100 protein-coding genes, 1 other RNA gene and 3 pseudogenes (1 of these 104 only partly in view) are annotated in these 115,343 nt (G+C 72.7%); 54 read left to right on the plus strand and 50 right to left on the minus strand.

Annotated elements, in window-relative coordinates; translation table 11 throughout:
• Positions 1–736, plus strand: the 3' portion of a protein-coding gene (locus ACQEVC_RS02585) for an S-methyl-5'-thioadenosine phosphorylase (RefSeq protein ID WP_432872978.1). Its footprint begins 68 nt before the window's first position; 736 of the gene's 804 nt are visible here — the last part of the coding sequence; its start codon lies beyond the left edge, outside the window; it ends in the stop codon at positions 734–736.
• Positions 737–864: 128 nt separating this feature from the next.
• Here the strand turns inward: ACQEVC_RS02585 and ACQEVC_RS02590 are convergent, their stop codons facing one another.
• The 9 genes from ACQEVC_RS02590 to pruA all read right to left on the minus strand — a co-directional run bounded on the left by ACQEVC_RS02590 (position 865) and on the right by pruA (position 10,392).
• A complete protein-coding gene (locus ACQEVC_RS02590) occupies positions 865–1,371 on the minus strand; it encodes a hypothetical protein (RefSeq protein ID WP_432872980.1) in 507 nt (168 codons plus the stop codon).
• A 216-nt stretch (positions 1,372–1,587) separates the two neighbouring features.
• Positions 1,588–1,963, minus strand: a transfer-messenger RNA (tmRNA) gene (gene ssrA / locus ACQEVC_RS02595).
• Positions 1,964–2,178: 215 nt separating this feature from the next.
• Complete coding sequence (gene smpB / locus ACQEVC_RS02600; RefSeq protein WP_318402069.1) at positions 2,179–2,655, minus strand: SsrA-binding protein SmpB; 477 nt, start codon at positions 2,653–2,655, stop codon at positions 2,179–2,181.
• Positions 2,656–2,790: 135 nt separating this feature from the next.
• Complete coding sequence (gene ftsX, locus ACQEVC_RS02605; protein ID WP_318402067.1) at positions 2,791–3,666, minus strand: permease-like cell division protein FtsX; 876 nt, start codon at positions 3,664–3,666, stop codon at positions 2,791–2,793.
• A 101-nt stretch (positions 3,667–3,767) separates the two neighbouring features.
• A complete protein-coding gene (gene ftsE, locus ACQEVC_RS02610; RefSeq protein WP_101369892.1) occupies positions 3,768–4,448 on the minus strand; it encodes a cell division ATP-binding protein FtsE in 681 nt (226 codons plus the stop codon).
• A gap of 164 nt (positions 4,449–4,612) precedes the next feature.
• Complete coding sequence (prfB, locus tag ACQEVC_RS02615) at positions 4,613–5,734, minus strand: peptide chain release factor 2 (RefSeq protein WP_432872985.1); 1,122 nt, start codon at positions 5,732–5,734, stop codon at positions 4,613–4,615.
• A 109-nt stretch (positions 5,735–5,843) separates the two neighbouring features.
• Positions 5,844–6,356 carry a PadR family transcriptional regulator gene (locus ACQEVC_RS02620; RefSeq protein WP_346260076.1) on the minus strand — a complete coding sequence of 171 codons (513 nt, stop codon included), beginning with the start codon at positions 6,354–6,356 and terminating at the stop codon, positions 5,844–5,846.
• A 424-nt stretch (positions 6,357–6,780) separates the two neighbouring features.
• Complete coding sequence (locus tag ACQEVC_RS02625; protein ID WP_432872987.1) at positions 6,781–8,349, minus strand: protein kinase domain-containing protein; 1,569 nt, start codon at positions 8,347–8,349, stop codon at positions 6,781–6,783.
• Positions 8,350–8,763: 414 nt separating this feature from the next.
• The gene (gene pruA / locus ACQEVC_RS02630; RefSeq protein ID WP_432872989.1) at positions 8,764–10,392 is read right to left on the minus strand and encodes an L-glutamate gamma-semialdehyde dehydrogenase; all 1,629 of its coding nucleotides are present in this window, start codon (positions 10,390–10,392) and stop codon (positions 8,764–8,766) included.
• A gap of 371 nt (positions 10,393–10,763) precedes the next feature.
• Here pruA and ACQEVC_RS02635 point away from each other — a divergent pair.
• Positions 10,764–11,771: pseudogene (locus ACQEVC_RS02635) on the plus strand (hypothetical protein); the annotation flags it as partial.
• A 247-nt stretch (positions 11,772–12,018) separates the two neighbouring features.
• Here ACQEVC_RS02635 and ACQEVC_RS02640 read toward each other — a convergent pair.
• Complete coding sequence (locus ACQEVC_RS02640) at positions 12,019–12,531, minus strand: DUF6912 family protein (protein WP_432890967.1); 513 nt, start codon at positions 12,529–12,531, stop codon at positions 12,019–12,021.
• A 378-nt stretch (positions 12,532–12,909) separates the two neighbouring features.
• On the opposite strand from ACQEVC_RS02640, the gene ACQEVC_RS02645 reads away from it, so the two are divergent.
• Together ACQEVC_RS02645 and ACQEVC_RS02650 are read left to right on the plus strand one after the other, a co-directional pair.
• Positions 12,910–13,137 (plus strand): helix-turn-helix transcriptional regulator, encoded by a 228-nt coding sequence (locus ACQEVC_RS02645; RefSeq protein WP_318402053.1) that lies wholly within the window; start codon positions 12,910–12,912, stop codon positions 13,135–13,137.
• A gap of 344 nt (positions 13,138–13,481) precedes the next feature.
• Positions 13,482–14,216: an Rv3235 family protein gene (locus ACQEVC_RS02650; RefSeq protein ID WP_432872992.1), complete on the plus strand. Its 735-nt coding sequence runs from the start codon at positions 13,482–13,484 to the stop codon at positions 14,214–14,216.
• A gap of 227 nt (positions 14,217–14,443) precedes the next feature.
• Here the strand turns inward: ACQEVC_RS02650 and secA are convergent, their stop codons facing one another.
• Complete coding sequence (gene secA / locus ACQEVC_RS02655) at positions 14,444–17,308, minus strand: preprotein translocase subunit SecA (protein ID WP_432872994.1); 2,865 nt, start codon at positions 17,306–17,308, stop codon at positions 14,444–14,446.
• A gap of 171 nt (positions 17,309–17,479) precedes the next feature.
• On the opposite strand from secA, the gene ACQEVC_RS02660 reads away from it, so the two are divergent.
• Positions 17,480–18,721 carry a GNAT family N-acetyltransferase gene (locus ACQEVC_RS02660; protein WP_432872996.1) on the plus strand — a complete coding sequence of 414 codons (1,242 nt, stop codon included), beginning with the start codon at positions 17,480–17,482 and terminating at the stop codon, positions 18,719–18,721.
• 155 nt (positions 18,722–18,876) lie between these two features.
• Here ACQEVC_RS02660 and hpf read toward each other — a convergent pair whose 3' ends face one another.
• The 5 genes from hpf to mtrA form a co-directional block, all read right to left on the minus strand.
• Positions 18,877–19,542 carry a ribosome hibernation-promoting factor, HPF/YfiA family gene (hpf, locus tag ACQEVC_RS02665; RefSeq protein ID WP_432872998.1) on the minus strand — a complete coding sequence of 222 codons (666 nt, stop codon included), beginning with the start codon at positions 19,540–19,542 and terminating at the stop codon, positions 18,877–18,879.
• Positions 19,543–19,894: 352 nt separating this feature from the next.
• Complete coding sequence (locus tag ACQEVC_RS02670) at positions 19,895–20,605, minus strand: ComF family protein (RefSeq protein WP_432890970.1); 711 nt, start codon at positions 20,603–20,605, stop codon at positions 19,895–19,897.
• An 18-nt stretch (positions 20,606–20,623) separates the two neighbouring features.
• A complete protein-coding gene (locus ACQEVC_RS02675; protein WP_432873000.1) occupies positions 20,624–22,441 on the minus strand; it encodes an LpqB family beta-propeller domain-containing protein in 1,818 nt (605 codons plus the stop codon).
• 4 nt (positions 22,442–22,445) lie between these two features.
• Entirely contained in the window at positions 22,446–24,431 is a 1,986-nt protein-coding gene (mtrB, locus tag ACQEVC_RS02680; RefSeq protein WP_432873002.1) for an MtrAB system histidine kinase MtrB, read from the minus strand.
• 13 nt (positions 24,432–24,444) lie between these two features.
• Complete coding sequence (gene mtrA / locus ACQEVC_RS02685) at positions 24,445–25,134, minus strand: MtrAB system response regulator MtrA (protein ID WP_101369873.1); 690 nt, start codon at positions 25,132–25,134, stop codon at positions 24,445–24,447.
• A gap of 272 nt (positions 25,135–25,406) precedes the next feature.
• On the opposite strand from mtrA, the gene ACQEVC_RS02690 reads away from it, so the two are divergent.
• The 5 genes from ACQEVC_RS02690 (at position 25,407) to ACQEVC_RS02710 (ending at position 30,736) form a co-directional block, all read left to right on the plus strand.
• Positions 25,407–26,252, plus strand: a complete 846-nt coding sequence (locus tag ACQEVC_RS02690; protein WP_432873005.1) for a hypothetical protein — start codon at positions 25,407–25,409, stop codon at positions 26,250–26,252.
• Entirely contained in the window at positions 26,249–26,932 is a 684-nt protein-coding gene (locus tag ACQEVC_RS02695; protein WP_432873007.1) for a DUF4129 domain-containing protein, read from the plus strand. The genes ACQEVC_RS02690 and ACQEVC_RS02695 overlap by 4 nt, the downstream gene beginning before the upstream one ends.
• Positions 26,929–28,398, plus strand: coding sequence for a DUF4350 domain-containing protein (locus ACQEVC_RS02700; RefSeq protein ID WP_432873009.1), 1,470 nt, complete (start codon positions 26,929–26,931; stop codon positions 28,396–28,398). The genes ACQEVC_RS02695 and ACQEVC_RS02700 overlap by 4 nt, the downstream gene beginning before the upstream one ends.
• A 74-nt stretch (positions 28,399–28,472) precedes the next feature.
• Positions 28,473–29,429 (plus strand): AAA family ATPase, encoded by a 957-nt coding sequence (locus ACQEVC_RS02705; protein WP_432890972.1) that lies wholly within the window; start codon positions 28,473–28,475, stop codon positions 29,427–29,429.
• Positions 29,426–30,736, plus strand: a complete 1,311-nt coding sequence (locus tag ACQEVC_RS02710) for a DUF58 domain-containing protein (protein ID WP_432873011.1) — start codon at positions 29,426–29,428, stop codon at positions 30,734–30,736. Before ACQEVC_RS02705 ends, ACQEVC_RS02710 begins: the two co-directional genes overlap by 4 nt.
• Positions 30,737–30,932: 196 nt before the next feature.
• Here the strand turns inward: ACQEVC_RS02710 and ACQEVC_RS02715 are convergent, their stop codons facing one another.
• Positions 30,933–31,892, minus strand: coding sequence for a stage II sporulation protein M (locus ACQEVC_RS02715; protein WP_432873013.1), 960 nt, complete (start codon positions 31,890–31,892; stop codon positions 30,933–30,935).
• 42 nt (positions 31,893–31,934) lie between these two features.
• Between ACQEVC_RS02715 and ACQEVC_RS02720 the strand changes: the two genes are divergently transcribed.
• Both ACQEVC_RS02720 and ACQEVC_RS02725 read left to right on the plus strand, forming a co-directional pair.
• The gene (locus tag ACQEVC_RS02720; protein WP_432873015.1) at positions 31,935–32,954 is read left to right on the plus strand and encodes an RDD family protein; all 1,020 of its coding nucleotides are present in this window, start codon (positions 31,935–31,937) and stop codon (positions 32,952–32,954) included.
• Positions 32,951–33,094 (plus strand): hypothetical protein, encoded by a 144-nt coding sequence (locus ACQEVC_RS02725; RefSeq protein ID WP_318402021.1) that lies wholly within the window; start codon positions 32,951–32,953, stop codon positions 33,092–33,094. The genes ACQEVC_RS02720 and ACQEVC_RS02725 overlap by 4 nt, the downstream gene beginning before the upstream one ends.
• Before the next feature lie 69 nt (positions 33,095–33,163).
• Here the strand turns inward: ACQEVC_RS02725 and ahcY are convergent, their stop codons facing one another.
• The 11 genes from ahcY to ACQEVC_RS02780 all read right to left on the minus strand — a co-directional run bounded on the left by ahcY (position 33,164) and on the right by ACQEVC_RS02780 (position 45,522).
• The gene (gene ahcY / locus ACQEVC_RS02730) at positions 33,164–34,663 is read right to left on the minus strand and encodes an adenosylhomocysteinase (protein WP_432873017.1); all 1,500 of its coding nucleotides are present in this window, start codon (positions 34,661–34,663) and stop codon (positions 33,164–33,166) included.
• Between the two features lie 367 nt (positions 34,664–35,030).
• A complete protein-coding gene (manA, locus tag ACQEVC_RS02735; RefSeq protein ID WP_432873019.1) occupies positions 35,031–36,206 on the minus strand; it encodes a mannose-6-phosphate isomerase, class I in 1,176 nt (391 codons plus the stop codon).
• Positions 36,207–36,209: 3 nt separating this feature from the next.
• Positions 36,210–37,184: a cation diffusion facilitator family transporter gene (locus ACQEVC_RS02740; RefSeq protein ID WP_432873021.1), complete on the minus strand. Its 975-nt coding sequence runs from the start codon at positions 37,182–37,184 to the stop codon at positions 36,210–36,212.
• A gap of 67 nt (positions 37,185–37,251) precedes the next feature.
• The gene (locus tag ACQEVC_RS02745; protein WP_432873023.1) at positions 37,252–38,445 is read right to left on the minus strand and encodes an SIS domain-containing protein; all 1,194 of its coding nucleotides are present in this window, start codon (positions 38,443–38,445) and stop codon (positions 37,252–37,254) included.
• On the minus strand, positions 38,442–38,660 hold the full coding sequence (locus ACQEVC_RS02750) for a Trm112 family protein (RefSeq protein ID WP_318402012.1): 219 nt from the start codon (positions 38,658–38,660) through the stop codon (positions 38,442–38,444). The genes ACQEVC_RS02745 and ACQEVC_RS02750 overlap by 4 nt, the downstream gene beginning before the upstream one ends.
• 68 nt (positions 38,661–38,728) lie before the next feature.
• Complete coding sequence (locus tag ACQEVC_RS02755) at positions 38,729–40,114, minus strand: phosphomannomutase/phosphoglucomutase (RefSeq protein ID WP_432873025.1); 1,386 nt, start codon at positions 40,112–40,114, stop codon at positions 38,729–38,731.
• Between the two features lie 215 nt (positions 40,115–40,329).
• Complete coding sequence (locus tag ACQEVC_RS02760; RefSeq protein WP_432873027.1) at positions 40,330–41,706, minus strand: hypothetical protein; 1,377 nt, start codon at positions 41,704–41,706, stop codon at positions 40,330–40,332.
• A 153-nt stretch (positions 41,707–41,859) separates the two neighbouring features.
• Positions 41,860–42,570, minus strand: coding sequence for a deoxyribonuclease V (gene nfi, locus ACQEVC_RS02765; RefSeq protein WP_432873029.1), 711 nt, complete (start codon positions 42,568–42,570; stop codon positions 41,860–41,862).
• Positions 42,564–44,027 carry an aldehyde dehydrogenase family protein gene (locus tag ACQEVC_RS02770; RefSeq protein ID WP_432873031.1) on the minus strand — a complete coding sequence of 488 codons (1,464 nt, stop codon included), beginning with the start codon at positions 44,025–44,027 and terminating at the stop codon, positions 42,564–42,566. The genes nfi and ACQEVC_RS02770 overlap by 7 nt, the downstream gene beginning before the upstream one ends.
• A gap of 87 nt (positions 44,028–44,114) precedes the next feature.
• Positions 44,115–44,849, minus strand: coding sequence for a MerR family transcriptional regulator (locus tag ACQEVC_RS02775; protein ID WP_432873033.1), 735 nt, complete (start codon positions 44,847–44,849; stop codon positions 44,115–44,117).
• A 139-nt stretch (positions 44,850–44,988) separates the two neighbouring features.
• Positions 44,989–45,522 carry a DinB family protein gene (locus tag ACQEVC_RS02780; RefSeq protein WP_432873035.1) on the minus strand — a complete coding sequence of 178 codons (534 nt, stop codon included), beginning with the start codon at positions 45,520–45,522 and terminating at the stop codon, positions 44,989–44,991.
• Between the two features lie 34 nt (positions 45,523–45,556).
• On the opposite strand from ACQEVC_RS02780, the pseudogene ACQEVC_RS02785 reads away from it, so the two are divergent.
• The 3 genes and pseudogenes from ACQEVC_RS02785 to argS form a co-directional block, all read left to right on the plus strand.
• Positions 45,557–45,643 (plus strand): annotated as a pseudogene (locus tag ACQEVC_RS02785) (transposase); the annotation flags it as partial.
• A gap of 97 nt (positions 45,644–45,740) precedes the next feature.
• Positions 45,741–46,202 carry a hypothetical protein gene (locus ACQEVC_RS02790; protein WP_432892080.1) on the plus strand — a complete coding sequence of 154 codons (462 nt, stop codon included), beginning with the start codon at positions 45,741–45,743 and terminating at the stop codon, positions 46,200–46,202.
• A 349-nt stretch (positions 46,203–46,551) separates the two neighbouring features.
• Positions 46,552–48,366 carry an arginine--tRNA ligase gene (gene argS / locus ACQEVC_RS02795; RefSeq protein ID WP_432873037.1) on the plus strand — a complete coding sequence of 605 codons (1,815 nt, stop codon included), beginning with the start codon at positions 46,552–46,554 and terminating at the stop codon, positions 48,364–48,366.
• A gap of 72 nt (positions 48,367–48,438) precedes the next feature.
• Here argS and ACQEVC_RS02800 read toward each other — a convergent pair whose 3' ends face one another.
• Positions 48,439–49,020, minus strand: a complete 582-nt coding sequence (locus ACQEVC_RS02800) for a hypothetical protein (protein WP_432873038.1) — start codon at positions 49,018–49,020, stop codon at positions 48,439–48,441.
• A 119-nt stretch (positions 49,021–49,139) separates the two neighbouring features.
• On the opposite strand from ACQEVC_RS02800, the gene ACQEVC_RS02805 reads away from it, so the two are divergent.
• The 3 genes from ACQEVC_RS02805 to ACQEVC_RS02815 all read left to right on the plus strand — a co-directional run bounded on the left by ACQEVC_RS02805 (position 49,140) and on the right by ACQEVC_RS02815 (position 51,929).
• Entirely contained in the window at positions 49,140–50,339 is a 1,200-nt protein-coding gene (locus ACQEVC_RS02805) for a hypothetical protein (protein ID WP_432873040.1), read from the plus strand.
• 81 nt (positions 50,340–50,420) lie between these two features.
• On the plus strand, positions 50,421–50,852 hold the full coding sequence (locus ACQEVC_RS02810; protein WP_318401996.1) for a type VII secretion target: 432 nt from the start codon (positions 50,421–50,423) through the stop codon (positions 50,850–50,852).
• Positions 50,853–50,921: 69 nt separating this feature from the next.
• A complete protein-coding gene (locus tag ACQEVC_RS02815) occupies positions 50,922–51,929 on the plus strand; it encodes a hypothetical protein (protein ID WP_432873042.1) in 1,008 nt (335 codons plus the stop codon).
• 114 nt (positions 51,930–52,043) lie between these two features.
• On the opposite strand, the gene ACQEVC_RS02820 is transcribed toward ACQEVC_RS02815, so the two are convergent.
• Positions 52,044–52,328 (minus strand): flavin reductase, encoded by a 285-nt coding sequence (locus ACQEVC_RS02820; protein ID WP_432873044.1) that lies wholly within the window; start codon positions 52,326–52,328, stop codon positions 52,044–52,046.
• A gap of 175 nt (positions 52,329–52,503) precedes the next feature.
• On the opposite strand from ACQEVC_RS02820, the gene ACQEVC_RS02825 reads away from it, so the two are divergent.
• From ACQEVC_RS02825 to ACQEVC_RS02840, 4 genes are all read left to right on the plus strand, one after another.
• Positions 52,504–52,647 (plus strand): hypothetical protein, encoded by a 144-nt coding sequence (locus ACQEVC_RS02825; RefSeq protein ID WP_432873046.1) that lies wholly within the window; start codon positions 52,504–52,506, stop codon positions 52,645–52,647.
• Positions 52,648–52,928: 281 nt separating this feature from the next.
• Positions 52,929–53,066 carry a hypothetical protein gene (locus ACQEVC_RS02830; protein WP_432873048.1) on the plus strand — a complete coding sequence of 46 codons (138 nt, stop codon included), beginning with the start codon at positions 52,929–52,931 and terminating at the stop codon, positions 53,064–53,066.
• Positions 53,066–53,356, plus strand: a complete 291-nt coding sequence (locus tag ACQEVC_RS02835; protein ID WP_432873050.1) for a Scr1 family TA system antitoxin-like transcriptional regulator — start codon at positions 53,066–53,068, stop codon at positions 53,354–53,356. Before ACQEVC_RS02830 ends, ACQEVC_RS02835 begins: the two co-directional genes overlap by 1 nt.
• A complete protein-coding gene (locus tag ACQEVC_RS02840) occupies positions 53,353–53,547 on the plus strand; it encodes a DUF397 domain-containing protein (protein ID WP_432873052.1) in 195 nt (64 codons plus the stop codon). The genes ACQEVC_RS02835 and ACQEVC_RS02840 overlap by 4 nt, the downstream gene beginning before the upstream one ends.
• Positions 53,548–53,646: 99 nt before the next feature.
• Here ACQEVC_RS02840 and ACQEVC_RS02845 read toward each other — a convergent pair whose 3' ends face one another.
• The 3 genes from ACQEVC_RS02845 to ACQEVC_RS02855 all read right to left on the minus strand — a co-directional run bounded on the left by ACQEVC_RS02845 (position 53,647) and on the right by ACQEVC_RS02855 (position 58,303).
• Entirely contained in the window at positions 53,647–55,212 is a 1,566-nt protein-coding gene (locus ACQEVC_RS02845; RefSeq protein ID WP_432873054.1) for a hypothetical protein, read from the minus strand.
• On the minus strand, positions 55,209–57,287 hold the full coding sequence (locus ACQEVC_RS02850; protein ID WP_432890975.1) for a GTP-binding protein: 2,079 nt from the start codon (positions 57,285–57,287) through the stop codon (positions 55,209–55,211). Before ACQEVC_RS02850 ends, ACQEVC_RS02845 begins: the two co-directional genes overlap by 4 nt.
• Positions 57,288–57,391: 104 nt before the next feature.
• A complete protein-coding gene (locus ACQEVC_RS02855; RefSeq protein WP_432873056.1) occupies positions 57,392–58,303 on the minus strand; it encodes an IniB N-terminal domain-containing protein in 912 nt (303 codons plus the stop codon).
• A 436-nt stretch (positions 58,304–58,739) separates the two neighbouring features.
• Here ACQEVC_RS02855 and ACQEVC_RS02860 point away from each other — a divergent pair, with 436 nt between their 5' ends.
• The 7 genes from ACQEVC_RS02860 (at position 58,740) to ACQEVC_RS02890 (ending at position 68,647) form a co-directional block, all read left to right on the plus strand.
• Positions 58,740–60,152: an Hsp70 family protein gene (locus tag ACQEVC_RS02860; RefSeq protein WP_432873058.1), complete on the plus strand. Its 1,413-nt coding sequence runs from the start codon at positions 58,740–58,742 to the stop codon at positions 60,150–60,152.
• Positions 60,149–62,776 (plus strand): LuxR C-terminal-related transcriptional regulator, encoded by a 2,628-nt coding sequence (locus tag ACQEVC_RS02865; protein WP_432873060.1) that lies wholly within the window; start codon positions 60,149–60,151, stop codon positions 62,774–62,776. Before ACQEVC_RS02860 ends, ACQEVC_RS02865 begins: the two co-directional genes overlap by 4 nt.
• 1,019 nt (positions 62,777–63,795) lie before the next feature.
• Positions 63,796–66,003 (plus strand): nitrate- and nitrite sensing domain-containing protein, encoded by a 2,208-nt coding sequence (locus tag ACQEVC_RS02870; protein ID WP_432873062.1) that lies wholly within the window; start codon positions 63,796–63,798, stop codon positions 66,001–66,003.
• Entirely contained in the window at positions 65,987–66,394 is a 408-nt protein-coding gene (locus ACQEVC_RS02875; protein ID WP_432873064.1) for a roadblock/LC7 domain-containing protein, read from the plus strand. Before ACQEVC_RS02870 ends, ACQEVC_RS02875 begins: the two co-directional genes overlap by 17 nt.
• A gap of 6 nt (positions 66,395–66,400) precedes the next feature.
• A complete protein-coding gene (locus ACQEVC_RS02880) occupies positions 66,401–66,784 on the plus strand; it encodes a DUF742 domain-containing protein (protein WP_346260122.1) in 384 nt (127 codons plus the stop codon).
• A gap of 71 nt (positions 66,785–66,855) precedes the next feature.
• The gene (locus ACQEVC_RS02885) at positions 66,856–67,590 is read left to right on the plus strand and encodes a cellulose binding domain-containing protein (protein ID WP_432873066.1); all 735 of its coding nucleotides are present in this window, start codon (positions 66,856–66,858) and stop codon (positions 67,588–67,590) included.
• 280 nt (positions 67,591–67,870) lie between these two features.
• Entirely contained in the window at positions 67,871–68,647 is a 777-nt protein-coding gene (locus tag ACQEVC_RS02890; protein WP_432873068.1) for an ABC transporter permease, read from the plus strand.
• Positions 68,648–68,673: 26 nt separating this feature from the next.
• On the opposite strand, the gene ACQEVC_RS02895 is transcribed toward ACQEVC_RS02890, so the two are convergent.
• Positions 68,674–70,263 (minus strand): SMI1/KNR4 family protein, encoded by a 1,590-nt coding sequence (locus tag ACQEVC_RS02895; protein WP_432873070.1) that lies wholly within the window; start codon positions 70,261–70,263, stop codon positions 68,674–68,676.
• Between the two features lie 175 nt (positions 70,264–70,438).
• Here ACQEVC_RS02895 and ACQEVC_RS02900 point away from each other — a divergent pair, with 175 nt between their 5' ends.
• The 10 genes from ACQEVC_RS02900 (at position 70,439) to ACQEVC_RS02945 (ending at position 82,538) form a co-directional block, all read left to right on the plus strand.
• The gene (locus tag ACQEVC_RS02900) at positions 70,439–70,633 is read left to right on the plus strand and encodes a CsbD family protein (protein ID WP_318401968.1); all 195 of its coding nucleotides are present in this window, start codon (positions 70,439–70,441) and stop codon (positions 70,631–70,633) included.
• 117 nt (positions 70,634–70,750) lie between these two features.
• Positions 70,751–71,827: a FecCD family ABC transporter permease gene (locus ACQEVC_RS02905; protein WP_432873072.1), complete on the plus strand. Its 1,077-nt coding sequence runs from the start codon at positions 70,751–70,753 to the stop codon at positions 71,825–71,827.
• Complete coding sequence (locus tag ACQEVC_RS02910; RefSeq protein ID WP_432873074.1) at positions 71,824–72,969, plus strand: FecCD family ABC transporter permease; 1,146 nt, start codon at positions 71,824–71,826, stop codon at positions 72,967–72,969. Before ACQEVC_RS02905 ends, ACQEVC_RS02910 begins: the two co-directional genes overlap by 4 nt.
• A 182-nt stretch (positions 72,970–73,151) precedes the next feature.
• A complete protein-coding gene (locus ACQEVC_RS02915; RefSeq protein ID WP_432873076.1) occupies positions 73,152–73,937 on the plus strand; it encodes an ABC transporter ATP-binding protein in 786 nt (261 codons plus the stop codon).
• A 153-nt stretch (positions 73,938–74,090) separates the two neighbouring features.
• Positions 74,091–75,086, plus strand: coding sequence for an ABC transporter substrate-binding protein (locus ACQEVC_RS02920; RefSeq protein ID WP_432873077.1), 996 nt, complete (start codon positions 74,091–74,093; stop codon positions 75,084–75,086).
• Between the two features lie 4 nt (positions 75,087–75,090).
• Positions 75,091–76,290 (plus strand): ATP-grasp domain-containing protein, encoded by a 1,200-nt coding sequence (locus ACQEVC_RS02925; RefSeq protein WP_432873079.1) that lies wholly within the window; start codon positions 75,091–75,093, stop codon positions 76,288–76,290.
• Entirely contained in the window at positions 76,287–78,290 is a 2,004-nt protein-coding gene (locus ACQEVC_RS02930) for an IucA/IucC family protein (RefSeq protein WP_432873081.1), read from the plus strand. The genes ACQEVC_RS02925 and ACQEVC_RS02930 overlap by 4 nt, the downstream gene beginning before the upstream one ends.
• 41 nt (positions 78,291–78,331) lie before the next feature.
• Entirely contained in the window at positions 78,332–79,903 is a 1,572-nt protein-coding gene (locus ACQEVC_RS02935; RefSeq protein ID WP_432873083.1) for an IucA/IucC family protein, read from the plus strand.
• Positions 79,904–80,076: 173 nt separating this feature from the next.
• Positions 80,077–81,234, plus strand: coding sequence for an alanine racemase (locus ACQEVC_RS02940; protein WP_432873085.1), 1,158 nt, complete (start codon positions 80,077–80,079; stop codon positions 81,232–81,234).
• Between the two features lie 32 nt (positions 81,235–81,266).
• On the plus strand, positions 81,267–82,538 hold the full coding sequence (locus tag ACQEVC_RS02945; protein WP_432873087.1) for a bifunctional helix-turn-helix transcriptional regulator/GNAT family N-acetyltransferase: 1,272 nt from the start codon (positions 81,267–81,269) through the stop codon (positions 82,536–82,538).
• A gap of 49 nt (positions 82,539–82,587) precedes the next feature.
• On the opposite strand, the gene ACQEVC_RS02950 is transcribed toward ACQEVC_RS02945, so the two are convergent.
• Positions 82,588–83,844 carry an erythromycin esterase family protein gene (locus ACQEVC_RS02950; protein WP_432873089.1) on the minus strand — a complete coding sequence of 419 codons (1,257 nt, stop codon included), beginning with the start codon at positions 83,842–83,844 and terminating at the stop codon, positions 82,588–82,590.
• 75 nt (positions 83,845–83,919) lie between these two features.
• Here ACQEVC_RS02950 and ACQEVC_RS02955 point away from each other — a divergent pair, with 75 nt between their 5' ends.
• The gene (locus ACQEVC_RS02955) at positions 83,920–84,111 is read left to right on the plus strand and encodes a DUF2795 domain-containing protein (protein ID WP_432873090.1); all 192 of its coding nucleotides are present in this window, start codon (positions 83,920–83,922) and stop codon (positions 84,109–84,111) included.
• A gap of 94 nt (positions 84,112–84,205) precedes the next feature.
• On the opposite strand, the gene ACQEVC_RS02960 is transcribed toward ACQEVC_RS02955, so the two are convergent.
• A complete protein-coding gene (locus ACQEVC_RS02960; protein ID WP_432873092.1) occupies positions 84,206–84,862 on the minus strand; it encodes a response regulator in 657 nt (218 codons plus the stop codon).
• Positions 84,826–86,754, minus strand: coding sequence for a sensor histidine kinase (locus ACQEVC_RS02965; RefSeq protein ID WP_432873094.1), 1,929 nt, complete (start codon positions 86,752–86,754; stop codon positions 84,826–84,828). Before ACQEVC_RS02965 ends, ACQEVC_RS02960 begins: the two co-directional genes overlap by 37 nt.
• A 133-nt stretch (positions 86,755–86,887) precedes the next feature.
• Here ACQEVC_RS02965 and ACQEVC_RS02970 point away from each other — a divergent pair, with 133 nt between their 5' ends.
• Both ACQEVC_RS02970 and ACQEVC_RS02975 read left to right on the plus strand, forming a co-directional pair.
• A complete protein-coding gene (locus ACQEVC_RS02970) occupies positions 86,888–87,682 on the plus strand; it encodes an ABC transporter ATP-binding protein (protein ID WP_432873096.1) in 795 nt (264 codons plus the stop codon).
• A complete protein-coding gene (locus ACQEVC_RS02975) occupies positions 87,667–89,214 on the plus strand; it encodes a hypothetical protein (RefSeq protein WP_432873097.1) in 1,548 nt (515 codons plus the stop codon). The genes ACQEVC_RS02970 and ACQEVC_RS02975 overlap by 16 nt, the downstream gene beginning before the upstream one ends.
• 113 nt (positions 89,215–89,327) lie before the next feature.
• On the opposite strand, the gene ACQEVC_RS02980 is transcribed toward ACQEVC_RS02975, so the two are convergent.
• Together ACQEVC_RS02980 and ACQEVC_RS02985 are read right to left on the minus strand one after the other, a co-directional pair.
• Complete coding sequence (locus ACQEVC_RS02980) at positions 89,328–90,233, minus strand: Gfo/Idh/MocA family protein (protein ID WP_432873099.1); 906 nt, start codon at positions 90,231–90,233, stop codon at positions 89,328–89,330.
• A gap of 74 nt (positions 90,234–90,307) precedes the next feature.
• Positions 90,308–91,036: a hypothetical protein gene (locus tag ACQEVC_RS02985; protein ID WP_432873101.1), complete on the minus strand. Its 729-nt coding sequence runs from the start codon at positions 91,034–91,036 to the stop codon at positions 90,308–90,310.
• A gap of 332 nt (positions 91,037–91,368) precedes the next feature.
• On the opposite strand from ACQEVC_RS02985, the gene ACQEVC_RS02990 reads away from it, so the two are divergent.
• Both ACQEVC_RS02990 and ACQEVC_RS02995 read left to right on the plus strand, forming a co-directional pair.
• Positions 91,369–91,734: a hypothetical protein gene (locus tag ACQEVC_RS02990; protein ID WP_432873103.1), complete on the plus strand. Its 366-nt coding sequence runs from the start codon at positions 91,369–91,371 to the stop codon at positions 91,732–91,734.
• Positions 91,735–91,738: 4 nt separating this feature from the next.
• On the plus strand, positions 91,739–92,164 hold the full coding sequence (locus ACQEVC_RS02995) for a hypothetical protein (protein WP_432890978.1): 426 nt from the start codon (positions 91,739–91,741) through the stop codon (positions 92,162–92,164).
• Between the two features lie 9 nt (positions 92,165–92,173).
• Here the strand turns inward: ACQEVC_RS02995 and ACQEVC_RS03000 are convergent, their stop codons facing one another.
• Entirely contained in the window at positions 92,174–93,829 is a 1,656-nt protein-coding gene (locus ACQEVC_RS03000) for an alpha-amylase family protein (protein WP_432873104.1), read from the minus strand.
• 158 nt (positions 93,830–93,987) lie between these two features.
• Between ACQEVC_RS03000 and ACQEVC_RS03005 the strand changes: the two genes are divergently transcribed.
• Positions 93,988–94,650, plus strand: a complete 663-nt coding sequence (locus ACQEVC_RS03005) for a DedA family protein (protein ID WP_432873106.1) — start codon at positions 93,988–93,990, stop codon at positions 94,648–94,650.
• 40 nt (positions 94,651–94,690) lie between these two features.
• Here the strand turns inward: ACQEVC_RS03005 and ACQEVC_RS03010 are convergent, their stop codons facing one another.
• The 4 genes from ACQEVC_RS03010 to ACQEVC_RS03025 form a co-directional block, all read right to left on the minus strand.
• Entirely contained in the window at positions 94,691–96,073 is a 1,383-nt protein-coding gene (locus tag ACQEVC_RS03010; protein WP_432873108.1) for a chitinase, read from the minus strand.
• A gap of 252 nt (positions 96,074–96,325) precedes the next feature.
• Positions 96,326–97,762: a carbohydrate-binding protein gene (locus ACQEVC_RS03015; protein ID WP_432873110.1), complete on the minus strand. Its 1,437-nt coding sequence runs from the start codon at positions 97,760–97,762 to the stop codon at positions 96,326–96,328.
• Between the two features lie 115 nt (positions 97,763–97,877).
• Positions 97,878–98,621, minus strand: coding sequence for a YidC/Oxa1 family membrane protein insertase (locus ACQEVC_RS03020; protein ID WP_432873112.1), 744 nt, complete (start codon positions 98,619–98,621; stop codon positions 97,878–97,880).
• Between the two features lie 174 nt (positions 98,622–98,795).
• Positions 98,796–99,185, minus strand: a complete 390-nt coding sequence (locus ACQEVC_RS03025) for a DUF6412 domain-containing protein (RefSeq protein WP_432873114.1) — start codon at positions 99,183–99,185, stop codon at positions 98,796–98,798.
• Between the two features lie 285 nt (positions 99,186–99,470).
• Between ACQEVC_RS03025 and ACQEVC_RS03030 the strand changes: the two genes are divergently transcribed.
• Positions 99,471–100,631: a carboxylate-amine ligase gene (locus tag ACQEVC_RS03030; protein WP_432890981.1), complete on the plus strand. Its 1,161-nt coding sequence runs from the start codon at positions 99,471–99,473 to the stop codon at positions 100,629–100,631.
• Positions 100,624–101,994, plus strand: a complete 1,371-nt coding sequence (locus tag ACQEVC_RS03035; protein ID WP_432873116.1) for an FAD-dependent oxidoreductase — start codon at positions 100,624–100,626, stop codon at positions 101,992–101,994. The genes ACQEVC_RS03030 and ACQEVC_RS03035 overlap by 8 nt, the downstream gene beginning before the upstream one ends.
• Here ACQEVC_RS03035 and ACQEVC_RS03040 read toward each other — a convergent pair.
• Positions 101,919–104,126 (minus strand): ATP-binding protein, encoded by a 2,208-nt coding sequence (locus ACQEVC_RS03040; RefSeq protein ID WP_432890983.1) that lies wholly within the window; start codon positions 104,124–104,126, stop codon positions 101,919–101,921. The two genes, ACQEVC_RS03035 and ACQEVC_RS03040, sit on opposite strands and share 76 nt — an antisense overlap.
• A 135-nt stretch (positions 104,127–104,261) precedes the next feature.
• Positions 104,262–104,924 (minus strand): annotated as a pseudogene (locus ACQEVC_RS03045) (AfsR/SARP family transcriptional regulator); the annotation flags it as partial.
• Between the two features lie 283 nt (positions 104,925–105,207).
• Here ACQEVC_RS03045 and ACQEVC_RS03050 point away from each other — a divergent pair.
• Together ACQEVC_RS03050 and ACQEVC_RS03055 are read left to right on the plus strand one after the other, a co-directional pair.
• On the plus strand, positions 105,208–106,347 hold the full coding sequence (locus ACQEVC_RS03050) for a hypothetical protein (RefSeq protein ID WP_432873118.1): 1,140 nt from the start codon (positions 105,208–105,210) through the stop codon (positions 106,345–106,347).
• Positions 106,344–106,934, plus strand: coding sequence for a hypothetical protein (locus ACQEVC_RS03055; protein WP_432873120.1), 591 nt, complete (start codon positions 106,344–106,346; stop codon positions 106,932–106,934). The genes ACQEVC_RS03050 and ACQEVC_RS03055 overlap by 4 nt, the downstream gene beginning before the upstream one ends.
• Here ACQEVC_RS03055 and ACQEVC_RS03060 read toward each other — a convergent pair.
• The gene (locus ACQEVC_RS03060; RefSeq protein ID WP_432873122.1) at positions 106,830–109,082 is read right to left on the minus strand and encodes a tetratricopeptide repeat protein; all 2,253 of its coding nucleotides are present in this window, start codon (positions 109,080–109,082) and stop codon (positions 106,830–106,832) included. The two genes, ACQEVC_RS03055 and ACQEVC_RS03060, sit on opposite strands and share 105 nt — an antisense overlap.
• 101 nt (positions 109,083–109,183) lie before the next feature.
• Positions 109,184–109,558, minus strand: a complete 375-nt coding sequence (locus ACQEVC_RS03065) for a hypothetical protein (RefSeq protein WP_432873124.1) — start codon at positions 109,556–109,558, stop codon at positions 109,184–109,186.
• Positions 109,559–110,173: 615 nt separating this feature from the next.
• Here ACQEVC_RS03065 and ACQEVC_RS03070 point away from each other — a divergent pair.
• From ACQEVC_RS03070 to ACQEVC_RS03085, 4 genes are all read left to right on the plus strand, one after another.
• Entirely contained in the window at positions 110,174–110,773 is a 600-nt protein-coding gene (locus tag ACQEVC_RS03070; protein ID WP_432873126.1) for a DUF1707 SHOCT-like domain-containing protein, read from the plus strand.
• Between the two features lie 457 nt (positions 110,774–111,230).
• On the plus strand, positions 111,231–111,590 hold the full coding sequence (locus ACQEVC_RS03075; protein ID WP_318402974.1) for a GntR family transcriptional regulator: 360 nt from the start codon (positions 111,231–111,233) through the stop codon (positions 111,588–111,590).
• Entirely contained in the window at positions 111,587–112,504 is a 918-nt protein-coding gene (locus tag ACQEVC_RS03080) for an ABC transporter ATP-binding protein (protein ID WP_432873128.1), read from the plus strand. Before ACQEVC_RS03075 ends, ACQEVC_RS03080 begins: the two co-directional genes overlap by 4 nt.
• Positions 112,501–113,193 carry an ABC transporter permease gene (locus ACQEVC_RS03085; RefSeq protein WP_432873130.1) on the plus strand — a complete coding sequence of 231 codons (693 nt, stop codon included), beginning with the start codon at positions 112,501–112,503 and terminating at the stop codon, positions 113,191–113,193. Before ACQEVC_RS03080 ends, ACQEVC_RS03085 begins: the two co-directional genes overlap by 4 nt.
• Before the next feature lie 43 nt (positions 113,194–113,236).
• Here the strand turns inward: ACQEVC_RS03085 and ACQEVC_RS03090 are convergent, their stop codons facing one another.
• Both ACQEVC_RS03090 and ACQEVC_RS03095 read right to left on the minus strand, forming a co-directional pair.
• On the minus strand, positions 113,237–114,070 hold the full coding sequence (locus ACQEVC_RS03090; RefSeq protein ID WP_432873132.1) for an Fpg/Nei family DNA glycosylase: 834 nt from the start codon (positions 114,068–114,070) through the stop codon (positions 113,237–113,239).
• 32 nt (positions 114,071–114,102) lie between these two features.
• The gene (locus tag ACQEVC_RS03095; RefSeq protein ID WP_432873134.1) at positions 114,103–114,513 is read right to left on the minus strand and encodes a VOC family protein; all 411 of its coding nucleotides are present in this window, start codon (positions 114,511–114,513) and stop codon (positions 114,103–114,105) included.
• Positions 114,514–114,894: 381 nt separating this feature from the next.
• On the opposite strand from ACQEVC_RS03095, the gene ACQEVC_RS03100 reads away from it, so the two are divergent.
• Complete coding sequence (locus ACQEVC_RS03100) at positions 114,895–115,326, plus strand: hypothetical protein (RefSeq protein WP_432873136.1); 432 nt, start codon at positions 114,895–114,897, stop codon at positions 115,324–115,326.
• Positions 115,327–115,343 lie beyond the last annotated feature (17 nt).

The raw sequence follows: 115,343 nt of genomic DNA on the forward strand, positions 1-115,343 counted from the left end.
CGAGCACCGGGTCGAGACGCCGTACGGGCCGCCGTCCGATCCGATCACGGTGGCGCAGGTGGCGGGTCGTACCGTCGCCTTCCTGCCTCGGCACGGACGCGACCACCGGTTTCCACCGCATCTGATTCCCTACCGGGCGAACCTGTGGGCGTTGCGGTCGCTCGGCGTACGCCAGATTCTCGCCCCCTGCGCGGTCGGCGGCCTGCGGCCGGAACTCGGCCCGGGGACGTTCGTGATTCCGGACCAGCTCATCGACCGGACGAGTGGCCGTGCACAGACCTACTACGACCGGGGCGCGGTGCACGTCTCGTTCGCCGACCCGTACTGCCCGCGGGGACGGGACACCGTGCTGGCCGCCACGGCCGCGCATGGGATCGAGGCGCAGGACGGCGGCACGATGGTGGTGGTGGAGGGGCCCCGGTTCTCCACCCGGGCCGAGTCGCGCTGGTTCTCCACGATCGGTGGCGCGGTCATCAACATGACCGGGCACCCGGAGGCGGTACTCGCCCGCGAGCTGGCGCTCTGCTACACCGCCGTTGCGCTGGTCACCGATCTCGACGCCGGAGTGGAGGGTGGGCACGCGGTGACCCAGGAGGAGGTGTTCCGGGTCTTCGGCGAGAACACCGCGCGGCTGCGCGAGGTGTTGCTCGACGCGGTCGGCCGGCTCTCCAGCGACCGCGACTGCCCGTGCCCGCACAGCCTCGACGGCATCAAGTTGCCGATCGACCTGCCCTGAGCGCCGGCCAGCCGCCGCTCGGCCAGCGAGGCGAGCCGTACCCGGACCCACGCAGCCGACAGACTCGGCGCCAGCAGGCCACCGGTCGACCTGCCCTGCGCACGGGCGCGGCCGATGCGGAAGTCCGGTCAGGTCTCCCCGCCGATGTCCGTCTGGTACGCCTCGTAGACCAGGTCCGCGCCGCGCTGCCGGTGCCGGGACAGCTCCCGGAGCAGATCGGTGGCCCGGTTCCGGAGTTCGGTCACGCCGATCTCCGGCAGGTCGACCCGACGTTGCAGGGCGGCCATCGTGGCGACCACCGCCGCGTGTTCCCGGATCAGCACGTATACGCCCCGGGCCAGTCGCGGCGCATGGTCCAGCAGTTCGGCGTAGAGCCCGTCGGGTCCCTCGGTACTCACCACGTGCTCGGCGAAGGCGCCCCGCAGTCCACCCAGGCTGGACTGGACCCGGGGTCGCCAGCCGGGATCCCGGGCCGGCGCGGCGATCGCCTGCTCGAGGACGTGGATCTCGCCCAGCAGTACGGCCCGGCGCCGTCGGGCCGCCCGTAACGTCGTCGACCCGGTCGGCGTTGCCGGCGACGGCGGCGCGGACGGCACGGAGATCGATAGTTGGTGCTGGTTCGGGTCGGTCGGCATGACCACCTCCCGCAGAGCGGCACCTACCGGAAACGTAACCCGATGGTGCGGCCCACCGTGCACCGCTGTCGACCCTTACGATCCGGCTCATTTGTCCCGTACGTCCCACCGGACGCAGTGGCCCCACCAGCCACGGCGACGGCTGCGAGTCCGTCGGGACGGTCAGACGTGCAGACGGCGGCGCCCCGGTCCTTCCGGACCGGGGCGCCGCTGATGTCGTGGAGGTGCCGGGAATCGAACCCGGGTCCTTCGTCGCCTTGCCAGGGCTTCTCCGAGCGCAGCTCGCTATGCCTCTACTCGGCCCCTCCGATCACGCGAGCGAGTCGGTGTGACGGGCCCAGTCGCTGATTAATCTCGCCGCACGGACCCCGCGACCGGGTCCGGTTGGCCAGCCTCCTAGCTGATGCCGGCTAACTGGGTCGAAGGCACTCCCAGGCCGACAGACTTGCTACCCGCCTCAGGCGGCGAGAGCGAAGTCAGCGCGATTCTGCTTGGCGCTTATTAGTTTCCGACGAACGATTCTCGAGACGACGTCGGCTTCCTCGGCTCGCTTCCCCTGCCTCAACGTACGAAGTCGAAACCAGTCACCCCCTGTGTCCCACTGGTCCGGACGCGGACCGGTGGAGTTTCCGCACCGCCTCTCGGCGGCTACCCCAAGCCTAACGCCTCGCCCCGCCGACTTCATTCCAGATACCGCCCCGCCACACCGCTCGAACCGGACGACTCGGCGGTAACGTGCGTCACAACCGTCCCAGATGCGGACTCCGGGGTGCACGACCGGCGCCGCCGGACGGCCGGATCAGCCGGTCAGCCCATGCCCTTGCCACGCCGGCCGGCGATCCGGGAGATCTCCCGTTCGGCGTCCCGCTTGGCCAGATCCTGCCGCTTGTCGTACGACTTCTTGCCCTTGGCCAGGCCGATCTCGACCTTGGCCCAGCCGTCGGAGAAGTAGACCGAGAGCGGCACCAGGGTCAGGCCGCTCTCCTTCAGCTTGCCGATCAGCCGGCTGATCTCCTGGCGGTTCAGCAGCAGTTTCCGGGTACGCCGGGGTTCGTGGTTGGTCCACGTCCCCTGGGCGTACTCCGGGATGTGCATGCCGTGCAGGTAGATCTCGCCGTCCCGCTCCTGGGCGAAGGCGTCGACCAGGGACGCCCGGCCGGCGCGCAGCGACTTGACCTCGGTGCCGGTCAGCGCCATCCCCGCCTCGTAGGTGTCGAGGATGGCGTAGTCGTGCCGCGCCTTGCGGTTGGAGGCGACGACCTTCCGCCCCTTCTCCCGTGGCATCGGCACACACCCCTTCCTCGTCGTACCCGTGGACAACCGCGCAATGCTACCTCGTGACACAGGGCCCCTGGCTCGCGCTTTTCACGCGCGCCAGGGGCCCTGGGGTTGATCGACAGCCGCGACCGCGGCGGAGAGCTAGACCCTCAGGTAGAACCGCAGCGTCACCCAGGCGGTGACCGCGCTGACCAGGCCACCGACCCCGGCCATGAACGGGAACATCAGCAGCACCGTGCTCCACTCGATCGGCGTGAGCAGGTCGGTCAGGTCCCGCAGCGAGCCGTCGAGCAGGAAGATCTTGCCCAGCACGAGCGCGCCGAACCCGATGATCGCGCCGAGCAGGCCGGCCACCACGGCCTCCAGCACGAACGGTGCCTGGATGAACCAGTTGGAGGCACCGACCAGCTTCATCACCGCGACCTCACGCCGCTTGCTGTAGGCGGCCACCTGGATCGTGTTCGCGACCAGCAGCAGCGCGGCGATCGCCATCACCGAGGCCGAGACCAGCGCCATGTTCTGGATCGCGCCGAGGATGTTGAAGATCTGTTCGAGCAGCCGGCGCTGGTCGATGATGTCGTCGATGCCCTCGCGGCCCTTGTATGTGTCGAAGATCTTCTGGTACTGCTCCGGGTCGACGAGGTTGACCCGGAACGACTCGGGAAGCTTGTCCGCCTGCACCGCCTTGACCAGGTCGGGTGAATCCGCGAACAGCTTCTGGAAGCGCTCGTACGCCTCCTGCTTGGACTCGTACTTGACCTCCCGGACGAGCGGGTCGCCCTCCAGGTCGGTCTGCAACTGGGTGCGCTGCTCCTCCGTCACGCCCGCGACGAGGAAGATCGACACCTCGATGTCCTTGTAGTACGCGTCTTTCATGGCGTCGACCTGGAGGTACATCAGGCCGCTCGCGCCGAGCATGGTGAGTGAGACCGCCATCGTGATGATCATCGCGATGGTCATGGTCACGTTGCGCCACAGCCCGACCAACACCTCGGACAGGACGTATTTCAAGCGCATCGGGGGGTTCCTTCCGGATCTCCGCAGGAGTCGTTCGTCGTCGATTCAGGGCCGGTGCCGGGCGGGACCGAGGGCTGGCCGCGGCGGCACGACGGGGCAGGTCAGCCGTAGACGCCCCGGGCCTGGTCACGCACGATGCGACCACTCTCGATCTCGATGACGCGACGGCGCATCTGGTTGACGATGTTGGAGTCGTGGGTGACCATCACGACCGTGGTACCGGTGCGGTTGATCCGGTCCAGCAGGCGCATGATCTCGATCGAGGTGTCCGGGTCGAGGTTTCCGGTCGGCTCGTCGGCCAGCAGGATCAGCGGCCGGTTGACGAAGGCCCGTGCCACCGCGACGCGCTGCTGCTCACCGCCGGAGAGTTCGTGCGGGTAGCGGTGTTCCTTGCCACCGAGCCCGACCAGCTCCAGCACCTCGGGCACGACCCGGCGGGCGACCGCCTTGGTCTTGCCGATGACCTCGAGGGCGAACGCGACGTTCTCGTACGCGGTGCGGTTGGGCAGCAGCCGGAAGTCCTGGAAGACGCAGCCGATCGAGCGCCGGAAGTTCGGGATCTTCCAGGAGCGCATCGAGGTGACGTCCTTGTTGTTGACCATGACCCGACCCTTGTTCGGGGTCACCTCGTGCAGCAGCAGCTTGATGATTGTCGACTTGCCGGAACCGGAGGGACCGATGAAGAAGACGAACTCACCCTTCTCGATCGAGACCGACACGCTGTCGAGCGATGGCCGGGACGCCTTCGGGTACGTCTTCGTCACTTGCTCAAGCTGAATCACGGGTGGTGAGTCTACGCGTCGTAACGAAAAGGCCAAGCCCGGAGCCCGGCCTGTCCGGCCGACATTTATCGTGAAACTGCACTGCGTCCGGCGTCCCTCACACCCCGCACATGGAAACGATCACCGATGTCGACGCACCGCAGCGATGTGGACGCAAGCCGTGTTCACGCGGCGTCACCGGCGAGCTGGCGCTGCTTGCGCCACCGGATGCCGGCCTCGATAAATCCGTCCAAATCACCGTCGAACACCGAAGCCGGGTTGCCGGTCTCCTGCTCCGTACGCAGATCCTTCACCATCTGATACGGGTGCAGGACGTACGACCGCATCTGGTCCCCCCACGACCCGGCCGCGTCGGTCTTCAGGCCCTCCAGTTTGGCCTGCTCCTCCTGGCGCTTCCGCTCCAGCAGCCGGGCCTGGAGCACGCGCAGCGCGGACGCCTTGTTCTGGAGTTGGGACTTCTCGTTCTGACAGGTGACCACGATGCCGGTCGGGATGTGTGTGATCCGCACCGCCGAGTCCGTGGTGTTCACGCTCTGTCCACCCGGCCCTGACGAACGGTAGACGTCGACCCGCAGCTCGTTCTCCGGAATGTCGATATGGTCCGTCTGTTCGGTGACTGGCAGCACCTCGACCCCGGCGAAGCTGGTCTGCCGGCGCCCCTGGTTGTCGAACGGGCTGATCCGGACCAGCCGGTGCGTGCCGGCCTCGACACTGAGCGTCCCGTACGCGTACGGGACCTTGACCGCGAAGGTGGCGGACTTCAGGCCCGCCTCCTCGGCGTACGACGTCTCGTAGACCTCGGTCGGGTAGCCGTGCCGCTCGGCCCAGCGCAGGTACATCCGGAGCAGCATCTCGGCGAAGTCGGCCGCGTCCACGCCACCGGCGCCCGCCCGGATCGCCACCAGCGCCTCCCGGGAGTCGTACTCCCCGGACAGCAGGGTGCGAACCTCCATCTCCTGGATGGCCTTGGTCAGCCCGCCGATCTCCGTGGCGACCTCGCCGAGCACGCCCGCGTCGGCCTCCGCCTCGGCGAGTTCCAGCAGCACCCGGGCGTCGTCGAGCCGACCGCGCAGGCTCTCCAGCTTGGCGATCTCCCCGTTGACGTACGAAAGCTTGGAGGTCACGTCCTGCGCGCGGGCCTGGTCGTCCCACAGGTCCGGCGCGGAGGCCGCCTCCTCCAGTTCCGCCTTGGCCTGACGCAAACGATCGACATCGAGGACGGCCTCGATGTTGCGGAGCGTAGCGTCAAGATCCTTGAGTTGGTCGGCGTATTCGGCAGCGGTCACGACAGTCAAGAGTACTGGTCGTCCGCGGGACCGGGTCGTCGCCGGCAGCGAAGCGCTTCGGCGCGTCCGCCGGGCGTCACCCGGACCGGCCGGCCGGGCCGGATCCGGGTCAGACCGGGGCGCTCTTCAGCCAGGACAGGGCAGCCTTGTGGTACGCCACCGCGAACTCCAGGGCGGCGGCACCGTACGAGTCACCGGCCTTCTTGGCGTCCCGGGCCTGCTCCCGGGCTGCCGCGAGCGCCTCGGTGTGGTACTCGTTGGCGCTGCTCACCAGGGTGCGCAACTGGGTGGCCGAGTGCTGCGGGCCGAAGGCCACCCGGAGTGCGGTCGGGTTACGTACCGTGTCCCGCCCCGGCGTCTCGGTGAGCCAGCGGGAGAACGTCCGTTTCCCGGCCGCGGTGATCGCGTACGGCTGGCTGGACCGGGGGCCGGGCTTGCCGAGCCGGACCAGTCCCTGCTCGGCCAACGCCGGCAACTCCCGGTAGACCTGGCTCCGGGTCATCGACCAGTACGGCGCCAAACGCCGCTCGGCGGCGGCCATCAGCTGGCCGCCTGTCATCGGTCCTTCGTGGAGCAGCCCGAGCAGGGCTGCCGCGGTGGGATTGATTGCAACATCCGCCATGCCCTCCACGCTGCCACTTTGCCGGCGCCGCGTCCAGGATTTGGCACTATCCGCTGGTTCGTCGTCTCCATTGTGCACTGTTCTGGGACGACAGTCGGATGAGGACGATCGATGAATCGGGGCTCGCCGGGCACGGCGGAGCCGACCCACCCGACGGGCGCGTACCGCCCCGGCGGCCCGTCCCGGGCGCCACCCCGGCGGCCGCACCGCGCGGGTCCGATCACCGTTGGTGGTCGGGCCGTCAACTCCGGCGGTCCGGCGGGATCCGGTACCCCTGGAGCCCGCTCCCGCGCGCTGCCCGGTCGACAGCCAGCCGCACCTTGGGCGGGGCAAGTGTCAATTGCGGAGGTTAGTCAACTTTCATCGCTTATGTGGGCTTTTGCCGCAAGGCGCTTTCTGGCCGTCCACTCCACCGATGGGTGGCTCACCGACCGGCACAGGGCAGGCACCCGCACCGGTCCGGGCCGTCGAGGCTGGACAGCATCCTGCCGTACGCCTGGCCGTTCCTCGCCGGGGGCGGGCGGTTCGGCGAACGGGGGCAGGTCGGCTCCGGTCCGGACCGCTCCAGCCGGGTATCGGGCTCGCCGGGCGGCGTCGTACCCGGCTCCTCGGGACCGACCAGCGGATCCTGGCCGCTCTCCGGCGCGTCCGGGTCCCCGGGCGTCGGAGTGTCGCCGGGTACCGGGACCGTCCCGCTCGGTGCCGGCTCGCCGTCGACCGCCCCGGTCGGACCGGCCGACGGCACCCCGTGGCCGGTACGCGTCGGCCCGGCACCGGACGTCGGCGGCAGGCTGCCGGCCGGCGACCCGGCACCCTCCGGCGCCGATCCGACCAGACTCGGTGCGACGGGGACGGCTCCCCGGTGCCGATCGGGCACCGTCCCCGCACCGGTCGGCAGGGCGGCCAGCACTGCGGCGGTGACGATCGCACCGGCACCCACCAGCACGGCCGCGGCGGGTGACCGGCGGCGCCGGCCGAGACCCGGCACCGCCGGCGGGTCGGGCGACGCCGCAGTGTCGGCCGAACCGGACCAGCCCCGTCCGGCGAGTACGGAAGTGTCCGGTTGGCAGGGGGCGCGGGCGGCGGCCGGGGCCGGCGAGCGGCCGACCGGGGCTGTCCCGGTGGCCGTGCCGGCGGCCCGGGGCCACCAGGTGACCTGGTTGGCGGCGGGCCGGGGCAGCGCGGCCAAGCCGTCCAGCGCCGGCTCCATGCCCCGTAGCCGGACGGCGGCCCGCGCCGCGTCGGGGCGGTCGGCCGGATCGGCCGCCAGGCAGTCCTCGACGAACTGCCAGACCACCGGCGGCAGGCCGGGCGGCGGTACGGGACGGCAGTGCCGGTGCCGGTCGAGTATCTCGGCCGGCGGCCCGCCCCGAAACGGGCTGCGCCCGCTGAACAGTTCGAAGAGCACGATGCCGAGCGCGTACACGTCGCTGGCCGGAGTGGGTGCGGCACCGTCGACCACCTCCGGGGCCACGTACTCGGGAGTGGCCTGGGTGTTCGGCCAGGCCGGTCCGGCACCCACCCGGCGGGCCGCGCCGAAGTCGACCAGCCGGACCAGGCCGCCGTCGGCCGGCACGACGAGGTTGCCCGGTTTGACGTCGCCGTGCACGATGTCCCGGCCGTGCAGGTAGGCCAGCGCACCGGCGAGTTGTGCCGCCACCTCGGCCGCGATCGCCGGCGGGACCGGTCCGGTGCGGCGCAGCCGCCGGCGCAGGTCCTCCCCCTCGACCAGCTCCATCACCAGCACCCGGTCCCGCCCCTGCCCCAGTACGTCGCGGGGGCGTACCAGGCACGGGTGGTCGAGGCCGACGACAATCTCCGTCTCGGCGACGAACGCGGTCACCAGGTCCGGCCGGCTCGCGGCCAGCGGGCGCAGCATCTTGACCGCCACCGGCTCGCCGTCGCGCAGGTCGACGGCCCGCCAGACGACCCCGGTCGCGCCGGTGGCGACCTCCCGGGTGAGCCGGTAGCGGCCGAACAGCACCGGATCCATCAGATGCCCTCCCCTGATCCCGGGTCGCCGTCCGTCCCACCGCCGCCGGTTGACGAACGGTCACCTTCCGCCGCCCGGGAGTGACGCTAGGTCGATCGGATCGGGTGGCGAGCCGGCACTGGCCGGGCTGGCACGAACCGGGGACGCCGGGCAGGACCGGCTGGCACGAACCCGGGACCCGACACCCGGCCGGACCCGCAACGGAACCCGGGCCCGGCGATGTGCCGGGCCCCGGGTGTCGGAGCAGGAACCGGAACGCGGCCCGATCCCCGTCGACCGCCGCCGGCCCGATCGGCCTGGAGCCGGGACGCGACGCCGAGACGCCGGAGTCGGGGAACGGGCGATCAACCCGAGACCGCCAGGCGTCAGGTACGGGCGATCAACCCGAGACCGCCAGGCGTCAGGAACGGAGGGTCAGCCCATGTGCGGGTAGCGGTGGTCGGTCGGCGGGGCGAAGGTCTCCTTCACGGTGCGCGGCGACATCCACCGGGCCAGGTTGTGCCAGGAGCCGGCCTTGTCGTTGGTACCACTCGCCCGGGCACCGCCGAACGGCTGCTGCCCGACCACCGCACCGGTCGGCTTGTCGTTGATGTAGAAGTTGCCGGCCGCGTACCGCAGGGTCTCGGTGGCCCAGTCGACCACTCGGCGGTCGGTCGCGAAGATCGAGCCGGTCAGGGCGTACGGGGCGACCGACTCGGCCTGCCGCACCGCCTCCTCGAACCGCGCGTCCTCGTAGACGTGCACCCCGAGGATCGGCCCGAAGTACTCGGTGGTGAACGACTTGTGCCCGGGGTCGTCGCACTCGAAGAGGGTCGGCCGGACGAACCAGCCGACGGAGTCGTCGGCGGTGCCGCCGGCCACGATCCGGCAGGCCGGGTCACCGGAGATCATGTCGAGTGCGGCGGTGTGCCGGGCGAACGCCTTGGCGTCGATCACCGCACCGCCGAAGTTGGTGAAGTCGGTGACGTCTCCGTACGCCAGCCCGTCGGCGGTGGCGGCCAGCCGGTCCCGCAGGCCGCCCTCCCAGAGCGAGCGGGGCACATACGCCCGGGACGCGGCCGAGCACTTCTGCCCCTGGTACTCGTACGCCCCGCGGATCAGCGCGGTGTGCAGTGCGTCCACGTCGGCACTCGGGTGCGCGACCACGAAGTCCTTGCCACCGGTCTCGCCGACCAGCCGGGGGTAGCCCCGGTAGTTCGCGATGTTCTCGCCGACGCCCTGCCACAGCTTCTGGAACACCTTCGTCGACCCGGTGAAGTGGATGCCGGCCAGGTCGGGGTCGGCGAGGGTGACCTCCGAGACCGCGATGCCGTCCCCGGTGACCATGTTGATCACGCCGGGCGGCAGGCCGGCCGCCTCGAAGAGCCGCATGGTGAAGTGCGCCGCGAGCTGCTGGGTCGGTGCCGGCTTCCAGACCACCGTGTTGCCGACCAGCGCGGGCGCGGCCGGCAGGTTGCCGGCGATCGCGGTGAAGTTGAACGGCGTGACGGCGTAGACGAAGCCCTCCAGCGGCCGGTGGTCGAACCGGTTCCACACCCCGCTCGACGACAGCGGCTGCTCGGCAAGGAGCTTGCGGGCGAAGGCGACGTTGAAGCGCAGGAAGTCGATCAGCTCACAGGCGGAGTCGATCTCGGCCTGGATCGCCGTCTTGGACTGGCCGAGCATCGTCGCCGCGTTCAGGGTGTCTCGCCAGGGTCCGGCGAGCAGGTCGGCGGCCCGGAGGAAAACGGCGGCACGGTCAGCAAAGGACAAATCACGCCACATCGGGGCGGCTTGCTTCGCAGCCGTCACCGCCGCCTGCGCATCCGCGTTGGTTGCGTTGTGGGTGACCCCCAGCACATGCTGGTGCCGGTGCGGCGCTACGACGTCGATCGCGGCACCCGCGCCCATCCGTTGCGTACCGCCGATCGTCATCGGCAGTTCGAGCCGAACGGCGGCCAGCTCGCCGAGCCGGCGTTGCAGGCTGGCCCGCTCGGCGCTGCCGGGCGCGTAGTCGCGGACCGGCTCGTTGCGCGGCTCGGGTACGGAGAGAACGGCGTCCATGGGATTCTCCTGGGCGATCTCGACAGCGACGGCGAAACCGGACCCGCTGGTGCCGACCGGTCGGCCGGACACCTCGACCCCGTGCCCCGGGGGATGCCGGGAGTACGGGGGCGGGACCTGCGCCAATCCTTACATGGTTACCGCCACCGACCCGCTCGCCGGTGGGCGACCACGGCGGCGGCCGTACCGGACCATCACCCGTCCGGTACTTCCCGGGCAGCGCCGCCCGCCGCAGAGGTTCGTTCCGTCCCGTCGGTACCGGCACCGGGCCACCACCCCGACGGGCCCGCGTACGCTGAAGGACCGTCGACTGGGCCACGCCACCGCAGCCCCGTCGCCGCCACGGCCGGCCACCTGCTGAAGGGGAGATGATGACGAAAGAGTCCGGCACGACCGCGACCTCGGCTCCCGACCAACCGGTCGAGCCGGAGGCGCCGGTGACGGCCGCCCCGTCCCTGGTGCCGGCGCCCGGCGCGGTCGTCCTCGCGCTGCTCGCCCTGGGCTGGCTGGCCGCGATGCTCTGGTCGGCGAAGGCCGAGATCTCCTCCTCCGGCATCACCTCGATGGCGATCACCTCGGCCGCGTACGCCCTGCCCGGGGTGATCTCGGCGAGCCTGGTCAGCGGTGCCGCGGTCAGCCTGGTCCTGGGAAACCTGATGACCCGGCTCGGGGTGTGGCGCAGCACTCCCCGATTCCTCGTGTCGCTGGTCGCCGGCCTCGCCACCGGCTTCCTCTCGGCTCTGGTGGTGACGCTCAGCTACGGCGGGGGTCCGGCGATCATGGTCCTCGCCGGCACCACCGCGGCGGCCGCCACGGTCGGCGGGATCGCCGGAGGGCTGCGCAACACGCTGGTGGTGGCCGCCGTGGTCGCCGCCGGGCTGGCGGTCTTCGCGGTCGGCTTCGCGCTGAGCTACTTCCAGGACCCGGTGCTCAACCTCTACGGCTCCGGCGACACCCAGGCATCGCAGCTCACCGCCTTCCGCTGGTTCTCCCGGACCTCCTCGCTGGCCAGCGGGCTGGCCGCCGGGCTGCTGGCATTCTGCTACCTGCGGATCGCCGGACGGCGAGCCGTCGAGCGGGCCACCGGCCCGGTGCCGCCACCGCGCTGGCCGGCGTACCTGATCGCCGGCGCCGGGCCGGGCCTGCTGCTGCTCACCGCCGAGGTGCTGACCCGGACGGCCGGGGCCGAGGTGCTCCGGCTGGCCGGAGCGGTCAGCGAGGCGGACCGGGCCGCGCAGAGCCTGCTCGGCGGCTCCCGGATCAACCACGCTCTGCTGGTGCTCTTCCTCGGCTCGCTCACCGCGATCATCGCCTTCGGCCGTACGCTCCGGCCGGCCGAGGAGGCGACCGGTACGCCACCCGGCCCGCGGGACTCCGACCAGGACGGCGCCGAGGGCGACCAGCCGGCGGACCGGGTCGAGGACGACGCTCCGGACAGAGACCCGACGGCGGAGTCTGCCGGACCGGGCACGCCGGCCACGGACGGCGCCGACGCCGACGAAGACGGGAACGACCGCGAGCCGGCGGACCGTCCGGAGCCGGTCGCCGGCCGCTGACCCACCCCCGCCCAGACTCGCGGCCGGGGCGGCCTGAGTTATCGATGGCGACCGGCGTTACCAGGCTCGGTCAGCCGGTGGCGCCGGAGAGCGAGTCGAGTTCCGAGGGGTCGTACCACTCCAGCTCGTGGTCCTCGGCGCTGTCCACCGTGAACTGCGCGTCCGGGTCGCCGGCCAGTGCCTGCTCGACCACGTCGACGGCAGCCTCGACGTCGTCGGTCGCGTCGACACCGTCCACGTGGATCGCGGCGACCGCGTCGATCCCGATCCGTCCGCCCAGCCGTACGGTGCTGGAGCCGAGTTCGGGGTCGCCCCGGTGCACCGCCCCGGGCGGCAGGTCCACGGCGACGACGACCCGGCGCCGGGCCGCCCCGGGATCGGCCCGGAGCAGTCGCAGCGCCTCCTGGGCGGCCCGGGTGAAGGCGACGTACTCCAGCTCCTCCTCGTCGCCCTCGGCGTACCACTCGCGCAGTTCGGGGGTGACCGCGTGCCCCTGGGCCGTCATGAACCAGCCCTCCTGGCGCAACTCGGCGAGCATCGGCAGGGTGGCCGGGACGTACACCCGGACGAGCTGCTCTGGCACGTAGGTCTCCCCCGCTCGACGCCGGCCCGCGACGGCGCCCGGTCCGGGCTGCGGCGTCGCTCCGTTCACCCGCGACGGTAGTACACCGACGGCGCGCCGAGCGGCAGCGGACCCCGGATCGGGTCGGGTCGCGCCGCTCAGGGCGACCGCACCTCGGCGGTCAGCGGGGCGACGGCCCCAGGTCACCAGGTCGGCCCCGGCCACCCGGACCGGGCAGCCCTCCCGGATCCAGTACTCGATGCCGCCGATCATCTCCTTGACCTGGTAGCCCCGGCTGCTCACTACTCCAGTCCGGTGCCGGGCGGGACCTGACGGCGGAGGCGACGACACCGCAGTCGGTGGCAAACTAAGGCAGCCACCGACTACCGGGAGTTCTCCGTGGAACCCAGGTTCCTGCTCTTGTCCGACGTCGCCGCCGAGCTGAACGTCTCGGACTCGCAGGTCTACCACATGGTGCGCAGCGGCGAACTGCCGGCGATCAAGATCGGCGGCCGGGGCCAGTGGCGGGTGGAGCGCGCCCGCCTGGAGGAGTACATCCAGCGCAAGTACGCCGAGACGGCCGAGTGGGTGGCCGGCAATCCGCTGGTGGAGCGTCTCCCCGAGTAGTCGCCGTACCGCTTCCCACAGCGGATGTCAGACCGCTCGGCTAACGTCCGTTCCGACCGGTCACCCACTCCTTTCCGAGCCGCCTCGATGTGGCGGAGACCTCGTCGCGCCCACGGCCCGATGGCCCGTCGCCGCACCTCCACCGCCGTTCTCCACGCCTGGGGCCGGGCCGCCCGTCCCCGGACCGGACACAGTCTCCGGTCTCGGGGCGGTAGGGCAGGCAGCGGCGTCCGCGACCGGCCCACCAATCGGCGTGGAGTCATTGACGACGGGCAGTGGATCGGCTAGAAATTAGCCTGTCGGAGGCAAACGAAAGCAAACGCAAGATCAAGAAGGGAGTGAGGATGCCCCTCGCCCGCACCCGGCCGCCTGTCCGGCCCACCGTGCGCCTGCGCCCCGTGCCGCCCCTTGATCCGCCCTTCGACGACGAATGCGTCCCGGAGACCTGGGTCGAACTGGCACGCTCGCCCGGGGCCGTCCCGCCCGCCGTCGAACGGTTCCGGTCGGCCGTCGCCGAGCGCTCCCACCCCGGCCGGAGCGCCCGCCCGGCCGCCGTGCCGACGAGCCCGATCCGACCCACCGAACGGCCGGCCACCCCAGGTGTCCGGCCCGGTCCTAACACCTCCCGGGTCACCGCTCCCCCGGATCCAGGCACCTCCCGGGCCACCGCTCTACCGGATCAGGGCACCTCCCAGGCAGCCGCCGGTCCGCTGGTCGCGGACGCCGTGGCCGGCGCCACGCCCGAGGCGAAGCGGGCGGCCAAGCGGTTCCTGGACACCTGCCTGGAGATCGTCAACGGCTACCGGCCGGCCTGGCACGTACGGGCCCTCGCCAGTCCGCCCGACGCCGCCGGCATGGTCGCGCAACTCGCCTCCGCCACGAGCCGGGTCTGCGGCCGGCGCCGGCCCGGCCAGCCGGTCCACACCGTACGGCTGCGCCGGCTGAGGGTCTGTGAACCGCGTCCCGGGGTCGTCGAGGCGGCCGCTGTGGTCGGCGTCGCCGGGCGTACCTGGGCGATGGCGTTCCGGATCGAACGGCGCCGGGGAAGCTGGGTCGGCACCGCTGTCGCCCTGCTCTGACCGGGCCAGGCTGCACCGCGACCGTCTCGTCGGCTGGCCAGCCCGCCGAGTCGGGCACCGGTCCCGGGAGGCGGTGCCGGGGACCGGGTTCAACCACCGGTCCCGGAGAGCGGTGCCGGGTTCAACGACGGTGCGGCGCCGAGGTTCACCGCCGAGGTCGACGTCCGCCCGATCCGGAGACAGCGGTGCCCCCGACCACCGGACGGCGGTCGGGGGCACCGGGACGATCAGGCGGCGCCGGGCGCCCCGTGGCAGCGCTTGTACTTCCGGCCCGAGCCACAGGGGCAGGGGGCGTTCCGGGACGGAGCGTTGGCACCGGCCGCCTGGCCCTGGGCGGGCCGCCGGGACGCCGAGGGCGGCGGCGGGCCGCCCACGCCGAGCGCCGGTGCCTGGGGCTGCGGGCGCTCGACCGCCACCCCGCCGGTCGCCGGAGCCTCGCCGTCGATGGTCGGCGCCGAGTACTGGAGACCCTGGGTCCGGGGCACCCGGCCCAGGCCCTTGGCCCGGATCTCGACCGGCGGGTCCGCCGGCATCGGCATCGGAGCCGGACCGGAGTCGGCATCGGCCGGAGCCGGCTTCGCCTCCTCGACCTGGACCTCCAGGTTGTAGAGGAAGCCGACCGTCTCCTCCTTGATCCCGTCCATCATGGTGGCGAACATGTCGAAGCCCTCGCGCTGGTATTCCACCACCGGGTCGCGCTGGGCGTAGGCGCGGAGGCTGATGCCCTCCTGGAGGTAGTCCATCTCGTAGAGGTGCTCGCGCCACTTGCGGTCGATGACCTGGAGCAGCACCATCCGCTCCAACTGGCGCATCGCCTCGCTGCCGAGTTCCTCCTCGCGGCGCTGGTACGCCGCGAAGGCGTCCTGCTTGAGCTGCTCCAGCAGGAAGTCGGCGTCCAGGGTGTTCCGCTCGCCGCCGGACTCCTCGACGATGTCGTCGACGGTGACGCCGATCGGGTAGAGCTGCTTGAGGCTGGACCAGAGCTGGTCGAGATCCCAGTCCTCGGCGTAGCCGTCCGAGGTCGCCCCGGTGACGTACGCCGTCACCACGTCCTCGATCATGTGCTGGATCTGGTCGTTCAGGTCCTCGCCGTTGAGTACGCGCTTGCGCTCGGCGTAGACCACCTGACGCTGCTTGTTCATCACCTCGTCGTACTTGAGGACGTTCTTGCGGATCTCGGCGTTCTGGCCCTCGATCTGGGCCTGGGCGCTCTTGATCTGCCGGGTCACCATCTTGGACTCGATGGGGACGTCCTCCGGGATGTTGAACCGCTCCATCACGGCCTCGACGGCGCCGGCCCGGAACCGCTTCATCAGCTCGTCCTGCAACGAGAGGTAGAACCGGGACTCGCCCGGGTCACCCTGCCGGCCGGACCGACCGCGGAGCTGGTTGTCGATCCGCCGGGACTCGTGCCGCTCGGTGCCGAGCACGTAGAGGCCGCCGACCGAGGAGACCTCCTCGGCCTCGGCGTCGCACGCCTCCTTCCAGCGCGGAAGGATCTCCTCGAGCGCCTTGGCGTAGTCGTCGCCGTGCTCCACCGGGTCGAGCCCGCGCTGCCGCAGCTCGGTGTTGGCCAGGTATTCGGGGTTGCCGCCGAGCAGGATGTCGGTGCCCCGGCCGGCCATGTTGGTGGCCACCGTGACCCCGCCCTTGCGCCCGGCCTGGGCGATGATCTCCGCCTCCTTGGCGTGGAACTTCGCGTTGAGGACGGCGTGCGGGATGCCCCGGCGGCGCAGGAGCTGGGACAGCACCTCGGAGTTCTCCACCGAGACCGTGCCGACCAGCACCGGCTGGCCGAGGGCGTGCCGCTCGGCGATGTCCTCGACGACCGCGTTGAACTTGGCCCGCTCGGTCTTGTAGATCACGTCCGGCCGGTCGATCCGGATCATGTCACGGTGGGTCGGGATGGTCACCACGCCGACCTTGTAGACCTTGTTGAACTCGCCGGCCTCGGTCTGGGCCGTACCGGTCATGCCGGAGAGTTTGTTGTAGAGCCGGAAGTAGTTCTGCAGGGTGATCGTGGCAAGAGTCTGGTTCTCCTGCTTGATCTCCACGCCTTCCTTGGCCTCGATCGCCTGGTGCATGCCCTCGTTGTAGCGGCGGCCGTGCAGGATGCGGCCGGTGAACTCGTCGACGATCAGGACCTCGCCCTCGTTGACGATGTAGTCCTTGTCGCGCTTGTAGAGCTCCTTGGCCTTGATCGCGTTGTTCAGGTAGCCGACCAGCGGGGTGTTCACCGACTCGTAGAGGTTGTCGATGCCGAGCCGGTCCTCCACCTTGGCGACGCCGCGCTCGGTCACCGCGATGGTCCGCTTGGCGTAGTCGACCTCGTAGTCGCCCTCGCCGTCCTTGCCGGGCTGGAGCCGGGCCACCACCCCGGCGAACTCCGAGTACCACCGGGCGGAGTGCTCGGCCGGACCGGAGATGATCAGCGGGGTCCGGGCCTCGTCGATCAGGATCGAGTCGACCTCGTCGACGATCGCGAAGTTGTGCCCGCGCTGGACCAGGTCCTCCTTGCTCCAGGCCATGTTGTCCCGGAGGTAGTCGAACCCGAACTCGTTGTTGGTGCCGTAGGTGATGTCGGCCTCGTACGCGGCCCGGTGCTCGGCGGCCGGCCGGTTCGGCAGGATCACCCCGACGGTCAGGCCGAGGAACTCGTGCACCCGCCCCATCCAGGCCGCGTCCCGCTCGGCGAGGTAGTCGTTCACCGTGACGATGTGCACGCCCTTGCCGGACAGCGCGTTGAGGTAGGCCGGCAGCACCGAGGTCAGGGTCTTGCCCTCACCGGTCTTCATCTCGGCGATGTTGCCGAAGTGCAGCGCCGCGCCACCCATGACCTGCACGTCGTAGTGCCGCTGGCCGAGCACCCGAGAGGCCGCCTCGCGTGCCGTGGCGAACGCCTCGGGCAACAGGTCGTCGAGGGTCTCGCCGTCGGCCAGCCGCTCCCGGAACTGGTCGGTGAGCGCCCGCAGCTCCTCGTCGGTGAGGTTGACGTAGTCGTCCTCGATCGAGTTGACGGCGTTGGCGATCGCCTTGAGGCGGCGCACCATGCGCCCCTCGCCCGCGCGTAGGACCTTTTCCAGAATCGACACGGATCAACGCTCCCCTAGACAGTCTGCCGAACCATCGTAGGCGCATCACCGGCCCAATCGTCAGTCGCGCCGCCCCTCCGGTTCAACGAACCGGACATTCTGTCCGATAGCAGCCTTGAGGGCCGGTAAATCCGGTTACGCCCAGGGCGAACCCTCCGGCACGATGACCCGATGAACCAGAACAGCCGGCCGGACGGGGTCGAGATCGTCGAGGCGGGGCTGCTGCTCCGGCCGTGGCGGGCCGAGGACGTCGAGGACGTACACCGGGCGTGCCAGGACCCGGACATCCAGCGCTGGACCACCGTACCCAGCCCGTACCGGCTGGAGGACGCGATCGACTTCGTGACCAAGCAGGCTCCGCAGGCCTGGTCGACCGGGTCCGGAGCGCCCTTCGCGGTCTGCGACGGTGCCACCGGCGAACTCCTCGCCTCCTGCGGGCTGATCACCATCGACCCGGTGCTCCGGTCCGGGGAGGTCGGCTACTGGACCGCCCCCTGGGCCCGGGGCCGGGCAGTGGCCGTCCGGGCCACCCGTGCGGTCAGCCGGTGGGCCTTCGCCGGGTTGGGGCTACGCCGGATCACCTGGCAGGCCGAGGTCGGCAACCACGCGTCCCGGCTGGTCGCGCTGCGGGCCGGTTTCCAGGTCGACGGACGGCTCCGGCTCGCCGACCCGCATCCGCGCGGTACCCGGGACGGCTGGATCGGCTCGCTGTTGCCGGACGACCTGGCCGGCACCGACCCGGACCAGCCGGACGACGGGCGTCCGGCGGGCGGCCCGGCCGGCAGCGGCTCGCTCCAGGCACGCCGGGCGGCCGTCTTCGCCGCGCCCCAACCGGTGCTCTTCGCCCGGGCCGCCGACGGTACGGAACTGCGGCTCCGCCCGCTGCACGAGCCCGACCTGGACGCGATCGTGCACGCCTGCCGCGACCCCGAGAGCATCCGCTGGACCACCGTGCCGAACCCGTACCAGCGGTCGGACGCGGAGTTCTTCGTGCACGAGCACGGCCCGACGGTGTGGCGTCGGGGCACCGGCGCGGTCTTCGCGATCGCCGACGGGTCCGACCGGTACGCCGGGGTGATGGAACTGCGGATCTCCCCGGCCGATCCCCTGGTCGGCGACCTGGGTTACCTGGTCGCACCGCGGGTGCGCGGCCGTGGCTACTGCCCGGCGGCGATCGCGGCCGTCTCCGCCTGGGGTTTCACCACCCTGAACCTGGCCCGGATCGAGTGGCGGGCCAACGTGGGCAACACCGCCTCGCGCCGGGCCGTGGAGAAGGCCGGCTTCACCTTCGAGGGCACCGCGCGGCACGCCCTCAACCACCGGGGCAACCGGGTCGACGCCTGGATCGGCGCCCTGCTCCCCGGCGATCTCGGGCTCTCCGCGGACCCCGAGCGGCCCAGAGTCGACGGCTGACCAGCGGGACGGCACGCCCCCGTACGACGGTCCGGCCCGGCACGCCCGTGCGACGGCATCGTGCTCGGCGGTCGACGCCGAAGGCGGACCGGGCGGGCACGGTCGTACCCACCGGCCCCGGGAGCATCCCGGGTCCGGTGGGACACCGCAGGGGATCAGCCGGCCAGGGCGATGATGCCGTAGTCGTAGCCCTTACGCCGGTAGACGACGCTGGGGCGGCCGGACTCCTTGTCCAGGAACAGGTAGAAGTCGTGGCCGACGAGTTCCATCTGGAACAGCGCGTCGTCGACCGTCATCGGCTCGGCCGGGTGCAGCTTCTCCCGGGCGATGTGCCAGGGCTGCGCGTCGTCGTACTCGTCGAACTCGGGTTCGGAAGCCGCACGGCGGTTGCCGTTGGATTTTGCGGGTGCGGGTGCGGGTGCGGGGGCGGTGAGGGTGGCGAGCGCCGAGTCGCTGGCGTCGACGACCGGCAGCCGGGCGGTGGCGGCGGCGACGGAGACCGGGGCGTGCCGGCCACGGTGTACGCGACGCCGGTCGGCGGCCCGGCGCAGTCTCGTGTCGAGCTTCGAGATCGCCGCGTCGAGGGCACTGTAGAAGTCCTTCGCGCACGCCTCCGCACGGACCACGGGTCCCCGGGAGATGCAGGTAATCTCTATTCGCTGGCAGTGATCGGACTGTCGCGGATTGCGTTCGTGAAAGAGTTCCACGTCGATCCGAATAAGCTTGTGGTCGTAGCGCTCGATCTTGGCGAGCTTCTCGGCTACGTGCACTCGGTAATGATCCGGCACCTCGACGTTTCGACCCTTGACCACGAGATCCATGCGTGACCTCCCTGCGCCATCGGAGAGTCTGCGGAAACAAAAATCCCGGTCAGCCCGCCCCTGGAGTGTCCATTCGGCTTGACCGGATCGAGAACAACGGCGATGCCTCCCTCCACGTGCGTCCGCGGGGCGGTGGAACACCCGTCATACCCCCGGTAAATAAGACGCTAACCCCAATCGACCCGTCCGTCACCCCGGTCACCAAGACCAATTCGAGAAGATTTGCAGGGTGTGCACGACGGGGTGAATGTAGTGACACGCAGAGTGAACTCTTTTCGACCTCCCCTGGGGCGGACCGCAGGGTCGGACGCGGTGCGTGAGCACCGCGCGGTCCAGGTTGAAAAGGGTTCAGTTATCCGCGTCCCCGCCGGACGGTGGCGGCCAGCACCGCCGCCGCGTACACCGGAATGCCGGCGCTCTCCAGCCGTCTGGCCACCGCGGCCAGCGTGACCCCGGTGGTCACGATGTCGTCCAGCAGCACCACCGCTCGACCGGCGGCGATCCGGCGGACCGCCCGCGACCGGCCGGCCCGGAGCCGGAACGCGTCCCGGGCCGCCGCTGCCCGGCCGGCGCTGTCCAGCGTCGCGGAGTCGGGCCGGGGCACCGCGCGCAGCGGCTGGGCCGTCGCGACCGGCCAGCCGGCGGCCCGCAGCCGGGCGGCGCAGTGCCGGGCCAGCCGGCGCAGATGGTCGCCGTGCCGGGCCCGTACCGCCCGCGCGGTCGTCGGCACCGGCACCAGCAGCACCGGCCGGCGCTCCCCGACGGCCTCCGCCACCACCTCCGCGAGCAGCCTGCCCAGCGGCCGTGCCAGGCCGTGCCGACCCCGTTCCTTGTACCCGAGCAGCGACTCCCGCAGCGCGCCCTGGTAGCTGCCGAGCGCCACGCAGTCCGGCAGGTCCGGCGGTGCCGGGGTGGGGCGTACCCGGGTCGGACGCAGTGCCCGCAGGGCGGCGGCACAGGCGGGGCAGGCGCCTTGGCGCAGCGGCAGCCGCTCGGCACGGCAGCCCGCACACTCGGCCGGCAGCACCAGATCGGTCAGCTCGGCCCAGACCCCCGCCAGCACCACGCGCCCCCGGACAGCTCAGTAGAGGTAGAAGGACGCGGTGGCCGAGTTCACGTTGGGCGGCGGCTCGCCCGCACCGGGCGCGATCTGGCTCCGGGTGATGATCGTGTCGGAGACGAAGGCGACCTCGTTCGCCTCGTACGTCAGGGGTAGCGGCGGCACCTCCAGGGAGGTGGGGTCGGCGGCCAGCGCCTCGACGGGGGCGGCGCTGACGTACCTGATCTGCCGCGACTCCACCGCGCCGTCCACGTTGATCCGGTTGATCGCCTTGGCGTCCTCGCTGTCCACCCCGGCCACCACGAGCAGGTTCTCGCCGAACCAGTCCACCGCGCTCAGCGAGTGCAGCGAGGTGGCCACCTGGCGGACCGGCTCGACGTTCAACCCGCCGTCGACCGGGCGTACCCCGGCGACGTAGAGCCGGCCGCCGGAGACGAAGGCGATCCGGTTGCCGTCCACCGACGCCGCCACCGCCGTCGCGCCGAGATCCGCACCGGAGAAGGAGACCCGGGTCAGTCGGGGATTTCCGGCGGTGAAGGTGTAGAGCCTGCCCTGCGCGACGACCAACCCGATCGGGCCGCCGACCCCCGCCTCCTTCAGCCAGACCGGACGGCTGAGGTCGTCGTACTTCTCCTGGCTGGTCAGCAGGCCGGTCGCCACGCCCGGGCCGATTCCGGTACGCAGCCGGAAGGACTGGCCGTCCCGGACGACCAGTGCCACCGCGACGTCGTCGCCGTTGCGGCTTACCCCGGCGGTGACGATGTCGTGGTTTTCCGGGGCGGGAATCGGCACCGGCTTCGGTTCGCCCGGGCTGGTCAACGGATAGATCCGGCCGGCGAACACGCCGTACCGGGCGGCGGCACCACTGAGCTGGTAGAGCGGGTGGTCCCGCCGGTAGTCGGCGGCGACCTCGATCATCTTGGACTGGTTCTGGATCTTCAGTTCCAGCTCGTTGTCGAGCAACTGGTTCTTCTGCAGGGACCAGACTATCTGGGTGAAGAGCTTCTCCAGGTCGAGCTTGGTCTCCAGGGCGCCCGCCTTGACCGCGAGGTTGATCTCCAGCCGGCCCCCCTCCTCCGGCGGCGCCGGCACGTTACCCACCGAACTGGTGCCCTCGGGCAGCGCGACGGCCGACTTGAGCCACTCCGCCGGGCCACCGATCAGCCAGTTGAGTACCTCGGTGGCGCGCCGCTGCACCGGCACCGTACGCGGCAGGTAGCGCAGGTCCGGCACCAGGGAGGTGTAGTCGGCGTTCCAGAAGTAGATGGTGTGTTCCTCGTAGTAGTCCCGTAGGGCGTCATCGATCATCAGCAGCACGGACGGTGGGTCGAGCACCCACAGCCCGCCGCCCGTCCCCGGGTCGGTCGGCGCGGCACCGATCTTGAAGGAATACTCCGTGTCACGCTGCACCGGCTCGCCGATCGAGCCGTTGGCCCGAAGCACTCCGATCTGCTGGACCTCGACGGTCACCACACTGGTGCCGTCCTTGTCCTGGGTAACCTCGATCCCGCCACCGTCGACGTCGACCCGGACGACGTTGACGTCGCCCTTGTCGTCCGGCTCGAACTGCGCGCCGTCCTGGATGTACTCGTTGACCCGCTGGTACGCCTCGCCCGGCTCGCCGGCCGCAGCGGTGAGGAAGTTCTTGGCGAACGCCTCCGGGTCGCTGCCGCTCGCGGTACGGTCGGGCGGCCGCGCCGCCGGGTGGTCCGCCGGAGCGGTGTCGGCCACCGGCCCCCTGCCGTCGATCCGCACGTCGCTCTCGCCCGGGATACCACAGGCGGCCAGCCCGGAGAGCAGCACCGCCACGGTCCCGAGCGCGATGCCGCGCCGGCTCATCTGGTCACCTCCGCTCGGCGTCGGCCGGGGTCCTCGGACCGGCCAGCCCGCCCGGTACCGGATCGACGGCCTCGTCCGGGACCGCTGCCCCGGCCGGCCCGTCCGGAGCACCCGTCGCCCTGTCATCCGGCGCGCCCGGACCCTCGCCCGACATCACCGGCCCGCCCGCGAGCACGACCGGGCCGTTCGTCGGCGCGACCGAACCCTGTGCGGGCACGACCGGGCCGTTCGCCGGCGCGACCGGACCGCCTGCCGGGGTCGGACCGCCGGCGGCCCCGGGACGGTCCGCGCCGGGCGGCGCTGCGGCGGTTGCGCCGCCGGTCGGGGTCGGGACGGTCCAGCCGAGGCCGTCCGTACCCCCCAGCGGCGCGTCGGCCGGCACCAGCCGCAACGGCGACGAGGTCAGCCGGTCACCGGCCCGGGCCGGCAGGGTCAGCCGGAACTGGGCGCCCTCTCCCGGCGCGCCCCACGCCTCCAGCCAGCCGCCGTGCAGCCGGGCGTCCTCCAGGCTGATGGAGAGGCCGAGCCCGGTACCACCGGTCTGCCGGGCCCGCGACGGGTCGGCCCGCCAGAACCGGTTGAAGACCAACTTCTCCTCGCCTGGCTTCAGCCCCACGCCGTGGTCCCGGACCGTGATCGCCACCGCGGTCTCGTCCGCCGCCAGCACCACCGCCACCGGTTTCCCGGCACCGTGCTCCACCGCGTTGCCGACCAGGTTGCGCAGGATCCGCTCCACCCGGCGCGGGTCGACCTCGGCGATCACCGGAGTCTCCGGCACGGTGACCCGCAGCGGCGTACCGCAGCGACTGGCGAGCGACTCCAGCCGGTCGGCCACCCGGTGCACCACCGGCACCAGGTCGGTGGGCTCGGCGTCCAGCATGGCGAACCCGGCGTCGAACCGGCTGATCTCCAACAGGTCGGTGAGCAGGTCCTCGAACCGGTCCAGCTCGGCGTGCAGCAGCTCGGCGGTACGGGTGACCGCCGGGTCGAAGTCGTCCCGCTCCGCGTAGATCAGGTCGGCCGCCATCCGTACGGTGGTGAGCGGGGTACGCAGCTCGTGCGAGACGTCCGAGGTGAACCGCCGTTGCAGCCGGGACATCTCCTCCAGCCGGACGATCTGGCGTTGCAGATTGGTCGCCATCTGGTTGAACGACGAGGCGAGCATCGCCAGATCGTCCTCGCCGTTGACCACCATCCGCTGGTCGAGCAGCCCCGCCGAGAGCCGCTGGGCGGTGCGGGCGGCGACCCGTACCGGATTGACCACCAGCCGGGTCACCAGCCCGGAGAGCAGCCCGAGCAGGACGACCAGGGCGAACCCGGTGGCCAGCACGGTGGCCCGGGAGCCGTCCGCGATCTGGTCCCACCGGGTCAGCGGTACGAAGTAGTAGAGCTCGACCTGACCGAGCTGGGTCGGCACCGGCGAGCCGTAGACCAGGTATTTCGTCGGCCCCTTGTCGAAGAGGTCGCCGGTGCGGAACTGGTGCGCGATGTCGCCGCCCCGGACCGCGTCCTCCAGCCCCGGGGTCAGGATGCCGTCGATGTCGACCTGGGGCGAGGTGGCCGGCGCGACACCGGTGACCCGCAGCGACACCACGACGCCGCCGAGCTGGGCCGGATCTCCGCCGGCCAGGTAGTTGACGGTGTTCTCCAGGGTGGCCCGCACCCCCTGCTCGGCGACGGTGGTGTGGTTGCTGAGCTGCTCGGAGGCGTACTCCTGGCCGTCCTCGAGCCGGGTCTTGACGTCGCTGGTGGCGTTGTCCAGCACGATCTCGGTGATGTTGTCGGCGACCAGATAGGCGAACCCGCCGACCAGCAGGCTCGACGCCACCAGCGTGATCGTGACGACCCGCACCTGGAGCGAGCGCCGCCAGGTGCGGTGCAGGCCGGTGACCGCCCTCGCCGCCCGCGCCGAGCTGGCGCGCCGGAGCCGCCGCCCGGTCGCGGCGGTACGGGCGAGGAGGGCGGACGAGGAGGTCAGGGTGCGGGCCACAGTGCACCCCAGGCTATCCGGTGCCCGCCTTGTAGCCGACTCCCCGCACCGTCAGGATCACCTCGGGTCGCTCCGGATCCGGCTCGATCTTGGCGCGGAGCCGCTGGACGTGCACGTTGACCAGCCGGGTGTCGGCGGCGTGCCGGTAGCCCCAGACCTGCTCCAGCAGGACCTCCCGGGTAAAGACCTGACGCGGCTTGCGGGCCAGCGCCACCAGCAGGTCGAACTCCAGCGGGGTCAGTTTGACCTCTTCGCCGTCCCGGCTGACGGTGTGCGCCGGTACGTCGATGTTGATCTGGTTGCCGGGCGGACCGATGGTCAGCAGCTCCGGCGCCGCGTCCTCGCCCCGGCGCAGCCGGGCCCGCATCCGGGCGACCAGCTCCTTGGGCTTGAACGGCTTGACCACGTAGTCGTCCGCGCCCGACTCCAGCCCGAGGACCACGTCGACGGTGTCGCTCTTGGCGGTCAACATCACGATCGGAATGCCCGACTCGGAGCGGATCGCCCGGGCCACGTCGATACCGCTCATCCCGGGCAGCATCAGGTCGAGCAGGACGATGTCGGGCCGATTCTCCCGGAACGCGGCCAGTGCCCGCTCTCCGTCGGCGACGAACGAGGGCAGGAACCCCTCGCTGCGCAACACGATGCCGAGCATCTCGGCCAGCGCGGGGTCATCGTCGACGACCAGTACCCGGGCTCTCATGACACTAATATTCCACCCTCTTTTCCACGGCGTGGTCCCCGCGCCTCCCGGCGCGGCGTACCGCCGGCCCTTCCCTGGCCACGAGGCGCAGTAGCTTACCCTGGTCAACCGCCTGGCACCAGGGATGGACCGCCGCTGATCCGACCTCGGCGGCGCACACCGAACCGTGACGTGGGAACCGGCCGAGCGGCTCCGTCCGGGATGAGCCGGCGTGACACCATGACTGCTGCGGCGCGTTCCCCCGCCTCCCCCGATGCCCGCCAGGAGTACGTTTGCCCGACGCCGGCCCGACCGCCGTACTGCCGCTGCGGCCGCTCACCGTCGGTGAGCTGATCGACTCGGCGGTCCTGCTGCTCCGCGACCACGCCCGGGTGCTGGTGCCGGTCGCCCTGGTGCTGGCCGCGCTGGAACAGCTCCTGCTGTACCCGCTGCGGCTGGTCGCCGAGGTCACCCCGCCCGCCTACCTGCCGAGGCTGGACGAGCTGCCGGCGTACTGGTTCCTGCTGGCGGTCGGCGCCGCCTGCGAAGGGGTGATCATCGCGCTGCTCGGCAACCTGACCGCCCGGGCGGCCGGTACGGTCCTGCTCGATCCCGCCGCCCCGGTCCGCCGGCTGCTGCGCCCGGGCGGTGCCCGGCTCCCGGCGACGCTGCTCGTCGCCCTGCTGGTCGGCGCGGTGATGTTCGTCGCGTCCCTGGTCATGCCGCTCTGGGCGGTCGGGTTCGCACTGCTCGGCTCCGTGGCCCCGGCGATCGTGCTGGACCGGTTCGGGCCGTTCCGGGCGCTGTGGCGCTCCGCCACCCTCGCCCTGCGCACCAGCGGCCGCGCCGCGGCGGTACGGCTGCTCGGCTACCTCGTCTGGTGGCTGTTGCGGATCGGGCTCGCCGTCGGCGCCGTCACCGGCCTGAACTCGGCCGGACTGCTCGCGCCGGAGTGGCAACTGCCGGTCGGCATCGCGGTCTGGGCACTGGTCAACAGCGTCGCCTATCCCGCGCTCGCCTGTGTCGACGCGGTGGTCTACCTGGAGGCGCGGATCCGCACCGAAGGGCTGGACATCGTCGTCAACCGGGCCCGGCAGACCGGAGCGCCGGTGCTCACCCCGATGGCGGGCCGACGGTGAGCTTCAGCCGCTGGTGGACCGAGACGACGGCCGCGCTCGGCGACCGCCTGCCGCTCTCCCTGGTCGCGCTGATCCTGGTGCTGGCCGCCGTGCTGGTCGCGCTCGGCTGGTACCACTACCCGGCCTGGGTGCCCCGCCGGCTGCCGCGCTGGCGCCTCTCCCGGTGGCGGCGACGGCGGCAACCCCGTCCCGCGCCGGCCCCCGATCCCGAGCCGGAGGCTGCGGTCGAGGATCCGGAGCTGCCGGACGTACCGGCCGGGACGCTGGTCGCCCTCGCCGACCGGTTGGCCGCCGAGGGCCGGTACGCCGAGGCGGCCCGCGAGCGGTTCCGGGGGATGGTCCGGGAACTGGTCGACCGCGGGGTGCTGGAGCACCGGCCGGGGCTCACCGTCACCGAACTCGCGGCGGCGGCCGCCGGGAAGCGTCCCGAGGTGGACCGCCCGCTCTCTGAGGCCGGCCGGGTCTTCTCCGACCTCTGGTACGCCGAGCGTCCCGCCCGGCGCGAGCACGACGACCGGATGCGCGTGCTCGCCACGGAACTGGGCCGGACCCTCGCCGCCGGAGACCGGCCGGCAGCGACGACGGGATGGCCCGGAAAGGGGCCAAGACGCGATCATCCGGAGATGAGCCACGACCCGATGGCCCGGGAGACGAGTCAGAACGGGACGGCCCGCAGATGACCGCTGCCCCGGACGCGCCCGGACCGGGCACGCCCGCACCGGCCGACGAGCGGCGCAGCGGCGCCGGGACGTCCACACCGGACCGTTCGCCGGCCCCGGCGAAGGCGAGCCCCCGCCGACGGCGTCGCTGGCACCGGATCGCGATCCCGCTCGGTGCCGTCGCCGTGCTGCTCGCCGTCACCGGGATCACCCGGGCGGTCGACCAGCCCGACCCAGGCTCCCCCGGCTTCCTCTCCCCGGTCAACGCCGACGACGAGGGCGGGAGCCGGCTCGCCGACCGGCTGCGCGCCGAGGGCGTCACCGTCGAGCGGTTCACCAGTACCCGCCGGGCCCTGATCCAGGCGACCAGCCGGGGGTTCACCCTCTTCGTCCCCTCGCCGGGGCTGGTGCATCCGCTGTACCTGCCGTACCTCGCCGAGCCCGCCGACCGTGCCCGGGTGGTGCTGGTCGACCCGCCGCAGCGGGTGCTGGACGACGCCGAGCTGCCGCTGACCGTCGCCGGCCGGCGGTGGGCCGCCGGTGCGGTCGAGGCCGACGCCGACGGCCGGCCCTGCGCGCTGCCCGAGGCGACGAGGGCCGGGCGGGCCGCCGCGCTGCTGCAGCGGTACGCCAGCCCGCCCGAGCTGGACGACAGCACCGACCACTGCTACTCGGCCGGGCTGGTCCGGACGGAGCGGCGCGGCAGCGAGGTCGTCGTGATCGGCGCCAGCGACCCGTTCCGGAACGACCGGATAGCCGAACGGGGCAACGCCGCGCTGGCCACCGGGCTGCTCGGCACCCACGACCGGGTCGTCTGGCTCGACCTGGCCGGCCCGGAGCCACCACCGCCGTACCACCGCGACGGCGAGCTGGACCCGTGGACGTCGACGCCCGACGACGCCGGGACGTACTCCGACGGCGAGCCCGAGGAGGGCGACGGTACCCCGGAGTACGAGGGCCGGCCGCAGCCGGCGCCCGGGCAGGACGACCAGGCGGCCCCGCCCGAGCGGCGCAATCCACTCTGGGACGCCTTCCCGCCCTGGTTCTGGGCCCTGCTGGCGCAGCTTGCCCTGGCCCTGCTGCTGGTGGTGCTCTGGCGGGCCCGCCGGCTCGGCCCACCGGTCGCCGAGCCGCTGCCGGTGACCGTCCCGGCCGCCGAGACGGTGCTGGGCCGCGGCCGGCTCTACCAGCGGGCCCGGGCGTACGGGCCGGCGGCCGAGACGTTGCGGGCGGCGGCGCTGCACCGGCTGACCCAGTCCCGTGGCGTACCGTCCGACGCCGGGCCGGACGAGCTGGCCGCCGCCGTGGCGGCGCGTACCGGCCGGGGCGCCGCCGAGGTGCACGACCTGCTCCACGGGCCGGCCCCGGAGACCAACCAGGAGCTGCTCGACCTGGCCCGGGCGCTCGACGACCTGGCCGCCTCCCCCGGCACCGCCCCACCCGTCCAGCCCCGGCACGACCGCCCCAGCGAAGGAGAAGCCTGGTGACCCGATCCGCCGGAACCACCGACCCGCGCTACGCCGCCGCGCCGTACCCGGTGCCGGCCCAGGCCGGCACCCCGGTGGAGGCCGACGAGGCGCGCGCCGCCCTGCACCGGCTGCGCACCGAGGTCGCCAAGGCGGTCGTCGGGCAGGACGCCGTCGTCACCGGAATGGTGATCGCCCTGCTCTGCCGGGGGCACGTGCTGCTGGAGGGCGTACCGGGGGTGGCCAAGACCCTGCTGGTGCGCACCATCGCGGCCGCACTCGACCTGGACTCCAAACGGCTCCAGTTCACCCCGGACCTGATGCCCGGCGACGTCACCGGATCGCTCATCTTCGACCCGCGCACCGCCGCCTTCACCTTCCGGGAGGGGCCGGTCTTCACCAACCTGCTGCTCGCCGACGAGATCAACCGGACACCGCCGAAGACCCAGGCCGCGCTGCTGGAGGTAATGGAGGAGCGGCAGGTCTCGGTGGAGGGAAACCGGCGCCCGCTGCCGGACCCGTTCATCGTGGCCGCCACCCAGAACCCGGTGGAGTACGAGGGCACCTATCCGCTGCCCGAGGCGCAGCTCGACCGGTTCCTGCTGCACCTGACGATGCCGCTGCCGAACCGGGACGAGGAACTGGGCGTGCTCCGGGCGCACCACGCCGGCTTCGACCCGCGCGAGCTGACCGCCGCCGGGGTACGCCCGGTGGCCAGTTCGGCCGACCTGGCGCTGGCCCGGGCGGCGGTCAGCCGGGTCGGCGTCGCCGAGAGTGTGCTCGGCTACCTCGTGGACCTGTGCCGGGCCACCCGGACGGCGCCCGCGCTGGAACTCGGCGCCTCGCCCCGGGGCGCCATCGCGCTGCTGGTCACCGCGAAGGCCTGGGCCTGGCTGGCCGGGCGCGACCACGTCACCCCGGACGACGTCAAGGCGATCGCCCGGCCGACGCTGCGGCACCGGCTGCGGCTGCGGCCGGAGGCCGAACTGGAGGGAGTCACCACCCGGTCGGTGCTGGACGCGGTGCTCGGCACCGTGCCGACGCCACGATGACGGGACGGGCGGCGATCCTGCTCGGTGCGGGCGCGCTGACCCTGCCGCTCTGGCCCGCGCCGTGGCTGGGCGTGGTGCTGATGTCCGGGCTGGTGCTGGCGCTGACCGTACTGGACTGGCGGCTGGCCGCTCCGCCGGGCGCGATCGAGGCGAGCCGGGACGGTGACCGGGCGGTCCGGCTCGGCGACACCGCCACCGTCTCGGTGCGGCTGCACAACACCTCGGGCCGGCCGCTGCGCGGGCTGGTCCGGGACGCCTGGGTGCCGTCCGCCGGGGCCCGGTTCGACTTCCCCGGCGCCCCGGCGGTACGCGTCGAGCCCGGTGCCCGGGTGGAGCTGCCCAGCCGGCTGACCCCGACCCGGCGTGGCGACCGGCCGGCGCTGCGGCTGACCCTGCGCTCGTACGGGCCGTTGGGGCTGGCGTTCCGGCAGCGGAAGGACCGGCCGGCGACGCCACCGTGGACCCTGCGGGTGCTGCCCCGGTTCGAGTCCCGCCGGCACCTGCCGGAGAAGCTGGCCCGGTTGCGGGTCATCGACGGCACCGAGGTGGCCCGGGGCCGGGGCCAGGGCACCGAGTTCGACACCCTGCGCGAGTACGTGGTCGGCGACGACGTGCGCTCGGTCGACTGGCGGGCCAGTGCCCGGCGGGCGGACGTACTGGTCCGGACCTGGCGCCCGGAGCGCGACCGGCGGGTGGTCTGCGTACTCGACACCGGGCGCACCTCGGCGGTACGGGTCGGCGACGAGCCCCGGCTGGACGCCGCCATCGACGCCGCCCTGCTGCTGGCCGCGTTGGCCGCCCGGGCCGGTGACCGGGTCGACCTGCTGGCCGTGGACAGCGCCGTCCGGCTCGCGCTGACCGGCGGCGCCCAGTCGACGCTGCTGGCCCGGATGGTCGACGCGCTCGCCCCGCTCCAGCCGGCCCTGGTGGAGACCGACTTCGAACTGGTCGCCGGAGAGATCCTCCGGCGGGAACGCCGGCGGTCCGTGGTGGTGCTCTTCACCGCCCTGGAGCCGGGCGCCCTCGGCGAGGGACTGCTGCCGGTGCTGCCCCGGCTGGCGACCCGGCACCGGGTGATCGTGGCGTCGGTGCACGACCCGATGCTGACCGACCTCACCGCCCGCTCGCCGGAGACGGTCCAGGACGCGTACGCGGCCGCCGCGGCCTGGCGGGCGCTGGGCGACCGGGACCGGGTACGCGCGGCGCTGGCCCGGCACGGGGTGACCGTGGTCGACGCCCCGGCCGACCGGCTGGCGCCGATGGTCACCGACACCTACCTCCGGCTCAAGGCCCTCGGCCAGCTCTGACCCGACCCGCCGGCTCTGACCCGACCCGCCAGCCACCGGCCGGACCCGCCAGCTCTGACCCGACCCGCCAGCCACCGGCCGGACCCGCCAGCTCTGACCCGACCCGCCAGCCACCGGCCGGACCCGCCGGCTCTGACCCGACCCGCCAGCCGCCAGCCGGACCCGCCGGCCGCCTCGGCGGCAGTCCGGCGCCGGGTCAGGCTCGACCCGGCGTCCCGGCGACGGCCGCCCGACGGCCGAAGTAGCAGACGTACCCGAGGAAGCCGAGCCAGGCGAGCACGCCGATCCCGACCCGGACCCCGGTGGGTACCGCCGCCGGGGTGACGAACGCCTCGATGAGGCCGGCGACCGCGAAGAGCCCCACCAGGCCGACCGCGACCAGGATGCCGGAGCGGCCGGCCCGGGCCACCGCCTGGCCCCGGGTCAGGTCGGGCGGTGGCGCGATCCAGGCCCAGCCGATCCGCAGGCCGACACCGGCCGCCACGAAGATGCCGGTCAGCTCCAGCAGTCCGTGCGGTGTGATCATGCTGAAGAAGACGTCGGTACGGTCGTAGGCCGCGAGCACGCCACCGGTCACGCCGATGTTGAGGGCGTTCTGCCAGAGCAGGTAGAACACCGGCAGCACCAGGACGCCGGAGGCGAGGCAGCGGGCGGCGATCCAGGCGTTGTGGGTCCACAACTGGAAGGCGAAGCTCGGTGCCGAGTATTCGCTGTAGTAGCCGACGAACCGGGCCTCGAACGCCTCGGCCGCCGCCTCCTCGCCGATCAGCGCCGCGGCGGTCTCCGGATGCGCGGCGGTCCAGTACATCAGAAAGCCCGCGACCAGGACGAACCCGACGCCGACCGCCGTCCACCACGGCCAGGCCCGGTAGACGGCCAGCGGAAAGCCGGTGGAGAAGAACCGGCCGACGGCGGCCCAGGAGAAACCGGACCGGCCGGCGAGCCGGCCCCGGGCGGCCAGTACCAGTTGGGAGAGCCGGGCGACCAGCACCGGATCGGGCGACCGGCTGCGTACCACCGACAGATGCGTGGTGACCCGCTGGTAGAGCGCGATCAGCTCGTCGGCCTCGTCGGCGCCGAGCCGGTACCGCCCGGTCAGCTCGGCCAGCCGCCGCCATTCCCGGTCGTGTTCCGCCGCGTACGCGTCGAGATCCAACTCAGTCCCCCAGGGTTCGCGACCATAGTGTTCACTGTGCACGTGACAGCGCAAACACCGAGGTCCGTACCGGGCCGGCCGGCGCCGCCCGGCGGGTACGGCGCGGACGCCGGACTGGTCAGCGGCGAAGCGGTCGAGCTGGACATCCGGGCCGCCCGGCTCGGCTCCCGGGTGCTGGCGCTGCTCGTCGACGTCCTGGTGCAGATCACCCTGGCGGTGATCCTGCTGACCTGCGCGGGGATCCTGCTCAGCTCGCTGGTCGGCCCCGGCCTCCTGGACGGGGCGGCCCTGCGCGGGTTGCAGACCGTCGGCGTGGTGCTGATCCTCGTCGGCTACCCGGTGGCGTGCGAGACCCTCAACTCCGGTCGTACGGTCGGCAAGCTCGCCGTCGGGCTGCGGGTGGTACGCGCCGACGGCGGCCGGGTCGGTTTCCGGCAGGCGCTGACCCGCAGCCTGGTCGGCGTGGCGGTGGAGTGGCCCGGTCTGGTGCTGCCGCTGCTGACCTGGGCGGTGGGGGTGACCGTGATGCTCACCGACCCCCGGGGACGGCGGCTCGGTGACCTGGCCGCCGGCACCCTGGTCATCCACGACCGGAGTCCGGCCGGCACCGGCTACGTCCCGACGATGGTCCCGCCGCTGGCCGGCTGGGCGGCCACCCTGGACCTGACCCGGCTGGACGACGGCCTGGCGCTGGCCGTACGCCAACTGCTCAGTCGCACCTCGACGCTGACCCGGGACGCCCGGCGGCGGCTGACCCGGTCACTCTGGGCGGAGGTGGCGGCGGTGACCTCCCCACCGCCCCCGCCAGGGCTGCCCGAGTGGGCCTACCTGGCCGCCGTACTGGCCGAGCGGCACATGCGGGCCCGGCAACGGCTGGCGGGTACCCGATCGGTGACCTCGACCCTCTGGCCGGAACTCGCCGCGCCGGCCGTCGAGGCTCCGGGGTTCGCGCCGGTCCGGCCGGCGGCCCCGGCGCTGGCGCAGTCAGCGGTGCCGCAGCCCGCGATGGCGCAGGCCGTGGTGGCCACCGGTTCCGGCACGCCGAACGGGTCGGTCCGGTGAAGGCGTTCCTGCCCTGGCTGCTGGTCCTGGCGGTGGTGATCGCGCTGAACGCGCTGCGGCTCCGGCCGCTCGCCACGGCGGTCGCGATCGCCTGGCTCGGCTACTGCGTGTGGACCTGGGTCCGGCCCCGGCGCGGGTGACCCGGCCCGACCGGCCGAACGGACGAGCCCGGACCGGCAGGCTGCCGGCCCGGGCTCGACGGTCGGTTCTCAGTAGCGGTAGTGCTCCGGCTTGTACGGACCCTCCACCGGTATGCCGAGGTAGCCGGCCTGCTCCTTGGTCAGCTCGGTGAGCTTGGCGCCGAGCGCGTCCAGGTGCAGCCGGGCGACCTTCTCGTCCAGGTGCTTCGGCAGGGTGTAGACGCCGACCGGGTACTCCTCGGTCTTGGTGAAGAGTTCGATCTGCGCGATCGTCTGGTTGGCGAACGAGTTCGACATCACGAAGCTCGGGTGCCCGGTGGCGTTGCCGAGGTTCAGCAGCCGGCCCTCGGAGAGCACGATGATCGAGTGGCCGTCGTCGAACTGCCAGACGTCCACCTGCGGCTTGATGTTGATCCGCTGCACGTCGGAGCGCTTGGCCAGCCCGGCCATGTCGATCTCGTTGTCGAAGTGGCCGATGTTGCCGACGATCGCCTGGTGCTTCATCCGGGCCATGTGGTCGTTGCGGATGACGTCGAAGCAGCCGGTCGCGGTGATGAAGATGTCGGCGGTCTCCACCACGTCGTCCAGGGTGGAGACCTGGTAGCCGTCCATCGCGGCCTGGAGCGCGCAGATCGGGTCGACCTCGGTGACGATGACCCGGGCGCCCTGGCCGCGCAGCGACTCGGCGCAGCCCTTGCCGACGTCGCCGTAGCCGAGCACGACCGCGGTCTTGCCGCCGATCAGCACGTCGGTGGCCCGGTTGATGCCGTCGATCAGCGAGTGGCGGCAGCCGTACTTGTTGTCGAACTTGCTCTTGGTCACCGAGTCGTTGACGTTGATGGCCGGGAAGAGCAGCGTGCCGTTCTGCTGCATCTCGTACAGCCGGTGCACGCCGGTGGTGGTCTCCTCGGTCACGCCCTTGATGCCGGCGGCGACCCGGGTCCAGCGCCGGTCGTCCTCGGCGAGCGAGCGGTGCAGCAGGTTGAGGATGACCGCGTACTCCTCGGAGTCGGCGCTCTCCACCGGAGGCACCGCGCCGGCGCCCTCGAACTGGGCGCCCCGGTGCACCAGCAGGGTGGCGTCGCCACCGTCGTCGAGGATCATGTTCGGCCCCTGGCCGTCCGGCCAGAGCAGCACCTGCTCGGTACACCACCAGTACTCTTCGAGCGACTCGCCCTTCCAGGCGTAGACCGGTACCCCGGACGGGGCGTCGGGGGTGCCGTCCGGCCCGACCACGATGGCGGCGGCCGCATGGTCCTGGGTGGAGAAGATGTTGCACGAGGCCCACCGCACCTGGGCGCCGAGCGCCACCAGGGTCTCGATGAGCACCGCGGTCTGGATCGTCATGTGCAGCGAGCCGGTGATCCGGGCACCGCGCAGCGGCTGCTCGGCGGCGTATTCGCGACGGATCGACATCAGGCCGGGCATCTCGTGCTCGGCGAGTCGGATCTCCTTGCGCCCGAACTCGGCAAGGGAGAGGTCCGCCACCTTGTAGTCGCCCTCGGCGACAGTGCCGGGCCGGGGCGCGGCGGACGAACCACCCGCGGGTGCCGGGAGAGTGCTGGTCATGAAGACTCCTGTCGTACGGTCTGCGGCGCGACCCTCCACGTTACGCCCCGGCCGTACCGGGGCGGACTCCGGTCGGGTCGCAATCCGGACAGTACGGGTCGGTCGACGGCGGCCGAACCGGGCGGGACAGCCTCCGGTGACGGCGGACAGCGCGCGGGGCGGTCGGTCCCGGGCAGACTTCCACCCAGTCTCCGGCCGCCCCGCGCATCCCCCCGGTTTGGTTCCCCCGCGCGTGTCTCGGACCTGCGTCGCGATAACGCTGCGTACTCATAGCGTCACACTGAGCAAGAGGGGTGTCAAGCCGATCCACAAATTTTCGTTTTGCGGTGACTCGTGTATGGGCTGTCCGACGAGCGGCCGGCAGGGCTCAGGAAAGTCCGACCGAGGCGACGTAGAGTTCCCCGTCGCCGCTGACGGTCAGCGGCCCGCCGTCGGCCCGGCCGATCGCCGCCGCACCGGGCCCGAGCAGCGCCGACCCGGCGCCGTCCGCCACGGTGACCTCGCCGGCCAGGCAGAGCGCGATCCGGGGGCCCCGGAGTTCGAGCCGGGCCGACCCGACCCGCTCGTCGAGGCGTACGCCGTGCAGGGCGAAGTCGTCCACCGGCACCGGCCAGGTGACCACGCCGGGCGCCACCGGAACCGGGCTGACCACCGGGTCGGCGAGCACCTCGAAACGGAGCACCCGCAGCAGTTCCCGCACGTCCACGTGCTTCGGGGTCAGCCCGCCGCGCAGCACGTTGTCGCTGGCCGCCAGGATCTCCACCCCGGCGCCGTAGAGGTAGGCGTGCAGATTGCCGGCCGGCATCCAGATCGCCTCGCCCGGGGCCAGGCTGACGTGGTTGAGCAGCAGCGCGACCAGCACGCCCGGATCCGCCGGATAGCGGCGGGCCAGCTCGCGGGCCAGCTCGGCCGAGGCGGCGAACTGCTCGCCGACCTCCGCCGCGACCACCGCCGAGACCAGCGCGGCCCGCTCCGACGACGGCCAGGTGAGCAGGGTACGCACCGCGTCCGGCAGCCCGTCCGGGCCGGCCCGCAGCGCGGCGACCACCGGATCGAGCGCGGCCACGCCGAACGCGTCGAGCAGGTCCGCCGAGTTCTTCGGATCGCGGAACCCGCACAACGCCTGGAACGGCGAGACCGCGACCAGCATCTCCGGCTTGTGGTACGGGTCGACGTAGTTGCGGTGGGTCAGCTCGGGGTCGGTCGTCTCGGCCGCGTACCCGGCCCGGGCCTGCTCGGCGTCCGGGTGCGCCTGCAACGACAGCGGCGCCTCCGGGGCCAGCACCTTCAGCAGGAACGGCAGCCGCTGGCCGAACCGGTCGATCACGTCGGCGCCGAGCCAGCGCCCCGGATCCTCGGCGAACGCGTCGACCAGACTCAGCGGTGCCCCGCCCCGGTGCAGTGTGCTCGGGTCGCCGGGGTGGGCGCCCAGCCACAGCTCCGCCTCCGGGCCCTCGCTCGGCACCGGACGGCCCTGCAACTGGGCGAGGACGGTCCGCGACCCCCATGCGTAGTCGCGGATCCGACCGTGCAGCGGCTCCACTGCTCAGGCCCCCTTGAGTTCCGGTACCCCGTCCGGGGGCTGCTCCGCGTTGCGGTAGATGTCCGGCTCCAGGTAGATCACTCGGGCGATCGGTACGGAGTTGCGGATCCGCGCCTCGACCGAGTTGATCCCCTCGGCCAGCTCGGCCGCCGTGGCGTACGGCCGCACCGCGACCTTCGCCGCGACCAGCAGCTCCTCCGGGCCCAGGTGCAGGGTCTTCATGTGGATGATCCGCTCGACCTCGGACCCCTCGGTGATCGCCTGCTCGATCCGCTGGACGTCCTCCTCGCTGGCGCCCTCGCCGACCAGCAGGCTCTTGGTCTCCAGCGCCAGGATGACCGCGATGGCCACCAGCAGGATGCCGATCGCCGCGGTGCCGGCCGCGTCCCAGTAGCCGTTGTCGGTGACCAGGGTCATCGAGACGCCGATCAGGGCGAAGACCAGGCCGAGCAGCGCGCCCAGGTCCTCCAGCAGCACCACCGGCAGCTCCGGGGCCTTCGCCCGGCGGACGAACTCCCGCCAGGACGCCTTGCCCCGGACCGCGTTCGACTCGACGATCGCGGTCCGGAACGAGAACGACTCCAGGATGATCGCGACCACCAGTACGACCACCGGCAACCACTGCCAGCTCTCGATGCCGTGCGGACCCTTCGGGCCACTCTGCTCGTGGTACTTGTGGTACGCCTCGTAGAGCGCGAAGAGGCCACCGACGCTGAACAGCACGATGGAGACGATGAACGCGTAGATGTAGCGCTCGCGGCCGTACCCGAAGGGGTGTTGCGGGGTGGCCCGGCGCCGCGCCCGCCGCCCGCCGAGCAGCAGCAGCGCCTGGTTGCCGGAGTCGGCCACCGAGTGGATCGACTCGGCGAGCATCGACGACGAGCCGCTCAGCCCGAACGCGACGAACTTGGTGACCGCGATGCCCAGGTTGGCCAGCAAGGCCGCGACGATCGCCCTGGTGCCGCCACTCGCGCTCACGACCGGTCCTCCGCCGTGTCGGCCGGAGCCTGTGCCACGGCGGCCCCAGCCCGGTTGATCTGCTCGGTCACGGGTTCGACAGCTCCTTCATCTCGGTGATCGCCGGTACGGCCATCGGGTCCAGGCCATGCGCCAGCGCCAGGTAGATCGAGGCGAAGTCGGGCACAGCGGTCAGCGAGGCGAGCCGCTCCAGCGCGGATCCGCCCTCGGCGGTCACCACGTCGCAGCGCACCCCGCGCCGCTCGGCGAGGGTCTGCACGGCCTCGGCCCGCCGCTCCTCCACCACCAGCGGCTCGTCGGTGTCGTCGTCGGCGTTCAGGCCGCCGTCGCGGAGCAGCACCAGCCGCAGCCGGGTGCCGGTCGCCTCCTCCTCCGGATCGGCGAAGATGTCCCGGCTGGACTCGCCGAGCCCGCCGAACACGCCGTCGAGCAGGCCGACCCGGCCCCGCCCCGCCTCGCCGAGCGCGCCGGCCACCACCGGGTAGCGGGCGTTCGCCGAGAGGGTGTCGCCGAACCGCCGGGCCGCGACCGTGGCCAGCGGCGACGAACCCCAGACGATCGGCACCGAGCCGGCCAGGCCCAGCGCCAGCGACTTGGCCGGGTTGACGAAGGACTCGGCCGACGGGCGGCACCGGTCGGCCTCCGCGTCCAGCCGGGCCGCCGTCTCGGCCAGGTCCGCCTCGTTCACCTTGACCAGGCCGAGCGCGCGGGCGGCGAGCAGTACCGGCACGGTGAGCGCCCAGAGGCTGGCCCGGGCCGGCGCCCGGCGGGGCACCGGGACGAACGGTGCCCGGGCGCCCTCGGCCACCGACTGGAGCTGCGAGTCCGGCGCACCGACCGCGACCAGCCGGGCCCCGCGCCGGGCGGCGGCCTCGGCCGCGCCGAGCGCCTCGGGGCTGCGGCCGGAGGCGCTGACCGCGATGACCACGTCCGCCGCGCCCACCCAGCCGGGCACCCCGGCGCTGCGGTGCTGGATCACCGGGACCGGGCAGCGTGGGCCGGCGACGGTGGCCAGCACCTCACCGGTACGCGCGGCGGTGCCGATGCCGGCGATCACGACCGCCCGGGGGCGCCCCTCGTCGGCCAGCACCCCGAGGTTGGCCTCGGCGGCCAGCGCGGCGGACTCCCGCACCTGGGCACCGGCCGCAGCGGTGTGCCGGAGCATCCCGCCGGGATCGTTCTTGTCCATCGCGGCGACGTCGTCGAGCAGCGCCTCGTCGGGGACCGGGCGACCGCGCAAACCGGCCGTACCGTCCATCATCGCTGGTCCGCGGTGCCGCCGGGGGTCGCGTCCGAGTCGGCCACCGGGCCGCCACGCGCCTCGTCCAGCAGCAGCACCGGCACGTCGTCGCGCACCTCGAAGATCCGCGCGCACTCGGTGCAGGTCAGGGTCTGCGCCGCCGGATCGTAGTCCAGCGGTGCGTGATGGGTGTCCGGGCAGGCCAGGATCTCCAGCAACTGCGGGTCGAGGGCCACCGTGCGGCTCCTTCCACTCCTCGTGCGGTAGGTCGGGTACGGCGGGTCTCCGACCAGCGCGATGGATCTTATCGGCGAACCAGTCCGAGCACCTCGTCGCGGAGTGCCACCATCCGGTCCGGGGTGGGCGCCTCGACGTTCAGCCGGAGCAGCGGCTCGGTGTTGGACGGGCGCAGGTTGACCCAGGCGCCGTCGGGGAAGCGCAGGGTGAGCCCGTCCAGCTCGTCGGCCTCGGCGTCCGGGTAGGCCGACCGGACCTCGGCGACCTTGGCCCGCTGGTCCGGTACCGTCGAGTTGATCTCGCCGGAGGCGGCGTACCGCTGGTACGCCCGGGCCAGGTCGGAGAGCGGGCCGCCCTGCTCGCCGAGCGCCGCCAGCAGGTGCATCGCGGCGAGCATCCCGGTGTCGGCGAACCAGAAGTCCCGGAAGTAGTAGTGCGCCGAGTGCTCGCCGCCGAAGGCCGCGTTGGTGCGGGCCATGTCGGCCTTGATGAAGGAGTGCCCGACCCGGCTGCGCACCGGCTCGCCGCCGTGCTCCCGGACGATCTCCGGCACCGCGCTCGACGTGATCAGGTTGTGGATGATCGCCGCGCCGGGATGCTTGGCCAGCTCGCGTACCGCCACCAGGGCGGTGATCGCCGACGGCGAGACCGGTTCGCCCCGCTCGTCGACCACGAAGCAGCGGTCCGCGTCGCCGTCGAAGGCGAGCCCGAGGTCGGCACCGTGCTCGCGTACGGCCGCCTGGAGGTCGACCAGGTTCGCCGGGTCCAGCGGGTTGGCCTCGTGGTTGGGGAACGAGCCGTCGAGTTCGAAGTAGAGCGGCACGATCGAAAGCGGCAGCGCCGGCAGGACGGCGTCGCCGAGCACGGCCGGTACGGTGTACCCGCCCATGCCGTTGCCCGCGTCGATCACGACCTTGAGCGGGCGGATCCCGGTCAGGTCGACCAGGGTGCGCAGGTGGGCGGCGTACGCGGGCAGCAGGTCCCGGTGCTCGATCGGCGGCAGCGGCTCGTCCGCCGGCCGCGTCTCGCCCTTGTCCAGCAGCGCCTGGGCCCAGTCGCGCAGCTCGGCCAGCCCGGTGTCCTGGCCGATCGGCTTGGCCCCGGACCGGCACATCTTGATGCCGTTGTAGGCGGCCGGGTTGTGGCTGGCGGTGAACATCGCGCCGGGCAGGCCGAGGCTGCCGGAGGCGTAGTAGAGCAGGTCGGTGCTGCCGAGCCCGAGGTGGAGCACGCCGAGCCCCTCGGAGCGGACCCCCTCGGTGAAGGCGGCGGCGAGGCCCGGCGACGAGTCCCGCATGTCGTGGGCGACGGCTACGGTCCCGGCCGGCTCCCCGGAGGTACGGAGAAGCTGCGCGAAGGCCGCCCCCAACGCCTCGGCGGCCCGCTCGTCCCACTGGTCGGGAACGGTGCCCCGGACGTCGTACGCCTTGACGATAGCGGACAAATCAGACAAGATCTCGCCCCTCAGCCGGACACTCGGTCAACGGCCTGAGCGTATCGGAGCCGGACGGCACGCCCCGCCCCAAGGCGATCTGCCGGCGGCGAACAGGTGCCGTCCGCCCGGCTCGGCGTGCCGTGGCGACCCCGACACGCCCACCGAACAGGTGCCGTCCGCCCGGCTCGGCATGCCCTGGCGACCCCGACACGCCCGGCCGGACGGCGGTCCGGCTACTGGTGGGGCCGCCGGGCCGGCGGCAGGATCAGGGTGGCGTCCGGTCCGCCGGCCGAGGGCTGCTCCGGAGGTACGGTTCCGTCCGGTCGGGGCGGCGCGGCACCCGGCTGGGCCGGCGGCACGTCGCCGGGGGCCACGGAGCCAGGCCGGGCCGGGGCGTGCGGCGGCGTTGTGTGCGGCGGGACCGTCCCGGGCTGCCGGGGCGGCGTCGTTCCGGCCGGGCGCGGCGACGTCGACCCGGCGGCGGGCAGGATCAGCGTCTGGTCGCCCACCACCGGCGGTACCCCCGGCCGCCCGCCGCGCTCCGGCCCGACCCCGTCGACCGGCCCGGCACCGGGCAACGGTCCGGCCGGGCTGACCTGCCCGGCGCCGGGCATCCCCGCACCGCTGCGGAAGACCGGACCCACCGGCGCGATCCGGACCGTCGGGTCCGCGCCGGCCGGGCTGGCCTGCCCGGCGCCGGGCATCCCCGCACCGCTACGGAAGACCGGACCCACCGGCGCGATCCGGGAGGTCGGGTCCGCGCCGGCCGGCGGGATCCGGCTGGTCGGCTCCGCACCGAGCAGGACGATCCGGGCGGTCGGATCCGCACCGGCCGCCGACGCACCGGCCGCTCGGCGCCGCTCCGCCCGGCCCCGCCGGATCAGCAGCACCATCAGGGCGATCCCGATCCCGACCATCACCACGCCGACCACCATCACCATGCCGCCCAGCCCGAGCGACGACCCGCCGGACTCGTCGGCGGCGACCGGCTGCGTCGGCAGGGCGGCGGGCACGTCCTGGGTCGCCTCCGCGGCCGGCTCCTCGGTGGCCTGCGCGGTCGCCGACGGGATCACCAAGGCGGGGGTACGCGCCGAATCCGGGGCCTTCCCGGTCCGGCCGGTCATCCGGGCCGAGTCGGTGTCCCGGCCGAGCAGCCGGCCGCCCGCCGTGTACGCCTCGGCCAGCAGGGTCACCCGGCCCGCGGGCGTACCTCCGGCCAGGTTCACCCGGTACCGGCTCGACACGCTCTTCCTCGCGCAGAGGTCGGGCTTGTCCGGTGCGGTCCGGTCCGTGACGACCAGCCCGCTCGCCGCGTCCGATACCGACACCGGACGCCAGCCACCGTCGGCGGCGACCCGCACCTCCACGCGGTCGGCGGTCAGTCCCGGCAGGTGTACCGCGAGCACGGTACGCACGCTGACGCAGCCGCCGCTGCGCATCGAGACGTTCACCGTCACCGACCCCGGCGAGCCGCCCGCGCTGATCGAGTTCGGCGCACGGACGCGTACCGACTCGCCCTCGGCCACGGCCGGGGCGGCAGCGAGTGACACCGTCGTGCCGACCAGCAGGCCAACGGTTCCCAGCCAGGTCGCGCCACGCCGTACCGACATGATCACCCCGCTCGTCGCAGTCCAAGATCCGGGCACAGGCTACCGCTGGACCGGCAGCCGCCTTCTCTCATGCCCGGTCCACGCCGCGTCGAATCCTCCGGCCTGGCCGGAAGTAACCTTCCTGCGACCAGAAGCGACCGGACGCCCCCGCCGTTACACCCCGGCGAATTTGCGTAGTTCGGCCCGACAGAGCCGGTCGGCCTGCCGGGTCGTCTCCGGCAACCGGTAGCGCGGGGTCAGCCGGAGCACCTGGGCGCAGGCGTTGTCCAGGTCCATCCGGTGCCCGACCGAGACGAAGACCGGTTTGACGCCGTCCTGGGTACGCAGCACCCGGCCGACCTGCTCCGTGCCGTCGACCAGCGGCGCCCAGGACCCGCGCCGCCGCTCCGGCCCGGCCCAGGTCCCGACCAGCGGGGTCTTGCCGACCCCGATCGCCGGACGGTCGGTGAGCACGCCCAGGTGGCAGGCGAGCCCGAACCGGCGCGGGTGGGCGAGCCCGTGCCCGTCGCAGACCAGCAGCTCCGGCTCGACGGTCAGCCGGGCGAGCGCGGTGAGCAGAGCGGGCAGCTCCCGGAAGGCGAACAGCCCGGGTACGTAGTCGAAGGCGGCCCGGCCGGTGGCCACCGCCGTGTCGAGTACGGCCAGGGTGGTCGGGTCCAGCACGGTCACCGCGGCGGCGAGCCGGTCACCGTCCTCGGCGTACGCCACGTCGAGCCCGGCCACCGTGCGGGGGGCGGTCGGCCCCGGCCCGGCCAGGTCCACCAGCGGGCGCAGCCGGTCCTGCACCGCCTCCGCCTCGGCGACCGTGCCCGGTCTCTCGATCGTGGCGGAGACGAGGGACAGCTCCGGCGGTGGGGCTACCACTCGATCCCGCTCAGCACCATCACCCGGGGCTCGGTGTAGTCCTCCATCGCGCTGCGTACCCCCTCCCGGCCGACGCCGCTGCCCTTCACCCCGCCGTACGGCATCTGGTCCGCCCGGTACGACGGCACATCGCCGACGATCACGCCACCGACCCGGAGCGTCCGGTACGCGGCGAACGCGGTCTGGAGACTGTGCGTGAAGATCCCGGCCTGCAACCCGTACGCCGAGTCGTTGACGGCGGCGAACGCGGCCGCGTCGTCCGGCACCGGTGCCACCACCAGGACCGGTCCGAAGACCTCCTCGGTGTTGACCCGGGACTGCGGCGGCACCCCGGTCAGCACCGTCGGGGTGTAGTTCGGGCCCTCGCGACGACCGCCCAGCTCGACGGTGGCCCCGGCCGCGACCGCCTCGTCGACCCAGCTCTCCACGCGCCGGGCGGCGGCCTCGTCGATCAGCGGCCCGACGTCGGTCGCCTCGTCGGCCGGATCTCCGGTACGCAGCGCGGCGACCGCCGCGACCAGCCGGGGCAGGAAGCCGTCGAGCAGCCACTCGTGCACGAAGACCCGCTGCACCGCGATGCAGCTCTGCCCGGCCTGGTAGTTGCCGAAGGCGGCGATCCGCCGCGCGGCGTGGTCGAAGTCGTCGGCGCTGGCCCAGTCCGCGCAGACCACCGCGGCGGCGTTGCCGCCCAGCTCCAGCGTGACGTGCTTGCCCGGCACCGCCTGCCGGATCGCCGCGCCGACCGGCCCGGAACCGGTGAACGACACCACCGGCAGCCGGGGATCCCGGACCAGTTCACCGGCCCGGTCGTTCGGCAGCGGCAGTACCGAGCACATCCCGACCGGCAGGCCGCTCCCCGGCCCGTCCGGCTCGGTCACCTCGGCCAGCAGTTCGCCGAGGAGCAGCGCGGTCAGCGGGGTCGCCGGGGCCGGCTTGACCACGATCGGCGCCCCGACCGCGAGCGCGGGGGCGACCTTGTGGGCGACCAGGTTCAGCGGGAAGTTGAACGGCGTGATGCCGAGCACCGGCCCCCGGGGCAGCCGGCGTACCAGGGCGATCCTGCCCTCCCCGGTCGGCTCGGTGTCCAGCCGCTGCATCTCGCCGGACCAGCGCCGGGCCTCCTCGGCGCCCCACCGGAAGGTGGCGACCGCGCGGGCCACCTCGGCCCTCGCCCATCTGACCGGCTTGCCGCTCTCGGCGGTGATCAGCCGGGCGACCTCCTCGGCCCGCTCGGCGAGCCGGTGCGACACGTGGTCCAGGGCTCCGGCCCGGACGTGTGCCGGTAGCGCGGCGGCCCGGTCGGCCACCTCGGCGGCGGCGACCACCGCCGCCTCGATCTGGTCCGGGTCGGCGTGGCTGGTCCGGCCGATCTCGCGACCGTCGTACGGATGCCGGACCACGAGCGGATCGGCGCCCCGGGCCGGCCGGCCGGCAAGGAGGAACGGCACGGATTCCACGCCCGGCAGCCTAGCGCTCCGTTACCGGCCGACGGGTCACCGCTCGCCGTCTCCCTCGCCTGGCACGCTGCTCAGGTGGCCGACGGGTCACGGCACGCCGTCTCCCTCATCCGGTGCGGTGCTCAGGTAGTCGTGCAGCCGGCTGGACCCTTCGAGCATCGCGGTGGCCCGCTCGGTCAGCTCCAGCCGGCGGCGCGCCACGGCGGCCCGGAGCGCGGCCGTACTCCCGGTGCGGTGGAGACCGTCGAGGATCGGCCGGATCTGCGGCAGCAGGTAGCGGCTCCGCCGGAGCATGCTGATCATCTGGGCGTCCCGGATCTCGGCCGGGCCGAACCGGCGGTACCCGGTGCCCCGCTCCCGCTCCGGTGTCAGTAGCCCGGCGGCCTCCCAGACCCGCAGCGCCGACGTACGCACGCCCAGCCGGGCCGCCAACTCGCCGATCCGCAGCGTCAGCCGGGGCATTGCCGACTCGGTCTCCTGCTCGGCGACCGCCTCCAGCGCCGCAGCGGTCTCGGCGAGCGAGCGGCGCTCCTCGTGCAGCCCGGCATGGCTGGCGTCGACCAGCGCGAGGGCGGACGGCAGGTCCCCGGCGTGCACCGCGTGCATGATCGAGCGAGCGGTCTCCCAGCCGTACCCCCGGGCCAGCGCCCGGTAGGTCAGCAGCGCCCGGCGGTGCCGCTGGTCGAACTGGCGGTATCCCGAGGCGCTCCGGGGCGCCGGTGGCAGGACCCCGGCGTCGAGATAGTTGCGCACCTGCTGGGTGGAGATGCCGGCCAGCCGGGCCAGATCGACGGGACGCAGTCTCCGCTCCGGCCGGTTCACCGCGCCGTCCCGCCGCCCCGAGTCGGGACCGCCGAGTTGAGGGTTGTCAGGCGCATCCGCCCAGGATAAGCCCGACTCTCGCCGCAACCCTCAAGGTGGCTCGGAGCGGCGTTGCAGGATCAGGTGCCCGGCCGCCTGGCTACTCGCCGACAGTGCCGTCGAGTAGTTCCCGGGCGATGTCGAGGTGGCCGACGTGCCGGGCGTACTCCTGGAACAGGTGGAAGAGGATGCGGCCGAGCGACGGCGCCTGCGCGGCGGTGCGGAACCGCCCGCCGAGCCGGGCCGGCTCGGCCAGGTCGGCGGAGGCGGCCAGGGCCCGGGACCGGCGTACCTCGTCGTGGTAGGTCGCCAGCACGTCCTCGACGGACTCGTCGGCCGGTACCCGCCACTCCGCCTCGTCGTCCTCGGACGGGTACGCCAGCACGTCCTCGGCGGCGAACCCCCAGCGCATCCACCGCCGCTCCACCCAGCCGAGATGCTTGACCAGTCCGAGCGGCGACCAACCGAGCGGCTCGACCGGGGCGCGGAGTTCCGGCTCGGTGAGCCCGTCGAGCTTGCGCAGCAACGCCTCCCGGTACCAGTCCAGGTAGCGCAGCAGCAGTTCGTGCGGGTCGGAGACGTCGACCGGCGGATCGTCGAGGGTCGCCGGCCGGCGTTCGGGCGATGCGGACATGCCGGCGAGGCTAGCCTGAGTGATTCATGGGCCTTGTTCCACGAACGCGATCGAGAGTGGCAACGACCGTATCCGCAAAGCCGTCCGGGCTCATGGGCATCTCCCGAACGAGTGGGCATCTCCCGAACGAGCAGGCGACGCGGCACGTGCTGGTGGGCGGGAACCTTGGAGATGTTGGCAGCGTCGCAGTGGGGAATCACTCTTCGAAGGAGGATCGGGTGGCGCGACGATACCTGGTGGCCGTCCTGTTTCTGCTGACACCGGCCTTGGCAGCCGCAGGCTGCTCGGACGGCGCCCCGCCCACCGCCGGGCCGGTCACGGGTGCGTCGTCGGGCACGCCGAGTCCGAGCCATTCATTGCTGGCGAAGGTGCCCGAAGGCGGCACGCTGGGAGTCATCGTCACTCTGCAGTGGCCGGGCGGTCAGACTCCCCCGCCATCGGACGACGAACGCCGGTTGCGGGCCGTCGCCCAGGCGCAGGACGAACTCATCCGGGCACTGAAGCCCTACGACGGCGCCAAGGTGCAGACGCGGTTCCGGCTCTTTCCGCAACTCACGATGGTGGTTGATCGGCAGGCGTTGGCCTTCCTGCTCACCTCCCCGCTGGTGAAGTCGGTCGGCGAAAACGGCCGCAAACACACGACCGGTGCCCTTCGCCTCCAGACGCAACAGGTCAGTTGACCCTGGCATGTGGCTTTGACACCGGAGCAGCGGACGGACCGGAACCCACCACCGGACCCTGGAAATCCCGTGCGTCGGGACCGGCATTCCGGCTAACCTGCCCCCGTGGCCAGTCCTGCCGCTTCGGCGTACCCCGACCTCTCCGGTCGGCTGGTGCCCTCGCCCGGGTCGTCCCCGGCCCTGGACCGACGGCGTTTGGTGGCTCGTTCCCGAGCCCGCCGAGGCCGCCTGAGCTGACCAGCCCTGTTCACGACCGGCGGACCGATCCGCCGGTACTTCCGGTACGTCGATCAGTCCGCTCCGCCCGATCGGTCCGGCAACGGATCGGAGCGAGAGAGACGTACCTGGGATGAATCTCGAAAGTCTGCTCACCGACCGGCTGGCGCGGTCGTTCGCGGCCGTGGCCGGCGGCCCGGTGGATCCGGTGGTCCGGCGCTCCCGGCACGCCGACTTCCAGGCCGAGGCGGCGCTGTCGCTGGCCCGCCGGCTCGGCCGGGCGCCCCGGGAGATCGCCGCCGAGGTGGTCGAGCGGGCCGCGCTGGCCGACCTCTGCTCGTCGGTGGCGGTCTCCGGACCCGGATTCGTCAACCTGACGGTGGCGGAGGACCTGCTCGGCACGCTGCTGTCGAGGATGGCCGCCGATCCCCGGCTCGGCGTGCCGACCGCGACCACCCCGGAGACGGTGGTGGTGGACTACTCGGCGCCGAACGTGGCCAAGGAGATGCACGTCGGCCACCTCCGGTCGACCGTCATCGGCGACGCCACCGCCCGGCTACTGGAATGGCTCGGGCACCGGGTCGTCCGGGCCAACCACCTGGGTGACTGGGGTACCCCGTTCGGGATGCTGATCGAGCACCTGGCCGACCTCGGTGAGTCCACCGCCGCCGAGGAGCTGTCGATCGGTGACCTGGACTCGTTCTACAAGGGTGCCCGGGCCAAGTTCGACGCCGACCAGGCGTTCCGGCGGCGGGCCCGGGAGCGGGTGGTCGCGCTCCAGGGCGGGGACGAGTCGACGCTGCGGCTGTGGCGGCTGCTGGTCGCCGAGTCGGAGTCGTACTTCCTGGCCGTCTACGACCGGCTCGACGTGCTGCTGACCCGGGCGGACTTCGTCGGCGAGAGCCACTACAACCCGATGCTCGGCCCGGTCACCGACGAACTGGACCAGCTCGGCCTGCTCGTCGAAAGCGGCGACGCGGCCTGCGCCTTCCCGCCCGGCTTCCCCGGCCGGGACGGCGAGCCGGTGCCGCTCATCGTGCGCAAGCGGGACGGCGGGTACGGCTACGCCGCCACCGACCTTGCCGCGCTCCGGTACCGGACCCGGGAACTCGGCGCCACCCGGCTGCTCTACGTCGTCGGTGTGCCGCAGCGGCAGCACTTCGAGATGGTGTACGCGGTCGCCCGGCAGGCGGGCTGGCTGCGACCACCGACCCGGGCCGAACACGTTGGCTTCGGGCTGGTCCTCGGCCCGGACGGCCGGAAGTTGGCCAGCCGGGCCGGCGACTCGGTGAAGCTGGTGGACCTGCTCGACGAGGCGGTGGCCCGGGCGGCGGCGCTGGCCCGGCAGAAGAACCCGAACCTCGAAACCGCTGCGGCAGCCGAGCTGGGCCGGGCGATCGGCATCGGAGCGGTGAAGTATGCCGACCTCTCCGCCGACCGGACCCGGGACTACGTCTTCGACTGGGACCGAATGCTCGCCCTGTCCGGCAACACCGCCCCGTACCTCCAGTACGCGCACGCGCGGATCCGCTCCATCTTCCGGCGGGCCGGCCGGACGGCGCCGCAGGACGGCGTACCAATGAACCTTTTTCAACCTCCCCTCGCGGTCCGTCGGAGGGCGAGGTCGGACGCGGTGTGTGAGCGCCGCGCGGTTCAGGTTGAAAAAGGTTCAATCTCGATCGTCGAGCCGGCCGAACGCGCGCTCGCGCTCGAACTGCTCGACTTCGGCGCGGTCGTCGGCGCCGTGGAACGGACCCTGGAGTTCCACCGCCTGGCCGGTCACCTGTACGCGGTAGCGGTCGCGTTCAGCGGCTTCTTCGAGCAGTGTCCGGTGCTCCGGGCCGAGCCGGCCGTCCGGGAGAGCCGGCTCGTCCTCTGCGACCTCACCGCCCGGGTACTCCGGCAGGGCCTGCACCTGCTTGGCATCGCCGCCCCGGAGAGGATGTGACGTCGGCCGCCGGGGCCGTCCGTCCCACCGCTCCACTGCAGTGGCGGGACGGGCCCGGTCCGCCGTCGCGGATCAGCGGCGGTGGCGGTTACGGGCGCGCAGCTCGGTCATCAGCTCCCGCCACCGCCGGGGAATGCCGATGTCGAAGTACTCCGACTTGAGAGTGATGATCTTCACTTCCCGGTCGCTGAGCAGGGACTTCATCGCGGAGTGCAACTCGGCCAGGAAGGCCGTTTCACCGAGCCGCTGGATGCTGCCGGGCTCGATGTCGACGTTCCACTGCATCAGCCCGTAGGTGCGGACCCGCACCGCGCCGCCGGCCGAGACACCTTCGCCCTCGATGGCGTTGAGCTCCAGCTCGTACTGTCGTCGGTACGGATCGTCGCTGGGCCGCTCCGCGTCGGCGAGTTCGTCGGAGCTGAGCCCCTGGGACACCCGGTAGGCCTCGGACCGCGCCCGATGGTAGGCCACCCAGGTGGTCAGCCCCAGGCGGCCGAGCTGGTGGCTGAGGTGCTCCTCGTCGTACTGGTCGAAGGCGCCGGGCGCGAAGGTGATTTCCACGTCGTGGTAATTGGAGACGCGTGCCCGGATGCGCTCGTCCGGGGAGTCCACCGTGACGACCATGTTGTCGAGGTACTCACCGATGGAGGGCATGCCGCTCCTTTCCTGGGCGAGGGTGTGGCGATTTTCGTGGGCAAGGGTGTGGCGGCGCAACCATAACGGTCCTGAATCGGTGATTCGACCGGTTGGTGCGCTGTGGTAGACAAAGCTCCATGCTCTCGCCACGTCGGGTCGTCGTGCCGCTCGCCGCGCTCGTGATCGGGGCCGCCCTGGTCCCGCCCCCTCCGGCGTACGGCGGGGAGATCGACCTCGACGTGTTCGCGGGCACCGGAACGGCCGGCTCGACCGGGGACGCCGGTCCGGCCTCGGCGGCCTCGCTCGACCATCCGGGCGGCGTGGCGGTGGCCGCCGACGGCACCGTCTACATCAGCGACGGCGGCAACCGTCGGGTCCGGGCGGTCGCCCCGGACGGCACCATCTCGACCGTCGCCGGCACCGGTCGGGCCGGCACCCCGGGCACAGCGGTGCCCGACGGGACCTCCGGCACGGACGTGGACCTGGCGTTGCCGCAGAGCCTGGCGATCGGCCCCGACAATGCGCTCTACGTCGCCGACCCCGGTCTGGCCCGGGTGTTCCGGCTCACCCCGGACGGCCGGATGTCGGTGCTCGCCGGCACCGGCGTGCCGGGGCCGATCGGCGACGGAGGGCCCGCACCGCGGGCGTCCTTCGGTCAGCTCGGCGGCCTCGCCGTGGCACCCGACGGCACCGTCTACATCGGAGACGTCCGCAACCACCGCGTCCGGGCGGTCGCGCCGGACGGCACCATCGACACCGTGGCGGGAAACGGGAACAGCCAGCTCACCGCCGCCGGCGGAGCCGCCACCGCGATCCCGGTGCCGAGCCCGGGGAGCCTGGCGGTGGACGCCGGAGGCGTCGTCTGGATCGCCGACGGGCTCGTGGTGCACCGGCTGCACGGCGGGCAACTCGGCACGGTCACGCTGCCGGACCAGCCCGACGGCGCCAGGTGGGAGCTTTCCGAGGCGGCGAGCTGGCCGCCGCCGGAGGCACCGCTGAACAACATCGCCGCGATCACCGCCGTCGGTGACCAGGTCTACGTCCTCGACCAGTCGGCCCGGACGCTCCTGCGGCTCGGCACCGGTGCCGGCCTCGACACCGTCGCCGCGCTCGACGCGGCCGAGGGTCCGGTGCTCGGACCGGTCGCGGTGGCCGCCTCCGGCGTCGGCTACCTCGTCGACAACGCCGGCCACCGGGTGTACTCGTTCCGCCCGGCCCCGCCCGGTTCGGAGAGTCCGGAAGCCGGATCGTCGGTGCCGTGGTGGCCGTTCGCGGCCGCCGCCGCCGTCCTCGTCGTGATCGCCGGCTGGCTGATAAGACGACGACGAGCCCGCTGAGTGGGTCCGGCGTCCGCCGCGCGACCCACCCGGGCCGCCGGCCTGGTCCGAAATATCACAGCAGCAGCCGAAGGAGCCTTGATGGCAGAGATCGTCGGTGGGGACCTGTACCACCTCTGGCGAGTGTCCGACGTGCACCTTCCGCGGATCGCGGACGTCTACTACGACGCCAGCCGCGCCCTCGGCGGCGCGACCGGCGACGACGGTGGCGGGTTCCGGGCCAACACCCCGACCGGGCCGGGCGGCACCATCATGTCCAGTGCCGGAGCGGCAGCCTGGGGCGCCCTCCGGGACGAGATGCAACGGATGTACACCCAGACCGGCGGGACGGTCCTCAACGCGGCCGAGGCGCTCCGGATGGCCCGGCAGGCGTACGTCGACGCCGACATGGCCAGCGCCGACGCCCTGTCGCAGTACCTGGCCGACCCGGCGAACCACGACCCGAACAACCCGGCGTCGAACCCGCCCGCCGAGGGCGCCGACGACCACCCCGGCGAGCCCTACCAGGGCTGACCCGGACAACCGCAGACCTCGACCTGGAAGCCGACGGCCCGCACGGGGGCAGTTGAAGGAGCGTCAGCAGTGAGCAGCCAAGTTGACACGCCCGCCGACCTGGCCGGCGGGACGTACAAGGGCACGGTCCGGGAGAAGGCCGCCCAACTGAAGCAGGAACTGATCCGGCAGACGCTCGACGACATCGAGTCCTGGCGTAAGGCCGTGGACCTCGAATGGGCGCAGACCCACCCCGAGTCTCCGCACTCGCCGATCCCGCCGGAGGAGATCGAGGGATACCGGAACACCGTCCGCAACGAGTACTACGAGTGGGTCGAGCCGGCCTTCGAGAAGTACCTGGAGCCCGACCCGGACGCCATCAACGGGATGATCACGGCGCTGCGTACGATCGAAAGTTCGTTCGAGGGCAGCCAGGACGACGCGGGCAACTTCAGCGGTGCCAGCCCGGCGCTGTCCCGGATCAACGACGTCCGCACCGACATGAGCCAGTGGCAGGGCGACCTCCAGGTCAACTTCATCGACAACTTCCTCACCCCGTTGCAGACCGCGTCGGTCAACCAGGCCGCCGTCGCGAAGGTCGTACGCGAGCAGCTCGAATGCAACAAGATCCTCTACATCCGGTACCGCAAGGGCATACTCGACCTGCTCGACAAGTCGATCCAGGCGGTGCAGACCCTCAACAACGGCAAGGACCCGAAGAGCTTCACCTGGGGAACCCTGGTCGGGATCGCGGCCGGTACCGCCCTGACGATCGGTACGGGCGGCATCGCGGTCGCCGGCGCTGTGCTGATCATGGGCAGCACCATCTCCCAGGGCCTGGTCCCCGATCCGCCGAAGACCAACGAGCTGAGCGCCCCGACGGCGCAGGAAGTCGCCGTCAAGGTCTCCGAGGCCATGTCCAAGATGGACGGCGACATGATCGAGGAGGAGCGGAAGGTCGAGCAGGCGCTGAAGAACCTCCTCGACGCCATCGGGGACGCCCGCACCGGGACGGGTCCACTCACCGTGCCGGAGCCCGCGATCAGCTCCGCCCGACCCGGCGAGATCACCGACGGCTCGCTGCGCCCGCACGACTGACCGAGACGAGGTAGGTCGGCGCCACCGGCAGGCGCCGCGCCACGCTGGGGCCCGCTCCGGTTCACCGGAGGGGAAGACGGCGAACCGGAGCAGGCCGGTCGGGTGACGAGGCGGTCAGCGGCGGCGGGGAACCCAGTAGAGAATCTGGCCGGTAATCAGCGCCGGATGCATGTCGGGTAGCGCTTCCAGGGCCCGGGCAAGGTGAGCGGCGAGGTACATCATCAGTCCCACCCGGTCACCCCGGAAGCCGATCAGCAGGGACAGCCGTGCCGGTGCGCAGGGCCAGGGGTCGGAGCAGGTCCGGCAGTGGTACGCCTGCGCCGGGAGGTGCCGGCCGGGCGGGTACTGGCGTTGCCTCCGCCGCATGGCGCGGTACCAACGCTCCTGGGGCCCGATCACCGGTCACACCCGTTCACCGTGCCGGGCACGCGCAGCCTGTGCCGGGGTCAGTGCCCCCGCACGGCCGTTTCCCAGGTAGGGGCGGGTCGGCGCATCCCAGGTGGGACGGCGGTTGTTCGCCCGGAACCGGACCGGCGAGGGCAGTGCGTCCCGGCCCAATGGCACCGGAGCTTCAGTGCGGAGAGCGGTCCGGTACGCCGCGCCGGTCAACGACGGCACCGTCGGCGCGTACGGCATCGGCACCAGGTCCACCGAGTCCGGGCACCGCCAGCGGAGGCCGCACCGGCAATACCGCCAGAACCGACGCCAGTTCCGGTGATGATACGGCTTCGTCCCGCGACCGAGTCTCATGCTGTCTCCCATCGGTGGAATTGGCCGAGGCGGCGTCTCGGTCTACTCGTTCCGGGCGCCGCACCCGTCGGCATTTCCGTCCCTGCCAAGTGGGCGAAAACAGAGCGGAATTGCCTTGTTCCACCTTGGACGTACAGGCCCTACGCTGGGAACACGTCACGCGTCTATGGATGACGCTGGCAGATTTCCGGGGCGCGTGAATGGCGTTGAAGAGCAGTGAGTAATTGATCTATCTTCTGGGGAATCCTGATGATCGAAGTACCGGAACCACTGGCCGCCTTCATCGTTGTCGAGATCCGCCGAGGAAGGCAGGCGGCCAAGATGACGCAGGAGGCGTTCGGGCGGGCGGCGAACTTTTCCGCCACCCACGTGAGTGCCGTCGAGTGATGCGGGAACAGTTGGCGCACCTGCTCAAACTGAGCACCACTCCGCTGGTGCAGATCCAGGTAGTACCTGCCAACGTCGGGTCGTACCCTGGACTCGGTGGGCCGTTCGTGTTGGCGACCCTGCCGACCAACGCAGACGTGGGCTACATCGACAATCAGTTGCGCGGGCAGGTGGTCGAGCAACCCGCCGACGTGTTGCAGTTGCGTCGGGCGTGGGACGCCATCCGGGGCGGCGCACTTGCAGTCCCGCAGTCAACCGAGTTGATCACGGAAGTGATGGAACAGCTATGAACCTAACCGGCGCCGAGTGGCGCAAGAGCACGCGCAGCAGCACGAACGGCGGAGACTGCGTCGAGGTCGCCCGCAACCTCCCCGACGTCGTCGCCGTACGAGACAGCAAGGACGTGACCGGCCCCGTGCTCGCCTTCGCGCCGACCGCCTGGCGCGCTTTCGTCGGCGAGGTCACCCACCGTCGTCCCTAGCACTGCCGACAGGGACACGACGAGTGCCCTGCCCCCGGACGAAACCGGGCGGTGGGGCGTCGCCGCTTGCACGTCCAGATGAGACGGTACGCGTACGGGTCAGGAGATCTCGGCGAGCATCCCCTCGCAGCTTCGTACCACGATCCGGGCGGCGCGGCGCTGGTCGACGCCGCGCAGCGGATCCTCGGCCAGGTCCTGCCAGCGGCGTACCGCCGCCGAGCCGCGCGCCCACAGCTCGTCCGCGGTGGCGTCGTGCTCGACGCCGAGCCGGGCCGCCAAACTCGCACCGTCCCCGCCGATCAGCCGGTTCGCCTCGGCCGACAGCTCGGGGTCGAACCGGAGCTGACCGCCGAGCAGCGCGGCCGAGAGCCGCAGCTCGCGGAACTCGTGCGCGCCGGCCAGCACCTGCTCCAGCCGGGCCAGCAGCTCCGTCGCGCCCGGTCGGGGCTCGGCCCGGAGCAGCGACTCCAGGGCCATCAGTACCGCCCGGGACTTGAGCACCGGGGCGCGGTCCACGAAATACCGGGTCATCGACTCGCGCAGCTCGGTCAGGCCACTGCGCCGGACCAGCTCGGCGGCGAGCCGGGCCCGGCTGTCGGAGCCGGTCCGGACCAGCGTGGCCGACAGGCGTACCCCGAAGATGCCGAGCCGGTCGAGGAGCCGGCGCCGGGTTTCCACGTCGAGCGGGATCGGGAGGTCGGCGGCGAGGAACCGGTCGGTGGAGAGCAGCAGCCGATCGGTTTCCGCCCGGGGCAGCCCGGCCAGCGCGGCGAGCGCGGCGTACTCCGACTCGCTCAGCATCCGGCCGGCGAGCGCGACGAGCCCGCCGAGCGCGACCACGCTCAGGCAGTGCGCGCTGACCCGGGGGTCGCGACGGTGCCGGCGGGCGAGCTGCCGGGCCGTGAGCAGCGCGTCGACCCTGCCGCCGGCGAGTTCGTCCACCCTGGACAGCACCAGGAGTACGTTCACCGGCGCGGCCCGGGCCACCGAGCCCGGCTGCGCCGTCTGGAACGGCCGCAGGTCGTCCCCGCTGCCGTCCCGGCTCAGATAGAGCACGGCGTCCGCCTCGCGGACGATCCGCTGCACGGTCGCCGCGCCGCCACCGGGACCGTCGACCAGTTCGGCGTCCCCACCGGCGGTCGGCCCCGCCCCGAGCGCCAGCCGCCCGTTGCCGGCCGGGGTCTCCTCGCCGGCCGTCCGGGTGTCGTCGGCCCGGTGGCTGACCGCCGGAGTGTCGATCAGTACGGCGTGCCGCAGCGCCCGGGTCGGCCACTGCACCACGATGTCGTCGACCTGGTCCCAGCGCCCGCCACCGAGGTCCACCCGCATCCCGCTGGCGGTACGGGTCACCGCGAGGTCCCGGGGCGCACCCCCGGTCGGGTACGCGGTGACCCGGGGCTCCGGTCCGTCCTCGTACCAGGTGAAGACCTGGCGGCCGTCGGCCACCTCGACCGGCGCGACCGCCTCGCCCATCACGGCGTTGACCAGCGTCGACTTGCCGGAACGCCACGGGCCGGCGACGGCGATCCGCAGCGGCTCCTCGAACCGGGCGAACTGCCGGTGCAACTCCTCCACCGCCCGGGGATCGTTGCCGTAGACCTCCAGCGCCTCGTGCACCAACCCCCAGGCCGCCTCGTCCAGCCGGCCGACCCGGCTCGCGCTCACGGCCCGGGCTCCAGTCCGGTGCGCCCGGTGCCGAGGGACTGCGCGCCGGTCAGCGCCTGGGCCTTCTCGTAGAGGTCGGCCAGCCGCTTCATCTCCAGTGCGAGCCGGCGCTGCCGCTGGTCGCGTTCGGCCGCATCCGCCTCGGCCGCCTGCTTGGCGCTCCGGAACGACCGTACGATGCCCTCCTGCAATTCCTCGGTCAGCCCGGTGAAGTGGTCCCGGAGCATCCGCTGCACCTGCCGGGCGGTGTCCTTGCAGTCCTTGCTCAGCCGGAGGAAGAAGTCGTCGACATGCCGCTGGGTTGCCGTCTTGACCGCCGCCTGCCGGCGTTTCAGCAGCGACTTTCCCTCGTCACGGACGCTCTTGCCGCCGAACAGCGCACCGGCGCCGAGCGAGATCGGGTTGATCAGCGGCATCCCGGCCAGCGTGGTGGCCAGGCCGAACATCAGCACGCCGCCGTACGAGCCGCGCAGCCCGGTGACCAGCTTCTGCGTCCGGGTGAACTTCTCCACGGTGGGCTGCTCCATGATCTGGATCCGGTCGCTGAGGTTCTCCGGTACCCGTACCGACCAACTCGGCAACGCGTCGAAGCCGTACCGGTCGAACTGGCTGGCGACCCGGTTGGCGATCCAGCCGCAGCGCTCGGCCAGCCACGCGTAGTTGGCCTCGGCCGCGTCGGTGAGGTTTTCGGTCAGCCACTCCTGGAAGGTGTCCCAGCCGGTCAGCGGGTCGGCCTTGTCGAACGCCTCGTCCACCTTGCGCAGGATCTGCCGGGTACGGTCGCGCAGGTCGTACTCGACGTCGGAGATCAGGTCGGCCATCTCGTCGTTCAGGGTGTTCTGCCAGCGCACCGAGCAGCGGCGCAGCTCGTCCACCTCGCGCTGGGCCGCGTGCAGTTTCGAGATCGGTCCGGACTGCTCGACGGCGGCCTCCTTCGACACCACCAGTTCGGCGCGGATCGGCGCCGCGAGTTGCTCGATGACGGTCCGGGCGCTCAGCGCCACCGCCGACCGGGCCAGCGCGTCGGCCTTGCCGGCCTGGTCGCGCTTGATCCTGTTGATCAGCTCGGGGAAGTGCGACTCGGCGTTGAGCTGCTTGTCGTTGCTCCGGGCGGCCTGCAACCGCAGTGTCGCGGAGACCGGGATCAGCGCCGCCGGTACGCCCGCGTCGGCCAGGTGCTGCCGGTTGCGCTCGACCACGGTACGCCAGTGCGGCACCATGTCGATCTTGCTCTGCACCACGGCCAGGTTGGCGTGCGACCGGGCGATGTGCAGCAGCAGGTTCAGCTCGGCGACCGAGAGTTCCCGGGTCACGTCCGAGACCAGCAGCACCAGGTCGGCCTGGCTCGGCGTCGCGGCCGGACTGATCGCCCGCCCCGGGTCGGTGCCGTCCGCTCCCGGCGTGTCGACGAGGACGAGTCCGGAGGCGAGCAACGCCCGGGGGATGCCGATCTCGGCGTGCTCCAGCCCACCGCCCGGCCGGCGCCCCACGGTCCCGCCACCGGTGACCGTACGCCCGCCGCCGGCCGGTCCGGCGGCGGCCGAGCCGGCCGGTAGGTCCCCGATCCCGCCGCTGCGACCGCTGATCCGGGCCACGATCTGCTCGATCGGCACGGCGAGCCGCTGTGCCGGGCCGGGTACTGCCGTGCCGGGACGCGCACCGGACACCGGTGCGTTGGCCGGACCCGCCGGGCCGGTCCGCTCCGGTGGCCCCTGCGGGGCACGTCGCCGGGGCGTCGGCCGCTCCGGATCCTGACCGTCCGCCGGCCGCCGCGCCGGCTGGTCCGGTGCCTGCGGCGGGCTCCAGACCAGGGCGGCGGTCGGCGTCTCGGCGTGCCCGACCACGGTCGGGATGGTGGTGCTGACCCCGTCTCCCACCGGGCAGACCGAGGCGTTGAGCAGCGCGTTGACGAGTTGACTCTTGCCCTGTTTGGGTTCGCCCACGATCAGCACCCGCAGCCTCGGGTCCAGCAGTTGGGCCCGCCGGAGCCGAAGCCACGAGATCAGGTCGCCCCGACCGTGCGCGCCGGAGACCCGCACGATCTCGTCGAGTACGTCAAGCCAGATGGGCGCCATCACCGCACCAAGTGTGCCGGTTGCGCCGGAATTATCAAGAGGACCGAAGGCCGGACCGTGGGACCACGGTCCGGCCTTCGGTGGGCCTCACGGACTTCCCGCGCTCAGAGAAGGTCGTCCGCGATTCCCAGGAGGCCGCCGGAGGTGGAGGCGTCTACTTCTCCGGCATGGCCGCTGTCACCGATGACACCCGAGGTGGTGTCACTGAGAGTGTTGCCGAGGCTGTCGGTCAGGCCGGTCACCGTCGAGGTGCTGTCGTCGAGTGCCGGCGTCCCGGTCGAGCTGAGCGGTTCGAGGTCCAGCGCGTCGCCGACCCCGGTCACCGTGTCGGTCACGCCACCGACGGTGTCGGTCACGCCGCCGACCGTGTCCGACACGCCGCGGACACCGAGCGAGTCGACCAGCCCGGTGACGTCGTCCAGCGTGCCCTGCACGGTGTCACCGGCGAAGTCGACCAGGCCGATCTGGCCGCCGTCCACGGTGTTCCCGACCGGGCCGTCGATGGTGCCGACCGCGCCGGTGCTGTCGGTGAGCACCGGGTCGACCACCTCGGAGTCGAGGGTGTCGGCGACGTCCACACCGGTCGGCACCAGCGGGTCGACCAGACCCAGCGGGTCGGAGAGCTGGTCGGTGCCGAGCCCCGGCAGCACGCCGTTGAGCGCGCCCGGCGCGACACTGATCGCGCCCAGCGTCGCCGCGTTGACGTCCGAACCCGGCGAGTGCGTGGAGACGCCGAGCTGCGTGGCGACGCTCTGCAACTGGCCGATGACGCCGCTCGGGTCGAGCTGGAACTGGCCGAGGCCCAGGTCGTCGCCGACCGGCGCCAGCGAGGTGAGGCCCTGGACCGGCGCGTAGTCCACCACCAGCGGCACCACGTCCTGGACGTCCGCAACGCTGATGTCGGCCAGTCCGGCGTCGCGCAGCGTCCCCTCCGGGTCGATCTCGAAGGCCGAGCGGGCGTCCGGATTGGTCAGCAGGTTCAGCACGAAGTCGTGCAGTGTCTGGGGCGAGCCCATGTGCCGGTCTCCTCGGTGCGGTCCCCGCCCGGTGCGGGGTCCGGTGCGGTGTCGTGGCGGCGACGGATCCGCGTCCGGTGGGAGCGGGCCCGTCTGCGGTGGCGCAGGTGGAGCCTCCGGCGGCGGCGCGCTGCGTTGCGCCGCCGCCGGATGTCTGCAGCAGACGGTAGACCGGATCGACCGGACCGGACATCGGGGACGGCGCCGGGGTTCGGCGGCCCGTTCGCTAGGGCCGTGCCTTAGATCTGCGTTAGGGGCATAGGGGATGCGTTCCGGCAGAGTTAGGGTCCCGATGGCGGATAGATCTCTGGTACGAAAAGATGACTCCCTAACGGCCCACCGGGCGATCCCAGCCGCCCAGGGGCCGTCCCCAGGTGAGGCCGCGACATGGTACGCGCCGTCCTGGGGTGATGACTCGCGGTGAAGGAATGATCGGATGCCCTACGTCCTCGGAATCGATATCGGCAGCACCACCACGGCTGCCGCTGTCGCCCGGCTCCGGGGTAGCAACTGGGATCCCCCCGAACCCGTCCGGCTCGGGCCGACGGGCTGTTCCGTGCCGTCCGTCCTGCTGATGTCGAGCAACCGGTCGATCACCGTCGCCGACCCCGACGAGTACGACGGTCCGGTCGACAGCGGCTGGGTCGCGCGTGGCTTCGTGAACCGGATCGGCGACGACGTACCGCTGCTGGTCGGTGACGAGGCGTGCTTGGCGCAGGCGCTCACCGCCATGCTCGCGATGTGGGTGGTCGAGCGGGTGATGGACCAGGAGCGCGAGCGTCCCGAGTGGATCGTGCTCAGCCATCCGGCGGGCTGGGGCGACTACCGGCGGCACCTGCTCGGCGAGGCGCTCTGGGACGTCGGACTCGCCGACGTGGCCCTGCTGCCGGTGCCGGTACTCGCCGCCGCCAGCCACGCCGCGCACGGCTTCTCCGGCCGTACCCTCGCCGTCTACACCCTCGGCGGGCACACCTACTCCACCGCCGTCGTCGACCGGGCCCAGCCGCTCGGCTTCGACCTGCGCGGCGGGCTGGCCGACGCCGAACCACCCGCCGGAGCCGACTTCGACGAGGCACTGGTCGAACACGTCCGCGCCAGCCTGGCCAAGGAACTCGCCGACCCGACCGACCCGCTGGTCCGGCAGGCCCTGCTCGGGCTGCGCCGGGAGTGCCGCCGGGCCAAGGCGGAACTGACCGTCGCCGACACCGCCGACGTACCGGTCCGGCTGCCCGGCCGGCAGACCCGGGTGCCGGTACGCCGGGCCGAGTTCGAAGACCTGATCCGGCCCGCCGTCACACTGACCGTGGAGGAGCTGACCCGTACCGTCCGGTCCTGCGGCCTGGCACCGCACCAGCTCGACGGGGTGCTGCTGGCCGGCGGCTCGGCCCGGATCCCGCTGGTGCGCGAGCTGCTCGCGGCCCGGTTCCCGGTACCCGTCGAGGTCGAGGCCGACCCGCAGCTCACCGTCGCGGCCGGGGCCGCCGTGGCCGGCGGCCAACTGCTGGACCGGCAGCGGGGCAACCGGCCGCCACCGCGCCCGCCGGTGATGCGACCGCCCCGACCCGGCGCCCGGCGCGGCGAACCACCGGCCCGCCGGCAGCGCGGCCGCTCCGGCGACGGCCGCGAATCCGGCCGGTACGACGAGGAACAGGCCCCACTGCCGCCCCGGCCTCCGATCCGGATCACCCCGCTGGAGCTGCCGATGCGGGCGCTGTCCCGCCTCGCGTCCGGCCGCGACAGCATGGTGATCGGCCTGGCCGTGCTGGTGGTCGCGCTCGGCGTGCTGCTCGGCGCGGTCGCCGGGACGGACCCGCTGACCGTCGCCGCCCTGGACGGGTGGGGCCGGTGAGGACCGCCTTGACGCCGCGTACGGACACCGACGCCCCGCTCGTGCTAGACGAGCAGACCACCGCCTTCCTGAACCGGGTCGACGCCGACCCGCAGGCGCCGCTCTGCACCGCCGTACAGGCGGCGGGCGGGCACGGCAAGACGGCCGTACTGGCCCGGCTGCGCCGCGGCTACCAGCAGGCCGACGTACCGGTGCTGGACTCCTGGCGGGAGCTGACCGATCCCGCTGACCCCGACCCCGTCGTACTGGTCGACGACGCCCACCTGCTCGACGCCACCGCCCTGGCGGAACTGCGCCGGCTGGTAGAGACCGGTCGGACCCGGCTGGCGGTCGCGTTCCGGCCCTGGCCCCGCCCGGCCGGGCTGGCCGAACTGGCCGAGGTACTGCACCGGGGCGGGCCACCCGTGCTGCTCGGCCCGTTCACCGAGCAGCGCACCGCGGCATACCTCGGCACGGCGTACGGGTCGACGGTGCCGCCGGGGGTCGCGCGGCTGGTGCAGGAGCAGACCGGTGGCGTACCCCGGTTCGTCGAATGGCTGGCCCGGGCGCTGCGCCCGGCCGACCGCCGGGCTGCCCGCGCGGAGCGGCCGCCCACCGGTGCCGAGCGCCCGGCGCCGACCCTGGAGATCCCCCGGTCGGTACTGCTCCAGTTCGCTCCCGAGCTGGAGAGCCTGGACATCGAGGTACGCCGGCTGCTGCTCGCGATGGCGGCCGGCCCGGCGCTCCCCACCGACCTGCTCGGCGCGCTGCTCTCCCGGCACCCGGACGAACTCGACGAGTTGCTGGCCGCGGCCCGGGCCGCGGGCCTGCTCGGGCCGGACGACCGGCTCGCCCCGATCGTCCGGCGCGCCATCGCCGCGCTGAGCCCGGCGAGCCAGCGGGCGGCGGTCTGGCAGCGCCTGGCGGAGTTGCAACTACAGCGTGGCGGGCGGGTGCTTCCGCTGGTCCGGTCGATGCTTGACGGCGGCTTCGGCGGCAGTTGCCCGGCCGGCGTCGCGGAGGCCGCCGGTGACGAGGCGCTGGGCGAGGAGCCGGCGCTGGCCGCCCGGCTCTTCGCGGTCGCCGCCGCGGCCGGACGGCCGGTGGCGGCCCGCCGGGCGATGGCGGCGGCGCTCTCCGCCGATCTCGACTCCGCGCTGCGCCTGGCCGACCGGCTGATCGCCACACCGGACTCGCCGGACCGAGCCGACGGGGCGGCGGTCGCCGCGACCGCGCTGGTGCACCGGGGCCACACCGATCGTGCGGTCGAGCTGTACCGCTGGTCGGGCACCCCGTCGTCGCTGGCGTTCGCGGCTCTCGGCGCGGCCGGTACCGGCCGGGTCGACCAGCTCGACCGGGTCCTCGCCGATCCGCCCACGGACGGTCCGCCGACGCTGCTCGCCAGCGCGGCGCTGCTGATGGTCCGAGGGCTGAAGGAGACGCTCGCCGGCCCGCCGACCGCGGCGCTCTCCACCCTGGTGCAGGCGTCCGCGCTGCTCGAACCGGCCGGCCGGTCGGTGCTGCTGCCCGAGACCCCGGCTGCGCTGGCCGCGCTGGTGGCCCTGCACTCCGGTGAGCTGGACATCGGCGAGCGGGCGTTGGACCGGGCCGTCGCCGCCGGGCTCGGCGCGGCCCTGACCGCCCGTCGGCATCGGCTGCTCCAGGCCTGGCTGCTGATGGTCCGGGGGCGGGCGACCGAGGCCGCCGCGCTCTCGGCGGCGGTCACCGCCGGCCCGGTACCGCTGGAGTCCCGCGACCTGATCTTCGCCGCCGCGCTGGAACTCGGCACCGCCCGCCGCAACAGCGACCTGCCGGCCCTGCAACGCGGCTGGGAACGTGCCCGGGAGGCCGTCGTACGCCACCCGGTGGACCTGTTCACGCTGCTCCCGCTCGGCGAGTTCGCCATCGCCGCCGCCCGGCTCGGCGAACTGGACCGGCTCGCCCCGTATCTGGGTGAGGCCCGGAACCTGCTGACCCGGCTGGGCGACCCACCACTGTGGACAACACCGCTGCACTGGAGCTGCCTGCACGCCGCGATCCTGGCCGACCGGCCGGCGGTGGCGGACGAGCACGTCGCCGCGCTGGCCGCCGCAACCGGGCACACCCGGTACGCCTCCGTGGTGGCCGCCGCCGGGCAGAGCTGGGTCGAGGTGCTGCGCGGCGCCGTCGACCCGGTGCGGGTGGAGGCCGCCGCCCGGGGCCTGCACGGCATCGGACTCTGCTGGGACGGCGCCCGGCTCGCCGGTCAGGCCGCGATCCGTACCTCTGACCGGAAGGCGATGACCACCCTGCTGGACTGTGCCCGGATGCTCCAGGGCCGGCCGGCCGGGGCCAAGAGCGGTACCCGACCGGCGGACGGTGCCGCCACCCAGGTGGCGGACGCCATCGCCGTACCGGCCGAGAACCGGCTCAGTGAACGGGAGCGGGAGGTCGCCGAGCTGGTGCTCAGCGGCCTGACGTACAAGCAGATCGGCGACCGGTTGTTCATCTCCGCGAAGACCGTCGAACATCACGTGGCCCGGATGCGGCAGCGGCTGAACTGTGCCAATCGCGGCGAGCTGCTGGCCCGACTGCGGACCATCGTCGAGGAGCGCTCCGGCGGCCGGCCGGCCGGCTCCCCGTGGCCCCAGCGGACGGCACGGTGAAGGGGGCGGCGCGCCGGATGGCGGCATTCGGCTCCGGACTCCGGCGAGGGGGTCCGATCCGTACCCCGGCGGACGCCGCGCCGGTGGACGGCCCGATCGACCGCTCGGGCCCGGCGGACCAGCGGCCCGACCCGACACCTCCGGCCGACCAGCGGCCGGCCCCGGCCCGAGCGGCCGAGCAGCGGACCGAGCGAGCCCGACCGGCGGAGCAGCGGCCCGACCGACTCCAACCGGCCGGCCAGCGGCCCGATCCGGCCCGAGCGGCCGACCAGCGGACCGAGCGAGCCCGACCGGCCGGCCAGCGGCCCGATCCGGCCCGAGCGGCCGACCAGCGGCCGAACCGGCCACGGCCGGCAGAGCAACCCGGCAACGGGGCGCGCCCCGCCGAACAGCCGGCGGCACGGCCCGGCAACCCCGAACGCCCCGCCGGACAACCGGCCGCACGGCCCCGCACCCCGGTACGCCCCACCGAGCAACCTGCCGACCGGACGCGGCCGGGGGAACAGCCGGCCGATCGGGCCCGGTCCACGGAACAGCCCGGCAGCCGGCCACGGCCGCCAGGTCAGCCCGGCGGCCGACCACGACACCCCGAACAGCCCGGCAACCAGGCACGACACCCCGAACAGCCGGGCGGTCGGGCGCGGAACTCCGAACAGCCGGGCGGTCGGGCGCGGAACTCCGCAGAGCCTGGCAACCAGGCCAGGCCGGGGGAACAGCCGGCCGCTCCGGCCGGGCCGGCGAAGCGGCAGGTACCCGAAGGTAGGCCCAGCGCCGTGCCCGGTGGTCCGCCCGGGCGGACCGACCCCGGTCCGGGGCGCGGGAACCCCGGGCCAGCACGGAGCGAGACCGCGTCCGGGCCGGCACGCAGCGGCTCCCGGCCGGCGAGGAACGAAGCCGCACAGGTAAGGGACGAAGCCGCACAGGCACGGAGCGAGACCGCGTCCGGGCCGGTCGGGGGCGGCGAGACCGGGTCGCCGGGGTCGCCGGGATCGCCGGTCGGGTCGGCACCCACCCGGATCGTGGCCAAGGGCGCCGCCCTGCTGGTCGTGCTGACCGTGCTCTGGGGCTACGCCACCTTCCTGACCGCCCGGGACGCGATGGACCTGCTCGCGGTCCGGACCCTCGGCACCGAGCTCGGCCAGCCGACCGACGCGCTGATCCTCGGCCTCCAGGCGGAACGCCGGCTCAGCATGGTCGAACTGGCCGCACCGGGCCGGCACCGGGCCGCCCTGCTCGAACAGCGCACCCGCACCGACGCGGCGGTCGGGGCGCTGCGGCGGTTCACCGACCGGACGGATCTCCGGCTGGCCACCGTCGGCGCGGTCCGGGAGCGGGCGGCGGAACTGGTGCGGCGGCTGGACGACCTCCGGCCGCTCCGCGACGACGTCGACGGCGGCCGGGTCGACCGGGCCAGCGCCGCCGCGTCGTACGGGAACATCATCGACGCCGGCTTCGCCGTGTACGGCTCGCAGTGGGCCAGCCGGCGGAGTGACCTGATCGAGGAGACCCGTACCCTCCTCGCGCTGTCCCGCGCCGCCGAGCTGCTCTCCCGGGAGGACGCCCTGGTGGCCGGGGCGCTCGCCGCGCCCCGGTTGACCGGGGCGGAGCACACCCGGCTGGCGGACCTCGTCGCGGTGGCCCGATTCGCCCGGGCCGAGGCGGGGGCCGGACTGCCCGGGACGGAGCGGGCCGGCTACGAGCGGCTGGTCACCGGTCCGGTCTTCGCGACCCTGCACGCCGCCGAGACGGAACTGCTGGCCGCCGACTGGGACGGCGGAGGCCCACCAGTCCCGCCCGCCCGTTGGCAGGCGGCGACCGAACCGGCCCTGTCCGAGCTGCGGACCCTGGTCACCATCGGGGTACGGGACAGCGTCGACCGGGCCACCCGGGGCGCGGCCGGGGTGGTCGTCCGGGCCGGACTGGTCGGTGGCCTCGGCCTGGTGGTGCTGGTGGCAGCCGCCGTACTGACCGTGCGCGAAACCCGGCGGATCGTCGCCCGGCTGGACGAGCTGGGCAGCGAGAACACCACGCTGAGCAGTGCCCGGGACGACCTCGCGGCGGAGCTGGCCACCCAGCGGAACCGGGCCGCCGAGCTGACCGGCCGGGCCGCCGAGCTGGCCGCCCAACGCAAGCGGCTCGCCAGCCAGCGGGAGCAGCTCGTGGCGCAGACCGGACAGCGGCAGGCGGAGACCGAGCGGGTGGCCGAACGGGCCGCGCAGATCTCGACCCGACTCGCCGCGCACCAGCGGGCCCGCGAGGTCAACGTCTGGTTGACCCGGGAGAACCAGAGCCTGCTGCACCGGCAGATCGGCCTGCTCGACGCGATGGAGCGGCGGGAGACCGACACCGAGGAACTGGCCGAACTGTTCCGGCTCGACCACCTCGCCACCCGGATCCGGCGCAACGTGGAACAGCTCATCAGCCTCTCCGGAGGTACGCCGGGCCGGCGCTGGCGGCGGCCGGTGCCGCTGGTCGACGTCGTACGGGGTGCGGTGGCCGAGGTGTCCGACTATCCACGGGTACTGGTGGCCCCCAACTGGTCGGGGGCGGTCGCCGGGCGGGCCCTACCCGACCTGATCCACCTGCTGGCCGAAATCATCGAGGCCGCGCTATCCGGCTCGGCCCCGACCACCACGGTCCGGATCGCCGGCGAGGTACGCGACGGCGGTCGGGCGATCATCGTCAGTGACGACGGCGTCGGCCGGGGTCGCGCCGAACTGGACGCCGTCAACGAGTTGATCCGGGACACGCCCAACGCCGGACCGCTCAACGGCGCGGTCGGGATGTACGTGGTCGGCCGGCTCGCCCGCCGGCACGGCGTCACCGTCGAATTGACGGCCGGGCCTCGGGGCGGGACGGCCGCGATCGTGCTGGTGCCGGCTACGCTGCTGGTCGAGACATCCGAGCCCGAACCGACGCCTGCCCCGGGCACCACCACCGCATCGGGGCGGCCGACCGACACCGCCGTCGGACAGCCGACTGGTGCGCCCCGACCTGGGGCCGCCCCGGCTCTGCCGGTCCGGATCCGCCGTCCGGACCCGGACGCCCCGGTCGGCACCCCGAGCCGGACCGCCGGCTCCGCTCCGAACGGCGCGCCCGTCCGGCACGCCGAAACCGACTGGTCGGCGACGATGGAGCTGCCGGTAGCGCTCCCGGCACCCACCGACGACCAAACCGAGAGCAGCGAGAGGACGACAGGTGACTCACGCAGTGGTCACGACGGATAACCTGGTCCGGATACTCGACGAATTCGTGGACCGGGTCTCCGCGGCCGAGCACGCCGTGGCGCTCTCCCCCGACGGGCTGCTGCTCGGGGTCTCCCGGGGGGTCGGCGGCGAACTCGCCGACCAGCTCTCCAGTGTGGTCGCCGGGTTGCAGGCGCTGGCCCAGGCCGCCGCCCGATATTCCGGCCCCGGTGGAGTACGGCAGGTCATCGTGCAGATGCACCGGGCCTTCCTGTTCGTGGCCGCGACCCGGGGTGGCGCGATCCTCGCCGTTCGGTTCGCCGGGGACGCCGACGTCGACGAGATGGCGTACGAGGTGGCGCTGGCAGCCGGCCGGGCGGACTCGCACCTGCCCACCTTCCCGGTATCGGCCGATGACCTGACCGGGGGGTGACACGGGGTGCGCACCGGTGCAGGAGGTCGGCACGACGACGCCTGGTACGACCAGGACGCCGGGCCGGTGGTCCGCCCCTACGCGATGACGCGGGGCAGGACCCAGCCGATCCGGGGACAGTTCGATCTGATCTCTCTGGTAGTGGCCCGCTGGCCGGTGCCGCAGCGCGCCGAACTGACGCCGGAACAGTCCGAGATCCTCGCCAGTTGTCGCCGGCCGCTCTCGGTGGCGGAGATCGCGGCCGCGCTGGACCTGCCGGTCGGCACCGTACGGGTGCTACTCGGTGACCTGCTGGACGCGGGACTGATCGACACCCACGAGCCACCGGTGCTGGACGCGCCCTCGGAAGATCTGCTGGAGGCTGTGCTCGCCGGGTTGCGGGCGCTCTGATCCGCTCGGCCCGGGTCTGACGGGCGGGGGCGGCGGGGGCGTCGCCATCCGTGCAGCGAAAGGGAAGACACGTGCGCAAAGTTCGACAACGTCCGGCGCGTACCCTGCCGGTCGCCATCCTCGACGTGCTGCTCGCCGGGGTGGCGGCGATACGCGCCCTGGCCCGCCGGGTGGTCGGGCTGCTGCCGGCTCGCCGGAGCGACCGGGTGGTGGCGAGCGTGATCGTCGTGGCGGCGCTGGCCACGGTCATCGGCACCGGGTTCCTGGTCGTCACCCTGCTCCGGACGCCGGATCAGTTCGCGCCGCTGGGGGTGGTGCCGCCACCCTCCGCCGAGATCGAGGTGGACCCCGGGGACGGGACGGACGGTGCCAGCGGCAGCGCGACCCCACCCGCATCCTCGCCGTTGCCCCCGTCGCCGACGCCGCCCGGGAACGGGACCCGGAGCAGGCCGGAGCGCTCCGCGTCCCCGTCACCGGCTCCCCCGCCGACCCTGGCCGCCCGGTACGCGACCGAGGACGTCACGCTGCTCAACTACACCGCCTCGGTGACCATCACCAACCCCGGTCCGGCTCCGGCCAGCGGCTGGCGGCTCGTCATCACGCTGCCCCGGACGACCCAGTCCGTCGCCGCGGTGGACGGCGCCCAGGCCAGCCGCGAGGGCGCCACCTGGACCTTCGTCCCGAACCAGTCGACCAGTCGGGTGCCGGCACGCGGCTCGGTGCAGGTGCGCTTCCGGGTCGACGGCGCGCTGATCGACGGGGAGCCGACGGCATGCACGATCAACAACCGCCCCTGCGAGGCGTAGCCGCCCGCCAACAGGCCTAGCCACCCCCGGCAACACGCACAGCCACCCGCCAACGGGCACACCCGCCGGCCAGCACGCACAGCCACCCGCCAACGGGCACACCCGCCGGCCAGCACGCACAGCCACCCGCCAACGGGCACACCCGCCGGCCAGCACGCACAGCCGCCGGCCGGCGGTCGTGGCGGGACGGCAGCCGCAACGTCGGCCGGCGGCGGTCATCGGGCAGCCGGCTGTCACCCGCCTGATGCGGCCCGCCGTCGTGGTGGCCACAATCCGGGTCATGGATCAGACCTCGATCAACCTCGGGCCGGCCTTCTTCGTCGTCCTGGCGGCGCTGGCACTGCTCGGCGCCGGGGTCGTCGGCTGGGCAAGGCTCGGCCCGGGCCGGGCGGTACTGACCGCCTCCGGCCGGGCCGCGATCCAGCTCGCGGCGGTCTCCGCAATCATCGTCCTGGTCCTCCGCTCCTGGTGGTCCACACTGCTCTTCGTCGTCGTGATGTACGTGGTCGCGGCCGGCACCTCCGCCCGCCGGGTGACCGGTGGACGTACCGGCTGGGTCACCCTGCTCCCCATCTGGCTCGGCGTCGCCCCGGCGCTGACCCTGCTCGTCAGCACCGGCGCCGTACCGCCGACACCGCTGGCCGTACTGCCCACGGCCGGGATCCTGATCGGCGGTGCGATGACCGCGACCAGCCTGGCCGGCCGGCGCGCCCTGGACGAGTTGCGCACCCGGCACGGCGAGTACGAGGCGGGGCTCGCCCTCGGTTTCTCCGACCGGGACGCCGCGATGGAGGTGTGCCGGACCTCGGCCGGCCAGGCCCTGGTGCCGGCCCTCGACCAGACCCGTACGGTCGGACTCGTCACGCTGCCCGGCGCTTTCGTCGGCGTACTGCTCGGCGGTGCGAGCCCGGTGCAGGCCGGCGCGACCCAGTTGCTCATCCTCGTCGCGTTGCTCGCCGTGGAGGCGATCGCCATCGCCGGAACCGTCGAACTGGTCGCCCGGCACCGGTTGACCGCCGCCCCGCAACCGGCCGGCTCCGCCCCGCCCCGTCGCTGATCCGACGGCATCCCGCCGTCAGGCCGCTAGCTGATCGTCCAGTCGAGCCGGCCCTCGGCGTCGACGGTCGGACGGTACCGCCCGGAGTACGGCTCGCCGGTCTCCAGCGACTTCGCCACCCCGACCAGCAGTTCGGTGACCGAGGCTGGCCAGCCGTCGAAGCCGGTGCCGTCCTCGGGATAGAACTCGCCGACCCGGCCGTGCCCACCGGGCCGCTGGTCGACCAGCAGGCTTCCGCCGTCACCGGCCGACGCGAACGGTACGAAGGACGGGTGCCACCAGTGGTCGTCCATCGACACGTCGGCCCGGACCCTGCAGTTCACCGCCCAGTCCGTGGCGATCTGGTCGAGCCGCAGCGGCCGGTAGAAGGGTGGGAGATCGAAGTTGTCCGCCCCGTCGTGCCGGCGCAGCGAGGCGACCAGGTCGGCGGGGAACGCCACCGACATCCGGGCCTGGAGCGCGGCGATCCGGGCCGGTGCGGCCGGCGGGCGCAGGCCGGCCCGGCTGCGCGGGGCGTGCCGGGCCAGCCAGCGCTCGATGCGCAGCCAGGCGGCGTCGACCCGGGCCGTGGTCGCCTCGTCCGGCACGGTGCCGACCACCTTTCCGGCGGGCCGGGCGCAGGCGGCGACGGACGGAGACCGGGCCGGGGTCGAGGTCCGGACCGGGGTCGGCAGCCGGGCGGTCGGCCCTGCCTCGTTCGGCATCTCCTGGATCGTGGTGATCCGGTGGGTCACCACCGGACCGGTCGGTGCGACGAGGGTCAGGCCGCAGAGCAGCAGCACCGAGGCGAGGAAGACCACCAGCAGGACGACCAGCACCCGCTTGCCGCTGACCGTCCGCCGGGCGGGCGTCCGGGCCGCCGCCCGATGCCCCATCGGCTCCGCCACGATGCGGCCCGACCTCCCCGGCCCCGCACCGGAACCCGACGCCGCCCCGGCCGCCGACGTGGCACCAGCGGCCGATCGCGCGGCAGGGTCGGTGGGTGGCGTGGCTGGTGGTGCGACCCCGGACGGCGCCGGGGTCGGACGGCGGCCGGCGTGCAGCAGCGGATCGAGCCAGCCCGGGGCCGCCGCCCGGAACGCCTCCGGCCGGTCGGCCGCGTCCGCCGGAATCCGACCGGCCAGCCCGACCGGCAGGCCGGCGAGTTCGTCACCGTCGCCGACCGCGACGACCGTACCGGTGAGATCTCGTCCGTCGAGGACGTCGAGGGCCAGCGTGGTGTGGTTGGCCGCGTCGGGCCCCAGGTCGGCGACGAGCACCACCGGAGCGCCGAGCGCCCAGGCCAGGTCCGCGAGGGTCCAGCCAGCGCGACCCAGCGGTACGACGAGACCGGGCGCCCCGGTCACCAGGACCAGCCCATGGGTACGCGACAGCGCCCCGACGAGCCCGACCAGGTCGTCCACGCGTACCGGGTCGACGGCACCGGCGCGTATTTCGAGGTAGCTGGCGAGGTTGTCCGGCAGCGGTGCGGGCGGTACGTCGGAATCGTCGTCGACGATCCGGAGCACCGCCGCCCGGGCCGTCGACGCCGCGCAGAGGGCTGCCGTGGCCACGGCCCAACTCGTGGTCGACGAGGTCGTGGCGACCACCCACGGTCCACCGTCCGGCCAGGACATCGACGCCTCCCCAGGTCGCCCGCAGCCTACCGAACCGCCGGGTACGCGGGGACCGCTCGGGCCAGCCGGCAGGGCCGCCAAGGCGCCCGGGGCGCCCGTTTCGCTCGGGGCACCGGCGGGCACTTAGGAGTCGGCGAGGTGCGGAGAGCACCTCGGCGAGAAACTGGAGGACACGATGGGCATGGGAGACAAGATCCGGCACAAGATCGAGGAAGTAGCCGGAGCGGCCAAGGAGAAGGCCGGCGAGGCGACCGGCAACGAGCGGCTTCGCGCCGAGGGCGCCACCGAGCAGACCGAGGCGAACGTCAAGCAGGCCGGTGACCACGTGGGCGACGCCGCACGGGACACCCGGGACGCGTTCCGGCCCTGAGTTCCACCGGCGAACCCGGCTGGTGGCTGCCTTGACCCTGGGCACCCACCAGCCGGGTTCGCCGTGCCGCCGGCAACCCCGCTGAGCTGCTGGTTAGGCATGGCTTATCTTACTTAGGTGCCCCTAACCCTCCGCACCCCGGCAGTACCGGGCCAGGCGCCGCCGCCCCCGCCCCGGACCACGGCCGGTCGGCGTACCGCCCTGGTGCTGGTGCTGCTCGCCGCGGTCGCGCTGGCCTGCCTGGCGAGCGTGCTGATCGGCGCGAAGCACGTACCGCCGGGCGAGGCGTTGCGGGCGCTGACCGGTGACCGGAGCGGAGACGCGCTGCTCGTCGCGGAACTGCGCTTCCCGCGTACGCTGCTCGGCCTGCTGGTCGGGGTCGCGCTCGGGGTGGCCGGCACGCTGGCCCAGGAACTCACCCGCAACCCGCTCGGCGATCCCGGACTGCTCGGCGTCTCGGCCGGAGCCGCCCTGGCGGTGGCGACCAGCATCGGGGTGCTCGGACTGACCTCGCCCTACCAGTACGTCTGGTTCGCCTTCCTCGGTGCGGCCCTGGCCGGCGCCCTCGTCTACGCCGTCGGCGGTGCGGCCCGGGCGTCGGCGAGCCGGGGCAGCGCCTCCCCGGTCAAACTCGCACTCGCCGGCGCGGCGGTCACCGCGCTGCTGATGAGCCTCACCAACGCGCTGGTGCTGCTGGACGTCCGCACCCTGGACCAGTACCGGTTCTGGGCGGTCGGCTCGCTCGCCGGCCGGGACGGCGGCCTGGCCGGTCAACTGAGCCCGTTCGTCCTGGCCGGGCTGCTGCTGGTCGCGGTCATCACGCCACGGCTGAACGCGCTCGCCCTCGGTGACGACCTCGCCGGCTCGCTCGGAGTGCGGGTCGGCACCACCCGGCTGCTCGGCGCGGCCGGCGTGATCCTGCTGACCGGCGCCGCGGTGGCCGCCGCCGGTCCGGTCACCTTCGTCGGGCTGGTCGTGCCGCACCTGGTACGCACCTTCACCGGCCCGGACCTGCGGTGGCTGCTGCCCGGGTCGGCGCTGGCCGGTGCCGCGCTGCTGCTCGGCGCCGACACCCTGGGCCGGCTCCTCGACCACCCCGGCGAGGTGCAGGCCGGCGTGGTGACCGCGATGATCGGTGCCCCCTTCCTGATCGTCCTGGTGAAGCGCGGCCGGTTCCGGGAGCAGACCCGGTGAACCTGAAGCTGCGCCTCCCCGACCGGGCCGCGCCGGCATCGCCGCCCGGGACGGGTGCGTCGCCGGTTGTCGGGGCGGCCCGGCAACGGGGCCGGGTGGGCTGGGAGCTGGCCGGGCTCGGCGGCATCGTCCGGCCCCGGGTGGTCGGGGTGCTGCTGCTGGTGGTCGTGCTCGCCGCCGCCGGGCTGGTCGCCTCGGTCTCGGTCGGCGAGTTCCCGATCCCGGTCGGTGACGTCGTGGCCGCCCTCACCGGCACCGGCGGTGCGGACGCCACCCTGATCGTGCGCGAGCTGCGGCTGCCCCGGGCACTGACCGCGCTGCTGGTCGGCTGCGCGTTCGGGCTGGCCGGAGCACTGATGCAGGCGGTCACCCGCAACCCGCTGGCCAGCCCGGACCTGATCGGCGTGACCGCCGGGGCCAGCACCGGCGGGGTGGCCGCGGTGCTGATCGGCGGGGTGACCTCGGCCGGCTCCGGCTCGTACGCCAGCGTTCCGTTCGGCGCGCTGCTCGGCGCGCTGGTCGCGGCGAGCATCAGCTACGGGATGGCGTTCCGGGACGGCACCATCACCGGGTTCCGGTTCGTACTCGTCGGCATCGGCGTGCAGGGGGCGCTCACCGCACTGACGAGCTGGCTGCTGGCCCGGGCCGACATCGACGAGGCGTCCCGGGCGATGGTCTGGCTGACCGGCTCGCTGAACGGGCGCGGCTTCGAGCACGCCTGGTGGATGGGGCTGGCCCTGCTGGCGGTCGTACCGGTGGTGCTGGCGCTGATCCGGCCGTACCAGTTGCTCCAGTACGGCGACGACACCGCACGGGCGCTGGGTCTGCCGGTGGACCGGGCCCGGATCGTGTTGCTGCTCGCCTCGGTCGTGCTGGCGGCGGTGGCGACGGCGGCGGCCGGCCCGATCGGTTTCGTGGCACTCGCCGCACCGCAGATCGCCCGGCGGCTCACCGGTACCGCCAACCTGCCACTGCTGACCAGCGGCTGCGTCGGTGCGGCCCTGCTACTCCTCGCCGACCTGGCGGCCCGGCTGGTGCTCGCCCCGATCGAGCTGCCGGTCGGCGTCGTCACCGGTGCGGTCGGGGCGCCGTACCTGATGTGGTTGCTGGCCCGGGCGAACCGGGTCGGCCGGGCCGGCTGAGTGGACCTCTTCCATCTCCCCCTGCGGTCCGTCCCGGCCGGAGGTGGCAGCCGGAGCGCAGCCGTCGCGCGGTTCGGGTGGAAAGGTTCAGCGTCCGGCGGGGCGTACGCCGGCCCACGACGGCAGGACATCTCGACCGGTGCCGGCGACCGGCGAGGCCCGACGATCATGTGGAGGACCAGATGACCGCGCTGCTGGGCAGCAACCTTCGGCTGGGGTACGGCGACCGGATCGTGGCCGAGGGCCTCGACATCGAGCTGCCGGCCGGCAAGGTCAGCGCGCTGGTCGGGCCGAACGCCTGTGGGAAGTCGACGGCGCTGCGGGCGCTGTCCCGGCTGCTGGCACCGGCCGCCGGGGTCGTCTATCTCGACGGGGACCCGATCGCCGGCCTGTCGAACCGGGAACTCGCCCAGCGGTTGGCGCTGCTGCCGCAGTCACCGATCGCCCCGGACGGGATCACCGTGCGGGACCTGGTGGCCCGGGGGCGTACCCCGCACCAGCACTGGTGGCGGCAGTGGTCCCGGGCCGACGAGCAGGTCGTCGACACGGCGCTGGCCGCCACCGGCACCGCCGAGCTGGCCGACCGGAACGTCGACGAACTCTCCGGCGGGCAGCGGCAGCGGGTCTGGATCGCGCTGGCGCTGGCCCAGGACACCCGGGTGCTGCTGCTGGACGAGCCGACCACCTATCTGGACCTGGCCTACCAGGTGGACGTGCTGGAGCTGGTCGCCGAGTTGAACCAGCGGGACGGCACCACGGTGGTGATGGTGCTGCACGACCTCAACCAGGCGTGCCGGTACGCCGACCACCTGGTCGCGATGCGGGCCGGCCGGGTCGTCGCGGCCGGGCCGCCGGCCGAGGTGGTGACCCCGGAGCTGGTCCGCGAGGTGTTCGGCCTGGACTGCCGGATCATCCCCTGCCCGGTGGCCGGCACCCCGATCGTCGTACCCGAGGGTCGTCGCCGGTGACCGGTTGTGCCGGTGCGGGAAGGCCGGGGAGTCGGTGACCAGGGGCGACACGACCCGGGTGATCGGTTTCGCAGTTTCCATTCAGCGGTGAGCAAGGCTAACCTAACTGCGAAGTAGGAGAGCCTTACCTTAGTACAGGAAGAAGGAAGTTCCATGCGTCGATTCGCGCGCGGTCGCGGGGCAGCCCTCCGGCTCGCCGCCGGCCTGACCGGGCTGACCCTGGCCGTCGGGCTGTCGGCCTGCGGCACCTCGGACCCGGCGGGCGGGTCCGACACCGGTCAGGGGGCCGCCGTCGACGCCGGATTCCCCCGCACCATCACCCACGACAAGGGCAGCACCGAAATCAAGGCGAAGCCGCAACGGATCGTGGCGCTGGACAACAGCCTGGTGGAGGCGGTCGTACTGCTCGACCGGCCGCTGGTCGGCGGGGTCGCCAGCTACCGGAACCAGCAGAGCTTCCCGGACTATCTCGGCGACGCGGTCAAGGACACCAAGGACATCGGCCCGCTGGACAACCCGAACCTCGAACTGATCGCCTCGCTCCGGCCGGACCTGATCGTGTCGGCGACCGTCCGGCACGAGGCGCTCTACGACAAGCTCTCCGCGATCGCGCCCACCGTCTTCGTCAAGACCACCGGCCCGATCTGGAAGGACAACATCACCCTGCTCGGCAAGGCGCTCGGCGAGGAGACCAAGGCGGAACAGGAGTTGACCGCGTACGAGGCGCGGGCCAAGAAGATCGGCGACGAGGTCAACGCCAAGGCGAACAACCCGTCCGTCTCGGTGGTCCGGTTCGTGGACGGCCCGACCCGGCTGATGGCGAAGGCGTCGTTCATCGGGATCATCCTGGCCGACGCCGGGCTGAAGCGCCCTGCCTCGCAGAGCGGGGACACCTTCGCCACCGAGATCAGCGAGGAGCAGATCGAGCTGGCCGACGCGGACCACATCTTCGTCACCACCTACAGCGGCGGCGAGAGCTACAAGCAGAGGTTCCAGGCCAACCCGCTGTGGACCCGGCTCGCCGGGGTGCAGACCAAGCACGTGTACGAGGTCAAGGACGAACTCTGGATGACCTCCGTCTCGGTCCAGGGTGCCCACTTCGTCCTCGACGACCTCGCGCAGACCTTCCAGGTCGACCCCGCGAAGTAACGCCGTGCGGCTCTATCTGACCGCGCTCAACCCGACCGACTCGGTACTCGACGGCTTCCTGCCGGCGGCCGCCCGGCTCGGGCTGCCGGTGACGGTGCTGACCGACCAGCCTGCCGCCTGGCCGGCGAGCCCGGCCCAGCGGTCCGGGGCGGAGGTGTCCGGTGCGGACGTCCGCGACGTGCGGGGCGTACTCGACGCGGTGCACCGGGGCGAGCCGCCGGTCGCGCTGCTGTCCAACAGCGACCACCTACAGACCCCCACCGCGCTCGCCGCGGAATACCTGGGACTGCCCGGCAAGGACTGGCGGGCGACGCTGCGCGGCAAGGACAAGCGGCTGACCCGGCGTACCGTCGCCGACGCCGGACTGGACCGGGTGGCGGCGGTGGCGCTCGGCCCGGACGATTCCCCGGAGCGGGCCGCGACCGTGCCGTTTCCGGCGGTGGTGAAGCCCCGCGAGGGCGTGGCCAGCGAGGACGTCTATCTGGTCGACGGTATGGCCGAGCTGCGCCGCCGGGTCACGGAGATCCGCGCCCGGCGGCCCGGCCAGAGCCTGCTGGTCGAGGAATACCTGGCCGGCGACCTGCACACGCTGGAGACCCTCGGCGACGGCACGACGACCGGCGTGCTCGGCGGCTGGCGGACCAGCCTCGGACCGCCGCCGACCTTCACCGAGGAGGCCCTCGACTGGGCACCCGACCTGCCGGCGCCGGTGCTGGCCCAGGTGCTCGCCCAGCTCGACGCGCTCGGCGTCGGCTTCGGCGCCTGCCACACCGAGTTCGTCGTCGCCGACGGCCGGGCCCGGCTCGTCGAGGTCAACTACCGGCTGATCGGCGACCGGGTCGACCTGGTGATGGCCGAACTGCTCGGCCTGCCCCTCTTCGCGCACGTCATCCGGATCCACGCCGGCGATCCGCTGCCGGCCCTGCCCGACCCGGTGAGCCTGGCCCGGCACGCCCGGGTCGAGTGGGTCTGTGCCGACCGTTCCGGGACCCTGGTCGCCGCGCCCGGCCCGGTGGACGCGACCGGACCGGGCGGGGTCCTGCTCGGCTCGCGTCCACTGCGGACGGTCGGGGTGACGGCGCCACTGACCGGTACCAACCGGGACTATCTGGCCGCGCTGCACGGGATCGGCCCCGATCCGGCGACCGTGCGCGAGGCGCTCCGCGACTTCCGGGCGGCCCACCGCTGGAAGATCGATCCATGACAACGCGAAAACGAGCGGAACCGGACGGCGGCGCTCGCCGGCGGGGCCGGCGGACCTCCGCAGGCGGTGCGGCGCCCGGGGCCGGCGCCGACGCCGCCGAGCGGCAGCTCTTCCAGCGGGTACTGGACGCGCTGCTCCGCGAGGACCACCTCGGCCTGGCCGGCAACGGGCGTCGCAGCGGCCCATGGTGGCTCACCCGGATTCCCGGTGCCCGGCTGCGGCTGCCGGTCGAGCCGGACGGGTTCCAGCACGAACTGCGTACCGCCCGGCCGGAACTGGTGGTGCTGCCCGACAACGGGCCGGAGCCGGCCGTACCGCCGGACGACGAGCCGGACCCGGAGCGAATGGTGCTGCGCGACGGCGAGAACGGCTCAGGTGCCCGAGGGCGGGTGGTGCGGAGCCTCGACAAGCTGCTCGACGTGCTCGCCCCGGTGGACGACCCGGAGGCCGAGGCGGGGTGGGCCGCGTTCCGCGCCGAGTGCCGGGACGATCTCGTCGCCCGCCGGCTCGCCGCCGAGACCCGCTCCCGGGTCTACCCCGACCTGCTCGCCACCCGCGCCCGTACCCCGGACGGGATGGCCGGAGCGCTGCTCGACGACGTACTGGCCGCCCGGGCGGATCACCCGGTCTATCCGACCAGCCGGGCCCGGATCGGCCTGGACCGCACCGCCCTGCTCGGGTACGCCCCGGAGCACGCCCCGACCTTCGCGCTGCGCTGGCTGCCGGTGCCCCGCGCCGAACTGACCCTCGCCGGTGCGCTGCCGCACTGGTGGCCGCCGTCCGATGAGCCGGAGACGGTACTGCTGCCGGTGCATCCGGTCACCGCCGACCGGCTCCACCTGCCGGTCCGCGCCGACGCGCCCGAGGTGCTCGTCCGGCCGACCCTGTCGACCCGGACGGTGGCGCTGGTCGACGACCCGTACACGCACCTGAAGCTGCCGCTGGCCACGGCGGCGCTCGGGGCCCGGAACATCCGTACCATCGCGCCGGGCACCCTGGTCGACGGCGCGGAACTGCACCGGCTGCTGGCCCGGATCGCCGCCGCCGAGCCGGCGTTCGCGGGTCGGATCCTGCACGCCGACGAGAGCTGCTACGGCCATGCCGGCGATCCCGTCCGGTCCTTCCTGGTCCGCCGCTTCCCGGCCGAACTGGCCGGGCGGGTCGTGGTCCCGGTCGCCGCGCTGGCCGCCAAGGACCCGGCCGGCGGGACCGTCGCGCAGCGGGTGGCCGGGGCGGATCCACGCCCGCTGCTTGAGTCCTATCTGGACCTGCTGGTCGGCTGGCACGGTTATCTCTGGCTGCGGCACGGTATCGCGCTGGAGGCGCACCAGCAGAACATCCACCTCGTCCTCGACCCGCCCGATGACACCGACCGGCCCGACGGCACCGACCCGCCCGACGAGACCGACCGGGGCATCGGCGCCGGTCCCGGGCCGGGCGGCACCGGACCGGCCGGTGGTCCGGCGGCCGCCGGCCAGCTCGGGCGGCAGCGGACCGGACCGGCCGGCGGCGGACTCCGGCTGCTCTACAAGGACAACGACGGTGCCCGGCTTTTCCGGCGCCCGGGGCCGGCCCTGCGGGACGCACGGATGTGGATCACGGATCCCGGCGAGTTGGCCGACGTGTTCACCACGATCACGCTGCACCTCGCCGCGGCGGCGCCACTGCGCGCCCTCGCCGAGCGGGGCGTACCGGTGCCGGACCCGGGCCCGGCGCTGCGCCCCCGGCTGCTCGCCACCCGGGACCGCTGGACCAGCACCCCACCCCGCACGACCCCGCCCGGCCCGCCCGATAGCGTCACGAACGCACCCGGTCCGGTCGGCTGGGACGTGGCCGCCGCCGGGCGGCTGCTCACCGAGCGCGTCCTGACCGCCGACCACCTGCCGGTCAAGGCGATGCTCACCGCCGGAACGCTGCTGCCGAAGCAGCGCACCGGCTGTGCCGACATCAACAAGTACTACCTGCGTACCGGCCCCAACTATCTGCGGTCCGATCGGTGACCGCGGTCGGGGGCGGGCCGCGTCGCGGCAAGGAGCTGTCGATGACCGCCGCTGTGTCCCGGCCCACCGCCGACATCGCCAGCACGCACACGCTGCTCGGCTGTGTCGCGCGGGAGGTCGCCGGTCCGGAACGGCAGACCATGCTGGCCGACGGCCACGCCGTGGTACGGCTGCCGCGCAGTGCCGTACTGCTGCGCTGTGCGGTGGCCCGGGTCTCCGAGGTGGGGGCACACCGCTACGAGGGCCCGGTGCAGCGGTTCTCCGCCGGCTCCTGGTCACCGGTGGACGCGGCCGGGCTCGCCACCCTGGTCGCCGACGAGCTGACCCTGCGCACCGGGGTACGCAACGACGAGTTCGCCGGGCAGGTGGTGGCGAGCCGGGACGCGCTGGACCGGGTACTCCGGCTGCGCCCGCCCGCCGATCCGGACCCGACCGGTGACCCGGTGATCGACTCCTATGTGGACTCGGAACAGTCACTGGTGCACGGCCACCCCCGGCACCCGGCCCCGAAGTGGCGCAGCGGCGACGTCGAGGCGTGGAACGCGTACGCTCCCGAGCTGCGTACCAGCCTGCGGCTGCGCTGGATCGCCGTACCGGAGGCGCTGCTCGGCTCGGACGGACCGTTCGACGAGCTGATCGAGGCACTCGATCCGCCCCCGGCGCCGGCCGGGCACGCCGTACTGCCGGTGCACCCCTGGCAGTTCGAGCTGTCCCGGCCACTCGACCCCCGGCTGCGCGACCTCGGCGTGGCCGGTGCCGTGCTCCGCCCGACCGCCAGCGTGCGGACTCTCTACGCACCCCGGGCGGACCTGTTCGTCAAGACCAGCCTGCACATCCGGATCACCAACTGCGTACGCAAGAACGCCCGCTACGAGTTGACCGGTGCGGTGGCGCTCACCCGGCTCCTCGCCGAGCTGCCCCTGCCGGCCGGGGTGGCGCTGCTGCCCGAGCCGGCGTACCGGACGGTGGAGCTGCCGGGACTGGACGAGACGTACGGGGTGATCCTGCGGGGTGGACTGCGCCCGCACCTGGCCGAGGGCGAGACGCCGTTGATCGCCGCCGCCCTGGCCGCCGCGCCGCTCGCGGTGGCCGACCCGGTCGGCTGGTGGGAGGCGTACATCCGGTTGCTCGTCCCGGCGGTGCTGGACCTCTGGTGGCGGCACGGGGTGGTGCACGAGGCCCACCTGCAGAACGTGGTGGTGGTGCTGGACGCCGACCGGCGGCCGGTGCGGATGCTGCTGCGCGATCTGGAGGGCGTCAAACTCGACACCGAGCGCCGGGCCGACTGGCTCGCCGGGCTGCCGGCCCCGATCGGGTACGACCCCGAGCAGGCGTTCAACCGGGTCAGCTACTGCCTCTTCGTCAACCATCTGGTGGAGCTGGCCGGAGCGCTCGCCGACGCGCATCCCGGGGTCGAGGCGCGGCTCTGGGCGGCACTGCGCGAGGTGGTGTCGGAGACGTCGGCCCGGCTCGGCGACCCGCCCCGGCTACGTGCCCTGCTGGCCGGCGTACCGCTGCCGGTCAAGGCCAACCTGCTGGTGCGCTGGCAGCGGGCCGCCGACCGGAACGCCGGCTACCTGCCATTCCCCAACCCGATCGGAGGCGCCTGGTGAGTGCGAGGAGTGAGCCGGGTTTGCGAGCCCCGCAGCCCGAACGAAAGACGGCCTGGTGAGTGCGAGGAGTGAGCCGGGTTTGCGAGCCCCGCAGCCCGAACGAAAGACGGCCTGGTGAGTGCGAGGAGTGAGCCGGGTTTGCGAGCCCCGCAGCCCGAACGAAAGGTGGGCTGGTGAACCTGGGACCCGATATCGCTCGGCCGGGTTACTGGTACGACCTGGCCGGGCTGGCCGAGTCGGCAGCGGCTGTCCGGGCCGCGCTGCCGGCCGGGGTCGAGTTGCTGTACGCGATGAAGGCGAACCCGGACCCGGGAATCCTGCGTACCCTGGCGCCGCACGTCGACGGCTTCGAGGCGGCCAGCGGCGGCGAGCTGCGGCACCTGGCCGAGGTGTTCCCGGGTACCCCTCCGGCGGCGTTCGGCGGGCCGGGCAAGACCGACCCGGAGCTGGCCGCCGGGCTGGCCGCCGGGGTGCGCCGGTTCCATGTCGAGTCTCCGACCGAGCTGCGCCGGCTCGCCCGGCTGGCCGTGCACCGGGGCACGGTCGCCGACGTGCTGCTCCGGGTCAACCTTCCGGTGCCGGTCGGCGAGGCGGTGCTGGTGATGGGCGGTCGGCCCAGCCCGTTCGGGATGTCTGCGGCCGACGCCCGGGCCTGCGCCCGGCTCGACCTGCCCGGGATCCGGATCCGGGGCGTGCACGCCCATCTCGGCAGCGGATTCGCCGCACCCGGTGCCGCCGCGGTGGCCCGGACGCTCGTCGAGTGGGCGGTGGCCGAACTCGACGCCCGCGAGGTGAACGTCGGCGGCGGCATGGCGGTCGACTACGCCGATCCGACGGCCCGGTTCGACTGGCCGGCGTACGGCGCCGCGCTGGCCGGGCTGCTCGCCGAGTATCCCGGCCGGACGGTGCGGATCGAGCCGGGCCGGGCAATGACCGTCTACTGTGGTCGCTACCGGGTCGGGGTGCTGGACGTGAAGCGCTCCGGCGCCGAGTGGTTCGTGGTGGTGACCGGCGGCACGCACCAGCTTCGTACCCCCGCCGCGAAGTCGCACTCCCAGCCGTTCACCGTGCTGCCCCGGCCGGAGTGGGGATACCCGTTTCCCCGGCCGGTCACCGGGGCCGGCCCGGTGACCATCGTCGGGCAGCTCTGCACCCCGAAGGACGTGCTGGCCCGGGTGCCGGACGCGGCCGAACTGCCGCCGCCGGGCCGGATCGCGGCCGGCGACACGATCGTCTTCGGTATGGCCGGCGCGTACGCCTGGAACATCAGTCACCGGGACTTCCTGATGCACGATCCGCCGGAGTTCCGGACCGGAGTGCCGGAGGACTGACCGCCGAAAGGTCTCTGACTATAGTCAGAAAAATGACGGCGATGATCGGACAGGCGGCAACGATCGGACAGGCGGCGACGATCGAACAGGCTCGGTCGGTCCGCGACTTCAACCGCTACTACTCGCAGCGGATCGGACTGCTCACCGACCGCTACCTCGGCCAGGACCGGCCGCTCAGCGAGGCCCGGCTGCTCTACGAGATCGGCACCGGCACGCCAGTCCGCGACCTGCGTACCCGGCTCGGCTGGGACTCCGGTTACCTGAGCCGGTCACTCCGCTCGCTGGAAGGACAGGGCCTGGTCCAACTCCGGGCGCACGAGACGGACGGCCGGGTCCGGGTCGCCGAGCTGACCGCCGCCGGCACCGCCGAACTCGCCGAGTTGGAGCGGCGTTCCACCGCCGCCGCCAGCGAGCTGCTGGCACCGCTCACCGCCGCCCAACGGGCGGAGCTGATCACCGCCCAGCACCGAACCCGCCGGCTACTCCGGCTGGCCGCCGTCACGGTCGAGCTGACCGACGCCGACTCGGCCACCGCCCGGGACTGCCTGGCCGAGTACGCCGCCGAGCTGTCGACCCGGTTCCCCGAGGGCTACGACAGCCGGGCGCTGGTGGACCCGGCCGAGGTCGGCGGGGCCGGCGGCGCCTTCCTGGTCGCGTACGAGCATGACCGCCCGATCGGCTGCGGCGGGATCCGGACGTACGCGCCCGGTGTCGCCGAGCTGTGCCACCTGTGGGTGCACGCCGACGCCCGTGGCCTGGGGCTCGGCCGCCGGCTGCTCGAAGAGCTGGAACGGCAGGCGGTGACCCGCGGCCTGCACACCGTGCGGCTGGGCACCCACGGATCACTGGCCGAGGCGGCGGCGCTCTACCGCTCGGCCGGCTACCGGCAGATCCCGGTCTACGGCGACAGCCCGTACAACCAGCTCTGCTTCGAGCGGGTCGTCGCCGACGACGTACCCGGGAAAGCGCTGCCGTCGCTGGACGGCCGGCGGTTCCGCGCGGTGGGCGAGGTCGACGGCGGCGAGGTCGACGCCGCGACCGTCTTCGACTACCGGGAGCGCGGCGGGGAGATCTCCGCGACGTACGCCGGCGGCAGCGTCCGGACCGGCCACCTGGTCGGCACCCGGGACGGCGACACCCTCGACTTCCGCTACGTGCAGCTCAACACCGCCGGCCAGACCTCCACCGGGCACTGCGTCAGCCGGATCTCCGTGCTGCCGGACGGCCGGCTGCGGCTCGACGAGACCTGGTCCTGGGAGTCCCGCGAGGGCTCCGGCACCAGCACCGTCGAGGAGGTCGGGTAGCGGACGGCCGCTCGCACATCTCCGGTGAACCTGATGCCACAGAGTCGACCTAGACCCCGGACGGGTACGTCTCCAGTTCGCCGGGGGCCGTCGAGGCGGGCAGCGGGTGCAGCGCCGTGGTGTGGTCGCACCAGATGAAGGCGTCGTACCGGTCGCCGAGCCGGGTCGGCACGTAGTTGCCCCACGCCTCGAACGACGGGTCGTAGACCACCCCGATCGCCCGGTGGTCGGCCTCGTCGACCAGCCAGTCCGGCCGGTCGACGGCGTCGAAGACCAGCATGGCCCGCTCGGGCAGCATGTGGTGCAGCCGCTCCTCGATCGACCCGGCCCGGGCCACCGGCACGGTCATCACCTCGGCCGGCGCGCCCCACCGGTTGCCGGCGACCACACTGCCCTGGTAGCTGCCGAAGCCGACCAGCACCACGTCGTCGGCGCCGTACCGCTCCCGCGCGAGCTGGCCGATGTTGACCATCCCGCCCTGGGCCATGTCGGTGGCCCGGGCGTCGCCGACATGTGTGTTGTGCGCCCAGACCACCGCCCGGGCCTGCGGGCCGTACCGGTCCAGCAGCCGGTCGAGGGTGTCGGCCATGTGGCTGTCCCGGACGTTCCAGGACTGCGGGCCGCCGCCGACCATCGCCCGGTAGTACTTCTCCGCACCGGCCACCACCGCCGCGTTCTGCCAGGCCGAGAAGGCGTCGGCGCCGTCGGCGGCGGCCCGTTCCCGGGTACGTGCCAACAGCCGCACCACCTCGGCCTCGCAGCGGGCCGAGACGAACCGGCTGGCCAGCCCGTACTCCTCGATCCGGGTGCCGTACGGCTCGAAGCACCGGTACGCCTCCTGGGCGGCCTCCAGCGACGCCGGATCCTCCTCGCCCAGGTAGTCCAGGATCGCCTGCATCGAGTCCCACAGGCTGTAGACGTCGAGCCCGTGGAAGCCGGCCCGTTGCCCGTCCGGCCGGTCCAGGTTCCGGGCCCGGAGCCACCGGCAGAACCGGGCCACCTCGGCGTTGGCCCACATCCAGGTCGGCCACCGCTCGAACCGTTCCAGCGCGCGCTGCGGGTCGTCGTCCCCGCCCGGGGCGCCGACCACCGAGCGGTGCACCAGGTCGCAGTCCGGCCAGTCGCCCTCCACCGCCACGAACGAGAAACCGCACTCGGCGATCAGCCGCCGGGTCACCTGCTCGCGCAGCCGGTAGTAGTCGTACGTGCCGTGGCTCGCCTCGCCCAGCATCACCACTCGGGCCGAGCCGATCCGCTCCAGCAGCGGGTCGAAGTCGTCCGGGGCCCCGAGCCGGTGAACCTGCATGGGCGGCGGCTACCCCGCGGACCGGCCGGGTAAACCCCTGGTGTGGGTGGGACTGGACTGGGTACACGACCAGGTATGCGAGCTAACGCGATCCAGTTGCAGGAGTCGCTCGCCGGACTGGACTACCCGGTGTCAAAGGAGGACCTGGTGCGCTGGGCCCAGGAGACCGGCGTCGACACCCAGACCCTCAAGCTGCTCCAGTCGCTGCCGGCCGAGCAGTTCCAGACCCCCGCCGAGATCGGCGACGCGATCATCGAACTATCCTGACCGCTGCCGGGGACAGCCACCGGCGCACCGACGAGTTCCGCCGGACCGGCCGTCGGCCTGCGGGTGCGCCGCTGACCGGCTGCCGGAGCCGACGTCAACCGCCGGCAGCGCCGTTCAGGTACGCCAGCACGGCCAGCACCCGGCGGTTGTCGTCGTCCGACGGCGCCAGGTCGAGCTTGCCGAAGATGCTGGCGGTGTGCTTGCCGACCGCGCTCTCGCTGAGGAAGAGCCGCTGCCCGATGGCGCTGTTGGACCGTCCCTCGGCCATCAGCCCCAGCACCTCCCGCTCCCGGGGCGTCAGCCGGGCCATCGGCGCGTCCCGGCTGCTCCGGGCGACCAGCTTGGCGATCACGTCCGGGTCCATCGCCATGCCGCCGCCGGCCACCCGGCGTACCGCGTCGACGAACTGCTCCGCGTTGAAGACCCGGTCCTTGAGCAGGTAGCCGACCCCACCGGTGCCGTCGGCGAGCAGTTCCCGGGCGTAGAGCTGCTCGACGTGCTGGGAGAGCACCAGCACCGGCAGTCCGGGCACCTCCCGGCGGGCCGCCAGCGCCGCCTGGAGCCCCTCGTCGGTCTGGGTGGGCGGCAGGCGTACGTCCACCACGGCCACGTCGGGACGCAGCTCCAGCAGCGCCGCCAGCAGCTCCGGACCGGTCTCCACCGCCGCCACCACGTCGAAGCCGTGCGCGGCCAGCATCCGGGACAGGCCGTCCCTCAGGAGATAGAGGTCCTCGGCGAGGACAACGCGCACGGCACCTCCAGAATCACCGTCGTCGGGCCGCCCGGCGGACTGCTCAGGTCGACGACGCCGTCGAATGTACCGAGCCGGCGGGCGATGCCCCGCAGTCCACTGCCCCGCGCCTCCTCCGCGCCGCCGCGTCCGTCGTCGCCGACCACGATCCGCAGCCGGCCGTCGGCGTACCCGAGATCGACGGTGATCCGGGCGGCGCGGGCGTGCTTCACCGCGTTGGTGAGCAGTTCGCTCACCGCGAAGTAGGCCGCCGACTCGATCGGCGGCTCCGGCCGACCGGGCAGTTCGACGGTGACCTCGGTCTCCACCGGGGTGTCCAGGGCCAGCGCCCGGACGGCGTCGGCGAGCCCACGTTCGGCGAGTACCGGCGGATGGATGCCCCGGACCAGGTCGCGCAGTTCGGTCAGCGCCTTGGCCGACGCCTGCCGGGTCTCCGCCAGCAGCGCCCGGGCTGCCTGCGGATCCTTCTCCAGCAGGTATTCGACGTTGCCGAGGTTGATCCCCATCGCAACCAGCCGGGCCTGGGCGCCGTCGTGCAGGTCGCGTTCGATCCGGCGCAGCTCGGCGGCCTGACTCTCGGTGGCGTCGGCCCGGGTCTCGGTGAGCCGCTGCACCCGCAGCGCCAGTCGGGCCCGGGCGGTCGGGGCAAGCAGCAGCGCGGCCCACCGGCCGTTGAACCGGAGCACCGCCGGGGCGGCCAGCAGGCCGAGCGCGGCCAGGGACAGTCCGACCGGGATCGCCGCCGCGCCGGAGCCGGCGACCGAGGCGTACCAGTCGGTGCCGCCGTCCGCCCGCAGCCCGACCAGCATCCACAGCCGCGGCAGGGCCAGGCCGAAGATCCCGTAGCCGATCGCGGCGAGCGGGGCGGCCAGGGACAGCCCACCGACCAGCGGGTCAAGCAGCAACCATCCGAAGTCCCGCCAGCTCGCCGGGTCCCGGGTGAGCCAGCGCCACCGCACGCCGTACGCCGCCCACCGCTCGCTCTGGTAGAGGTTGTTGCCCACCTGGTAGCGGCCGTCCGGCCGGCGGTCCGGGACTTCGGGCCGGGGCAGGTACGGCGAGTCCACCGCCACCCCGCTCCACCGCCCGGCCAGGTGTCGGCGAAGTTCCGGCAACCAGCGGATGTTCTGGATCACCGGTGGCAGCACCACCACGATGCCGAGCCCGTACGTCAGCAGCAGGGCGACGGCGGAGAGCGCGGCCAGGGGCAGGGCGAGCAGGCTCAGCCCGAGCAGGGAGAGCAGCCGGAGTAGCAGCAGGAGTTGCCGCCCGTACCACACGCGGAGCCGGCCGGGCTGCCGCTCGGTCTGAGCCAGCCACCACCGGGTCCACCGCAGGTGCAGCGTACGCAGCCACGGCGACACCGCCAGTCCGGCGGCGGCGACGGCGAGTCCGGCCGGTACCGCCCACCAGTGCCGGCCGGCGGCGGTCACCGCGTACCAACCGCCGGCGCCGACCAGCACGACCGGCAGGCCGCCGAGCAGCAGCCCGACCGCCGGGGTGAGGGTCATCCAGCCGAGGTCGCGGAAGGTGGCCGGATCGCCGAGCAGCCAGTTCAGCAGGCGGAGGAACGCGGGTACCCAGGGCCGCCGGTAGAGCCGGTTGTCGTGCAGATAGCGCCCGTCCGCCTCCGGCCGCGGCGGCTCCGGCCGGGGTCGGTACGGCGAGCCGAGCGGTTCGGTGCCGGCACCGGCCAGCCGGCGGACCAGGTCGGTGAACCGCCGCCCGGCCAGGATCGGCAGCGGCAGCAGGAAGAGCAGGCCGAGCCCGAAGCCCGGCACGAAGAAGACCAGGTGCACCAGGAGCGACACCGCCCCGGCCAGGCCCAGCCCGGCCAGCGCCACCCCGTGCAGCAGGGCGAGCGCGGCGGTGCGTACCGCTCTGGTTGTCATGCGGTCAAGTCTGGCCGGTGCCGGCCGGCGGCGGCAGTGCCGGAAAGCGCCGGGCAGGGGTGGGGTTAGCTACACCTGTGCCCGGCATTCGGCCCCATTCTGGCCGCCGCCGGAAATTCCTAGCGTCTGTGCCATGAACATCGACGCTCCCCCGCCGGCCACCCAGGCCGCCCCGCCGGCCGCGCTGCGGCTCACCGGGCTGACCAAGCGGTTCGGCGACACCGCCGCCGTCGACTCCGTCGAGCTGACCGTGCCGGCCGGTTCGTTCTTCGGGCTGGTCGGCCCGAACGGTGCCGGCAAGACCACCAGCCTGTCCATGGCGGTCGGGCTGCTCCGGCCGGACGCGGGCCGGGCCGAGATCTTCGGCGTGGACGTCTGGCGGGACCCGATCGAGGCCAAGCGCCAGGTCGGGGTACTGCCGGACGGGCTGGCCTTCCCGGAGCGGCTCACCGGCCGGGAACTGCTCGGCTACTTCGGGCGGCTCCGGGGCATGCCGGCCGAGGTGCTCGCCGGGCGGATCGACGAGCTGCTCCGGGTACTCGACCTGGAGCGGGCCGAGCGGACCCTGGTGCTCGGCTACTCGGCCGGGATGCGCAAGAAGATCGGCCTCGCCAGCGCGCTGCTGCACGCGCCCCGGCTGCTCGTGCTGGACGAGCCGTTCGAGGCGGTCGACCCGGTCTCGGCGGCGACCATCCGGGCCATCCTGCGCCGGTTCGTCGCCGGTGGCGGCTCGGTGGTGCTCTCCAGCCACGTGATGACGCTGGTCGAGCAGGTCTGCGACTCGGTCGGGGTGATGGACCGGGGGCGGGTGGTGGCGGCCGGCCCGCTGGCCGAGGTCCGAGCCGGCCGGAGCCTGGAGGAGGCATTCGTCGAGCTGGTCGGCGCGCCGGTGCCGAGCGGGGAGGAGCTGTCATGGTTGGCGTCCTGATCGACCTGCGGCTCACGCTGCTGCGCCGGTCGTTGCGCGGCACCCAGGGCTACAACGTCGGGTTCGGCGCGCTCTGCGGGCTGGCCGGAGCCGTCGGCATGTTCTGGCTCGCCAGCCGGGGCACCCCGGCCCGGGCCGGCGACCTGCTCGCCCTCACCCTGGCCGGCACGCTGGTCGGCTGGCTGGCCGGGCCGGCCCTGGGCGGCGGCGGCGACCTGGGCATCCGCCGGGAACACCTGACGCTGCTTCCGGTACGCCGCCGCGACCTGCTCCTCGGGCTCTACGGCGCCGCGCTGACCGGGGTTGGACCGGCCGTCACCCTGCTCTCCTCGACCGCCCTGGTGGCGTACGGCGCCCGGCTCGGCGTCGTACCGGCGCTGGTCGGCGTGCCGGCCGCGATCCTGCTGGTACTCCTGCTGGTGGCGCTCGGCCGCCTGGTGGTGGCGACCCTCGGGGCGGTGTTGGGCGGCCGGGCGAGTGCCGCGCTGAGCGCACTGCCCTGGGCGGTGATCACTGCCGGAATGGCACAGTGCTGGGTGGTCTTCGTCGCGCTGGGCGGCAGCGCCCGACCGTTCGCCGACGGGCTGCCGTCCGCCGCCGCCCGGGCGCTGCGGATCCTGCCGTCCGGCTGGCCGGTCGTCGCGGTCTCCTCGGCGCACCGGGGCGACTGGGCGCTGGTCGCCGCCGCGCTCGCCGGGCTGGCCGTACTGGCCGCGCTGGCCCTGCTCGCCTGGGCCCGGCTGCTGGACCGGCCGGCCGCCGCACCGGTCTCCCGGGTGGCCCGGCGTACCGCCACCCGGCCGCCGGCGGGCTCCGCCTTCCGCGCCGTACTCGGCAAGGAACTGCGTACCTGGTGGCGGGATCTGGTCCGGATCCACTACCTCAGCTTCGCCCTGGTCTACGGGCTGGTCTTCGTGCTGCTGCCGCTGGTGATCCGGATCAGCGACCTGCTGCCGCTGGCCGGCCTGGTGGTCGCGATCATGCTGGTCTCCTGCTCGGCACACCTCTACAGCTCCGACGGGACCGCCCTCTGGATGACCCTGATGGCGCCCGGGGCGGAGCGGGCCGACGTACGCGCCCGGCAGGTCGCCTGGCTGCTCGTCGTGGCGCCGCTGGCGGTGGTACTCACCCTCGCCGGCCTGGTCGGCGTCGTGCACTGGTGGACCCTGCCCTGGGTGACCGGGCTGCTGCCGGTGGTGCTCGGCGGCGGATCCGGCCTGGTCGTGCTGGTCTCGGTGCTGGTGCCGATCCGGATGGCGGACCCGCACCGCCGGGGCGGCAACCCGGGCGAGGACGGCGGCCCGGTCGGCGGGTTGGTCTGGCTGATGCTCGGGCTGCTCGCGGTGGTCGCCGCGCCGACCGCCTGGTTGCTCTACCAGGGCACCCGGGCCGGCGACCCGGCGATGCTCTGGTCCGCCACCCCGGTCGGAGCGGCCAGCGGGCTGCTCCTCGCCTGGCTGCTGGGACGGCTCGCCCACCGGCGGCTGGCGGCCCGCGGCCCGGAACTGCTGGCCCGGGTCGGCACGGCCTGAACCGCCACGAGGCGGTCGCGTACACGGCGACGGCCGGCGCACCCACCAGCCGGCCCAGGCAGTCCGTCGGGGTCGGGCCGGCACGGGGCGGCCCGACCCGGCGGACGTCGGGATCAGGACGGCAGGGTGACCGTACGGCCCTGTTCCCGAGCGGTCTGCGCGGCAGCGAGCACCGCCACCACGTCCCGACCGAACCGCACGTCGCACTGCTGGTCGCGGGTGCCGCTGTCGACCTCGCTCCAGAGCTGCCCGATCGCCAGCCGGAGCGCGTCCACCGGCGTGCCGTCCCGGTCCGGCACCACGCCGATGCCGTCCTCGCCGTGAAAGGCGAACTCGAAGGCGGTCGAGGCGGGCGGGGCGTCCAGGGCCAGCGACAGGGTGCTGGTCGCGGTCTCGCCGTGCGCCAGCGTCAGGTGCACGCTGTTCCGGGGTCCGCCCATCGCGGCGACCTGGGTCACCTGGCCCAGCACCGGCAGGATCAGCGAGACCGCGTGCGGGCCGACGTCCCAGAGCGCGCCGTGTTCCCGCCGCCAGGCCGATCCGCCGTACGGGTTGCCGGGCTGGAAGATCGACGCGTACATCACGCCCCGGGCGCCGTGCCAGCCACCGGTGGCCGCCGCGCTGGCCAGGAAGGTGGCGATGGCCGGCTTGAAGCGGTTGGTGAAGAAGACCACCGAGGCGATCCCGCTCTGTGCGGCGGCGGCCACCACCCGGTCGGCGTCCGGCAGGCTCAGCGCCAGCGGCTTGTCGAGCAGCAGGTGCCGGCCGGCGGTGGCGGCCCGCACCGCCAGATCGGCCTGTACGTCCGGCGGCAGCGCCACGGAGACCGCCTGCACGGCCTCGATCAGCGCGTCGGGGTCGGAGTAGACCGGCACGCCGTACCGGGCGGCCAGCGCCTCGGCCTTGGCCGGGTCCCGGCCCCAGACGCCGGCGAGCTGGGCCCGGGGATGCCCGGCGAGTGCGGCCGCGTGCACCTCCGCCGCCCAGTGACCGGTGCCGAACAGTCCAAACGTGAGCACGGGAAACCCCTCTTCGTGCCGCTTTGAGCAGGGAATTCTTCCTAACACACCCGGTCGGGGCCGACCCGGCCGACCTAACCGGCCCGCCGTCGGCGCTGCCGCCGGGTCCGGCCGCGCCGCTGGCTGAACCGCTGGATCGTGTGGTACGCCTCCCGCGCCTCGGCCACCGACCGGTGCGCCTCGGAGAGCAGTTCCCAGGCGACGGCCTCGGCCGCCCGGGCCTCCTGCTCGGCCCGCCGGGCCCGGACGGCAGCCCGGTCGTACGCCCGCCGTGCCTCGGCGAGCCGCATCCGGGCGACGTCCAGCAGCCGCTCCCGTTCCTCCTGCGCCGGGTCCCAGTTCCCGGTACGCCGGAACACCTCGCGCAGTTGCGGCAGCGAGAGATCTCCCCGCCGGTACGCCGCCAGCGCCGCCCGGGACACCGCACGGTCCCGCTCCGGATCGGGCTCGGGGTCGCGGACCGGTGCGCTTTCCGCCGCCTGCCGGCCGGCGACTACCGCCTGCCGGGCGCGGTCGTACTCCCGCTCGGCCGCCTCCTGGTCCGCCCACGCCTCGTCCCGGTGCCGTTCGGCCTCGGCCAGCGTCACCTGAGCCGTGGCGGCGATGGCGGTGGCGCGGCCGGCGTCGGTCTGGGTCGCCACCGCGTACGCCTCCAGCTCCTCGACGGCGGCGCGCAGCCGCTCAGGATCGGGTCGCGGGGTCCTCGGCCGGTCCGCCACCACCGCGAGGACGAGAAGGGAAAACAGCACCACACCACCGGCGATCAGCAGCGCGGAGACCGCGTCGATGCCGGACAGGTCCACGCGGTGGGGCTCCCGGTGAGGTGGCGGTCGGGGGTGACGCCAATCATAGAAGGTACTGATATTCCCGCCATGATCGCCCACCCCCGGGGTACCCGGCAGACGGCCTGACACTGGCCTCCCGCAACGTATCGATCGCCCTGTACGACGTTGACCTCTTCAAGGTGTGACAAGTCCGGACGGCGATGTGACCGGCGGGACATAGGGTCGCCGAGTCCTTTCGACCCCTCGACCCCGCGCTACTACGCCGGTTAGTAGACTGCGGCGGTGAGTCGACACCGGTCCCGCACCGCTGGGCGGTCATCTCGCCCCGGCATCCGCCCCCGGGCCGGCCGATGAACGAATTCCTGGTCGCGTCCTCGATCGTGCTGTCGCTGGTACTCGCGGTCTGGAGCCTGGTGACGACGATGCGGAACCGGCCGCCGGACGTCTCCCACCTCGCCGGCCTGGCCGTGCTGGAACTGGTCCTGCTCGCGCTCGCCGTCGCGGCGGTGGTCGCCTGGGTCGGCGGCGAGCAGCCCGCCGAGGCCGGCACCTTCGTGGGCTACCTGGTCACCCTGGTCTGCCTGCCGCCGCTGGCCGGCGTGCTGGCCCGGATGGAGCCGACCCGCTGGGGCTCGGTGATCGTCACCGTCGTCTGCCTGGTGATCCCGGTGGTCGTGGTACGCCTGCAACAGACCTGGCAGGTGCCGGGTGGCTGAGACGATGAGCACCGGGACGGCGACCCCGGACAGGCCGCCCCGGCGGGTCAACAGCGGCCCGGGCCGGGCGCTGGTCGCCGTCTACATCCTGTTCGCCATCGCCGCGAGCTGCCGGGCCGGGGTGCAGATCATCACCAAGTTCGACGAGGCGCCGGTCGCCTACCTGCTCTCCGCGCTCGCCGCCGTGATCTACGTCGTGGCGACCGTCGGGCTGGCCCGGGGCGACCGGGCCGGGCGCCGCACCGCGCTGGTCTGCTGCACCGTGGAACTCGTCGGCGTACTCAGCGTCGGGGCGTTGAGCCTGCTCGACCCGGCGCTCTTCCCGGACGACACCGTCTGGTCGGACTTCGGCGGCGGCTACGGCTACATCCCGCTGGTACTGCCGGTGCTCGGTCTGCTCTGGCTGCGCCGCACCCGCCCCACCACCTGACGGGACAGCTCACTCGACCGACTCGGAGCGGTGCAGCCGGATCCAGCGGTAGCCGTAGCCGGCCAGGTCCAGCGCGTCGAGCTTGCCGACCGGCGGGTACTCGCGGTCGGCGAGCACGTCGTTCGGCATGTCCGCCTCCGGAAACAGCGCGCCCAGGTTCACCACGGCCGGCCGGGTGCCGAGGTTGTGCAGGAAGAGCATGCAACCGGTCGGGCCGTCGGCGCGGTGCGCGAGCACCCCGGGCGGCATCTCCTGGTCGACGTGCGTGCACGCGCCGGAGCCGACCTCGGGGGCCTCCCGCAGGGTACGGATCATCCGTTCGAACCAGGCCAGCAGCGACGCCCGGTCGTGCCGTTGCGCGGTGACGTTGACCTGCTCGTAGCCGTAATCGCCACTGTCGATCACCGGCCGGACCAGCTTGTCGGCGGGCGCGCTGGAGAAGCCGGCGTTCGGCTTGACCGACCACTGCATCGGGGTACGGATCGACTCCCGACCCGGCAGCGACAGGTTCTCGCCCATCCCGATCTCCTCGCCGTAGCGGAGCACGGGGGTACCGCGCAGCGAGAACTGGAGCGAGTACGCCATCTCGATCCGGCGCCGGTCGTTGCCGAGCATCGGGGCCAGCCGACGCCGGATCCCCCGGTCGTAGATCCGCATGTTCTCGTCCGGGCCGAACTGCGCGTACACCTGGGCACGCTGCTCGGCGGTGAGCCGGGAGAGGTCGATCTCGTCGTGGTTGCGCAGGAAGGTGGCCCACTGGGCACCGGACGGCAGCGCCGGGGTGTCGCGCAGCGCCTCGATGATCGGCTCCGGGTCCTGCCGGGCCAGCGCGAGCATCAGCCGGCCGTTCAGCATGAAGTCGAAGAGCATGTGCAGCCGGTTGGCGGAGCCGCCGCTGTCGCCGAAGTAGTCGACGAGCTGCGCCGGTTGCACGTTCGCCTCGGCCAGCAGCAGCGCGTCGGCCCGGCGCCACTGGACGTGCTGGCGCAGCTCGGTCAGGAACTCGAAGTCCTTGGGCGAGTCCGGGTTGCCGGGCTCGGTCAGCTCGATGATGAACGGTGCCGCATCGATCCGGAACCCGGCCACGCCGAGCTGGAGCCAGAACGACATGATCTTCTTGATCTCGGCCCGTACCGCCGGGTTGCCGAAGTTGAGGTCCGGCTGGAAGCGGTAGAAGCGGTGGTAGAACCAGGCCTTCGCGGTCCGGTCGTAGCTCCAGGTCTCGTCCTGCTCACCCGGGAAGACCATGCCCTGGCGCCGGTCCGGCGGCTCCTCGTCCGACCAGACGTACCAGTCCCGGTACGGCGAGTCCGGCGAGGACCGGGCCGAGGAGAACCACGGGTGCTGGTCGGAGGTGTGGTTGACCACCAGGTCGATGATCACCCGGATGCCCCGGTTGGCGGCCTGGTGCAGCAGCTCCGCGAAGTCGCCGAGGGTGCCGAGCCGGGGGTCGACGCCGTAGAAGTCGGTGGCGTCGTAGCCGTCGTCGCGCTGCGTCGAGGGATGGATCGGGTGCAGCCAGAGGCAGGTCACCCCGAGCCGCGCCAGATAGTCGAGGCGGCCGATCAGGCCTTTGATGTCGCCGATCCCGTCATCGTCCGAGTCGGCGTACGTGTCGATGTCGAGGCAGTAGACGACCGCCTCGGCGTACCACCGGTCCGTCATAGCCGAAGCTCTTTTCCGGTCAGCCGCTGCGGCAAACCGGATCGGAGTACCGGGCCCGGGCCGGCGGGTGTAACCGCGGTGATCACGGGGTAGGAGGATCTCTTCCCCTGGGGCTTTCCCTGAGCCGACCTACGAGCCGACGAAGGAGTGGGTGCGCGGTGGCCCTCGCCCAGGACGTGGACCCGACGCAACTCGGTGGGCTGACCGGCTGGATAGCCGGGGTGATCGACGCGATGGGCGTACCCGGAGTGGGTTTGTTGGTCGCGCTGGAGAACATCATTCCGCCGGTGCCGAGCGAACTGGTGCTGGCGATGGCCGGCTACCTGGCCGGCGAGGGACGGATGAACGTGGTCCTGGTGGCGTTGGCCGCCACCGCCGGCTCGGTGCTCGGCGCGGTACTGCTCTACTGGCTCGGCGCGGCGCTGGGCGAGGACCGGCTCAAGCGCTGGCTCGACCGGATCCCGCTGGTCGACACCGACGACCTGGACCGGGCCGACCGCTGGTTCGAGCGGTACGGCTCCTGGGCGGTCTTCTTCGGCCGGATGATCCCGGTGGTCCGCAGCCTGGTCTCGATCCCGGCCGGCGCCGACCGGATGCCGGTGGGCCGGTTCCTGGCGCTGACCACGCTGGGCAGCGGCATCTGGAACGCGATCTTCGTCGGCCTCGGCTACGGTCTCGGGTCCCGGTGGCAGCAGATCGACAGGTACGCCAGCTACGTCGACTACGGGTTGCTCGCCGTCTTCGTGACGATGATCGGGCTGTGGGTGGCGAAGAAGCTGCGCCGGCGCTCGCACCGGCGCCAGGCCGCCAGCACCCGCTGACGACGGCCCGGCACCGGTGCGTCGCCGGTGTGCCACCCGGTCAGGGCAGCGTGTTCAGGTGCGGCCGGACGGTGCGGGCGAAGTTGTTGCCGTTGCTGACATCCCAGTTGATCGACCAGGTCATCGCGCCCCGGATGCCCGGGTAGGTGCGCGGCGGCCGGAAGCTGCCGCAGTTCGTCCCCCTGGCCAGGCAGTCCAGCGCCTGGTTGACCAGGCTCGGCGCGACGATGCCGCCGCCGGCCGCACCGGGACCGGCGGGCAGCCCGAGCGCCACCTGGTCGGGCCGGAGTCCGGCTTCGAGTTGCAGGCAGGCCAACGCGGTCATGAAGTTGACCGTGCCCTGGGAGTAGGCGAAGGACTGGTCGCAGCCGAGCATCGAGCCGGAGTTGTAGAACTGGGTGTGCACGACGGTGAGGATGTCCCGGATGTCCAGCGCCAGCTTGAAGTACGACACCGACGGCGACTGCATGTCGATGGTCTGCGGCGCCATCGTGATGATCAGGCCCGACCCGACCCGGCTGCGCAGTGACCGCAGCGCCTGCGCCATGTACGTCGGGTTGAGCCCGTTCTCCAGGTCGATGTCGACACCGTCGAAGCCGTACTGCTGGATCAGGCCGTGGACGCTGTTGCTGAAGTTGGTCGCGGAGGCCGCGTCGTTGACCGCGACCCGGCCGGTCTCGCCGCCGACCGAGAGGATGACCTTCTTGCCCCGCGCCTTGACGGTCCGCACGTCGGCGGTGAAGTCGGCGTTGGTGTAGCCGCCGACCGAGGCCGACAGTCCCGGGTCGATCCCGAAGGTGACCGCGCCGGGGGTGCCGGTCGCCTCGGCGAAGGCGACGGCGATCACGTCGTACTCGGCGGGCACGTCCCGCAGCCGCAGCTCGACGGCCGGGTTGTCGAAGTTGTGCCAGTACCCGGTGAGGAAGTGCTTGGGCAGCCCGGAGGTGGGCGGATTCGTCGGCGGTGGGGTGGTCGGTGGCTGGGTGGTCGGTGGCTGGGTGGTCGGCGGGGTGGTCGGGTTCGTGCCGCCGCCGCAGGCCGCGCCGTTCAGGGTGCAGTTGGCCGGGCTGCCGGAGCCGGTGGCGAGGAAGCCGAACGACACCGAGGCGCCGGGCGCGATGCTGCCGTTCCAGGACCGGTTGGTGAAGGTGTGCCGCTGCCCCGAGGAGGTCAGCAACGCGTCCCAGTAGCTGCCCATCGTGGTGCCGGCGGGCAGGTCGAAGGCGACCGACCAGCCGTTGATGGTGCTGGTCCCGCCGTTGGTGACGGTGTACTTCCCCTCCCAGCCGGATCCCCAGTCGGAGGTCTTCACGAAGGTCGCGGTCGGCCCGGCGGCGTACGCGGGCAGCGCTGCCCAGGTGACGCCGACCGCCGCGACGAGGCCGGCGACTACGGACAGGACAAGGCTTCTGCGGCGTCTCATGTGGTCCTCCACCGAGCGGTCGGGCATCCACAGCCATCGACTGTCCGCCAATTATTAGGAAGGTTAACTGTTTTACGCAAGAGGGTGCGGAGACGTCCCCCGCCCGGGGAGGGGCGGCCCGAGGTACCCGTGCGGGGGCCGGCGTCTCCGGTGGGCCGAGGAGCCGGAGACGCCGGCCGGACCGGTCGTGACCGCCCGCACGAGGCCAGCGGCGGATCCTTCCCGGGTTTCAGCGCCGGAAGGTGGGAGGTTTCAGCGCCGGAAAGTGAACCAGTTGAGGTTGGCGAAGTCCGCCGGTTGCCCGCTGCTGAAGGTCAGATAGACCGTACGGACCCCGGTCACCGCCGAGACGTTGCCGGGAATCGACTGCCAGCTCTGCCAGCCGCCGGTGTTGCCGACGGCGAAGCTGCCCAGCACCGGACCGGTCGGACTGTCCACCCGGACCTGCACCAGGCCGCTCACCCCGCCGCCCGCACCCGAGGCGACCCGGGCCACGAAGTCCCGGGGCGGCGTCGAGCCGAAGTCGACCCGGTCGTACCGGACCCAGTCACCGTTGGCCAGCCAGCCGATGTTCTGGCCGCCCTCGCTGCACGCCTCGACCGCGACACCCTGCTGTCCGTTGAACGCCTCACCCTGGATCGTCGAGTACGCGCTCACCGTGCCGCCGGGCGGCGGCGTGGTCGGCGGCGGAGTCGTCGGCGGGTTGGTCGGGTTGGTGCCACCGCCCCGGCTGTACACCGCGACGTAGTCGACCAGCATCGGCCGGCCGGAGACGGTCGCGGAGGTCGGGGTGGTGCCGCCGGCCACGCCGTTCGGGAACGAGCCGCCCATCGCGACGTTGAGCAGCAGGAAGTAGCCGGCATGGTCGGTCATCTGCGACCAGTACGAGCCGACCTGGGTCTGGGTGACGGTGTGGTAGTGCTGGCCGTCGACGTACCAGCGCAGTTGCTGCGGGCTGACCGAGGCGTCCCACTCGAACCGGTAGGTGTGGAACGCCGACTGGCAGGTCGAGCCGGGGCAGGCCCGCTGGGCGCCGATGCCGTTGAACTCGTTGCACGGCCCGCCGGGCGCGACCCCGCAGTGCAGTACGCCCCAGACCGAGTTGATGCCGTTGACGTTCTCCATCACGTCGAACTCGCCGATCCCGGGCCAGTTCTGGTAGTTCCCCCGGTACGGCGCGCCGAGCGCCCAGAACGCCGGCCAGTAGCCGGCCGCCTCCGCGCCGGTCACGTTCGGCATCTGGATCCGCCCCTCGATCGCCAGCACGCCGCCGGCCGGCGCCTTGAAGTTGGTGCGGACGGTCTCGATCCGGGACGAGGTCCACTGGCCGGAGGCGTTGCGGATCGGGGTGATCCGCAGGTTGCCGCTGCCGTCGTGGCTGACGTTGGCGGTGCTGTTGGTGTAGGTCTGGATCTCGCCGGTGCCCCAGTTCGGCGGGCCGCCGGGGTAGCTCGTGCCGGTGTCGATGATCCAGTTCGCCGACGAGGGCAGCGTGTTGGCGGCGCCGGTGAAGTCGTCGCCCCAGACCAGGCTCCAGCCGGAGGCCGGAGGTGGAATGGCGGCGCGGGCGGTGACGGTCACCGTGCCGAGGACCGTGGCGAGCAGGGTGGAGACGGCCACCAGCAGCGCCAGGCGCCGTCTGGTGCTCCGGCCGGCGGAGTCCGGCCGGGCGATCCCGATGGTGTTCATGTGTGGGGGCCTCTCTACGAGGGACGGGGAGCCCTACGGGGGACGGGGAGCGGAGAGAGCGCTCTCTCAGGAGTTGTACGTCCCGGACCCCCGCGTGTCAACACTTGTCGATGCGCTACCCCCGCCGCAGTACCACCTGTTCCAATCCGGTCCACGCCGTGGTGGTGACCAGATACAGCACCGCCGCCAGCGGCAGCACCAGGGCGACCAACACGGTCCCGTACGGCAGCAGCGGCAGCAGCCTGGCCAGTACCGCCCCGCCGGGCACCTCCGCACCGCCCGCCGAGGTGTCGGCCGGCCCCGCCAGGCCCGCCGCCCGGCGCATCCGCCGGGAGGACCACCAGGCCAGCAGCACCAGCAGTCCGAGCAGTACGCCGAAGACCGGCCCGGCCGCCCCGGCCAGCCCGTCGCCGAGGTGCTGCCCGAGCGGCACCCCGAACAGCCGCTCGGCGAGCAGTCCGCCGGCACCGGCGGCCGGGCCGGCGTCGCCCGGCACGGCGAACAGCCGGTACATCAGGAAGAAGAACGGCGCCTGGACCAGCACCGGCAGGAGGTTGCCGAACGGCGAGACGCCGGCCTCCCGGTGCAGCGCGACCAGTTCGGCCTGGAGCCGGGCCGGTTGGTCACGATGTCGCCGCCGGAGTTCGAGGATCCTGGGCGCCAGGACGGCCCGGCGCCGCTCGCCCCGGATCTGCGCCCAGCTCAGCGGCGAGATCAACAGCCGGATCCCGATGGTGAACAGCACGATGGCGGCGGCGGTGGCGCCGGTCCCGGCCAGCGGTTCCACCGTGGCGGCGAGAAGTGTGACGACGTGCGCGGCGGCGTCGACAGCGCCGTCGAGTGGTGCGAAGGCAAGCATGGCAGAACCCCTCGGCTCGATTCCGGAACGCCGGACGGAGCTCGCCCCCGGCCGGGCGGGACGGCCCGACGCCGGGACCGCCGCCGAGGAGCCGGGGCGGGACCGTCCCGCTCGCAAGAGCGTCCGGAACGGAGCCGTCCGGGCGCCTGGCGCGGAAGCGGGCGTACGGGCGGGTTACGCGGAACGGAATCGACCGGCGTGGCGGCGGACGGTACTGCCGCTAACCGGCCGAGGGGTGCACGAGGGCGCGCGGGGCCGGGGTCGGCCGGCGGCGTCCGGATCGAGCTGGCGGGGCGTGCGGAACCGACGGGACCGCTGCCGGATCGTGGCGGTCTGGCGTACCCGGTCGACGTCGGCGTCCCGAGCGGCCGGCAGGCGGCCGGCCAGGGCGACCGCGAGCAGGGACGCCGCGGCCAGCACCGCGGCACCGGCCAGCGCCTCGACCGCCGGGCCGGTGGGCGCGCCGACCTGGACCAGCGCGTACGCCAGCCAGCCCAGCAGCACCGCCACCCGGCCGAGCGGACCCGCCCGGCCGGGGATGGAGTTCAACGGTGTCGCCGGCACGGTGCCCAGGCTAACCAGCGCGGGCAACCATTCGCCTTCCCCGCCCCCGGCAGTCCGACCGGATGCTCAGCCGCCGATCGGCCCTTCGGCATTGTGCGGGCGACCAGCACGTCACCGCACGGCCGGACCCGACCCGGCACGGCGTCGCCACCGGCCGGACGCCCCCTACCGGGGCTGATGCCGCGAATGGCGTCCCGGGGAGTTTTCCGGCATCGACACTGAGGGTAATGAGCTACCTGTCGCGCCAGCGACACTGTTCCAATCGAATAATGGGCGGTGATGGTGATGGTGATGGTCGACGAGATGGCCGCACCGGTGAGACCTGCGCCGAACGCCGGACCAGACCCGCTGACGGTCGGGGTCGAGGAGGAGTTCCTGCTCGTCGACCCGGCGACCGGCGCGGCGGCACCCGCGGTGGAGGCCGTAATGGCCGAGGTGCCCGACGAGCTGCGCGGGCAGGTACAGCACGAGTTCCAGACCAGCCAGATCGAGATCGGTACCCCGCCCGGACTGGAACTGAGCGCGCTGCGGCACTCGCTCGGGCTGCTGCGTACCGGGCTGGCCGACGCGGCCGAGGCGGCCGGCGTACGCCTGGTCGCGGTCGGCACCGGCCCGGTCGAGGGTCCGGTGCCGCCGCTGGTGGACAACCCCCGGTTCCATCAGATGGTCGAACGGTTCGGGCTGCTGGTCCCGTCGCCCGGGGTGAACGGCATGCACGTGCACGTCGGGGTACCCGAGCCGGAGATCGCGGTGCAGGTGCTCAACCACCTCCGCCCGGCGCTGCCGATCCTGCACGCCGCCACCACCAACTCGCCGTTCTACGAAGGCCGGGACACCGGGTACGCGAGCTGGCGCTCGGTGCTCTGGGAGCGCTGGCCGTCGGTGGCGCCGACGCCCTGGCTGGAGTCGCACGCGCACTACGAGAGCCTGGTCGACGACCTGATCGGCACCGGGATGATGCTCGACGAGGGGATGCTCTACTGGTACGCCCGGCTGTCGTCGAAGTACCCGACGGTGGAGATCCGGATCGGCGACGTCTGCCCGGGTCTGGACGACACGATCCTGGTCGCGGCCCTGGTCCGGGCCCTGGTCGACACCGCGCTGGCCGACATCGCGGCCGGGCTGCCGGCGCCCCGGGTGCCGCACCACATGCTGGTGGCGGCGCACTGGCGGGCGGCACACGACGGCCTCGAAGGGCTGGCCGTCGACCCGGTCGACGGCGGCCTGCGCCCCGCCTGGCACCTGATGCGCCGGCTCTTCAACCGGCTCCGGCCGGCCCTCGAACGGCACGGCGACCTGCCCCTGGTCACCGCGCTGCTGAGCCGGTTGCAGGCGCACGGCACCGGCGCCGCCCGGCAGCGGGCCGCGTACGCGGTGCGGCACGAGATCTCCGACGTGCTGGACGACCTGATCCGGCGTACCCGGGGCAGCGCCGGCCATGGCTGAAAAGTTGGTGGTGGTGGGTGGCGACGCGGCGGGGATGTCCGCCGCGTCGCAGGCCCGACGCCGCCGGGACGCCTCCGACCTGGAGATCGTGGCGTTCGAGCGCGGCCATTTCACGTCGTACTCGGCCTGCGGCATCCCGTACTGGGTGGGCGGGCTGGTCGACGACGCGGACCAGCTCGTCAGCCGGGATCCGGCCACGTTCCGGAAGGATTTCCAGGTCGACGTACGGCTCCGGCACGAGGTGGTCGGCATCGACCTGGACCGGCGCGAGGTGGTGGCCCGGGACCTGGAGAACGGCGGGCGCGAGGTCCGGGAGGGCTTCGACCAGCTCGTGTACGCCGCCGGCGCGGTACCCGTGACTCCCGACTGGGCCCGCACCGACGCGGCCGGGGTGTTCGGGGTGCAGACCCTGGACGACGGCGCGGCGCTGATCGACTGGCTGGACGGCGATCCGGCACCCCGCAACGCGGTGGTGGTCGGCGGCGGCTACATCGGCGTCGAGATGGCCGAGGCGATGATCCAGCGCGGCCTCTCGGTCACCCTGGTCGAGCGGAGCCCGGAGCCGATGTCAACCGTCGACCCGGACATGGGCGCCCTGGTCCGCAAGGCGCTCTGCGGGCTCGGCCTGGAGGTGCGCAGCGGGGTCGGCGTCACCGGGCTGGAGACCCGGGACGGCCGGGTCACCGCCGTGGGCACCGAGGAGGGCCGGCTGCCGGCCGACATCGTGGTGCTGGGTCTCGGGGTACGCCCGAACACCGCCCTCGCGGCCGAGGCCGGGCTGCCGATCGGCCCGACCGGCGGGATCCGGGTCGACCTGCGGATGCGGGTGGTGGACACCCCCGGAGTATGGGCGGCGGGCGACTGCGTCGAGTCGGTGCACCGGGTCTCCGGCCAGCCCGTCTTCGTGCCGCTCGGCACCCACGCCAACAAGCAGGGCCGGGTCGCCGGGATCAACATCGGCGGCGGGTACGCCACCTTCGCCGGGATAGTCGGCACCGCCGTGACCCGGGTCTGCGACCTGGAGGTGGGGCGTACCGGACTGCGCGAGGACGAGGCGGCGGCGGCCGGCTTCGAGTTCGTCGCCGTACGGGTGGAGTCGACCAACCGGGCCGGCTACTTCCCCGGGGCGAAGCCGATGACGGTGAAGCTGATCGTCGAGCGGCGCAGCGGGCGGCTGCTCGGCGCCCAGATCGTCGGCCGTTCCGAGGCGGCGAAGCGGATCGACGTGCTGGCGGTGGCGCTGTGGAACCGGATGACCGTGGACGAGATGGCCGGCCTCGACCTCGGCTACGCGCCGCCGTACGCCCCGGTCTGGGATCCGGTGCTGGTCGCCGCCCGCAAGGCGATCGAGGCGATCCGCTGAGCCGGCCGCAGCGGGGCCACCACGTTCTCGATCTTCAGTAGCCGGTCGAGCACCGGGTCCAGGTCGGATCCGGTGAGCTCACCGATGATCCCCAGCGCCTCCAGGCAGTGGTCGTACGAGGCCGGCAGGTCGCCCCGGGCCAGGAAGGTGTCGGCCAGCACCGCGAGTCCGGCCGCCCGACGCCGTGAGTCGGCGATACCGTCGCTGAGCGCGATCGCCGCGTATGCACGCTCCAGGGCTGCCGGATAGCGTCCCAGCGCGCGCTCCGCGTCGGCGCCGGTGATCAGGATGTCGCAGCGCGTTGCGTCGTCCCGGGCCCGTTCCTGGAGCGCCAAGGCCAGTTCGCAGTGCCGCAGCGCGCCCTCCGGGTCGCCGGTCCGCAGCCGCAGCGCCGCCAGCCGCTCGTGTGTCACCGCCTGATCGCGCCACGCCCCGAGTCCTTCCCGGATCACCAGCGCCTCCTGGTAGCAGGCGGCGGCCTGGTCGTACCGGCGCAGTTGCTGCTGTGCGTCGCCGAGCCGGTGCAGGGTCGCCGCCTGGCCGAGCAGATCCGCGCTCTCCCGGCAGCCGGCCAGCACCCGTTTGAAGATTTCTATCGCCTTGCGGACCTCGCCGGTCTTCAGGTGCACGTTCGCCAGATTGTGCGAGCAGACGTTGACGGGACCGGTGGCGCCGATCCGCCGGGCCAGCCGCAGCCCTGCCTCGAAGCCACTGGCCGCCCGGTGGTAGTCGTGCAGCGCGAAGTAGGTCCAGCCGAGATTGTTGAGCGTGCCGATCTGCCCGATCTGGTGCCCGTCCGCCTCGGCGGCCGTCAGCGCGATCTGGTGCATGACCAGCACGTCGTCCTGGCGCCCGTACCGGCCGAACGCGTCGTGGATCGCACCCGGGATCTGCCATGCGTGCCGGTGGAACCCGTTGTCCGCGGCTGACCGGACCACGGCGGCCAGGTTCGCACGTTCTGCCTCGCACCAACGCTGGGCCTCGGCGTCGCCGTCGAACCGCAGCGGCTCGACCGTGTCATCGTCCGGCAGGTCCGGCACCGGGGGACGGTGCGGAGACAGTACCCGGGCGGCATTGACCGCCGACAGCAGGTACCAGTCGAGCAGTCGCCGCAGCGCGGCCCGACGGCACTCGGCGGGCTCGTCCTGCTCGGCCCGGTGCGCGGCGTAGCGCCGGAGCAGGTCGTGCAACCGGTACCGGCGGGCGGCGTCGTGGTTGACCAGGTGCCGCTTGGCGAGCGCATCGAGCAGCCGTTCCGCCGTCCTGGGCTCCGCTCCGAGCAGCGCGGCGGCGGCCGTCGGACTGACGTTCCGGCCGGGATGCAGTCCCAGCAGCCGGAACAGCCGGCCCGCCGGCGGGTCGAGTTCGTTGTACGACCAGGCGAAGACCGTGCTCAGTTTGGCGTCGTCCTCCTCGTCCTCGTGGTCGTCCGGGGAGTCCAGCAGCCGGCCCCACAACTCGTCGACGAGGTCCGCGACGCTGGCCCGGGACCGGGCGGTGATGTGCTCGCCCATGATCCTCAGCGCCAGCGGTAACCCGTCGGAGAACTGGGCCAGCGTCTCCACCGGTCCGGGTTCGCCTGCGGCCCGGGCCGTGCCGATCACCCGGCTCAGCAGCGTACGGCGATCCTCGTCGGAGAGCGGCGGCACGGTGACACTCGGAATGCCCTGCCGGATAGTCAGGCTCATTAGCCGATTGCGGCTGGTCACCACCACCACACAGCCCTCGGCCGTGGGCAGCAGGGGGCGGACCTGGTCGGAGTTGCGGACATTGTCCAGCACGATAAGGATCCGCCGGCCGGCGAGGAGTTGGTTGAACCGCTCCCGGCGCTGCTCGCCGCCGGCCGGAACGCGGTCGGCCGGAACGCCCAGGGCGCGCAGGAACCGTCCCAGGGCGTCCTCCGGTGACACCGGCGGGGTAGGCCCGTACGCGTCAGCGCTGAGCCACAACTGACCGTCCGGGAAGCGGTCGCGGTGCCGGTGCGCCCAGTGCACCACGAGGGTCGTCTTCCCCACCCCCGGCATCCCGTTCACCACCACCACCTGGCCGCCGGGCGCCGGTGTCCGCACCGTCGTGTCCAGCTCGGCCAGCACCGCGCGGTGACCGGTGAAGTCCGAGATGTCGGCGGGCAACTGTTGCGGCGGGCGAAAGGCCCCCGGCTCGTCCGGATCCGGGCCGGCGGCCCCGGCGCGGGCGGGCCGACTCCGTTTGCGTAGGGCTGGCAGATCGATTGTCGGTTCGGCCCGCAATTTCCGGCGATACCGATGCCGGAAATCGATCGAGAAGCGCCGGGCCTCGTCCTCGCGTCCGCTCGCGTAGAGGGCGGTGATCCAATAGCGTGCCAAGGTCTGATCGACGTCGTAGGTCAACAGCAGCGGTTCGATTCGACGGAGCACCACGTCGTAGCGACCAATTCGGCTGTGGCTCTCGGCCAGCAGCTTCTGTGCCGCGAGAAAGCCTTCTTTCATGGCCCGCCGGATGTGTTCGGAGCGGGCGCTCCGAAGATCGGCAAGTGGTTCGTCTCGCCAGAGATCCACCGCCGTGCACAGCACTGCCGCCGACCTTTCGTGATCGCCTTCGTCAACAGCGGTGCGGGCGTCGTCGAGCAGGCGGCGGAATCTGTGGTAGTCCACCAGATCCGTATCGACGTCGAGCCGGTACGCCTCCACTCCCGGCGTCCGGACGAGGGCGTTCGGCAGACCGGCTGCCTTCAGCACCGCGCGGCTGCGGCTGACCAGGGCATGCAGGTTCCCCCGACAGGTATCGATCGGGCGGTTTCCCCACAGGTGATCGACAATCGCGTCGACGGGCACCGGGGAACATGCGTGATAGAGGAGTACGGCAAGGAGACCGCGTTGTTTCGCCGCGCCCAGCGACACGGGGTGCCCGCCGACGCGCAACGCTGTGGGGCCGAGTATCACGAACTCCACGGGTGTCGTCCCTCCGTCGGACCGACTTACCCTTCATCAGTTTCTTCCCAACTACTTCGACGACCAAGGTCGATTCCCATCGTCAAACTTCCGACATTCCGCTATGTGGACGCTGCAAGCTGACTGCAAGCCACACTGCAAGTGGATCGGCAACATTGTCGCCGACTCTTCCACCGTCCACGTCGAGACGATGGGAGAGGATGAGATGAATGCCCATGAATGGTCACGGGTACCCATTGGCATCGAGGCGTCCCAGTGGGTTACCCGAATTGGCTGCCGCAGTATGTTGATCGTCGCACACACCATTGCCAGCTGTCACCGACTACTGGACGTCGTCGAACTACTGGAGGAGGATCCCCGGATCCAGACGGTCTTCACCGTCCCCCCGGACACGTTCAACCGCGGCGTTGCCCGGCACCTGCACCGGATCGGTGCGCTCGTGCTGCCCTGGCCGCAGGCCGTACGGGAGAAGTTCGACCTGGCCCTCACCGCCGCGTACGGCGGCTTGGCGGACCTGCACGCACCGGTGATGGTGATGGCGCACGGGGCCGGGCACGGAAAAGCGGCCCGCCCCTCCGGGCGGCGCGGACCGGTGCTGGCGACGGCGCCGGTGTACGGGCTCGACCCGCAACGACTGACCCGCAACGGCGAGGTGTTGCCGTCCGCGATCGCGCTCTCCCACGAGCACGAACTCGACATCCTGCGCCGACAGTGCCCGGAGGCGGTGCCGGTGGCGGTGGTGGCCGGCGACCCGTGCTTCGACCGGCTCGTCGCGAGCGTGCCCGAGCGGGGTCGGTACCGCCGGGCGCTCGGCGTCGACGACGACCGGGAACTCGTGGTGGTGAGTTCGACCTGGGGTCGGACGGGGCTGTTCGGGAACCAGCCCGACCTGCTGCCGCTCGTCATGGACCAGTTTCCCCGCGAACGGTTCCGGGTGGCGGCGTTGCTGCATCCGGCGGTCTGGTGCGCGCACGGACACCGGCAGGTACGCGCCTGGCTGCGGAGTTGCCGCGAGGCCGGGCTGATCCTGCCCGGCCCGGAGGACGACTGGCGCAGTGTGGTCGTGGCCGCCGACCATGTCATCGGTGACCACGGCTCGGTCACCACGTACGCGGCGGCACTGGGCCGCAACGTCCTGCATCTCGCTCCCGGCCTGAGCGCCGTGACCGCCGGTTCGGCCCAGGAGACGGTGATCGACGCCGCCGAGCGGCTCGATCCGCGCCGGCCCCTGCTCGACCAGCTCCGCTCGGTACGCCCCGTGGACCAGGCAGCGGTGGTGGCCCGACTCACCTCCCGGCCGGGCCGGGCGGGCACCCTGCTCCGGCAGACCATGTACCGGCTGCTGCGGCTCACCGAGCCGGGCCGGCATCGCCAACCGACGCCGGTGCCGGAGCCGCAGGTCCGGCCGGAGCTGTCGTCGTGAATAGGGTGCCGGAGCCGGTGATCGGGTGGATCGGTCTGTCCGGGATCGAGCCCCGGCGGGCAGCCCTGGCGGACGTACTGGTCGCCCTGGCGGACCACAGGTCCCCCGCCGACCGCTGCGCGGACCTCTTCGGCCGGTACCCGGGCTTGACGCTGGTCCTGTTGCTGCCTGGTGCTGTCGGAATCGCGTCCCCCGGCCCGGCCCGCGATGCCGACCACCGCACCGGCGCCCGGGGCGGACGGCCCTCCGGCACCGGGGTCCGACTCGACGCCGGACTGCGCGACGGCCTGCTACTGACCCTCTCGCTCGACAGGCCGATCCACCCCACACCGTCCCGACCCGCTCGGGCCGGGGACGGCCCGGAAGAGCCCGATCCGGTACGGGTCGAGGAGATTGCCGGCTGGATCTACGCACACTGGTCCCTCGGCGTCGACCTGGCCGGTTCAGCCGGACGGAGGTTGGCCGCGATCGTCGGGCTCCGGCTACACGCCCGGACCGCCCGGTGGTCCTGCCGGCGACGTCGGTCCGCCCCCACCCGGGCTCCGGCCCAGCTCGGTCAGGTACCGATCGACGTCGACCGCTCGTGACGAGCCCAACCGAACGAAGATCTCCCGCGCTCGCTGAAAATGCCGTCGCGCGGCGGCGGAGTCCCCCCGCCGCCGCACGACACGTCCGAGCTGGCCGAGCGCCTCGGCGTACTCGTGCTCGGAGCCGAGGTCGCGCATCCGCCGGGCCGCCTCGGTCGCTGCCCGCTCGGCCCCGGTCAGGTCCCCGGTGCTGAGCAGCGCACCGGCCAGGGCGATGAGGACCCGCGCCCCGTTGTACGGGTCGACCGTGGTCAGCCCGGCGAAGATGCCCTCGGCCTCCCGCAGGAACCCGATCGCCTCGCCGGACCGGCCAAGTTCGGTGAGCAGGGTACCCAGGTTGATCAGGGTGAGCCCGGTGTTCCGGTCGTCGCCGAACTCCCGGTTGGCCTCTACCAGCCGACCCAAGAGTTCCACCGCCTCCGCCTCCCGCCCCGACTCGCGGTACAACGCGGCGAGGCCGGCCTCGGCGTCGAGCCGGCCACGGACGTCGCCGGCCTGCTGGTAGCGGAGGATGGCGTCCGTGGTGTGCCGCTCCGCGCCCTGGTGGTCACCGAACTTGGTGAGCACCCGTCCCAGCCGCTTCAGCATCACCGCCTCGGCCCACCGGTCACCCCAGGCCCGGGCGGACTCGACACCGCACCGATCAACCTGCAACCGGTCGACATAGTGCTTCCTATACAGAAGGAGTGGCCAGACCACGTCCGAGAGCTGCCAGGCTAGCTTGGCGTGGCCGTGCCGTAGCGCCTCGCGTCCCGCCGCGAAGAGGTTGAGCCTTTCGCGGTCCAGCCACGTCAACGCCGCCTCCCGATCCGGGAACCGGGGCAGGTCGCCGGGGCGGCTGACGAAGTCGTACGGGAGCCGGCGGCGGTAGGGGGTCAGCACCCGGTCGGCCCGTGCCGCGGCCGCGAAGTACCACTCCAGCACTGCACACACCACGAGCCCGCGCGCGGATTCGGTCTCGTCCGTCTCCACCTTCTGCCGGGCGTGCAGGCGCAGCAAGTCGTGGTATCGGAATCGATTCTCGTCGATCTCCTCCAGCAGGCTCGCCTCCAGCAGGGTCTCCACCAGATCGGCCGCGGCAGGTGTGCCGTACTCGTCGCGGTCGGCGAACTCGTCGGAACGGCCGGCGGGCGGATGGTCGGGGCCGCCGGGCCCGGTGGACGGGTCGGTGGATCTCTCTGCGCCGCCGTCGTCCGCAGCGGGCGCCGGCAGCACCGCCGCAACCACACCAATGCCGAACTCCGATCCTGGGTGCAGCGCCAACCGCCGGTAGACCGCCGCCGCCTCGGCCGGCAGGGACCGGTAAGACACGTCGAAGGTCGCCTGCACCGAGAGCCCGTCCATCCGGGACAGTCGGCTGATCCGCCGCGCCTCGGATGCCAGGTCCAGCGTCATCCCCCGTACCGAGAGTCGTGGTCGGGCGGCCAGTCGGGCGGCGGCGACACAGAGGGCTATCGGCAGGCCTCCGCAGAGCTCGGCGAGTCGCGCCGCCTCGTCCGGCTCCTGGTCGATCAGATCCCGCCCGGTCACCCGCGAGAGCAGGAGAACGGACTCGGCCGGCCGCAACGGAGTCAGATCGACCAGCCGGGCACCGTCGGCGACCAGGCCGACCAGGCGGCCTCGGCTGGTCACCAGCACCTTCGAGCGCCCGGCGGGTAGCAACGCCCGTACCTGAGCAGTCGAGTACGCGCTGTCCAGGAGCACCAGGAGGGTCCGGTCGGCGGTCATCGAGCGGTACAGGGAACGCCGCTCGGCGAGCGTGACCGGCATCCGCTCCGGCGGCGTGCCGAGCGCACGGAGGAGTTCGCCCAACACCTCGCCCGGATCAAGCGGATCACCGGCACCGAATCCGTTGAGGTCGACGTGAAGTTGACCGTCGGGAAAGAGATCCCGCGCATCTTGCGCCCACCGGACCGCCAATGCGGTCTTGCCAACACCACCGGGACCACTGACCACCACAAGCGCGGCTCCGTCCACGCAAAGAAGTGCATTCAGCTCGGCCAGCTCCTGTGTCCTGGCGACGAAGTTCGCGGTCGGAGCCGGAAGCTGACGCGGAATTGTCGTCGGATTTCCGGGAGCTTCGTGAATATGTACTCCGCCAGCGATGGAACCGGCCTGAAGACTCGGCCCGTACACCGTTCCCGACATGCTGTTCGAGCTTCGCCAACCACGCGGCCGGAAGTCGTTCGTTCGACCGTCTTTATCGGACCACTGCCGCACCGGCACCTCCGGAGGTCGACGTGAACGGTTCAGAACGAGACGTTGCCTCGGATGTCCCGGGCCTGTACGACTCGCGTGGCGGTACCGCTGAACTGGTTGACCACCCCGCCGGAGTCCGCCGCCAACTCCGGTCCAGCAGCCCGCCAGAGCGACTCGACCTCAGCTCGTAGATCGGGATCCGCCGCCATCAGTTGACCAAGCTTTTCGGCGAGTACGGCCCGGTCGACCAAGTACCTGTCCACAATGGCGTCATCCGGAACCGCCACGTCGGTTCCGTTGTGCCGGAAGCGGTCCCGCAACAACCGGTAGAGCCGACCGAGGGCACTGCCGCCGCCGACGATCAGCGCCTCTCCGCCCTTGGCCGCCAACGCCGTGGCTACCGCCAAAACAAGTTGATCCTGCATCGGCGTCTCCGTCATCGTCCGACAGGTCGCGCCCGGGCGCCGAATGATCAAAAACGATCCTTCTCCTCGACCAGCCGGGTAGCCAACACTCTACCGCCCACGCACCCGTCATCCCACCACGAGGGCGAACCGAATGACCCAACCGCCACGAAAGCGCCAACAATGCGTAGCTAATTGATTCACTTAGATTAGTAATGCAAATGACACCACCGCCGCCAAGATGCAAACACCACCAACTCCACCGTGACAGGTCATCCCGATGGAAAGGCCTCGGATGCATGCGCTATGGTGCACACCGTGCACTGGATCATGCAGCTCGCGGACCCGCTCCTCACTCTCGTCACCGTGGGCACGCTCTCGGTTACTCGGTGCACGGAGTGGATTGCAGAATGGACCGCACAATGGATGGATTGGCTGGCCATCGGCCTTGAATCACTGAAAGTGATGTCCACATCGCTCTACCAATAACCCGGTCGCCGAAGTAGCCGGAAACTCCCGGCCGCCTCGTCGCACCACCGCCGATTCGGAAACACCCCTGGCCAGCCGAAGCGGCACAGTTCAATCGGCTAGGGCTGCCGGCTGCCCGCGCTGGACGTTGCCGATAGAGTACGCGACGTGGAGCCGGAACCCCAGGACGACGCCGACCGGATCCGGGTCTCCGACCGCGAACGCGAGCAGGTCGTCGAATTGCTCGGCTCGGCGGCCGCCGAGGGCCGGCTGACCCTGGACGAGTACGCCGACCGCGCCACCGCCGCGCACGTCGCGAAGACCCGGGGCGAACTGGCCCGGCTCACCGACGACCTGCCGACCGGCTCGGCGACCACTCCACTGCCCGTCCGCCGGGCGGAGTCCGCCGTGGCCGGGCCGGCTCCGGAACGCCTGGTCGCGATCTTCGGAAACGAGTCCCGCAAGGGGCGCTGGCCGGTGCCGGCCCGGCTGGAGGCGCGTTCGGTCTTCGGCGACTGTCACATCGAGTTGCAGGACACCCACCTCCCACACCCGGTGGTCACGATCGAGGCGACCGCGATCTTCGGGTCGGTGACGATCTTCGTGCCGGAGGGGGTGGAGGTCCGGCTCACCGGTACGGCGGTCTTCGGCAGCAAGGAGTCCAAGCTGCGCGGCACCGCCCCGGCCGGCGGCCCGGTGCTGGAGGTGCGCTCCAGGGTCGTCTTCGGCTCGGTGACCGTACGCCCGCCGAAGCGCCGTCGCCCCTGAGAGTCCACGGGTAGCCAGAGTTCTCCTCGGCCATCAGCGCGTCCCGGTGTTGGAACGACGCGCCGTCCACCAGCGTTTCCCAGATCGCCAACTCGGCCCGCGCGACCACCACTAGTCCGCCCGACGTCCGCCCGACAGCGGATTGGTCGGCGCCCGAGTCGCCAACGGCACCAGCCAGCAGTCCCACCACGACCCGTCCCCCACCTCGCCAGTTGCACGCCGGCCGTCGGGGAGCAGCGCCCCCTGCATGCCGGAGAGCAGCACCCCGACGGTGATCGCCGCGCCCAGGCCCCGGCGGCTCGCGGGATGTGGCCGGGGCGACGCCGGGTGTCGACTCTCCGACCTTGACAGGGAGGAGCGTTGGTTGCATGGTTAGTTGCATGAGTAATGAACCAACGAAGCTGAACCCGGCCGGCCCGCCGCCCGGGCCTCGGCGGGCGGCGGACGGATCCGGCTGATGGAAGACGGGCGACCGATCTTTCTCCAGATCGCCGAGCTGATCGAGAACTCGATCATCGACGGCACGCTCGCCGAGGAGGGCCAGGTGCCCTCCACGAACGAACTGGCGGCCTTCCACCGGATCAACCCGGCAACCGCGGGCAAGGGCGTCAACCAGTTGGTGGACGACGGAATTCTCTACAAGAAGCGAGGTATCGGCATGTTCGTCGCCACCGGCGCCCGCGCGAAACTGCGGGACCGCCGCCGCGAGGAGTTCGCCCAGCAGTTCCTGCACCCGCTACTCACCGAGGCGAGCAAGCTCGGCATCGACGCCGACGAGCTGAAGCGCATGATCGACCGATGGGAGCAGGGGCGATGAGTACCGTGGTGCGCGCCGAGCACGTCACCAAGCGGTTCCGCGACGTCACCGCCCTGGACAACGTCAACTTCACGCTGGAGGAGAACCGGATCCACGGCCTGCTCGGCCGCAACGGAGCCGGCAAGACCACCCTGATGCAGATCATGACCGGGCAGTTGCTGGCCAGCTCGGGTGAGCTGACCATCGACGGAAAGCCGCCGTACGAGAACGAGGCGGTGATGTCCCGGGTCTGCTTCATCAAGGAGAGCCAGACCTATCCGCAGTACTTCAAGGTGCGGCACGCCCTGGAGTCGGCCCGGCTGCTCTTCCCCGGCTGGGACGAGGACTTCGCACAGACGCTGCTGGCGGACTTCCGGCTGCCGCTGGGCCGGCAGGTCCGGAAGCTGTCCCGGGGCATGCACTCGATGCTCGGCATCATCATCGGGCTCGCCTCCCGGGCCCCGCTGACCCTCTTCGACGAGCCGTACCTCGGACTCGACGCCGTCGCCCGGCACCTCTTCTACGACCACCTGCTCACCGACTACGCCGAACACCCCCGGACCGTGGTGCTCTCCACCCACCTCATCGACGAGGTCGGCGAACTGCTCGAACACGTACTGCTGCTGGACCAGGGCCGGATGCTGCTGGACACCACCGCCGAGGACCTGCGTGGCCAGGTGGTCACGGTCGCCGGACCGGCCGACGCCGTCGACGAGCTGGCCGCGCGCAACGAGGAACTGCACCGGGAGACCCTCGGCCGGTACGCCCGGGCGACCCTGCGCGGCAGTTTCGGCACCGCCGAACGCGCCCAGGCGAAGGCGCTCGGGCTGGATCTGGAAGCGGTCTCGCTCCAGGACATCGTCATCCGGCTCACCACCGCACAGGCCCGGTCCGGCGGCGACGCCACCGGTGCCCGGAAGGAGACCACCCGATGAACCGCGTGCTGACCGTGACCCGGGTCCAACTGGTCGGCTGGCAGAACACCGTCGGCTGGCCCTGGCTGCTGCTGGTGATGATCTTCGCGGTGAACTACGGCGTCTTCCTGGCGATCGGTGACATCGACAAGAGCCCGACGACGGGTGCCCTCATGTCGATCTACATCGTCGTCTTCGTCACCAGCATCAACTGGATCACCCAGCTACTGCCGTTCAGCATGGCGCTGAGCGTGATCCGCCGGACCTTCTACCTGGCCACCGCGCTCTTCCTGGTGGTCCAGTCCGTCGCCTTCGGCGTCCTGCTCTTCCTCTGCCAACTGCTCGAAAACGCCACCGGGGGCTGGGGGATCAACCTGCGCTTCTTCGGCCTCAACTTCATCGACCAGCAGAACCCGCTGCTCCAGATCGCGATCTACACCATGCCGTTCATCCTGCTCGGCTTCCTCGGCATCTTCGTCGCGGTCTTCTACAAGCGGTTCGGGCTGACCGGGATGTGGCTGCTGAGCACCGCCACCCTGCTCGTGCTCGCCAGTCTCGCCGTGCTGCTCACCTGGCTCGATCTCTGGTCCGGCATCGGAGGCTGGCTGACCGACCAGCCGATGGCGGCCTGGTTCGTCGGCTGGCCGACGCTGCTGGCCGCCCTGTTCGCCGCAGCCGGCTACCTGACCATCCGCCGGGTCACACCCTGACCGGATCGCCGTGAACCGGGCCCCTGCCAGGCAGGGGCCCGGTTCAGCGCTTGGCCCGGGACCGGCGCGGTGCCCGCTGGCAGCGGGGACACCAGTACGAGTTGCGGCCGGCCTGGTCGGCCCGGAGGACCGCGGTGCCGCAGAGGTGGCAGGGCAGTCCGGCGCGGCGGTAGACGTACACCTCGCCGCCGTGCCGGTCGACCCGGGGCGGCCGGCCCATCGCCTCGGGCAGATGCTGGGGGTGCACGGTGTCGATCCGGCCCGTCCCGACGGCCGCCGACATCAACGCCACCAGGTCGGCCCAGATCTTCCGCCAGCCGTCCGGGGTGAGGTCCCGCCCGGGGGTGGTGGGCGGCAGGCCGGCCCGGAACAGCGCCTCGGTGACGAAGATCAACCCGGTACCGGCCACGATCGACTGGTCGAGCAGCAGCGCGAACAGCGGGGTGGGACTGCGCCGGATCCGGGCGTACGGCGCCGCCGGGTCGGCGTCGGCGCGCAGCGGGTCGGCGCCGAGCCTGGCCCGCAGCGCCTCGACCTCGGGCGGGGACAGCAACTCGCAGGCGGTCGGGCCGTGCAGGTCCAGCCAGTGCAGGTCGGTGTGCAGCCGCAACCGGACCTGGCCGACCGGCGCCGGCGGCTCACCCTCCCCGTCGGCGAACTTCCCGTAGAGCCCGAGATGTACGTGCAGCGCCTGCCCGCCGCCGTAGTGGTGCAGCAGGTGCTTGCCGTACGCCTCGGTCTGTTCGAGTACGGCCCCGGAGAGCAGCGCGGCTCCCTCGGCGAACCGCCCCTGCGGGCTGCTGGCCAACACCTTCTCCCCGCCGAACAGCTCCTGGTGCCGAGCTGCCAGCCGGTGGATGGTGTGACCCTCGGGCATGGTTGCCAAGCATAGACAGCCGCCCGTCCGGCTCAGCCGCGCGGCGGGGAGATGTTGACCATCCAGGAGATGCCGAACCGGTCGACGCAGGCACCGAACTCGTCGCCCCACATCTGCCGTTCCAGCGGCACCGAGACGATGCCGCCGTCGGAGAGCGCGGTCCAGTAGCCGCGCAACTCGTCGCCGTCGTCCCCGCTCAGGCTCACCGTGATGGTGTTGCCCGGGATGTAGTCCATCTCGGGTGGCACATCCGACCCCATCAGAGTGAACCCGCTGTCCGTCTCGAGCATGGCGTGCATCACCTGGTCGGCCTGCTCGCCCTCGGTGCCGAACTCGCCGAACGTGTTGACCGCCAGCATGCCGCCGAAGACACGCTGGTAGAACTCCATCGCTTCCCGGGCGTTGCCGTCGAAGCTGAGATAGGGGTTGAGTCGAGTCGGCACCGGATGCTCCTTGGTCGCGGAATTGGCCGTCGTCGGGGACTAACGACACACCGGAGACTCGGGCTCGGGTGTGGACCGCGACCGGGGGTAACGCCACGATCAGCGTACTGCGGGAAGCGTCCCTGGCCGGTCGGGCAAACAGCCCGGTCGGCCAGGGGTTTTGCGTTCCGAGACTCGACGCTCGTGACTGACGACCGCTGGATCGCCCCCGCCCTGGCCGCCAACCCGTCCGTCCCCGACGACCTCCTGATCGCGATGACCTCGCAGCGGGTACGGCAACCGCCGCGGCCCCGTAAGCCGGCGTCACGTCACTCTGCCGTCAAGTCGCCTTGACGTCAGGTGAGCTTGACGTCAGGTGAGCTTGACGGCAGAGTGGGGCGCATGAACACGCCTGACGAGTTGGAACAGCAATTCACCCTGCTGACTGCTGCTGCCCGCTACGACCAGCTCCGGCTCCGTGACGCGCTCGCCCCGGCCACCGGCGACCCGGGCGACGCCGACGAGACCGAGGAGCACGACCCCGACGCACGGCCGCTGAGTCGGGAGGAAGCCCTGGAACTACTCGCACTGGGCGAGGTGATCATGCGAAAGGCAAGCTACGGCCGGCAGTTGACGATCCGGACGGCACGGGCGACCGGCGCCTCCTGGACGCAGATCGGCGCCGCCCTCGCCACCAGCAAGCAGTCGGCCTGGGAGACCCACAGCCGGTGGCTCGGCGAGCAGGAGAGCATGGTCGCCGCAGATGGGAGCAGGAATGCCGCACAGGAGACTCCGACCGCCGAGCCGGCGCACGCCGACGGGGGACGGTCCTGACCGGCGGCGCCACCCGG

It is taken from the genome of Plantactinospora sp. CA-294935, assembly GCF_050936445.1.
GTDB lineage: Bacteria > Actinomycetota > Actinomycetes > Mycobacteriales > Micromonosporaceae > Plantactinospora.

Coding starts and splice junctions, on each gene's coding strand:
- ACQEVC_RS02590 (WP_432872980.1), bottom strand. CDS start 1,371: ATGCCGACCGACCCGAACCAGCACCAACTATCGATCTCCGTGCCGTCC.
- smpB (WP_318402069.1), bottom strand. CDS start 2,655: ATGCCACGGGAGAAGGGGCGGAAGGTCGTCGCCTCCAACCGCAAGGCG.
- ftsX (WP_318402067.1), bottom strand. CDS start 3,666: ATGCGCTTGAAATACGTCCTGTCCGAGGTGTTGGTCGGGCTGTGGCGC.
- ACQEVC_RS02620 (WP_346260076.1), bottom strand. CDS start 6,356: ATGGCGGATGTTGCAATCAATCCCACCGCGGCAGCCCTGCTCGGGCTG.
- ACQEVC_RS02625 (WP_432872987.1), bottom strand. CDS start 8,349: ATGGATCCGGTGCTGTTCGGCCGCTACCGGCTCACCCGGGAGGTCGCC.
- pruA (WP_432872989.1), bottom strand. CDS start 10,392: ATGGACGCCGTTCTCTCCGTACCCGAGCCGCGCAACGAGCCGGTCCGC.
- ACQEVC_RS02650 (WP_432872992.1), top strand. CDS start 13,482: ATGCCCCTCGCCCGCACCCGGCCGCCTGTCCGGCCCACCGTGCGCCTG.
- ACQEVC_RS02660 (WP_432872996.1), top strand. CDS start 17,480: ATGAACCAGAACAGCCGGCCGGACGGGGTCGAGATCGTCGAGGCGGGG.
- hpf (WP_432872998.1), bottom strand. CDS start 19,542: ATGGATCTCGTGGTCAAGGGTCGAAACGTCGAGGTGCCGGATCATTAC.
- ACQEVC_RS02675 (WP_432873000.1), bottom strand. CDS start 22,441: ATGAGCCGGCGCGGCATCGCGCTCGGGACCGTGGCGGTGCTGCTCTCC.
- mtrA (WP_101369873.1), bottom strand. CDS start 25,134: ATGAGAGCCCGGGTACTGGTCGTCGACGATGACCCCGCGCTGGCCGAG.
- ACQEVC_RS02700 (WP_432873009.1), top strand. CDS start 26,929: ATGACCGCTGCCCCGGACGCGCCCGGACCGGGCACGCCCGCACCGGCC.
- ACQEVC_RS02710 (WP_432873011.1), top strand. CDS start 29,426: ATGACGGGACGGGCGGCGATCCTGCTCGGTGCGGGCGCGCTGACCCTG.
- ahcY (WP_432873017.1), bottom strand. CDS start 34,663: ATGACCAGCACTCTCCCGGCACCCGCGGGTGGTTCGTCCGCCGCGCCC.
- ACQEVC_RS02745 (WP_432873023.1), bottom strand. CDS start 38,445: ATGATGGACGGTACGGCCGGTTTGCGCGGTCGCCCGGTCCCCGACGAG.
- ACQEVC_RS02760 (WP_432873027.1), bottom strand. CDS start 41,706: ATGTCGGTACGGCGTGGCGCGACCTGGCTGGGAACCGTTGGCCTGCTG.
- ACQEVC_RS02780 (WP_432873035.1), bottom strand. CDS start 45,522: ATGTCCGCATCGCCCGAACGCCGGCCGGCGACCCTCGACGATCCGCCG.
- argS (WP_432873037.1), top strand. CDS start 46,552: ATGAATCTCGAAAGTCTGCTCACCGACCGGCTGGCGCGGTCGTTCGCG.
- ACQEVC_RS02800 (WP_432873038.1), bottom strand. CDS start 49,020: ATGCCCTCCATCGGTGAGTACCTCGACAACATGGTCGTCACGGTGGAC.
- ACQEVC_RS02805 (WP_432873040.1), top strand. CDS start 49,140: ATGCTCTCGCCACGTCGGGTCGTCGTGCCGCTCGCCGCGCTCGTGATC.
- ACQEVC_RS02810 (WP_318401996.1), top strand. CDS start 50,421: ATGGCAGAGATCGTCGGTGGGGACCTGTACCACCTCTGGCGAGTGTCC.
- ACQEVC_RS02830 (WP_432873048.1), top strand. CDS start 52,929: ATGATCGAAGTACCGGAACCACTGGCCGCCTTCATCGTTGTCGAGATC.
- ACQEVC_RS02835 (WP_432873050.1), top strand. CDS start 53,066: ATGCGGGAACAGTTGGCGCACCTGCTCAAACTGAGCACCACTCCGCTG.
- ACQEVC_RS02840 (WP_432873052.1), top strand. CDS start 53,353: ATGAACCTAACCGGCGCCGAGTGGCGCAAGAGCACGCGCAGCAGCACG.
- ACQEVC_RS02850 (WP_432890975.1), bottom strand. CDS start 57,287: ATGGCGCCCATCTGGCTTGACGTACTCGACGAGATCGTGCGGGTCTCC.
- ACQEVC_RS02855 (WP_432873056.1), bottom strand. CDS start 58,303: ATGGGCTCGCCCCAGACACTGCACGACTTCGTGCTGAACCTGCTGACC.
- ACQEVC_RS02860 (WP_432873058.1), top strand. CDS start 58,740: ATGCCCTACGTCCTCGGAATCGATATCGGCAGCACCACCACGGCTGCC.
- ACQEVC_RS02890 (WP_432873068.1), top strand. CDS start 67,871: ATGGATCAGACCTCGATCAACCTCGGGCCGGCCTTCTTCGTCGTCCTG.
- ACQEVC_RS02895 (WP_432873070.1), bottom strand. CDS start 70,263: ATGTCCTGGCCGGACGGTGGACCGTGGGTGGTCGCCACGACCTCGTCG.
- ACQEVC_RS02900 (WP_318401968.1), top strand. CDS start 70,439: ATGGGCATGGGAGACAAGATCCGGCACAAGATCGAGGAAGTAGCCGGA.
- ACQEVC_RS02915 (WP_432873076.1), top strand. CDS start 73,152: ATGACCGCGCTGCTGGGCAGCAACCTTCGGCTGGGGTACGGCGACCGG.
- ACQEVC_RS02920 (WP_432873077.1), top strand. CDS start 74,091: ATGCGTCGATTCGCGCGCGGTCGCGGGGCAGCCCTCCGGCTCGCCGCC.
- ACQEVC_RS02930 (WP_432873081.1), top strand. CDS start 76,287: ATGACAACGCGAAAACGAGCGGAACCGGACGGCGGCGCTCGCCGGCGG.
- ACQEVC_RS02935 (WP_432873083.1), top strand. CDS start 78,332: ATGACCGCCGCTGTGTCCCGGCCCACCGCCGACATCGCCAGCACGCAC.
- ACQEVC_RS02945 (WP_432873087.1), top strand. CDS start 81,267: ATGACGGCGATGATCGGACAGGCGGCAACGATCGGACAGGCGGCGACG.
- ACQEVC_RS02950 (WP_432873089.1), bottom strand. CDS start 83,844: ATGCAGGTTCACCGGCTCGGGGCCCCGGACGACTTCGACCCGCTGCTG.
- ACQEVC_RS02955 (WP_432873090.1), top strand. CDS start 83,920: ATGCGAGCTAACGCGATCCAGTTGCAGGAGTCGCTCGCCGGACTGGAC.
- ACQEVC_RS02965 (WP_432873094.1), bottom strand. CDS start 86,754: ATGACAACCAGAGCGGTACGCACCGCCGCGCTCGCCCTGCTGCACGGG.
- ACQEVC_RS02970 (WP_432873096.1), top strand. CDS start 86,888: ATGAACATCGACGCTCCCCCGCCGGCCACCCAGGCCGCCCCGCCGGCC.
- ACQEVC_RS02975 (WP_432873097.1), top strand. CDS start 87,667: ATGGTTGGCGTCCTGATCGACCTGCGGCTCACGCTGCTGCGCCGGTCG.
- ACQEVC_RS02990 (WP_432873103.1), top strand. CDS start 91,369: ATGAACGAATTCCTGGTCGCGTCCTCGATCGTGCTGTCGCTGGTACTC.
- ACQEVC_RS02995 (WP_432890978.1), top strand. CDS start 91,739: ATGAGCACCGGGACGGCGACCCCGGACAGGCCGCCCCGGCGGGTCAAC.
- ACQEVC_RS03000 (WP_432873104.1), bottom strand. CDS start 93,829: ATGACGGACCGGTGGTACGCCGAGGCGGTCGTCTACTGCCTCGACATC.
- ACQEVC_RS03010 (WP_432873108.1), bottom strand. CDS start 96,073: ATGAGACGCCGCAGAAGCCTTGTCCTGTCCGTAGTCGCCGGCCTCGTC.
- ACQEVC_RS03015 (WP_432873110.1), bottom strand. CDS start 97,762: ATGAACACCATCGGGATCGCCCGGCCGGACTCCGCCGGCCGGAGCACC.
- ACQEVC_RS03020 (WP_432873112.1), bottom strand. CDS start 98,621: ATGCTTGCCTTCGCACCACTCGACGGCGCTGTCGACGCCGCCGCGCAC.
- ACQEVC_RS03030 (WP_432890981.1), top strand. CDS start 99,471: ATGGTGATGGTCGACGAGATGGCCGCACCGGTGAGACCTGCGCCGAAC.
- ACQEVC_RS03035 (WP_432873116.1), top strand. CDS start 100,624: ATGGCTGAAAAGTTGGTGGTGGTGGGTGGCGACGCGGCGGGGATGTCC.
- ACQEVC_RS03050 (WP_432873118.1), top strand. CDS start 105,208: ATGTTGATCGTCGCACACACCATTGCCAGCTGTCACCGACTACTGGAC.
- ACQEVC_RS03060 (WP_432873122.1), bottom strand. CDS start 109,082: ATGTCGGGAACGGTGTACGGGCCGAGTCTTCAGGCCGGTTCCATCGCT.
- ACQEVC_RS03065 (WP_432873124.1), bottom strand. CDS start 109,558: ATGCAGGATCAACTTGTTTTGGCGGTAGCCACGGCGTTGGCGGCCAAG.
- ACQEVC_RS03075 (WP_318402974.1), top strand. CDS start 111,231: ATGGAAGACGGGCGACCGATCTTTCTCCAGATCGCCGAGCTGATCGAG.
- ACQEVC_RS03080 (WP_432873128.1), top strand. CDS start 111,587: ATGAGTACCGTGGTGCGCGCCGAGCACGTCACCAAGCGGTTCCGCGAC.
- ACQEVC_RS03085 (WP_432873130.1), top strand. CDS start 112,501: ATGAACCGCGTGCTGACCGTGACCCGGGTCCAACTGGTCGGCTGGCAG.
- ACQEVC_RS03090 (WP_432873132.1), bottom strand. CDS start 114,070: ATGCCCGAGGGTCACACCATCCACCGGCTGGCAGCTCGGCACCAGGAG.
- ACQEVC_RS03100 (WP_432873136.1), top strand. CDS start 114,895: ATGAACACGCCTGACGAGTTGGAACAGCAATTCACCCTGCTGACTGCT.